This is a genomic window from Pseudomonas sp. GW822-FHT06B12 (assembly GCF_058799675.1).
In genome coordinates this window covers 115,343-227,858 of sequence record NZ_JBXALR010000009.1, presented here as the reverse complement: position 1 = coordinate 227,858, position 112,516 = coordinate 115,343, and the positions used below count along the sequence as shown (strand labels likewise).

Sequence of the window (112,516 nt, the reverse complement as noted above, 5' to 3'; positions counted from 1 at the left end):
GTCGAGCGCTGGTATCTGCCCGGTACTCACAGCTTGAACTTTCTCCTGGAAAACGCCCTCGGTGGCGGTGGCGTGGCCAGCCTGCGGATCGACCCGCAAGGCAAGGCGTTCGCCCAGCAGCTATTGGAAATCCAGATCCCGGTGCCGCAAGGCATCGCTGACCAAGTCAACTAGAGGACGGTCGCCGTGACCTTTGATTCGATATTCAAACCCGATCTGTTTGCTGGCCAGACGATTATTGTCACGGGTGGCGGCAGCGGCATCGGTCGTTGCACCGCCCACGAGCTGGCAGCCCTTGGCGCCCACGTGCTGTTGGTCGGACGCAAACCCGAGAAGCTGCAAAAAGTCGCGGGGGAAATCATCGAGGACGGCGGTCAGGCGAGTTGGCAGGCCTGCGACATTCGCGATGAAGAAGCGGTCACGCAACGGGTCGGGCAACTGATCAAGGACCACGGGCCGATTCACGGTCTGGTCAACAACGCCGGCGGCCAATACCCGGCGCCCTTGGCCTCGATCAATCAGAAAGGTTTCGAAACCGTGCTGCGGACCAATCTGGTGGGCGGCTTTCTGATGGCTCGGGAGGTGTTCAATCAGTCGATGAGCAAGCACGGCGGAAGCATCGTCAACATGCTCGCCGACATGTGGGGCGGCATGCCCGGCATGGGTCACTCGGGCGCGGCGCGTTCGGGTATGGACAACTTCACCAAGACCGCCGCGTTCGAATGGGGTTACGCCGGGGTGCGGGTCAACGCGGTGGCGCCGGGGTGGATCGCCTCCAGCGGCATGGACACCTACGAAGGTGCGTTCAAGGCAGTGATCCCGACCCTGCGCGAACACGTACCGCTCAAACGTATCGGCACCGAATCGGAAGTCAGCGCAGCGATCGTTTTCCTGCTCAGCCCGGCGGCGTCCTTTATCAGCGGCAGCACGCTGCGGATCGACGGTGCGGCGAGCCTCGGCGGTCGCGCCTGGCCGCTGCACAAGGCGCAGCACAGTGAGTCGTTCAATGGCTTTCACCGCGCGGGCTTACCAGACGTGCTGAAGGACGAGGACTGATCGATGCCGCTGATTGAATCGCAACTCGCCCCCCACAGCCCGCAGTTTGCACAGAACCGCGAGGCAATGCTGAGCAGCATCGAGCAGTTCCGTCAGCTGGAGCGCAACCTGCTGAGTAAAGCGGCCGAAGCCAAATCGAAATTCGACAAGCGCGGGCAGCTCTTGCCACGCGAACGACTGAACCTGCTGCTCGACCCCGGCGCGCCGTTTCTCGAACTGGCCAGCCTGGCCGGCTACAAACTGCATGACGACAAGGACGGCAGCCAGGCCGGTGGCGGGTTGATCGCCGGGATTGGTTATGTATCCGGCGTGCGCGTGCTGGTGGTCGCCAACAACAGCGCGATCAAGGGCGGAACCATTTCCCCCAGCGGCCTGAAGAAGTGCTTGCGCCTGCAACAGATCGCCATGGAAAACAAACTGCCGGTGATCACCCTCGCCGAGAGCGGCGGCGCCAACCTCAATTACGCCGCGGAGATTTTCGTCGAGGGCGCGCGCTGTTTCGCCAATCAGGCGCGGATGTCGGCCATGGGCTTGCCGCAAATCACTGTGGTGCACGGTTCGGCCACCGCCGGCGGCGCTTATCAGCCGGGGCTCTCGGACTACGTGGTGGTGGTGCGTGGCAAGGCCAAGCTGTTTCTCGCCGGCCCCCCGCTGCTCAAGGCCGCCACTGGCGAAGTCGCCACCGATGAAGCTCTCGGCGGTGCCGAGATGCACGCACAAACCGCCGGCACCGCCGAATACCTGGCCGAAAACGATGCCGATGGCGTGCGCCTGGTACGTGAAATCGTCAGCCTGTTGCCGTGGAATGCGCGACTGGCGCGGCACAGCGCCGAACACTGGGACGAGCCGCTTTATCCCATCGACGAACTGCTGGGATTGATTCCCGACGATCCGAAAAAGCCCTACGACGTGCGCGAGATCATTGCCCGTATCGCCGATGGCTCGTGCTTCCTCGAGTTCAAGGGCGAGTTCGATCAGCAGACGATTTGCGGTCATTTAAAGATCCAGGGACGGCCCTGCGGCGTTATCGGCAACAACGGTCCGATCACTCCGCAAGGTGCGAGCAAGGCTGCGCAGTTCATCCAGCTCTGCGATCAAAGCCAGACACCGCTGCTGTTTTTCCATAACACCACCGGTTTCATGGTCGGCACCGAGTCGGAACAGCAAGGGGTGATCAAACACGGCGCGAAGATGATTCAGGCGGTGGCCAACGCTCGGGTGCCGAAGCTGACGATTGTGGTCGGCGGCTCTTACGGTGCCGGTAACTATGCGATGTGCGGCCGTGGGCTTGACCCGCGTTTCATCTTTGCCTGGCCCAACAGCCGCACCGCCGTCATGGGCGGCGCCCAGGCCGGCAAGGTGCTGCGCATTGTCACGGAAGCCAAGCAGGCCAAGGACGGTTTGGTTCCGGACCCGAAGATGCTCGACATGCTCGAACAGGTCACCGCGCAAAAACTCGACAGCCAGTCCACCGCACTTTATGGCAGCGCCAACCTGTGGGACGACGGGCTGATCGATCCTCGGGATACCCGCACCTTGCTCGGCTACCTGCTGGATATCTGCCATGAAGCCGAGGTTCGTCAGCTGCAACCGAACAGTTTTGGTATCGCACGTTTTTGAAACTCTGATCACCTTCAGGTTTAGGGAGAACAATAAAAATGATCTTCACCCAGGAACACGAAGAACTGCGCCGTACCGTCCGTCATTTTGTCGAGCGCGAAATCAATCCGCACGTCGATGAGTGGGAAAAAGCCGGACGTTTTCCGATCCACGAGATTTTCCGCAAGGCCGGTGCGCTCGGTCTGCTGGGGATTTCCAAACCGGAAAAATTCGGTGGCATGGGCCTGGACTACAGCTATTCGATTGTCGCCGCTGAAGAGTTCGGGACCATTCATTGCGGCGGAATTCCGATGTCGATTGGCGTGCAGACCGACATGTGCACCCCGGCCCTCGCCCGTTTCGGCTCGGATGAATTGCGTGAAGAGTTCCTTCGTCCGGCGATCACCGGTGAACAGGTCGGCTGCATTGGCGTCTCGGAAGTGGGTGCCGGCTCTGACGTCGCCGGACTGAAAACCACCGCACGCAAGGACGGCGACGACTACGTGATCAACGGCAGCAAGATGTGGATCACCAACTCCCCAAGCGCCGACTTCATCTGCCTGCTGGCCAACACCTCGGACGACAAGGCGCACATCAACAAGTCGCTGATCATGGTGCCGATGAACAGCCCTGGCATCAGCCTCAGCTCGCACCTGGACAAACTCGGTATGCGCAGTTCGGAAACCGCCCAGGTGTTTTTCGACAATGTGCGCGTGCCGCAACGCAACCGCATCGGCCACGAAGGCGCAGGCTTCATGATGCAAATGCTGCAGTTTCAGGAAGAACGCCTGTTCGGCGCGGCCAATATGATCAAGGGCCTGGAATATTGCATCGACAGCACCATTGAGTACTGCAAGGACCGCCAGACCTTCGGCACTGCACTGATCGACAACCAGGTGATTCACTTTCGCCTCGCCGAGCTTTCAACCGAAATCGAGTGCCTGCGGGCGCTGGTCTACCAGGCCACCGAGCAATACGTCAAAGGCCAGGACGTCACGCGTCTGGCGTCCATGGCCAAGCTCAAGGCCGGGCGGCTGGGCCGGGAAGTCAGCGACAGTTGCCTGCAATACTGGGGTGGCATGGGCTACATGTGGGACAACCCGGTGGCCCGCGCTTACCGCGATGTGCGGCTGGTGTCGATCGGCGGCGGCGCCGACGAAATCATGTTGGGGATCATCTGCAAATTGATGGGCATCCTGCCCGGGAAGAAAAAATGAACACCCTGCCCGTTTGCCAGACTCTGCTGCTGGAACCGCACAATGGCGTCCTGCATATCACCTTGAACCGGCCGGACTGCCGCAACGCCATGAGCTTGCAGATGGTCGCCGAATTGCGTGCGGTATTCGCGGCGGTACGCGACGACCGGGACATCCGCGCATTAGTGCTCGGCGGTGCCGGCGGCCATTTTTGTGCCGGTGGCGATTTGAAAGACATGGCCAACGCCCGTGCTCAAGGTCAGGAGGCTTACCGCGAATTGAACCGCGCGTTTGGCGCCCTACTTGAAGAAGCCCAGCACGCGCCGCAAGTGCTGATCACGGTGTTGCAAGGCGCAGTGCTCGGCGGCGGGTTCGGTCTGGCCTGTGTCAGCGATATTGCCATGACCGACCACAATGCCCAGTTCGGCTTGCCGGAAACCAGCCTCGGCCTGCTGCCGGCGCAAATCGCTCCATTTGTGGTCCAGCGTATCGGTCTGACCCAGGCGCGACGCCTGGCGCTGACCGCCGCGCGTTTTGACGGGCATGAGGCGCGGCGTCTGGGGCTGGTGCACTTTGTCGAACACGATGCACAAGCCCTGGCCGAACGCCTGGATGCGGTGCTCGCGCATGTTTTGTGTTGCGCTCCCGGCGCCAATGCCGCGACCAAAGCCTTGTTGCTGGCCAGCACCGAGCAGCCGCTGGGGCCGTTGCTCGACCAGGCGGCCGAGTGGTTCAGCGAAGCCGTGACCGGGGCGGAAGGCGTCGAAGGGACGATGGCATTCGTACAAAAGCGCAAACCGGGGTGGGCGCCCTAAGAGCATCGCGAGCAGGCTCGCTCCCACAGTTGATCTTCGGCGTGCATGAGATAGTGCAAACGCCCCAGATCCAATGTGGGAGCGAGCTTGCTCGCGATGAGGCCCTCAAACACACCGCATACACCAAGGGAACCTAAACATGCCCACCCTGCGCAAAATCCTCATCGCCAACCGCGGTGAAATCGCCTGCCGCATCCTGCGCACCGCTCAAGCGCTGGGTTATCGCACGGTGGCGGTGTTCAGCGATGCCGACGCCGACGCCCCGCATGTGCGCATGGCCGATGAGGCGGTCAACATCGGTCCCGCTGCCGTTACGCAGTCCTACCTGAACGGCGCGGCGATCATCGACGCGGCACAGCGCAGCGGTGCAGACGCGATCCATCCCGGTTACGGTTTTCTCTCGGAAAACGCTGACTTCGCCACCGCCTGCGCCCGGGCCGGCATCACCTTTATCGGCCCAAGCCCTGCGGCCATCGAACTGATGGGCAGCAAACGTTTGTCGAAAATCGCCATGCTCGCCGCTGGCGTGCCGTGCATCGCCGGTTACCAAGGGGCTGAGCAGGACGACGCCACCCTCTGCCGCGAAGCCGAACGCATCGGCTATCCGCTGATGATCAAGGCCAGCGCCGGTGGTGGTGGACGTGGCATGCGCCTGGTGCACAGCGCGGGTGAATTGCTTGCGCAGATCCGCACCGCACGCTCCGAAGCCCTGCACGCGTTTGGCAGCGACGAGCTGATTCTTGAACAAGCGCTGATCGATCCGCGTCATGTTGAAATCCAGCTATTCGGCGACCAGCACGGCAACCTGATTTACCTTGGCGAGCGCGACTGTTCGATCCAGCGGCGCCATCAAAAAGTCATCGAGGAAGCGCCTTGCCCGGTGATGACCGCTGAATTGCGCCAGGCCATGGGCGAGGCCGCGCTGCAGGCCGGGCGCGCCGTGAATTACGTCGGCGCCGGTACCGTGGAGTTCTTGCTCGATGCGCGGGGCCAGTTTTACTTTCTGGAGATGAACACCCGCTTGCAGGTCGAGCACCCGGTGACCGAGCTGATCACCGGTCTGGACCTGGTGGCCTGGCAACTGGATGTCGCCGCGGGGTTGCCGCTGCCGTTGCGCCAGCAACAGGTCGAACTCAAGGGCCACGCGATGGAAGTGCGCCTTTACGCCGAAGATCCGGCTCAGGGTTTCCTGCCCCAGACCGGGCAGATCACGCGCTGGGAACCGGCCCTGGCGGACGGGGTACGCATCGACCACGGCTTGCTGGAAGGTCAGTATGTCAGTCCGTTTTATGACCCGATGCTCGGCAAAATCATCGCCTACGGCGCTACCCGCGAAGAGGCTCGGCGCAAATTGCTGCGGGCCGTCGAAGACAGCGCCTTGTTGGGCCTGCAGACCAATCAGCGTTTGCTCGGCGGCTTGCTGGAGCATCCACGGTTTATCGCCGGGGACTTCAATACCGGGTTCATCGCGCAACACTTCGTCGATCACCCGAGCCTTCACCCGCACGCGCCCACGGCCGAAGAGCTGGCCATCGCCGCGGCGCTGTTCTATCAGCAGTCCGCTGGTGTCCACCCGCCAGGACTCGCCGGTTGGCGCAACAACGCCAACGCGCCGCTGCAGCAACAAATCGGTCTCAACGACGGTCGCTGGTCAACCGAAGTGAGCGTCCTGCCCGACAGGCAATTACGCATTCAGGTGGCCGGAGAAACGCTGCAACTGAAACTATTCGATATCAACGAACGCTGGGCCAACCTGGAAATCAACGGCATTCGCCGACGCTACGCCTATCAACTGGCCGCCGGACAACTGTGGTTGTTCACCCGCCCCGGCAGCCTGCTGCTGCAAGACCGGACGCTGGCGCCCGTCAGCGGCCAGGTCAGCGCCAGCACCGGCACGCTGAAAGCGCCGATGGATGGTGCGATCGTCGAAGTGCTGGTCAGCGAAGGCTCACCGGTAAGCAAAGGGCAACTGTTGCTGGTGCTGGAGGCGATGAAAATGGAGCATCCGCTCAAGGCCGGCATCGACGGTGTGATCAAACGGTTGCAGGTCAGCCCCGGCGATCAGGTCAAAAATCGTCAGATTTTGTTGGAGGTTGAATAAGCCGCTAGGCGGATCCACCGCGTTTGGCTACGCTCAGCCTCATCAGGACGCGGAAACCAGGAAACCTGCGATGCCTCATTGGCTGGTAATTGATCTCGAAGCGACAACTGATGACGGCGGCTGGCCAGTCACCGAGATGGAAATCATCGAAATCGGCGCCACTCTGGTCAGTCGCGAAGGCCGCGAGCTGGACTCCTTCCAGCGCTTCGTCCGGCCCCTGCGACGGCCGCTGCTGACGCCCTTCTGTCGCGAGCTGACCCACATCACACAAGCCAATATCGACGCGGCCCAGCCGCTGACCGAGGTTTGGCCGCTGTTCGAGCGTTGGCTCGGCCAGCATCACACACGCCTCGAAGGCTGGGCCAGTTGGGGCGATTACGACCGCAAACAACTGCTTCAGGAGTGGCAGCACCTGCAACTCGACAGCGCCCTGAGCCGAGTCCCGCACATGAATCTGAAACAGCGCTTCGCCAAGGCCCGCCGACTGGAGCGGCCGCTTGGGCTCAATGGCGCGCTGCAACTGGCCGGGATGCAATTTACCGGTCAACAGCACCGGGCCCTGGAAGATGCACGTAATACCGCGCGCCTGTTACCGCTGGTTCTTCCTTGAGTGCAACAGGTGACGGGCGAAAAGGCCTTGTGCATACTGGCCGGCCTTTTTAGCCCATTTCGAGGAATCGCCCATGTTTAAAGTCAACGAGTACTTCGACGGCACCGTCAAGTCGATTGCCTTCGGCACTGCTGAAGGTCCGGCCACTATTGGCGTCATGGCACCGGGCGAATACGAATTCGGCACCAGCCAGCGTGAAATCATGCACGTGGTTTCCGGCGCCCTGACCGTCAAACTGCCTGACAGCAGCGACTGGGAAACCTTCGCCGCCGGCAGCCAGTTCAACGTACCGGCCAACAGCAAGTTCCAACTGAAAGTCGCCGTCGACACCGCTTACCTGTGTGAATACCGCGGCTAAGCGTTTCACCACGATAAAAAAAATGCCCGTGTCCTTGGACACGGGCATTTTTCGTTCAGACGCTGGAGCGTTATTCGAGGATCGTTACCGGCATGCCGACTTCAAGCCGGCCATTGCCGTCATTGACCAGGTTCTGACCGAACATCGCACCATCCTCCTGAGCACGGTATTTTTGCAGCGTTGCCAGGGGTTCGCGGTCATCGCTGCGCTCACCGGTCTTCGGGTCAATGGTGGTGAGGATGCAGCGTGAACACGGCTTGACCACGCGGAACTCGACATCGCCAATCCGAATGCGCTTCCAGCCATCTTCGGCAAACGCCTCACTGCCCTCGATCACCAGATTCGGTCGAAAACGCAGCATCTCCAGTGGTCGGCCAACGCGTTGCGACAAGTCCTCAAGCGAAGCCTGGCCAATCAACAGCAGCGGAAAACCGTCGGCAAAGGCGACTTTATCGTCATCCTTGCCATAGCCGGCCTGAGTAGTACGGGCCAGCGTCTCGGGCACTTGCACCAACCGGGTCGGCTTGCCAATAAACTCACTGACCCAGGCACCGGCCGCATCACCGGCATCAGGAACCCGCAAGGTATCGCGCCAGATGGTCACGCCACGCAGTTCAGCATCGCTGGCAGGCAGGGCAATATCGATCGGCGAGCGACCGGGCGCACTGAGCGTCAGGCCACCAGCGGTATTCCACAACGCCGACAACTGGCTCATGTCCGATACCGCGCGTTGCGTCAGGAAGCGTCCGCTGGACTCATCCACCAACATCCAGCGCCGATCCCCTTCCAGCCCAAGTTTGTCCAGACTGGCCTGTTGCAGGGTTTCGCCCTTGCCAGACTTGAGTGGATAACGGTAAAGCGCGCTCAGACGCAACATGGCCAGCTCCCTGGGGGGCAAAAGCGCCACGATATACGAGCCGGCTGACGAATCAAAGAAGCACATCACGGGCAGACGCCAAGCCTGCCCGTGATGCTCCGTCAGGCCGGGACTGCGTCGAGCATCAGGCGCTGGCGCACCACGTCGACCAGTTTGTCTGGCTGGAATTTCGAGAGGAAGTTGTCACAACCGACCTTCTTCACCATCGAGTCGTTGAAACTGCCGGACAGCGAGGTGTGCAGGACTACGTACAGGCGACGCAGGCGTGGATCGTTGCGGATCTCGGTGGTCAGGCGGTAGCCGTCCATTTCGGGCATTTCCGCATCGGTGAAGATCATCAGCAGTTTATCGGTCATGACCACGCCGGTATCGGCCCAGGCCTTGAGCATGTTCAGGGCCTTCAGGCCGTCGCTGGCGATGTGCATTTTCACCCCGAGCTGACCCAGGGTATCGCGCAACTGGGACAGGGCCACGTTGGAGTCGTCCACCAGCAGTACTTCACGACCGCGGGCACGCTCCAGCACCGGGTCTTCGAGCTTGTCACGCGAAACCTTGGCGTTGTAAGGCACGATCTCGGCCAGTACTTTTTCGACGTCGATGATCTCCACCAACTGGTCATCGACCTTGCTGATGGCGGTGAGGTAATGCTGGCGGCCGGCACTGGTTGGCGGCGGCAGAATGGCTTCCCAGTTCATGTTGACGATGCGATCGACGCCACCCACCAGGAATGCCTGCACCGAGCGGTTGTACTCGGTCACGATGATGGTGCTGTTGGGCCCCGGCACCAGCGGCCGCATACCGATGGCCTGGGACAGGTCGATCACCGGCAACGTCTGGCCACGCAGATTGACCACACCACAGACGAACGGGTGGCGCTGCGGCATCAGGGTCAGTTTTGGCAACTGCAGGACTTCTTGCACCTTGAAAACGTTGATCGCAAACAGCTGCCGACCGGCCAGGCGAAACATGAGAATTTCCAGGCGATTCTCACCCACCAGCTGTGTGCGTTGATCTACTGTGTCGAGAATGCCGGCCATTAATGACTCCTGGGCTTTTCTGATGAATTCACTAAAGAAACTTATCGGCGGTTGGCACCGAATCTTGACCCACAAACAAAATGCCACGCGAAGGAATTGATGTCACATTAACATCATGCTCTACTGAGGCGGTCAATTCATCAACTGCACACCCCTCTGCGCGACCCCACCTTGCGCGCTTTGTTCCATGGCATAAGGGAATCCCCTAGCCACAATCGGGACCAGCCTGATATTCGCGATATCCAATAGCCATTAATGTGACGCCATTCTCACTGCATGAATGGAGTCAGGCTTTTGTTTGTGATCGAAGAACCGTTGCCGAGCTCGTTTTTCAGCCCGCCAGGTTACGCCGCTCATGCCTCACGGCTAATGATTTCGGCACCTCGTTACGCTGTAAATCAGGGTTCCATCGGAGCATTCGCGTCGTATGCAAACAGACCGTTCATCGCCAGCCACAAAAAATCAGAAACGCCTTACAGATTCCGGTCGTCGTCCGACAGTACCTTACGTTCGTTCGCCACACGCCCAATTGCATCACCTGACTTGATGTCGTGGAGAGAAGCATGCTGAACGATCGCAAAAACCGGAATCCGCGACTGCCCGAATTTTTGATCGAGGCGGAAACACTGCTGGCCAAATCCGAGGAGTGCCTGAGCCACCTGCAACTGATCAACAATGATCAGGACGCCATCGATTGCATGCTGAACACACTGTTCACTCTGGCCAACCGGGCCGATGCATTGGCGTTGCAGGCCGTATCGGAATTCTCGATGTGCATCCACAGCCTGCTCAGCCATGCCCGCACTCAAATCGATCTGAATGACCAGGCACTTTGTGCGCTCAAAGAGTGCTTCACACTGATGGCCTGGCAACTTGAACTGGTCGACCTGACTACCGGCCAGCTCAGCCTCGATGACGCGGAACAGATGTCGTTGATCGAAGCGTTCGCCATGGAAATTGGTCGTGCCCCGACACGCCTGGCACCACCTGCCAGGCCGTTCGCATGTGCTCCGCTTTCGGCAAGACATGCCTGAGCGTCATCAAGTAATGCGTGAGATCGCCTGATAATATTCAGCACTTTCAGCAACAGTCTTTCGTGTCGTAATTGAACACTTCATATCTTTTAACGACAGAATCAAAGTAATAACCCAACTATTTAGTTGTGGACTTCTGACCTCCCAGACTACCCGTTTAGAGCGCTGCGAACCGTTTAGTAACACAATGAGTCAAGCTGGACACTGCGGCGCCAGCCCATTCCCGCCAAACGTGGAACAGCCGTCCAACAACGAAAAAATTCCTGACTCACTGGACATATATAGCGAACGCGACCAACGGTATGTTAAGTGGTATTATGCGGCCCAATTAGTTGGCTCTACTTTATGGCAGTCTGACTCCAGGCCGGGCCTATCCCCTGGAAACTGCAAAACTCGATTTTGACAATCAGACTGCGCTAACTTGAAACCCGCTATCCAATCACCAGCGTTTTCCAGACAGAGACCCGTCAGCCACCCTGACCGGTCTGCCCGCAGCGAACATTCATTGGCTCCATCCGCTATGTACGCCAGCCTCAAGTCAGTCGCCTCTTGGCCACCCTCCCGAAAAAACGTTCGCCGGTTCACGCTGTTGATGTGTCTGTGCTCGGCAGTGGGCAGCTTGCTGGTTTACTGCCTGTCCTGCCACCTTCCAGTTGCGCTGCTGGTACTGAATCTGGCGGCAGCCACCGGTGTCTGGGTGCAGCATCGCAACTCGCGCAAATCGATCAAGTTCCAGCCTCAGGAACTTGCCGACCGTTTGCTGGAAGTACAGGAAAATGAACGCCATCGGCTCAGTCGTGAACTCCACGACGATATTGGCCAATTACTGACGGCGGCAAAGCTTCAAAGTGAATGGCTCAAGCGACGTCTACCCGAAGAACTGCAAAGCCATTGCACCCTGCTCTGCGACACACTGGAAGAAACCCTGACCAAAGTTCGCGATGTGTCGGCCATTCTCAATCCAAGACAACTGACCAGCCTTGGCCTGGAAGCCAGTTTGCGTGCGCATCTGCTCAAAACACTGGCAAACACTGCCGTGAACTGGAGCCTTGAGTGCCAGCAGCGCCTCACCGGTATTCCGGAAGAAATGGCGGTGGCGGCGTTTCGAATTACCCAGGAAGCCGTCACTAACATGCTGCGCCATGCCCAAGCCAAAAATCTGTTGATCCGCTTGCAACGCCTGCCCCAAGGGCTTGCGCTGTTTATCAGTGATGACGGACTGGGCTTTTCTCCAGCCACCCATCCTGGCCGTGAAGGACAGCGCGGAATGGCCGGAATGTCAGAGCGGATCGAACAACTGGGCGGCACTCTGAGTGTCATCAGTGAGCCCGGCAAGGGTACGCAGATCGAAGCACTTTTCCCCTGGGCACCCCGCGCGCTCGAACGAGCCAGTACGAATAAGGTTCAACATTGACTTGTAACTTGCTCCTGGTGGATGACCACTCGCTGATCAGGGCCGGCGTACGCGCGCTGGTTCTGGATATTCCTGGTTACGCCGTCATTGGTGAAGCCAGTGATGGTGCGCAGCTGCTCGAAATAGTCGAACAGCTAAGCCCTGACATCATCCTGCTGGATATATCCATGAAGGAAACCGGTGGGCTTGAGGCCCTGCAACGACTCAAGGCCGTACGCCCGCAGAGCAAGGTGCTGATACTGTCGATGCACACCGATCCCGCGCTGATCATGCAAGCCCTGGAGTCAGGCGCGCACGGCTACCTGCTCAAAGACACCACCGCCACGGAGCTGGAACACGCGCTTGAAGCCTTGCGCAACAACGAACGCTACCTGAGCCCGGCCATCGCTCACACCGTAATCAACCAGGCACTGGTGCGTGCCCAGAAGAACCAGCCAGAACCGGTCGACACGCATAATCTGACGGCACGTCAGCTAGAGATTCTGCGCTTGATCGTGCGTGGCAAATCCACTCGCGAGATTGCCAATGGTTTGGGCCTGAGCATCAAAACGGTGGAAACCCATCGCTCTCAGATCATGAAGCGCTTGCAGATCTTCGATGTCGCGGGCCTGGTGCTGTTTGCCGTGCGCGAGCAAATCATCAGTCTCGACGACTAGACCAGATTCAACGCCCCAGTAGCGCCGATCCCTCGGGCATCAGAAGAGTCCTACGCGCCGACTTTTTTCTTACAAGTCGTGATGAATTAGCCCAATTGACGGTCATTTCGTATTGGTACACCTTGTGACTGCGGTTATCAGGCAACAGCAAAAAAACCCACAGGGATGTGCACGTATCATGACCAGAGACTATCGGGCAGGGAGCCATGCACTTAATGCAAAGCCATGACTTCCGATTTCCAGCGAACCGGGGCACGCCACTCAAGGGCGATCACCCTGCTCAACCGACTGAATGCAATTGCACCGTCAACACACCTGGAGGGAATGACATGGAGCCGCGCGTTGTAGAGCTGGAGACCCACCTCAAGTACATTCGCAGAGATATGGAAGAGGTCCGAAATGACGTCAAATCCATCAAGCACAGGCTTGCTTACTCGGTAGGCGCCTCGGCGGTGATCATCAGTCTGCTCGGCTGGATCGCCAACAGCCGCTTCGATCAACTCGTGATGCTGCTTAACTCATAACCGGCACCATGAAACGCCAGGCCCAAGGTGATCCATACCGGGCCTGGCGAGCCTGCAGCACGGGCTTAGCCCAGCACTTCACTCAGCGGGATGAAATTCACCCAATCACCTTCGGCCAAGGTGCGCTCTTCCAGCACTTCAACCAACCCCTCAGCCCAGGCTGCACTGCGCAAAACACCCGAGCTCTGGTTTTTATAGATGATTGCCCGCCCATGCTCGAGACGACCGCGCAGGTATTCCCGGCGATTGCCGGCCTTGGACCAGACGAATCCTGCCGGAACCTGAAACTGCAAGGGCCGAACTTCTCTTACGCCCTGACGACGCAACAGATAGGGACGTGCCAACAAAGCGAAGGTCACCAGTGTCGACGCAGGATTACCAGGTAATCCAATCACCGGCACACCTCGAAAGTGCCCAAACGTCAGTGGTTTCCCTGGTTTGATGGCCAGCTTCCATAACGCCAGCTCACCCTCTTCACGCAGCGCAATACCCAGAAAATCCGCCTCGCCTACCGATACACCGCCGGTAGAAAGGATCAGGTCGACATTCCCCAATTCGGCGAGACGATTGCGCGTTGCCTGCAAGTCGTCCGGTAGAATCCCCGCATCGATCACTTCGCAGCCTAAACGCTGCAACCAACTGCACAGCAATACCCGATTGCTGTTGTAGATCTGCCCTGGGCCAAGGGCCTGCCCAGGCTCGACCAATTCGTCTCCGGTGGAGAGCACCGCGACCCGGATCTTGCGCACGACTTCAAGCTCTGCGCACCCCAGCGAGGCCGCCAAACCTAGTTCGATAGGACCCAAACGCGTACCGGCGGTCAACACCTGCTCACCCACCGTGGTTTCCTGACCTTGCGGGCGAATGTTCTGCCCTGCGCGCATCGGCTCGGTAAAACATACCCGTAGGTCCGCCTGAACCTCGGCGTTTTCCTGCATTTCAACGCAGTCTGCACCGGCCGGTACCGGTGCGCCGGTGAAGATCCGTGCACAGGTACCCGGTGCTAATGGCTCCGGGGCTTGCCCGGCAAAGATCTTCTGGCTGACCACCAGTGGCTCGCCAGTCCAATCGGCAAGGCACAAGGCATAACCGTCCATGGCACTGTTGGGCCATGGCGGCAGATCGAGGGTCGACAGCAGATCCTCGGCGAGAACACGGCCCTGGGTCGCAGCCAACGGCAATCGCTCGCGCTCAAGGATTGGCGACGCTTCAGCCATTTCCAGCAAGCGTGCCAGCGCCACTTCGACGGGCATCAAACTGCCCGTCTTGCCTGGCTTACCCGCGGGATTCACAGAGTGCCGCCTGTTTCAAGTGAGCAACGAAGTTGCAAGGGCGGTGCCGCGAATCCAGTTGCTCCGCGAGAATCCCGTCCCAACCGGTTCGCACCGCGTTGGTGGAGCCAGGCAGACAGCAGACCAGCGTGCCATTGGCCAACCCTGCCAATGCACGCGATTGCACTGTCGAGGTGCCAATATCCGCAACCGATATCTGCCGAAACAACTCACCAAATCCATCAACCTGCTTATCCAGCAGGCAACTGACCGCTTCCGGTGTACTGTCACGGCCGGTAAAACCCGTACCGCCGGTAATCAGTACCACCTGCACAACATCGTCAGCGATCCAGGTCGCGACTTGCGCACGGATTTTGTAGAGATCATCTTTAAGCAGAATACGCGCGGCCAGGTTATGTCCGGCGGCACTCAGGCGGTCAACGAAGACTTGCCCCGAGGTATCGGTTTCCAGCGTGCGGGTATCACTGACAGTCAACACCGCAATGTTCAGTGGGGCGAAAGGTACATCAGCCTTGGCTTTCATAGGCTCGTCCAGTTGTAGGAGAAACAGCCCGGTGTTATATCACAGCGCCTCATTTTTTCACCGCACCTGTGGAGATACGCCATGACCTCGAACACCCCGTTGCCGCCCTGCTCTATCCTGCTTCTCGCAGGAGGACGTGGCCAGCGTATGGGCGGTCAGGACAAGGGGTTGCTGGTGTGGCAAGGCTTGCCTTTGATTGCTCATCTGCACCGCCAGACTCGCGGTTTAAGCGATGACCTGATCATTTCCTGCAACCGCAATCTGGAAAAATACGCACCTTACGCCGACCAGTTGGTCCATGACGACAACAGTGACTTTCCGGGCCCATTGGCCGGTATCCGCGCCGGATTGGCGGTCGCGCGCCATCCCCATCTGATGATACTGCCCTGCGACGTGCCGCGCATTGATGCCGAACTACTCACGGCTATGCGCGAAGCCGCCCGCCAACAGCCGGACAAACCCTTGATGCTACGCCAGGGCGAGCATTGGGAACCGTTGCTGTGCATCATCCCAGTGGCGCTGGCAGGCGACTTTGAAAACGCCTGGAACGAGGGTGAACGCAGCCCCGGACGCATCATGCGAAACCTCGGTGCCATCGCACTGCAATGCCCCGAAAACGATCGACGCCTGGCCAACCTGAATACACCTGAGCTGTTAAGCCTGCACAGCGACGTGCCAGAATGACGCCAACCAAGGAACTTGCACGCCAGGCATACGTCTCAAGCCCAGTACTCAAAAGAATTCATATTCGGAGAAATCACATGACTCATCGGACCCTCGCCACCTTCATGCTCGCATTGGGCCTCGCTACCCTCGCCGGTTGCTCATCGCCCGCGGTGATCACCTTGAATGACGGTCGTGAAATCCAGTCGGTCGACACACCTCAATTCGATTCCAAGTCGGGCTTTTACCAATTCGAGCAACTGGATGGCAAACAAACCCGCATCAACAAAGATCAGATTCGTACCGTTAAAGACCTGTAAGCCTTACGGCGACAGCCAGCTACACATAAAGCCCGCCGCGTGCGGGCTTTATCGTTTCTGGTAGTAGAAAATCCTGCCTGTCGCGGAGCAATGGGCATATTGCTTGAACTACGGAATCACCACTGCAGGGTGATTTCACTTTCAAAGCTTCGCTCCAGCCCGGTCACCGGATCGATAAAACACAACCCCTTGGCCAACAGCTTCAATGGGTTGGCGTAATCATCTTCAACGTCTTTCAACGCATCAGGATAAAACGGGTCATTACAGATACTCGCCCCCAACGCAGTCATGTGGACCCTTAACTGGTGCTTTTTGCCGGTCACCGGATACAGCGCATAACGCCAGAGATCGGCGTTTTTCTCGATGACCTCAATCGCAGTCTCGGTATTGCTCACACCGGGGCCCTCTTGCATGCGAAAGAAGGGCTCGCCATCGACCAGACGGCTTTTATGCACCAGCGGAAACGACACCTCCGGCAAGGCACGGGCAATTGCCTCGTAGCGTTTTTCGATTTGCCGTGTTGGGAACAACGATTGATAGGCCGAGCGACTCCTAGGGTCGGCAGAGAACAGCACAAGCCCTGCCGTGTGTCGGTCTATACGGTGCAAAGGCACCAAATGCGGGTTATCCAGACGACGAATCAAGCGCCGCAGCAACGTCTGTTCAACGTACTCGCCCGCCGGGGTAACCGGCAGAAAGTGTGGTTTGTCCGCAACCACCAGATGCTCGTCGGCATACAGAATCGTCTCAAGCACCGGGATTGTTTTTTCGTCGGGAACTTCCCGAAAATAGTGAATCCGCAAACCTTCCTTGTAAGGCAGGTCCATGGCAATCGCATGACCGTGACCATCCAGGACACGACCACGGGCAATCCTGTCCAGCCATTGCTCGCGACCAATGGCGCTGAAGTGTTCGCACAGACAATCGAGTACGGTCAGCCAGGCGCCAGGCGGCAGGTACAGCGTGCTGGCCTGATTCTGTGCGGCGGAAAAAGATGAGGTGGACATACGAAAGCTCTGGCCGTTAATGCAGGCGCCCATTATCCAGCAAGGACCCGGCCGATCCTAGGGCAGATTCTGTGCGAGCCGCCCTCATGACTATCACGCTGTCAGCGACTCTCGCTGCGCCGCCGCTTCAGTAAACTCCTTCAGCCAGCGCAATACATCGACAGCCTCCCAACGGCCTGGATCATAAAGCGCATACAGCAGCCCTTGATAACCCACAACATCCAGTTGGCGGTGATAACCCGCGCGCTGAAACAAGGCTTCGATTTCAGCGAAACAGGTGTTGAAGTGCAATTTGTTGAATGGCGTTTTTCCTTCCGTGACCAAACCATCCAGGCGCAACTCCAGCACCGCCTCCTGTACGACATCAGCCGACATGCGGTTCACGCTGGCTTTCAATTGTTCGACATTGACCATGCTGCATCCCTCTAACGCGAATAGCTGTACGTCCATACAGTAAACGAATAATCGGGGTTACGCCAACGGATTACCTGAGGATCGCGACAGACGGAACGACTGTCGCTGAAGGCGAGATGGGGTTAACGCAGGAATGCCACGACCTGTTCGGCGTCGAAGGGCCAACCCAATTCGGCCCCCGTATCAACGCGGCGCAGAACCGGAATACGTAAGCCATAGGCTTCAAACAAGGTTTCGCTGTCTGCAATGTCGACCAGTTCCACCAACAAACCGTGCTCGACCAGCGGCATCAATTCCGCTTCTGCGAGTTCACAGAGATGGCAACCAAGGGTGCTGAACAACTGGCATTCAGGAGGCATGACAAACAGACCAACGAGGATTGGGTGACTATTCTAGGCCCGGGACGAAAAGTCGTCGAGCGACGGGGATGCCCGTGACGACAGCCAATTTTAGCTGTCTGGTAAAACCCTGATGCAAATCACTCGGCCTCAGTTCCAGTTGCGCGATGCTCGCGGCTTTTTTGCCTCTACGCTTGGTACGTCCTGGCGGTGAAACGGAGAATGTTGTGTTTGCCAATTTGTTGATCATCCTCGCCTCATCATTGGTGGTGATTGCGCTGTTTCGGCGCCTTCAACTTCCGCCCGTGCTGGGCTACCTGTGCGTCGGACTGCTCGTGGGACCAAGCGCATTCGGCTGGGTGAATGACAACCAGGATTTGCCGGACCTCGCCGAGTTGGGCGTGGTTTTTCTGCTGTTCTCCCTGGGTCTGGAGTTTTCTCTGTCGAAAATGCTCGCGCTGCGGCGTGTGGTATTTGGTCTCGGCAGCCTGCAAGTACTGTGCTCGGGCGTGCTGCTGGGCGGACTGCTGATGCTGCTCGGCATGCCAGTCACCCCGGCCATGTTGCTCGGCGCCGGTCTCGCACTATCGTCCACGGCGATTGTCAGCAAAGAGTTGAGCAGCCTCGGCGAGATCTTCAGCCGCCACGGCCAGAATGCGATTGGCGTGCTGTTGTTTCAGGATGTAGTTGCGGTGCTGTTGCTGACGCTGGTCCCGGTGTTCGCTGGCAGCAGCGATCAAACCTGGTACTGGGCGCTGCCGATCACACTTGGCAAAACCCTGGTGCTGTTTGTCGGTCTGTTGCTGGCCAGTCGCTGGCTCCTGCCACGCCTGTTCCACGAAGTCGCCGCCTCGCACTCCGCTGAACTGTTCGTCTTGCTGGCACTGGTCATCGTGTTGCTGACCGCGTGGCTGACTCATCTGCTCGGACTCTCCCCTGCCCTCGGTGCCTTCCTTGCCGGCATGTTGCTGGGCGAGAGCCATTACCGGCATCAGATCGAAGCCGATATCCGCCCGTTCCGCGACATTCTGCTTGGACTGTTTTTCGTCAGCATTGGCATGCTGATCGACCTGCAGTTGTTCGCCAGCCATGGCCTGTTGATTCTCGGCCTGACATTGGGACTGCTGCTGATCAAGGGCAGCGTGGTCGCGGCGCTGGTCAAATGGCGCGGCAGTGACGGCGAAACCGCCTGGCGCAGCGGTCTGGCATTGGCGCAAGGCGGCGAATTCTGCTTTGCGCTAATGGCCCAGATGCAGCAGAACAAACTGTTGCCAGCCGAGCTGAGCGACCTGCTGCTGGCTGCGACCTTCTGTTCGATGTTGCTGACGCCACTATTGCTGCGCGCGGCGCCAGGTATTGCCGCACGCTTGCACCGCAAACCCGGTGACGAAGCGCAACTCGATCAAATTGCTGCGTTGAACGCCGAGCGGCACGGGCACGTGGTCATTTGCGGCTACGGTCGAGTCGGTCAATCCATCGGACGTTTTCTGCGCCGCGAAGAGCAGCCCTTCGTTGCGCTGGACGATGACCCGGTGCGTGTTCATGAAGCCGCGGCTGGTGAAAGCTGCGTGCACTATGGGGATTCCCGTCGTGGAGAATTGCTCGGGGCCGTAGGACTTGAGCGCGCGCGACTGCTGGTGATTGCCGTGGACAAGACCGATATCGCCCTGGCCGTACTCAATGCAGCACGACGGATAAACACCAAGGTTCCGATACTGGTGCGAACCCGCGACGATAGTCAGTTGACCGAGTTGAAGGCAGCCGGAGCCAATGAGGTCGTCCCGGAACTGCTGGAATCGAGCCTGATGCTCGCGTCCCACGCGCTGATCATGTTGGGTTTGCCCCAACAGCAGGTCCAGGAGCGTGTCGATGAAGTGCGACGTAGCCGCTATCGACTGCTGCAAGGTTTCTACCACGGAGCGCAAAGCAATCTGCTGGACCGTCGGGGGCAGCCGAAAGTGTTGATGCATGCGGTTAACCTGGCGACGGACGCCCACGCATGCGGCCGGCCCTTGAATGAGCTGGCGCTGGAAGAGTTGGGGGTCGATGTTCAAGCCGTTCAGCGCAATGGCACTGATTTGGCGGTTGAGGGCGCCACGCGATTGCTGGCAGGCGATCGGGTATTGATGTCTGGCACCTTGTCTGCCATCGAGGCCTGTGAAGCCAGGCTTCTGGCTGGGTAATCAAGGGTTGTAAGCCCGGCTCGCGCAGAATCGGCAGCCACCTCGCGCGAGCCAGGCCAATCAACTGAAGGCAATCAATCCTGGCTGACCGCGCCGATCTTGTGGATCGACAGATCCGCCCCGTAATACTCCTCTTCCTGACTCAGGCGCAGCCCATGCAACAGCTTGATCGTGCCATACACCGCAAAGCCTCCGATCAATGCCACGGCCACACCGAACGCGGTGCCGATCAACTGACTGATCAAGCTTACCCCGCCGAGACCACCCAAGGCGCTCTGACCGAAAATCCCGCAGGCAATCCCGCCCCAAACGCCACACAGACCGTGCAACGGCCAGACGCCGAGTACATCGTCGATCTTCCATTGGCTTTGCGCCGCGATGAAACACCAGACAAACAAGGCTCCGGCGATGGCGCCGGTCACCAGTGCGCCAACCGGGTGCATCAGGTCAGAGCCGGCGCAGATCGCTACCAACCCGGCCAGTGGGCCGTTGTGCAGGAACCCCGGGTCGTTACGGCCGACAATCAATGCGGCAACCGTGCCGCCGACCATCGCCATCAACGAGTTGACCGCCACCAGACCACTGACGCCTTGCAGGGTTTGCGCGCTCATCACGTTAAAGCCGAACCATCCGACGATGAGAATCCACGAACCCAATGCCAGAAACGGAATGCTCGACGGCGCAAACGCCACCAGACGCCCATCGCGATACCGACCATTGCGCGGACCGAGCAACAAGACCGCCGCCAGCGCCAGCCAACCGCCCATGGCGTGGACTACCACAGAACCTGCGAAATCATGGAAGCCGGCACCGAAGCGCGCCAACAACCAGGCCTGCAGACCAAAGTTTCCGTTCCAGGCCACACCTTCAAAAAACGGATAAATGAAGGCGACGATCAACGCCGTCGCGCACAACTGCGGAACGAATCGGGCGCGCTCGGCAATCCCCCCGGAGATGATCGCCGGGATGGCTGCGGCAAAGGTCAGCAGGAAGAAAAACTTCACCAGTCCATAACCGTGATCAGCGCTGATCACCGCGGCCGGTTGCATGAAAGTGACGCCGTAGGAAATCCAGTAGCCTATAAAGAAATAGGCCAGCGTTGAGATGGCAAAGTCGCTGAGGATCTTCGATAAAGCGTTGACTTGGTTTTTTTGCCGAACCGTGCCGACTTCCAGAAAAGCGAAACCGGCATGCATGGCCAGAACCATGACAGCGCCGATCAGAATGAACAGCGTATTGGAGCTATGGACCAGGCTGTCCACAGCACTTTGCAAATTTTCCATGAAGTTGGCAGACCTTAAAGTCGCAAAAGCACCAAAGCAGTTCACCGAGCCAATTCACGCACCAAGTTGACACCAGCCTTGGCGTCAACCGTTATTCCGGCGAACCGTTTTGGCGCAAAAAGCTCATTGAGGTCAATCATTGCTCGGGTGTTTGCGCGAGTTTCTATTATTTAGGTTAAGGTTTTCGCGAAGCATGCCCAGTTTCAGCACAGCAGCACTGTCTGACGCACCACGACATAGCAAAAGCTGTACCAGGCATTAGGGGGCGTTCTCAAATAGTTTACCCACCGCGGTGGGGAAACTAATTGAGAACGCCCCCTGGCACTGAACCTTCGTGCAAGGCTCGTACTCGAATATTTCATACGCCAATTATGGAGATCACCATGGCCAGAAAAACGGCAAAGACTGCTCAAGAAATCCTGATGGAAGATTTTCAGACACTGGTCAGCGACACTGAACGGTTGCTGGAACACACCGCCACACTGGCCGGTGATCAAGCCGATGAGCTGCGCAACCAGATTCACGAAAGCTTGCTGCGGGCTCGCGAGACCCTGCAACTGACCGAAGACTCCATGCGCGAACGCGGCAAGGCAGCCGTCACCGCCACTGAAGACTATGTTCAGGCCAACCCATGGCAGGCTGTTGGTATCGCGGCCGGCGTAGGCTTTTTGATTGGTCTGTTGGCGACGCGGCGCTGATATGGCTATCGGTGAATCCGGCTCGTCCGAAACTGGCCCCGGCGCTTCATCGCGACGCTTGGGCGCCGCTTTTCTCGGATTGCTGCACAGCCATGTCGAGTTGTTCGGCATCGAATTACAAGAGCAGAAAGCCCGTACCGTAAGCCTGTTGCTGTTCGCGGGCCTGGCGCTGGTTTTCACCTTGCTGCTGCTGATCGGGCTTTCGACGCTGGTGTTGATTCTGCTGTGGGACACTTATCGCCTGGCGGGGATCATCGGTCTGTGCGTCTTCTATACGCTCGCGGCACTCTTCTGTGGCATGCGCTTGAAAGCGGCGATCTTCGATGAATCATCGCCTTTCAATGCCACCCTTGAAGAGTTGGCGAACGACAGGGAGCGCCTGCTGCCATGAGCCTGCCTGAAATCCCCAAAAACTGTTCGCGGCAAGAGATGCGCAAGGCGTTGATACGCTTGCGCATGGAAATGCATCGCCAGGAAATTCGCCACGAGTCCCGGCAGCTGTTGCAGCCCTTGCAGCGCGTACGCGCGATGACGCAAAGCGTTCAGGAGGGTCTGGGCATCAAGCACGCGCCGCTCTGGGGCATCGCCGCCGTGACCTTGCTGGGCTTTCTCAGCGGCAAGGGCGCCAAGAGCGGTGGCATCAGCAGCGTCACTCGGCTAGTCCAGCTGGGCACCAGCCTGTTGCCGCTGATCAAGTTGGTTCTGCAAGGCTCCTCGCGCAAAAACCAGTAAGCCAACATCTGGCTGCATTCTTGCAAAGCTTCAAGGAACGAACCTCTTTATCGAGAGGTTCGATTCTGCCTGCCTACCCGGCAACCAGGCTCGACTCCAAACCAGACCTTACTAAGGAGGCCACGTGATCGACGGGCAACCGCTCGCCTGCTTTCAGCCGTTCATCGATACTGCTACAGGACGTATTGCTGGCGTCGAAGCGCTGGGTCGCCTGCGCCAGGCCGATGGCCAACTCACCTCGGTCGGCCCGCTGTTTGCCGATCAACGAACCCCCGCCATCGCGTTACGCCGCCTCGATCGGCAAATCCGTGATGACGCCTTGAGCCGGCTGCATGAAGCACCCGCCGACTGGTTTCTGAGCCTGAACATGTCACCGCGCTGGATCAGTCGATTGCGTGCGGATCAGGCATTACCCAGCCTCAAACAACTGATCCGGCACGCTGTCGACCCGCGACGCATTGTTTTCGAGATTACCGAACTGGGTGGCGACAGCCAGCGTCTGAGCGAGGTGGTGACTCGCTATCGACAGGCAGGTGCGCGAATTGCCATCGATGATTTCGGCGCCGGGTATTCCCAGCTCGATCGCGTTCTGGCGCTGCAACCCGACATTCTCAAACTCGACATGCGCCTGTTCCAGGCGGCCGCACGGGGCGGTCCAAGCAGCGATGTGGTCAAGGCACTGGCACAAATGGCAGAGAAAACCGGCTGCTGGATCATCGCCGAAGGCGTGGAAACAGAAGCTCAGTTGAATTTCGCTCTGGAGTGCGGCTCGCGTTACGTTCAGGGCTTTCTGTTTGCCAGGGCGCAGGTCGATTTCTTCGCCAGCGATGCATTCGTCGAACACTTCGCAAGGCTGCGAGAGCGCTATGTGCAACAGAAACTGGCCGAGCGCGGACGGCTGATGGTCATGCGCCAACAGCTCGGCGAACTGATGGGTATTCTGCAAGCCTGGGCTCAGGCCCATGCGCCCATCAGCCATTTGCCGCAATTGAATGCTTTCCCCTGGCTACTGCGCTTTTACCAATGCGACCGGCAGGGTACCCAGCTCACCCCCAACCTGGAATGGCGCAATGGCGGCTGGGAAGCCGATAACCGCTACCTGGGTCACAACTGGTCCTGGCGACCGTACTTCTATCATCTGCTGGCCGAGGGCTGGGACGAGCGGCGCTTGACCCTGTCGAACACGTACCGCGATGCCACCAGCAACCAGTATTGCCTCACCGCCGGACAGTTCTTCGATAATGGTCAACGCTTGCTGCTGATCGATATCGACGCGGTGGGCCTGTAGTTCCGCTTGCAGGGCGTTGCACGAACCGGGAAGCTAGGGCATCAGTCACCTGACGGAGAACCTGCCTTGGATTGGCATACCCTGCTTAATCGTGAACGCCTCGGAAAGCCGGTGCACAGCCCGGAAGAACTCGGTCGCAGTCCCTTCCATAAAGACCACGACCGGGTCATTTTCTCCGGCGCCTTTCGCCGTCTTGGCCGCAAGACCCAGGTCCACCCGGTGTCCAGCAATGACCATATCCACACGCGCCTGACCCACTCACTGGAAGTCAGTTGCGTGGGCCGCTCATTGGGTATGCGCGTCGGTGAAACCATCCGCAGCGCCCTGCCCGACTGGTGCGAGCCGAGCGACCTGGGCATGGTGGTGCAATCAGCTTGCCTGGCCCATGACATCGGCAATCCGCCTTTTGGCCACTCGGGTGAAGACGCCATTCGCTACTGGTTTCAACAAGCCGCGGGCAAGGGCTGGCTGGATGCCATGAGCAAAGTCGAACGCGACGACTTCCTCAACTTCGAGGGTAATGCCCAAGGCTTCCGGGTGCTGACCCAACTGGAATACCACCAGTTCGACGGCGGTACACGGCTGACCTACGCAACACTGGGTACGTACCTGAAGTATCCATGGACCGCGCGCCATGCCGATTCGCTGGGTTACAAAAAACACAAGTTCGGTTGCTATCAGAGCGAACTGCCCCTGCTGGAGCAGATCGCCCAGAAACTGGGCCTGCCGCAACTCGAGGAACAGCGCTGGGCCCGGCATCCTCTGGTCTATTTGATGGAGGCTGCCGATGACATCTGCTATGCCTTGATCGACCTTGAAGATGGTCTGGAGATGGAGCTTCTGGAATACGCCGAGGTGGAGTCTCTGTTACTCGGTCTGGTTGGGGATGATCTGCCGGAAACCTACCGTCAACTCGGCCCCAATGACTCGCGCCGCCGCAAACTGGCGATTCTGCGTGGCAAAGCCATCGAGCACCTGACCAACGCTGCGGCACGTGCATTCGTCGAGCAACAGGACGCGCTGTTGGCGGGCACCCTTCACGGCGATCTGGTGGAACACATGCACGGGCCGGCGAAGCGTTGCGTGCTGAATGCCAAGGACATGGCGCGCAAAAAAATCTTCCAGGACAAGCGCAAAACCCTGCATGAAATCGGTGCGTACACCACGCTGGAAATTCTGCTGAACGGCTTTTGTGGCGCGGCGCTGGAGCAGCACGGCGGTGGTACGGCATCATTCAAGAACCGGCGCATACTCGATCTGCTTGGCAATAATGCACCTGACCCGCACGGGCCTTTGCATACCTCGTTTTTACGCATGATCGACTTCATTGCCGGCATGACCGACAGTTATGCAAGCGAAATGGCCCTGGAAATGACCGGACGCTCCAGCCACTCGTAAAATCAATCGATCAGTCGCCCCGGAATATTCAGTGGCGACTGATCATCCTCCAACACTTTGTAGTACTGAGAGATTTTCCCTACACCCTGTGCAGAGTAAACTTATCGTTTGCTCTATATACACGCGAAATAATCACTCTATCCTGTTCAATATGACCGAGAGCCGTAAATCTGACAGGCATCCATTAACGGCAAAGAAGACAGTGCTGATTAAAACTATAAAAATATTTCTGACGCCACCGCAGGTCAGCCATTTTGCATGGAAAGCCATATGTTCAAATACGATCTGTACATCATGCTGGTGGAGGATCATCCCTTCCAGCTGAAAGCGACCCGATGCCTGCTTGAAAGTTACGGCTTCACTCAGGTCACCGCCGTAAACAATGCTGAAAATGCACTGCAGGCGATGACTCAGGTTCAGCGACCATACGACATCTTGCTGTGCGATCAATGCCTGCCTGACCTTTGCGGCCTCGACTTGATCGGCATTGCCAGCCACCAGGGCCTGATACAGCAGGCAATCATCCTGAGCAGCCTTGACTCAAGCGAACTGGACATATTGAAAAAGAACGCACACGAACGGCAACTGCCATTGCTTGGGTATTTGGCAAAACCACTGAAACAATCTGAATTTATAAACTTGTTGATCCCCACAAACACAATTAACGGAGTGTCCTCGGACACCTCACGACAAACAGAAAGCCCTCAATACCACCACACCCCAAAAATAGTGATTCAGCACTAACTGTGAAACTCATATCAACCAGGACTAATGACCACCTACATACCGACCTAATACTCTCACTCTTCCTTACAAACCTAGTTAACACGTAATCCGTTGCCTCTTTTAATGTAGGACATGTCCTATATTGCACCTACAGGCCCGTCACTTCATGCGTCAACTCCCTTATCTGAGCTAAGGTGCTCGCTTTATTTGCACACGTATGGGACATGATTATGAACTCAGTTTTTATTGTCGACGATCACCCCGTCATTCGCCTTGCAGTTCGCATGTTGCTAGAACATGAAGGTTACAAAGTAGTCGGTGAATCCGACAACGGAGTCGATGCGATGCAGATGGTTCGCGAATGCATGCCCGACCTGATCATCCTTGACATCAGCATCCCGAAACTCGATGGACTGGAGGTGCTCTCGCGCTTCAATGCAATGAGTACTCCGCTGAAGACCCTGGTTTTGACGGCCCAGTGCCCAACACTTTTCGCCATCCGCTGCATGCAGTCCGGAGCCTCCGGTTACGTCTGCAAACAGGAAGACCTCAGCGAACTGCTGAGTGCCATCAAGGCCGTGCTGTCCGGTTACAACTACTTCCCCAGCCAGGCCTTGAACCCGGTTCGCGGGGATGAAAGCGTCTGTGCGGAGCTGGACTTGTTCAAGACGGTCAATGATCGCGAACTGATGGTTCTGCAGCTGTTCGCTCAAGGTCGTACCAACAAGGAAATCGCCAAAGGCATGTTCCTCAGTAACAAGACCGTCAGCACCTACAAGAAAAGACTCATGCAGAAACTCAAGGCCAAATCCTTGGTTGAGCTTATCGAGATGGCAAAACGTAACGCGCTAGTGTGAGGGACAGGATGCCCAGGTGTTTAAAGGACTATTTATTGTATTTGAGCGCAGGTTTATGCCTGAGCACCTCCGCGTCCGTGGCAGACACCGGAATCGGCAACTACACACTGCTTAGCCGCTCAACCGCAGGTCATATGGACGTTCAGCTGGATAAATCACAACGGCTGTGGATACACAATAAACGCGAACTGATCCTGGGGACCTCCGCTCCCGACTACCCCCCTTTCGATTTAACGATCAGCGGCCACGACTACGAGGGGTTCACGGCTGATTATGCGGGGATTCTTGCAAAGTCCCTGGGCTTGCCGATCAAGGTCCGTCGCTATCTCGACCGAGATGCTGCCATCCAGGCACTCGAAAGCGGCGAAATCGATCTGCTCGGAACAGCCAATGGTTTTGAAGCGAGGCACCCGAACATCGCGCTTTCTGCACCTTACGCCATTGATCAGTCGGTTCTGGTCACTCGGGAGGCTGAAAAACGATCATTAACTGAAGGCCTGGCCGACATGCGATTAAGCATGGTCTATCACTATCTGCCGCTGGATGAGGTAAAAGCGCTATACCCCAAGGCCATCATTACCTCTTATCCGTCCTACCAGAATGCGATCAGTGCCGTCGCCTTTGACCAGGCAGATGTGTTCCTCGGCGACACCATTTCAACCCACTTCACGATCAACAAGGGTTATCTGAAAAATATACGGATGGCCAACTTCGGCAAACATGAGGCCTATGGGTTCAGCTTCGCTGTGCGCAAGGACGATCAGAACCTGCTGGAAATCATTGATGCCGTACTCAAAGGGGTGCCTGCGGGTGAGCGGGAAAACATTGCCAAACGCTGGAGCGCGGGCAGCGATATCCTTCTGACTGACCACAAACTGCAATTGACCCATCGTGAGGAGCGCTGGCTTGCGCAGCACCCGGTTGTTCGCGTGGTCGTCAACGACGCCTTCGCCCCGTTGACGTTCTTTGACACCGACGAGACCTTTCGGGGCATTGCCGCTGACTTGCTCGAACTGATCAGGCTCCGAACCGGTTTACAGTTCGAGATTCACCGCAGCCGAAGTGACAGCGAGATGATCAGACAGGTCAAAGACAACCAGGCTGACCTGATTGCCGCGATTCTTCCCAGCACCGAACGCGAGGCGCAGCTGAGCTTCACCCGTCCCTACCTGGAAAACTCATTTGTACTACTGACCCGAAAGAGCACCAGCGGCCCAATCAGTCTTGAGCAACTAAGTGGCAAGAGCCTTGCAATCACTCAAGGTAATCCACTCCTCGACTACCTGCGTCGCGAGCACCCGACGATCCAGCTGATTGAAACGCCAGACACGTTCAGCGCGGTAGAGTTACTCGCCAAAGGTCAGGTAGAGGGCGCAGTCAACTCATTGGTGATTGCCAACCACTTCATTTCATCGCAAGTGTTCGAGGACGCGTTGCAAATCAGTGCGACTATCGGGACACAGCAAGCAGCGTTTTCACTGGCGACCGCGCGCAACGCTACCGAACTGAACTCCATCCTCGAAAAAGCCCTTTTAAGCATTGCGCCGGACGAACTGGGAATAATCAACAGTCGCTGGCGTGGCTACACGGGCACCTCCAGTAGCACCTGGCGTAACTACCATCGCCTGTTCTATCAGTTGGTCATTGGCAGCGGTTTGTTGTTGCTGATTTCACTGGCCTGGAATGCCCACATGCGCAGGCAGATCAAGCAACGCCAGAAAACGGAGCGCGCACTCAATGACCAGTTCGAATTCATGCGCACGCTGGTCAACGGAACACCTCATCCCATTTACGTACGGGACCGTGAAGGACTGCTGCAAAGTTGTAACGACAGCTATCTGGAGGCCTTTTGTGCCAAACGCGAGGACGTGATTGGAAAAAGCCTCATGCAGGGCGCCATGAGCAACGAGTTCGAGGCCAGGGAATATCAGGCGGATTACCAGCGAGTGGTGGCCGAAGGCGTCCCGCTGATTCTCGACCGCCCCCTGCACATTGGCCGGCAAATGCTGACGATCTATCACTGGATTCTTCCCTATCGAGATTCGACGGGCGAGGTCCAGGGGATCATAGGTGGCTGGATCGACATCAGCGAACGACGACAGCTTTTTGATGAGCTCAGGTCCGCCAAAGAGCAGGCGGACAAGGCGAATCGCGCCAAGAGCACCTTCCTCGCCACCATGAGTCATGAAATCCGCACCCCGATGAATGCGGTGATCGGCATGCTCGAGCTGACCTTGAAACGGGCCGATCAGGGTCACCTGGATCGGCCGGCCATTGAGGTGGCCTATAGCTCGGCCGAGGACTTGCTGGAGCTGATTGGCGACATCCTCGATATCGCCCGAATCGAGTCCGGCCATTTGAGCCTGGCGCCAGAACGGGTGAACCTCGGCGAAACCGTGGAAGCGGTCGTGCGGGTCTTCGACGGATTGGCCCGGCAAAAAAACCTCAGCCTGGTGCTGGAGTTCCCCACCAGCGCTGAACAACCCGATGTGCTGCTGGACCCCCTGCGCTTCAAACAGATACTGTCCAACCTGATCAGCAATGCCATCAAGTTCACCGAGCACGGCCAGGTCAAGATCAAGGTCACGCTGCAACCGACCTCGGAGCCCGACTGGATGGCAATGGAGTTATCGGTCAATGACACCGGTGTCGGTATCAGCGAGGACGATCAGCGACGGTTGTTCGAACCCTTCACCCAGGCAGACAACACCGGACACTTGGCCAGAAGCGGCGCGGGTTTGGGTCTGGTGATCAGCCGCAACCTGTGTGAAATGATGGGCGGTTGCGTGCAGTTGACCAGTACCCCCGGGGTCGGCACTCAGGTCCGGATTTCATTGCAGATGACTGCACTGCCGGACGCAGTGGTGCCCGACAACCCGCAACCGGTGATTGCGCATACCTCGGTCACCTTGAATGTGCTGGTGGTTGATGATCATCCCGCCAATCGATTGCTGATGTGCCAGCAACTCGGTTTTCTGGGGCATCAATCCGTCACGGCCGACAACGGCGAGGCTGGTTTCCAGGCATGGAAAGAAGGCCATTTCGACCTGGTGATTGCGGACTGCAACATGCCACTGATGAATGGCTACGAACTCACCCGTGCCATCCGCCAGACCGAGCACGATGAGCAGCGCCCGCCCTGCACCGTGCTTGGCTTCACGGCCAATGCTCAACCGGAAGAAAAACAGCGATGCCGGCAAGCAGGCATGAACGATTGCCTGTTCAAACCCATCGGGCTGACAGCACTGAGCCAGCAACTGGAAGCCCTCAAGGCGGTCAGCGAAGTTCAGGTTTTTAACCTGGACAGCTTGCAGCTGCTCACCGGCGGCGATCCAGAACGGGTTCAGCGCTTGCTTGCCGAATTGCTCAACAGCAATCGCCTCGACCGCCAGGAGCTCCTCGCTCTGCCACCTGCGAGCGGGCCGCAAGCCTTCATCGATGTGGCGCACAAAATCAAAGGAGCGGCCCGTATCGTCCAGGCCTCAAGGCTGATCGACGGCTGCGAAGCGCTTGAACGCATGTGCCATGAAGGCTTCTGCCTGGACCAGCTCAAGGTCCGCAGCAAAGGCATAGAACACGCCATGCTTGAGTTGGAATTGGCGCTGCAACGACAGATCCGTCATCACGCCAATGTGTAAAAACCACGCTGAAACAACTCGTGGCAGCCGCCTTCGACAGCTGCTACGGGCTGGATCAGCACTCGGTCAAACGCAAGAAAATCGCCGCCAACTGCTCGATGCCGGCCTGATCTTCAACGGTGAAACGCGCCAACAAAGGACTGTCGAGGTCCAGCACACCGATCAACCGACCGTCCTTGACCAGCGGCACCACCAGCTCGCTGTTCGATGCGCTGTCACAAGCGATATGTCCGGGGAACGCGTGCACGTCCTCGACCAACTGGGTCTGCAAAGTCGCTGCCGCCGCACCGCACACGCCCCGGCCGAACGGAATCCGCACACAGGCGATCTGCCCCTGGAAAGGCCCGAGCACCAGTTCCTCGTTGCGATTGAGGTAAAACCCGGCCCAATTCAAGTCATCGAGCTGGTTGAACAAAAACGCCGAAAACTGCGCGGCATTGGCGATAAAGTCGCGCTCATCCGCCAGCAACGACTCCAGTTGCGCGCAAAGCAGACCATAGCCCTCAAGACCCGCGCCGCTCTTTTGCAAATCGATCATGCCTTGTGCTCCAACAACTTCAGTCCGACCCAATACCGGGCAAATTGATACGCGCAACGGCCGTTGCGATTGCCGCGTCCGGTAGCCCAGCGAACCGCGAGAATCTCGAGTTCCTCATCACGTTTCCACTCAAGGCCGGCCTTGCCTGCCAACGCTCCCACCCAATGCTCGACCACATTGAGGAAGTGCTCCTGGGTAAAAGGATAAAACGACAGCCACAGGCCAAATCGATCCGACAGCGCGATCTTGTCTTCAACCGCCTCGTTGGGGTGAAGCTCGCCGTCGACCATTTTCCAGTTTTCGTTATCGCTCTCTTTTTCCGGGACCAGATGGCGACGGTTAGAGGTGGCGTACAGCAGCACGTTATCCGGTGCCTGCTCCAGCGAGCCATCAAGCACGCTTTTGAGCACCCGGTAGTCGCCCTCACCCGCCTCGAAGGACAAATCATCGCAAAACAGCACAAAGCGCTGAGGCAACTTGGCGACTTGCTCAACGACGCGCGGCAGGTCTGCCAGGTGATCGCGCTCGATCTCGATCAGGCGCAAACCACCCTTGGCGTGCTCAGCCAGCAAGGCCCGCACCAGCGACGATTTGCCGGTGCCACGCGAACCCCAGAGCAACGCGTGGTTGGCAGGCATGCCGTCGAGAAACTGCCGGGTATTTCGCCCCAACTGTTCCAACTGCTTGTCGACCCCGATCAGGTCGGACAAACGCATGTCCAGGCTGACCTCAAGCGGCAACAGAAAACCACTGCGACCCTCACGCTGCCAGCGCGCAGCCAGGCACTGCGTCCAGTCGATGGCGCTACGCGGTGCGGGCAGCAATGGCTCGATACGAGCCAGAACCGCATCGGCGCGTTCAAGAAATGCATTCAATCGGGAATCCACGACTTCTCCTCGGGCACGTTCACAGTAATGATGGGGACAGAAAACCAAAAGCAGCGCGCAATGCCGCAATTATCGCGATAATCGCTCACCCGCCAGTCATGCCGTAATCCATGGATGATCGGCTATGCTTCGCCCAGAAGGGAAACGAAAGTGGTTCAGCACACCATGGATATCAAGTTCACCAACCGCCTGTCTTACAAGCAAGCCAGGCTCACAGTGCTGGTCGGTTTCATTCTGGGGACCCTGCTCAGTCTGGTCCAAATAGGCATCGATTATGCCAGCGAAGACGCCTCCATCAACCGGGAAATAATGTCGCTGCTGGAAATCAGCCATAACCCGGCTTCGCGGATCGCCTACAACATCGATGCCGAACTCGCCCAGGAACTGACCCTTGGCCTGCTGCGCTCGCCCGCGGTCATCAGTGCGCAACTGACCGATAACAACAATACGATCCTCGCCAGCGTAAAGCGCCCGGACCTGCAAAACGGTGGCTACCGAGTGATCAGCGACTTTCTGTTTGGCGCCAATCGACAGTTCAAGGACCGCCTGTTCCTCGACCACCTGCCCGAAGAATCCCTCGGCACCTTGCAACTGGATGTCGACACCTACACCTTTGGCAGCCGCTTTCTGCGCCGGGCCGAAGTCACTCTGATCAACGGTTTTGTCCGCAGCCTGATACTGACCGGGATTCTCCTGGCGCTGTTCTACGTGATGCTCACCAAACCGCTGGTGCGGGTCATCCGCGAACTCAGCAGACGCGACCCACGCAGTCCCGAACAGGCACTGCTGGAGTGTCCGGTGGCACACGAAAACGATGAAATCGGCGTCCTGGTCACGGTGGCCAACCAGCAATTCGAAAACATGACCACCGAAATCCAGCAACGTCGTAATGCCGAAAACCGCCTGACCGACTACCTCGGGCAACTGGAAAACATCGTCTCGGCACGTACCGGTGAACTGAAAGCGATCAATAGCCGCTTGACCGTATCGAACGAAGAATTGGAAGTTGCGCGCCAGACTGCTCTCGACATGGCCCAGGCGCGCTCGGTATTTCTGGCCAACATGAGTCATGAAATCCGTACACCGCTCAATGGCTTGTTGGGCATGATCGCCCTCTCGCTGGACAGCCCGCTGAACGCCGAACAACGCCAGCAACTGTCGATTGCCCACGACTCCGGCAAAGTACTGGTGGAACTGCTTAACGATATTCTCGACCTGTCGAAGTTCGACGCCGGCCAGCTTGAGCTGGAGAGCATTCCATTCGACCTCGGCTCTCTGATCGAAGACACCGCCAACCTGCTGTCACAGAACGCGGCGCCCGGTGTCGAATTGACGTGCCTGATTGATCCGCAGTTCCCGTCCCTGGTACTCGGCGACCCGATGCGGGTTCGGCAGATTGTCAGCAACCTGCTCTCCAACGCCCTTAAATTTACCCGTTTTGGACGGGTGGACGTGCGCCTGAGCCCCCATGAAGACGGCGTCAGAATCGAAGTCTGCGACACCGGTATCGGCATTGCGCAGGATGCCCAGGTCAAAATATTCCAGCCGTTTACCCAGGCGGGTGCCGGTATTTCCCGCCAGTTTGGCGGCACCGGATTGGGCCTGGCGCTGACCTACAACCTGTGCGAAGCCATGCAGGGCCGTCTCACCATCAGCTCGGAGCCGGGTTTCGGCAGCCAGTTCTGCGCTGATCTGCCGCTACCCGGGCACACTCCGGCAATCGCCCCCGCGCTCCTGCACGGCAAGGTCCTGGCGATCACTGCCGCCAGCAGCGGTCTGGCCGAACTGTTAGGCAAGCTGTTGCCCGGTTGGGGTCTGGAGTATCAACAGTGCACCATCGATGACTCCTTGATCGGACTGTCACCCGATGTGCTGATCACCGACTGCCCGGAATGTCTGTTCGGTTTGCGTCCGGCCATGACCGCGCCGATTTTGCTGGTGACCGCCTATGGCAGTTTCATGCCCAGCGAAGAAGCCACTGCCCTCGCCCCACTGCAACAACAAGCGCGTCCGCTGGCCCGCAACGCGCTCTACCAGACGCTGCGACGCACCTTGCAGGCCGACGAAGTCGCTCTTGTCACCGATACTCACGAGTCAAGCCTCATGCCCCAGCGGCGGGCGCGAATCCTTCTGGTGGAAGACAACCCGGTCAATCAGCTCGTGGCCAAAGGCATGCTCAGCAAGCTAGGCTGCAACGTGGTTGTCGCCGCCCACGGCGCCGAAGCACTCGACCAGCTGGAACTCAAGCAGTTCGATATGGTGCTGATGGACTGCAACATGCCGGTCATGGACGGCTACGAGGCCAGCCGGCAAATCCGTCACAGTGGGCGCTGGCCGGATCTGCCGATCGTTGCCCTGACCGCCAACGCCATGCCCGAGGAGCGCGAACGCTGCCGCGCGGCGGGCATGAGCGATTATCTGGCGAAACCGTTCCGTCGCGAGGAACTGGCCGCCCTGCTTGAGCTGTGGGTGCCGGTTACGACAGTGTCTTGATCTGCCCCAACAGCTGGTCAAGACCGCTGCGCAGTTCGTTCAGGCGTTCAAGATCGACACCGCTGTCGCACAACAGACGCGCCTTGAGCGGCCCGACCTGTTCGCGCAGGGCAACCCCGGCCGGCGACAGGCTCAAGTGCACTTCACGTTCATCACGCAGCGAACGTTGACGCTGGACCAGTTGCAACTGCTCAAGACGCTTGAGCAACGGCGTGAGTGTCCCGGAGTCCAGCGACAGTCGCTCGCCAAGGGCTTTGACCGTTGGCTGCTCAGGCGCACTCTGCTGCCACTCCCACAACACCAGCATCACCAGATATTGCGGATAGGTCAGGCCCAGTTGATCGAGCATCGGCTTATAGCCGCGGATCACCGCCCGGGACGCGGCATACAACTTGAAACAGAGCTGGCTGTCGAGCTGCAGTGAATCGGCGGACAAATCGTTCATTTGAGCAGGGCTTCAATCTCGCGGGTCAGGTCCTGCGGCTTGGTCGCCGGTGCGAAACGCTTGACCAGCTTGCCATCCCGACCGATCAGGAACTTGGTGAAATTCCACTTGATGCCTTGAGAGCCCAGTACACCCGGGGCACGTTTTTTCAGTTGAACAAAGAGCGGGTGAGCGTCACTGCCGTTGACGTCGATCTTTTTGAACAGTGGAAAACTCACACCGAAGTTCAGTTCGCAGAACTCGGAAATCGCCCCTTCGTTGCCCGGCTCCTGTTTACCGAACTGATTGCACGGAAAACCGAGCACCACCAGACCTTGATCCTTGTAGGTTCGCCACAGCTCTTCGAGACCTTTGTACTGCGGGGTGAAACCGCATTTGCTGGCGGTGTTGACCACCAAAACCGCTTTGCCGGCGTAATCGGCCAGGGTCTTTTGCTCACCTTTGATGGTGGTGCAGGGAATACTCAGCAGGTTGTCGGTCATGGCGCATGCTCCGGTGGAGGACGAGGAAACTTAAACATAGCGAGCAATTAGATTGCGTGCAATTTAATAAATCAATAACTCACCGACCGTAGGAGCTGCCGCAGGCTGCGATCTTTGTACTTGAGCCAATTGAGTCCAAAGCGAAAGATCAAAAGATCGCAGCCTTCGGCAGCTCCTACATGGCTCGGGTTATTCGCGGGGCACCAGGTCCAGACACACCGAGTTGATGCAGTAACGCAAACCGGTCGGTGGCGGACCATCCGGGAACACATGGCCCAGGTGCGCGTCGCACTTGGCGCAGACCACTTCAGTGCGGATCATTCCGTGGCTGATATCGCGGATCTCGACCATCGCGCTCTCGCCGATCGGCTCATAGAAACTCGGCCAGCCACAGCCTGAATCGAACTTGGCTTTTGAATCGAACAACGGCTCGTTGCAGCAGATGCAGTGATAGACACCGTCGGTTCTGGTGCCGTTGTACTTGCCCGAGAACGGTCGCTCGGTGCCCTTCAGACGACAAACGTTGTACTGCTCCGGGTCGAGCATCTCCCGCCATTCTTCCAGGGTTTTTTCCAACTTTTCCATTGTCATACCTCTGCATCTGAAAAAGCCTGATCTGTACCTTTTCCACGGATCAGGCGGCACGTATGATTGCGCCTCGTTAATCGCCAGTCTGGCAGCCGCGTTACCCGCATTCAAACGGATTTTGGTGCGATGACCCCAGGCGCCAGGCGTGTGTGAAAACGCAGGATTCCCAGTACGGTAGTTCATACAGCGTCTGGATCGTTCATTTTCGGGAACACATCGCCATGCAGGTCAGCAAATCGAACAAGCTCGCCAACGTCTGCTACGACATTCGCGGCCCAGTGCTCAAGCACGCCAAACGCCTGGAAGAGGAAGGCCATCGCATCCTCAAGCTGAACATTGGCAACCCGGCGCCTTTTGGTTTCGAAGCGCCCGATGAAATTCTCCAGGACGTGATCCGCAATCTGCCGACCGCCCAGGGCTACAGCGATTCCAAAGGCCTGTTCAGTGCGCGCAAGGCCGTCATGCAGTACTACCAGCAGAAACAGGTAGAAGGTGTCGGCATCGAAGACATCTACCTGGGCAACGGCGTTTCCGAGCTGATCGTGATGTCGATGCAGGCCCTGCTCAACAATGGCGACGAAGTGCTGGTCCCGGCCCCCGACTACCCGCTGTGGACTGCCGCAGTCAGCCTGGCTGGCGGCAATCCGGTGCATTACCTGTGCGACGAACAAGCCAACTGGTGGCCTGACCTGGCCGACATCAAGGCCAAGATCACCCCGAACACCAAGGCTCTGGTGATCATCAACCCGAACAACCCGACCGGCGCGGTGTATTCCAAAGAAGTCCTGCTGGGCATGCTGGAACTGGCTCGTCAGCACAATCTGGTGGTGTTCTCCGACGAGATCTACGACAAGATTCTGTACGACGACGCCGTGCACATCTGCACGGCTTCCCTGGCACCGGACCTGCTGTGCCTGACCTTCAACGGTCTGTCCAAGTCCTATCGGGTTGCCGGTTTCCGCTCCGGCTGGATCGCCATTTCCGGCCCCAAGCATCACGCCCAAAGCTACATCGAAGGCATCGACATGCTGGCCAACATGCGCCTGTGTGCCAACGTGCCAAGCCAGCACGCGATCCAGACCGCGCTGGGCGGTTATCAGAGCATCAATGATCTGGTGCTGCCGCAAGGGCGCCTGCTTGAACAGCGCAACCGTACCTGGGAACTGCTCAACGACATCCCGGGCGTCAGCTGTGTCAAACCGATGGGCGCGCTCTACGCCTTCCCGCGGATCGACCCTAAAGTCTGCCCGATCCACAACGATGAAAAGTTCGTGCTCGACCTGCTGCTCTCGGAAAAACTGCTGGTGGTCCAGGGCACGGCCTTCAACTGGCCATGGCCGGACCACTTCCGCGTCGTGACCCTGCCACGGGTCGACGATCTGGACATGGCTATCGGTCGGATCGGCAATTTCCTCAAGTCCTATCGCCAGTAAGCTCGATAACGCCGAGGGCCTCTGAAAGGCCCTCGGCGATTAATTCAGCAACACATTTCCATCCTCCGACTGCGACAGCACCTTGAGTGCTGGCGGATTTACGCGGCTGGCGGTTACGCCTAACAGCGGCGGGACTTGTGAAAACAAAATCCAGCCAAATATCTCTTCAGGCGACGTCGGAATTGCCCTGCAAGCGTTTAGAATCCAGCTGTAGGACACAGTTTGAAATAGTCACCCGGTTGAATAGCCCGATGCGGCACCTTATATACCCCGCAGTACGCTACATATTTAGCATGAGGAGATTTCTACAACCATGATGCGCATCCTGCTGTTTTTGGCCACTAACCTGGCGGTCGTGCTGATTGCCAGCATCACCCTGAGCCTTTTCGGCTTCAACGGGTTCATGGCGGCCAATGGGGTTGATCTCAACCTCAATCAGCTGCTGATTTTCTGTGCGGTCTTTGGTTTCGCCGGCTCGCTGTTCTCGCTGTTCATCTCCAAGTGGATGGCGAAGATGAGCACCAGCACCCAAATCATCAGCCAGCCGCGCACTCGCCATGAACAATGGCTGCTGCAAACTGTTGAGCAGCTGTCTCGCGAAGCCGGAATCAAAATGCCTGAAGTCGGGATTTTCCCGGCCTACGAGGCCAACGCCTTCGCCACCGGCTGGAACAAGAACGACGCGCTGGTCGCGGTCAGTCAGGGCCTTCTCGAGCGTTTCTCGCCCGACGAAGTGAAAGCCGTTCTGGCCCACGAAATCGGCCACGTGGCCAATGGCGACATGGTGACGCTGGCGCTGATCCAGGGCGTGGTGAACACCTTCGTGATGTTCTTCGCGCGGATCATCGGTAATTTCGTCGACAAGGTGATCTTCAAGAACGAAGAAGGCCAAGGCATTGCCTACTATGTCGCGACCATCTTCGCTGAACTGGTACTGGGCTTCCTGGCCAGCTCGATCGTCATGTGGTTCTCGCGCAAACGCGAATTCCGTGCAGACGAAGCCGGTGCCCGCCTGGCCGGCACCAGCGCAATGATTGGCGCTCTGCAGCGCCTGCGCTCGGAACAAGGCCTGCCGGTGCACATGCCGGACACCCTGAATGCCTTCGGCATCAACGGTGGCATCAAGCAAGGGTTCGCTCGCATGTTCATGAGCCACCCGCCACTGGAAGAGCGTATCGACGCCTTGCGTCGTCGCGGCTGAGAGGTTCTGCGGTAATACGAAAGGGGCGATCTGATCGCCCCTTTTTTATGTCTTGAAGATCAGAAGATCGCAGGCTTCGCCAGCTCCTACGGGAGATCACATTCCTCTGTAGGAGCTGGCGTGCGATCTTTTGCTGTTTAGCGAGCCATCAATCTATATACCCGCTCTTCAAGCCGCGTAACGCCAGCCTGGAGGAACTTCCAGCTCTCACCCAGAATGTCCCGCACCTCACAGAAATCAAGCTGCCAGCGACCACCCAGCAACGCCTGCACGTCTTCATCCGGCACAGCAAAGGGTGGCCCGGCCATCTGCGCCTGATCGTAATCCATCGTAATCAACAAGCCTTCACAGGCTGACGGCAAAATCCGGTTCAGGTGCGCAGCGTATTGATCGCGCATGGGCGGCGGCAAGGCAATCAACGCTGCTCGATCATAGACAGCCGCACAATCGGCCACATCGTCTGCGGTCAGGCCGAAAATATCTCCGCACCACAACGCGAGGGCTCCCGCCTGGTAGACCTTGAAGGCACCTTGCTCGGTGATCTGCGGCGTAAGTTGCTGCTCACGGAAAAAATCTTCCACGGCCTTTTCCGACAACTCGACGCCCAACACCTGGTGCCCTTGCGCTGCCAGCCATACGAGATCCAGGCTTTTCCCGCAGAGTGGCACCAGCACCCGAGAGCCCTTCTTCAGATTCAACTGCGGCCAGTACGGCTGCAAATAAGGATTGACCTCTGACTGATGGAAGCCGATCTGATTGAGCTCCCAACGCTTTTGCCAAAACTCTGGCTGCATAAATCCCCCCTGAAAATTCGATCAATATGCCCTAAAACTTATATTAGATTTAGATCAATGATCTGACTGAAGATGTTCCCATCTTAACGCTCAGGACCTTATTCATGTTCCCCAGCCTGTTTATCTCTCACGGTTCCCCCATGCTTGCACTGGAGCCCGGCGCCAGTGGCCCGGCGCTGGCCCGTCTGGCCAGCGAATTGCCGAAACCCAAGGCCATCGTGATCGTTTCCGCACACTGGGAAAGCCAGGACCTGCGCGTCGGCAGCGCTGAGCAACCGGAAACCTGGCACGACTTCGGCGGTTTCCCCGCAGCACTGTTCGCGGTGCAATACCCCGCACCCGGCCAGCCGGAGCTCGCGGCGCAGGTCGCCGAGTTACTCAAGGCGGATGGCTTGCCGGCACAGCTCGATAGCCAGCGCCCGTTCGATCATGGTGTTTGGGTGCCGCTGTCACTGATGTATCCCCTGGCCGACATTCCGGTGGTGCAAGTGTCGCTACCAAGTCGTCTCGGCCCTGCCCTGCAAACCCGCGTCGGTCGTGCCTTGTCCAGTCTGCGCGAGCAAGGCGTGCTGCTGATTGGTTCCGGCAGCATCACGCACAACCTGCGCGAACTGGACTGGCATGCCGGTCCGGAAAGCGTCGAACCCTGGGCCAAGGCCTTTCGTGACTGGATCATTGAAAAGCTCGCCGCAAACGATGAAGCTGCCCTGCACGATTATCGCCAGCAAGCCCCGAATGCCGTGCGCAGTCATCCCAGCGACGAACACTTGCTGCCGCTGTACTTTGCCCGCGGCGCCGGTGGTGATTTCAGCATCGCCCACCAAGGATTCACCATGGGTGCCTTGGGGATGGACATTTATCGTTTTGGCTGACCGATACACCACGTCGCCCCCATCGCGAGCAGGCTCGCTCCCACATTGGATCTGCGGCATCTGTGGGAGCGAGCCTGCTCGCGATGGGAGCGACTCCGCTCAAGAGGCCAGACACAAAAAATAGAAGGCAAAAAAAATCCCCGAACCAGTCGGGGATTTTTTATGTGCGATCAATCAGCCCGAGAGCGGATTAATCTTCGCGATAGCGACGCAGTTTCAGCTGCTTACCGGCAACGCGAGTGTCCTTCAGTTTGGTCAGCAGACGCTCCAGACCATCTTCCGGCAACTCGACCAGGCTGAAGCTGTCACGCACCTGGATACGACCGATTGCTTCACGAGCCAGACCACCTTCGTTAAGGATGGCGCCCAGCAGGTTCTTGGCAGCGATACCATCACGCGCACCCAGCGCGGTACGGCAACGAGCACGGCCTTCGGCCAATGGGATCGGAGCACGACGCTCACGGTCACCACGGTCCGGACGATCACCGGAACGCTCTGGACGATCGCCACGCGGTGCATTGTTCGGCACCAGTGGACGTTCTTTCTCGATCGCAGCCAGGGTCAGCGCCTGAGCGTTGGTAGCTTTGCGCAGCAGCGCAGCGGCCAGTGCACGCGGGGTGCAACCGATGTCGGCAGTCAGGCGATCCAGCAGATCACCGTGAGTCGATTCGGCATCGGCAACCAGCGGCGACAGGCTGTTGGTCAGTTTCTTGATGCGTGCATCGAGAACAGCTTGAGCGTCTGGCAGGCGAACTTCAGCAACCTTTTGACCGGTTACACGCTCGATCACTTGCAGCATGCGGCGCTCACGTGGAGTCACCAGCAGCAGTGCACGACCTTCGCGACCGGCACGGCCGGTACGGCCGATACGGTGAACGTAGGACTCTGGGTCGTACGGCATATCAACGTTGAAAACGTGAGTGATACGCGGAACGTCCAGACCACGAGCAGCAACGTCGGTCGCCACAACGATGTCCAGACGGCCATCCTTGAGGGATTCGATCACGCGCTCACGCTGGTTCTGAGCAATGTCACCGTTCAGCGCAGCGGCTTTGTAGCCTTTGGCTTCCAGGGCACTGGCCAGGTCCAGGGTCGCTTGCTTGGTGCGCACGAACATGATCAGGGCGTCGAAGTCTTCAACTTCCAGCAGGCTCAATACAGCCGAGGTCTTCTGGTCAGCGTGAACCAACAGGTGAGCCTGTTCGATCGCGGTAACGGTCTGAGTCTTGGTCTGGATCTTCACGTGCTGCGGATCGCGCAGGTGACGCTCGGCGATGGCACGGATCGACTGCGGCAGGGTAGCCGAGAACAATACGGTCTGACGGGTTGCCGGCAAGGCCTTGAAGATAACTTCCAGGTCGTCCATGAAGCCCAGTTTGAGCATTTCGTCAGCTTCGTCGAGAACCAGGTGGTTCACGGTCGCCAGCACTTTTTCGTCACGACGCAAGTGGTCGCACAGACGGCCCGGAGTGGCGACAACGATCTGTGCGCCATTACGGATTGCTTTCAGTTGCGGGCCCATCGGCGCGCCGCCGTAAACGGCCACAACGGTAACGCCCGGCATTTGCTTGGCGTAGGTTTCGAAAGCGGTTGCTACTTGCAGCGCCAACTCACGGGTTGGCGCCAGGATCAGGGCTTGCGGCTCGCGCTTGGCAGGATCGATGCGATGCAGGATCGGCAGGGCGAACGCAGCGGTTTTACCCGTACCGGTTTGCGCCTGACCAATCATGTCGTGACCGGCCATGATGATCGGGATCGATTGCTGCTGAATAGCCGAAGGCTCTTCGTAGCCAGTCGCAATGACGGCTGCAAGAATATTCGGATTAAGATTAAAAGCGGCGAAGCCGCCGGTTTCCTGGGTCATGGGTCTGCCTCTAAGTGCATCCGCAAAGACCCATGCTCCAAAGCTGCGCATGCCGTGTAAGACTCAAGAGTCGCCCTGGCTGCTTTGTCGGCGGGGATTTGCGAAAACGAATGAATGAAAAAGATTCGTCAAGGAAGAGTCCGCTGTGCGGACGTGCAGCCGAAGCTGACTTCGGGGAATTGCGCTACCTAAACGCGGCCTGGCTAAAGACCGGCGCGCACTATACCGGAATTCGCCGAAAAAGGGAGCTTTATTTGTCGGAAAATCCCCGCATACACCGTTGTGTCACAGGCTTTGCGGATAATCGTGCAACGGTCTATTTTTCAAAGGCCCGGCCCTGTTGGTCATGACGCTTAAACGGTTCATCTTTCAGGCCCTGACCTTCGGTCTGACTCCCCCTGCCCGCCCGAGGAAATACCCCATGAATCAACCTGATTGCAGTCGTGTCACCCGTGAACGGCGCGGTCATGTGCTGTTGATCGGGCTGGACCGGGTGGCTAAACGCAATGCGTTTGACCTCGATCTGCTCAACGCGCTGAGCCTGGCCTATGGCGAGTTCGAAGCCGACAGCGAGGCTCGCGTTGCGGTGGTGTTCGGTCATGGCGAGCACTTTACCGCCGGGCTGGACCTGGCGAGTGTCAGCGCTGCGTTGGCCGAAGGCTGGCAGGCGCCGGCCGGCGGTTGCGATCCGTGGGGAGTGTTCGTCGGGCCCAGGGTCAGCAAACCGGTGATTGTTGCGGCTCAGGGCTATTGCCTGACCATCGGCATCGAGCTGATGCTGGCCGCCGATATCAACCTCTGCGCCAGCAACACCCGTTTTGCGCAGATGGAAGTGCAGCGCGGCATCTTCCCCTTTGGCGGTGCAACCTTGCGCCTGCATCAGATTGCCGGTTGGGGCAATGCCATGCGCTGGCTGCTGACCGGCGATGAGTTCGATGCCCACGAAGCGTTGCGTCTGGGGCTGGTGCAGGAGGTGATGGCCAGCGAAGACCTGTTACCTCGTGCGATTGAATTGGCAGAACGCATTGCCCGGCAGGCACCGCTGGGGGTTCAGGCGACCTTGCAGTCCGCACGTCAAGCCCATCTGGAGGGAGAAACAGCAGCGGCATTGGGTTTGCCACCGCTGGTCAAAAAACTGCTCAACAGCGAAGACGCCAAGGAAGGCGTGCGGTCGTTGATCGAGAAACGCCCCGGAGTCTTCAAAGGGCTTTAAAAGTGTGTTGGTAGCAAGAAAGCTATCGCGAGCAAGCTCGCTCCCACATTGGACTTTCGGTGTTCACAAGACCCTGTGGGAGCGAGCTTGCTCGCGATGAGGCCCTCACAGACAACTCAAGTGGCGGGGCGAATCGCCTTGATCAGCGACTGCAACGAATAACCCAAGCGAGGCGCCAGCGCTTCGGCGCGGGCGGTCAGGCCTTGCATATCCAACTCCTGATCGAGGTCGGATGGCACGATCAGGATCACGTTGCCCTCCTTCACCGGCAGCTCCCAATAATGCCGGTGATATAGCCCGCGCAGTAATGCCGCACCTAACGGTTTGCCGTCATCGGTCGCCCATTGATTGATCACCAGCCAGCCGCCCGGATTCAGGCGTTTCTGACAGTTTTCCAGAAACCCCCAGGCCAAATGACCGACACCCGGACCGACATCGGTATAAAGGTCGACGAATATCAGATCCGCCGATTCAGCCGTCTCAAGCAGCTCGAGAGCGTCGCCGATGCGGATATACAGACGAGGATCGTCGTCCAGCCCCAGGTATTCGATGGCCAGACGCGGTACGTCCGGGCGCAACTCGATCGCTTCGACGTCTTCCAGCGGCAGGAACTTCAGGCACGCTTGAGTCAGGGTGCCGGCGCCCAGACCCAGAAACAGCGCGCTGTCCGGCTGCTCATGGCACAGCGCGCCAATCAGCATTGCACGGGTGTAATCGTACTCGAGCCAACTCGGGTCGGCGGTGAACACACAGCTCTGCTCGATGGCGTCGCCAAATTCGAGAAAGCGATAATCCGCCACTTCCAGCACCCGGATCATGCCGAATTCATCGTGCACCTCGGCGAGCAAATGCTCGACGCGCTCCTCAGTCATTTCATCTCCTGGTCGTTATCGGGCTGATCCCCGGCAACGCAATCATTCGTTCCGCATGGCGCGGCAAAGGCGCGATTGTCCGCCAAGCTTCGGGAACAGGTCACGCACTAATTGCTGATAACATGAAGGTCCGATCGTAAAACACTAGAGTCCATAATGAGCCAACCCTGGAGCCCTGACAGCTGGCGCGCCCTGCCGATCCAGCAACAACCCCACTACCCTGACGCTGCGCATTTGCGACAGGTCGAGCAAAGCCTGGCCAGTTATCCGCCATTGGTGTTTGCCGGTGAGGCCCGGGAGTTGCGCCGTCAGTTTGCCGAGGTGACTCAGGGCCGGGCGTTTCTGCTGCAAGGTGGCGACTGTGCGGAAAGTTTCGCCGAATTCTCGGCGGCGAAAATCCGCGACACCTTCAAAGTCCTGTTGCAAATGGCGATCGTCATGACCTTCGCCGCCGGCTGTCCGGTGGTAAAAGTCGGGCGCATGGCCGGGCAATTCGCCAAGCCGCGTTCGGCCAATGATGAAACCATCAACGGTGTCACCTTGCCGGCCTACCGTGGCGACATCGTCAACGGGATCGGTTTCGACGAAAAAAGCCGCGTGCCGGACCCGGATCGCCTGTTGCAGTCCTATCACCAGTCCACCGCGACCCTGAACCTGCTGCGGGCCTTTGCCCAGGGCGGTTTTGCCGACCTGCATCAAGTGCACAAGTGGAACCTGGACTTCATCGCCAATTCGGCGCTGGCCGAAAAGTATAGCCACCTGGCTGACCGCATCGATGAAACCCTGGCGTTCATGCGCGCCTGCGGCATGGACACTTCGCCGCAATTGCGCGAGACCAGTTTCTTCACTGCCCACGAAGCGCTGCTGTTGAACTACGAAGAAGCCTTCGTACGTCGCGACAGCCTGACCAACGATTACTACGACTGCTCGGCGCACATGCTGTGGATCGGCGACCGCACGCGTCAGCTCGACGGCGCGCATGTCGAGTTCCTGCGCGGGGTGAACAACCCGATCGGGGTCAAGGTCGGCCCGACCATGAACACCGAAGACCTGATTCGGTTGATCGATGTGCTCAACCCGGAAAACGACCCGGGCCGCCTGAACCTGATCGCGCGCATGGGCGCGAACAAGGTCGGCGACCATCTGCCGCAACTGATTCGTGCAGTGGAACGCGAAGGCAAGAAAGTGCTCTGGAGTTCCGACCCGATGCACGGCAACACCATCAAGGCCAGCAGCGGCTACAAGACCCGGGATTTCGCGCAGATCCTCGGCGAGGTGAAGCAGTTCTTCCAGGTCCATGAAGCTGAAGGCACCTATGCCGGCGGCATTCATATCGAGATGACCGGGCAGAACGTCACCGAATGCATCGGCGGCGCGCGGCCGATTACTGAAGATGGCTTATCGGATCGTTACCACACTCACTGCGACCCTCGGATGAATGCCGATCAATCGCTGGAGTTGGCGTTTTTGATTGCCGAGACCCTGAAGCAGGTTCGGCGCTAAATCGGTAAACCTTGTGTTGCCTGATACACCGCTATCGCGAGCAAGCTCGCTCCCACACTAGATCTATGCTGGTCGCAAATTTGCGATTTAACTCGGTCAACTGTGGGAGCGAGCCTGCTCGCGATAGCGTCAGATCAGTCACCGCCAATCTGCGCCAACGCCACCCGCAACCGCGCCGCACTGGCCCTTGGGCAATTCAACTGAATCTGTTCCAACCCCAGCCAATCGGCCATCTGCCGCAGATTCGCCGCTAACGCCTGCATCCCCTCGCCATCCAGGCCCGGCTCTTCTTCGTGTACCGCATGCACCGCCAACCGGCCCAACGCCCGCTCAGCCCGCAGATCGACCCGTGCAGCAATTCGTTCGTTGTGCAAAAACGGCAGCACGTAATAGCCGTAAACCCGTTTGTCGGGTGGCGTGTAAATTTCCAGCCGATAGCGAAAATCGAACAATCGCTCGGTTCGACTGCGCTCCCAGATCAATGAATCAAACGGCGAAAGCAACGCGCTCGCTTCGACCTTGCGCGGTACTTTTGGGTTCGCCAGGCAGTACGCCGGTTGCTTCCAACCCTGCACCCGGCACACCAGCAACTCACCATTTTCAACCAGCTCGGCCAGACCGCTACGGCATTCAGTCAGGCTCAAACGAAAATAGTCGCGCAGATCCTTTTCGGTGCCGACACCCAGCGCATTCGCGGCGTGCAGCAGCAAACCGCGTTGCGCCTCCGGTTCGCCGAGCTGCGGTTGCTTGAGAATCGACTCGGGAATCACCCGCTCCGGCAAATCGTAAAGACGCTCGAAGCCGCGACGTCCCGCCACCGTCACTTCGCCGGCCGCGAACAACCATTCCAGCGCATGCTTTTCAGCGCTCCAGTCCCACCATGGACCGGCCCGTTCCTGACGCGTCGACAAACTGCCGGCTCCGAGCGCACCCAACTCCTCAACCGAGGCCAGGACGCGGCGAATGGTCTCTTGCTGTTCGCGACCGAAACGCGCCAGTTGCTGATAAATCCCCTCGCCTTGCGCCGCGCGCTGCATGCGCCAACGCATCAAGGGATACATCGACAGCGGCAACAACGACGCTTCATGCCCCCAGTATTCGAACAACGTGCGCCGTCGACCCTGGCTCCAGGCGGCCTGGTCGAGCAAGTCGACGGAGTAGTTGCCAAGACGAGAGAACAGCGGAAGATAGTGCGAGCGCACCAGTGCGTTGACCGAATCGATTTGCAGAATGCCCAGGCGTTCGATCAGGCGGTTGAGCTGACTGGCTTTGATCGCCGCTGGCGGCTGGCGCCCGGAGAAACCCTGGGCGGCCAGCGCCAGACGCCGAGCCTGTTTGAGGGATAAGGACAGTTCTGCGGGCATGTACATCTCCTTGTCTGCTCGCAAACTACCTCAGTGTGAAGCTTCTTGTGTAGCGGTTCGGTACTCATTTGTGCATTGGGTCATCCCAGAATGGCCGGGCGACTTCGTGCTCTACATCAGCGCGGCTGAGCCCCATGTCCTTGAGTGCCTCGTCGCTCATGCTGGCCAACAGCTCACGTTCGCGGCGGACCTCGTACCAGCCGCTGACTTTCTCCCACAAGTGACGCAGTGAGAAACCGTGGAATGAAAACCTGTGCGCCAGTACATAACCTTTTTGACCTTTCATCGTCTTGCCCTCCGTTGTGGATGGCTCAAGTCTCGCGCCGGAGCTAAGATCAATCCAACGAATGTTTCTTATGCAACACATCTCGGAGATTGATGAATTGAGCAACTACCCGAGTATCGATACGGAAGTCCTGCGCACCTTCGTCGCGATTGCCGATCAGGGTGGCTTCACCCGCGCTGGCGAGTTGGTCAATCGCACGCAATCGGCGGTGAGCATGCAAATGAAACGGCTGGAAGAGGATGTGTTGCAACGCCAGTTGTTTCAGCGCGATGGCCGTCAGGTGAAGCTGACCGCCGAGGGTCAGGTGCTACTGGGTTATGCGCGGCGAATCCTGAAACTCCACAGCGAAGTGTTCAACACCCTGCGTGAGCCGCACATGGTCGGCACGGTGCGCATCGGCACCCCGGATGACTATGTCATGCGGTTCTTGCCGGGCATCCTCTCGCGCTTTGCCCAGGCCTATCCGCTGATTCAGATCGAAGTCCATTGCGAGTCATCCAAGCAGCTACTGCTGCGTCAGGATCTGGACTTGTCGATCGTCACCCGCGAACCCGGCAGCGAGATCGGCCAGTTGCTGCGCAAGGAACGATTTGTCTGGGCGCAGGCGCAATGCTTCAGCCCCAACGAGCAAACACCGTTACCCCTGGCGATGTTCAACAGCGATTGTTTTTGCAGGATCTGGGCCTGCAATGCGCTGGACGCTTCCGGGCGTGAGTATCGGATCGCCTACAACAGCTCAAGCTTGTCGGCGATCATGGCGGTGGTCAGCGCCGGGTTGGCGGTCACCGCGCAACTGGAAAGCCTGATTACCCAGGACATGCGCATCCTCGGCGAGGCTGAAGGCCTGCCCCTGTTGCCCGAGGCCAGCATCATGCTGGTGCGCAACCTGAACAACCCTTCGCCCATCACTGAATGCCTGGCGGAGCACATTGTCGAAGGCTTCAAACTTTAAAGGCGAGCATCACCGCGCAGAGCACCAGAAAGCCGCAGAATAACCCGCGCAACATACGCTCCGGCATCGAGTGGGCAATCTTCACGCCCCAGCTGATGCTCAGCAACCCGCCTGCCGCCATCGGCAGTGCGATGCTCCAGTTCACTTGATGATGGACCGCGTAAGTCACCAGCGTGACGCCGGTGCTAGGCAAGGCCAGCGCCAGTGACAATCCTTGAGCCACCACTTGCGTGGTGCCGAACAGGCTGGTGAGCACCGGCGTCGCCACCACCGCACCGCCCACGCCGAACAACCCGCCCATGGTCCCCGACGCGGCGCCCAACACGCCTAGCCACGGCCATGAGTAACGCATCTGCGACGCGGCCGGCGCAGTGGCGATGAACATCCGCAGCAGGTTGTAGGCCGACAAGGCAATCAGGAACGCCACGAAACCAACGCGCATCACCTGTGCGTCAACGCCCACCGCCCAGATCGAACCGATCCAGGCAAAGCAGAAGCCCATCGAGGCCAACGGCAACGCGTGGCGCAGTTCGATGCGATTACGTTGGTGATAGCGCCACAGCGCCAGCATCACGTTCGGCACCACCATCACCAGCGCCGTGCCTTGAGCAATCTGCTGATCCAGGCCAAACAGTACGCCAAGCGCGGGAATCGCGATCAAGCCACCACCAATCCCGAACACACCGCCTACAGTGCCGAGGGCAGCGCCGAGCACCAGATACATCACTAACTCAATCACAGACGTTTCCCCTCACATCAAGCCTCGCATCCTACGCAGTCGACTCTGACAGGGAAATGCACAGCAAAGAGACTTTGGTCGGCTGCAGGCGAAAATTATCTGGCGCATTAAAGACTCGCCCGCTAGATTCATGAAGATCAATGATCAAGGCTTGAACATGACCACCCACAGCAACACCCCGGACAACTGCGACAACCTGCTGCTGGATAACCAGCTGTGCTTTGCCCTGCACTCCACTTCACTGTTGATGACCAAGGTTTACAAACCCTTGCTGCAAGCCCTCGGCCTGACCTATCCGCAGTACCTGGCAATGATGGTGCTGTGGGAGCGCGACGGGCTGACCGTCGGAGAAATCAGCACACGCCTGCTGACCGACCCCGGCTCCCTGACCCCGTTGCTCAAACGCCTGGAAGCCGAAGGCCTGCTGAGCCGTACCCGCAGCCGCGAAGATGAACGCGTGGTGATTGTCGAGCTGACCGAACAAGGTCGTGCCCTTCGGGAAAAAGCCCGGGAGGTTCCACCGTGCATCCTTGGCGCCAGCGGCCAGACCCTGGAGCAGATGCGCAAGCTGCAAGCCGATCTGCAGAACCTGCGCAGTCATTTGCAAGACAGCCTCTAATCCTCAAACCATCAAACCATCAAACCATCAAACATCCCCTGTGGGAGCGAGCTTGCTCGCGAAAGCGGACTCACATTCAACATCGATGTTGGCTGACGGACCGTAATCGCGAGCAAGCTCGCTCCCACATTTTTTTGTGCGGCAAAATTTTTCAAAATTTATCTTGCGCGCAAAACATTAGCGGGATACATTTATTTCGAACTTACTTAGCGCGCAAACCTTTAGCGCGATCAAGCCAACCTGAATGAGGCCTATACCATGCAAACTCTCTATACCGCAGTTGCGACCGCTACCGGTGGCCGTGATGGTCGCGCCGTTTCCAGCGACAACATCCTCGACGTCAAACTCGCCACGCCAAAAGAACTCGGCGGTGCCGGCGGTGCAGCGACCAACCCTGAGCAACTGTTCGCGGCCGGTTACTCCGCTTGCTTCATCGGTGCTCTGAAATTCGTCGCCAGCCAGACCAAGCGCAAAATCCCCGATGACGCCTCGATCACTGCCCATGTTGGCATTGGTCAGATCCCTGGCGGTTTCGGTCTGGACATCGACCTGAACGTCAGCCTGCCAGGTCTGGAACACGCTGACGCGCAAGCGCTGGTCGACGCTGCGCACCAGGTCTGCCCGTACTCCAACGCCACTCGCGGCAATGTAGACGTTCGCCTGCACGTCACTGTCTGAGTGCCCGCACCCAACAGACGCGCACAAAAAAGCCCGACTCAATGGTCGGGCTTTTTCTTTCCTGCAAAAACTGCGCTTATTTAGCGCGGCCTTTGTAAGAACCGCCTTCGCGGGTATCGATCTCGATCATGTCGCCGATTTCGATGAAGTCAGCAACCGACAGCTCGGTACCGTTCTTCAGTTTGGCAGGCTTCATCACCTTGCCGGAAGTGTCACCGCGAGCGGAACCTTCGGTGTAGTCAACCTGACGCACGATGGTGGTCGGCAGCTCTACGGAAACCAGACGCTCTTCGAAGAAGATCGCTTCGCAAACATCGGTCATGCCTTCTTCAACGAAAGGCAGAACGGCTTCGATGTCTTCAGCGTTCAGCTCGTACATGGTGTAGTCAGTGGTGTCCATGAACGTGTAGGTGTCGCCGCTGATGAAGGACAGGGTCGCTTCTTTGCGGTCGAGGATTACGTCGTCCAGTTTGTCGTCGGCGCTGTAAACGATCTCGGTCTTGTAACCGGTCAGCAGGTTTTTCAGCTTGGTCTTCATGATCGCGCTGTTACGACCGGACTTGGTGAATTCAGCTTTCTGAACCAGCCAAGGGTCGTTTTCGAGACGGATCACCGTACCGGGTTTCAGTTCTTTACCAGTTTTCATTGCGAATATCCGAATTTGGATGGGATTTACAAAAATCTAGGCCGCGTATCATATCCAATTTAGGTAAAACTGCACCAGCGCCGCAGCAAGATCCGCCTGCAAAGCTTGTTCCAGACACCACGCCTGGGCGTGTTTTTGCAGTTCTGGCCAGTGTTCCTGCGTCGCGCCCCATGCCTCAGCCATTCCTGCGCCGGTGTTCCAGGCTCGCCATAACCCGACGAGCGCCGTTTTTGCCGCCGGTGAAAGGCCTGCGGTGTACAGCGTCAGAAAAGCTTCGAGTTTATCCAGGTGGACATCTTCTTCCTGTTGATAAATATGCCACAGCATTGGCCGAGCCGCCCATTGCGCGCGGACGAACGAGTCCTCCCCACGTACTGCGTTGAAATCACAGCTCCACAACAGCAAGTCGTATTGATCCTGTCGGACGAACGGCAGCACCTGCACGGTCAACGCACCGCGCACTTGTATCGCGCCAACACAAAGCCCTTCAACGCCCAGCCAACGCTCGACATCGCCCAGAATCCGCCCCTCGGGCACCAGCAGATGAGTGGCATGAGCGTCGCCGGCCATGACGTCCAGCCAATCGGCCAACCCGGCATTCTCGTAGGCAAATAACGAAATCAGCCGTGCACCGTCGGCGCGATCAACGCCCAGCCCTTGCAGGAATTCGCGCTGCGCCTCGGTACTGCGTTGAAACTGCTCACGCCGTTCCAGCAATCCGCGCTCACGCAGCAAGCCGCCAGTGCCGGCCTGAAATCCCGGGAAGAAGAAGTACTTCTGCACCTGCTTGTACTTTACCGACGGCAAGCCATGACAGCCGATGATCCAGTCTTCGGCGCTCAAATAATCGAGGTTCATCCACAGCGGAGCCTTTTCGCGGGCCGTCATTGCCTCCATATAGGCATGTGGCAACTGACAGGCAAAAGCAGCGATCACCACATCGGCGGCATCTGCCGGTTGCCAGTCAGTCGGCCAATGGCAGACTTCGACGCCCTGCTGCCACTGCCGGGCAGCACTGATATCGAGTTCAGGGCACAAGCGTTCGAACGCCCGCAGGTCATCGACCCATAGCCGTACCGCGCAGTGATGCTCGGCCACTAACTGCCTGGCCAGGCGCCAGGTCACGCCGATGTCGCCGTAGTTGTCGACGACCGTGCAGAAAATATCCCAGTCGACTTTCATTCCGGGCTCCGTAGGGCAAAGACCTCAATTGTCCGCATAAATCGTTGCATGCAGAAGAGCCGACGCCGATTAATCTTCATGCGACAATCGCAGCCGCCCATCACTCTCGCCAGGAGGCAGCCATGCCCTACCGCCCACCCACTCGCCGCACGATGTCCATCACACTCAGTCCGTTGCAACTGATTGCCAGCATCGCCGTGGGATTGTGGCTAGGATTTCTGGCCATCGCGCTGACCTGCTGGCTGCTGTCGAAACTGCTGCCCAACGAACAACTCGCCCCGCTTGCAGAAGCCGCGCACCAAATGACTCAGCCCAAGCCAGCGGCAGTCTACCCGGCGCCCGAGAATCCGATGTTTGAGCAGTACAAGGAAAACCTGCGCAAACAGGCGCAACAGCAAACCCTCGATCAGGCACGCAGCAATACCCGCAACCTGTCCAACCCGAAATGCCAGTTCTGGCTACAGCAAGACCAAACCGCGCCCAGCGAAAAAAGCCGCGCCAACGTCCTGCAATTCTGCGATTGATCATGAACAAATACACGGTCCACAACCTGATTCTGGAAAAGCTTGCGATCGATCTCGACATCGCTGAGCGCGCGGCGCAAACCGCGTACGAAACCGCGACCCACGAAGAAAACATCGCCGAGAACAAGTACGACACGTTGGGACTGGAGGCGTCTTATCTGGCGGCCGGACAGGCCAAGCGGGTGGAGGAAATCAGGCAGTCACTGACGCTGTGCCAGAACCTGAGTCTGCGGCCTTATGACGAGCAGCGCGGAATTGAAGTCGGTGCGCTGCTGGGTCTGGAAGACGAAAAGGGCCGCGAGCAATGGCTGTTCCTGGCCCCTGATGCGGCCGGATTGAAGGTTGATCTGGTGGGGCAACTGATTACCGTCATCACCCCGCGCTCACCGCTGGGCAAAAGCCTGCTGGGCAAGTTCGAGGGGGATGAGGTGGAGATCGTGGTGGCGGGCACTCGGCAACAATTCGCTGTCACCGAGGTTATCTAGTGGCCTGTACGGGCTCAATGAACCGGTAGTTCAACGCCGTCGAACAGTTCTTCCAGTTCCTGCTTGTTGTGGCACTGGATGGCTTTGGCCATCACTTCGCGAGTCAGGTGCGGGGCGAATTTCTCGATGAAGTCGCACATGAAGCCACGCAGGAAAGTCCCGCGACGGAAACCGATTTTAGTCACGCTGGATTCGAACAGCTCGCTGGCGTCGAGCACCACCAGGTCGTTGTCGAGCTTGGTGTCGACCGCCATTTTCGCCACGATACCGACACCCAGCCCCAAGCGAACGTAGGTCTTGATCACGTCGGCGTCGGCGGCGGTGAACACCACTTTCGGGGTCAGGCCGCGATGGCTGAAGGCTTCGTCAAGTTTCGAGCGACCGGTGAAACCGAACACGTACGTCACGATTGGGTATTCAGCCAAGGCTTCGAGGGTCAGCTTCGGCAACTTGGTCAGCGGGTGACCTTGCGGCACGACAACACAACGGTTCCAGCGGTAGCACGGCATCATCACCAGGTCGCCGAACAGCTCCAGCGCTTCGGTGGCAATGGCAAAATCCACGGTGCCGTCAGCGGCCATTTCTGCGATCTGCATTGGCGAGCCCTGGTGCATGTGCAGCGCAACGTCCGGGTATTGCTTGATGAAATTGCTGATCACCGGTGGCAGTGCATAACGTGCCTGGGTGTGAGTGGTCGCAATCGACAGGGTGCCTTTCTTCTCGTTGGAGAACTCCTGAGCGATCTGCTTGATGCTTTCGACCTTGCGCAGAATTTCGCCGGCGGTGGTGATGATTCGCTCACCGGCCGGGGTGACTCGTGTCAGGTGTTTGCCGCTGCGCGCGAAAACCTCGACCCCCAACTCGTCTTCCAGCAGACGGATCTGCTTGCTGATGCCCGGCTGCGAGGTATACAGGCTTTGGGCAGTAGCGGAAACGTTGAGGTCGTGGTGCGCCACTTCCCAGATGTAGCGCAATTGTTGAAGCTTCATATCAATCCCTCAAAGCAGTTAGACGCCACGGGCATCAGCGACGGTATATAACTATATTAATGGTTTGAAGAATAAATCTAGAACTTTTTTATCAAAAGGCCAGCGTTCTCGCCTTAAATGTCTCCGTGACGCCGACGCTGCGACAACGGCACCAGATAAACCGGCACCTGCGACAGCTGCAACACGCGCGCAGCGGTCCGTCCCAACTGTGTTTCCCCACCGGCCCCATGGCTGTGACTACCTACGATCAACAAATCCACCGAGAGTTTCTGCGCCTGGTCGAGAATGACCTGCGACGGATCGCCCTGAAATACTCTCACCGATTTAATCAGCGCCAGATCCTGCTGCCCCTCCCCCAATTCTTCGCGAAAACTGTCAAGTACGCGCTGCTCGATATTGGCCATCACCGTGTTCAAGCCCTGGCTGTGAAACTCATTCAAGGCTTGCTCGTCGAGATAGCTCTGCAACACCGATTCGGCAAACAGGCCCATAGGTTCAACCGCGTGCACTACATACAGATCAGCTTTGAATGTTCGTGCCAGCGACAGTGCATGCTGCATCACAAAAGGAGCGTAAAGGCCGAGGTCGGTGGCATACAGCATCGAATGAATCATGTGACCTCCTCGAATGCCAGAATGGCGGAGATTGATTCAGCTTAGCAGTGCCGCAGCGAGTACGGCGTCTTGCGCCGTTGGCGCTCAAACCTTCAGTTCATTGCTGATTCCATGAGGGACGTGACCGGTAGCGACCACCTCGCGGGCCAACTCGCAATGGCCCGCCTGGTCGTCGAAAAACACGTCGGCGGCGAAGGCTTCGAGAAATGCAGACTTGGCCAGCCCACCGAGAAACAGTGATTCGTCGAGCCGGATATCCCACTCGCGCAAGGTACGAATGACCCGTTCGTGAGCCGGTGCCGAACGCGCCGTCACCAGTGCGGTGCGGATCGGGCAGCTGTCGTCGGGAAACTCGCGCTGCAACAGATTGAGCGCCGCCAGAAAGCCTTTGAAGGGACCACCGCGCAACGGCTCGCGAGCGGCTTCGCGTTCGTTGGCCTGAAAAGCTTCGAGGCCGCCCGACTGATACACCCGCTCCGACTCATCGGAAAACAGTACGGCGTCACCATCGAAGGCGATGCGCAGTTCGTCGCTGGCGGCACGGCTCGCGCCACCCGACAAAATGGTCGCCGCCGCGAAGCCGGCGTCGAGCGCACTGCGCACGTCATCGGCATGAGTGGAGAGAAACAGATCGCAGCCGAATGCCTTCAGGTATGGATACGGACTGCGTCCACCGACAAACGCTGCGCGGGAAATCGTCAGACCGTAATGATGAATCGAGTTGAAGACGCGCAAGCCGGTGTCCGCGCTATTGCGCGACACCAGCACCACCTCGACCCGCGCCCGGCCGAGGCTGGTATTGAGGTTCAACAGTTTTTGCACCAGAGGGAACGCATCACCCGGCTCGAGGACCTCGTCTTCGTGCTCGATCTGATACTGCCGATAAGCCTCGACGCCGCTCGCCAGATACACCTTGTGGCTCTCGCTCAGGTCGAACAGCGCCCGCGAAGAAATCGCCAGCACCAGTTTGTCGCTTATCCCTTTTGCCATGCTGCTCCCCCCAGGTGTCACGACTTAACCGTTATGCCGATCGACATAACTCAGGGCCTGATACAAAGCCTCGATTTTCGGCAACTGGCAACCGGCAGCCTTGGCGGCTGCCAATGGCCTTGCGTAGATCGCTGCCAGTTCCAGCGGCCGTTTATGCTGGTAGTCGTGGTACATGCTCGGCCAGTAGTCGGGCATTTTTTCGGTGACCTTGAACAGATGCTCGGCATACCCCGGCGGCATGCTGTGCCCACACGCCAGCGCGCCTTGCAGCACTTCTGCCATTAATGCCTGAATCAGTTCACGACTGCTGTCATCAGCCATCAGCGGCGTCGTGCTCGCGCCAAGCAATACCGACAAACCGTTGTACGGAACATTCCAGACCAGTTTTTGCCAACGCGCCTGCTGAAGGTTGGCCATTGCCTGTGAATCAAGACCGGCGGTACGAAACAGCCCCGCGCCCTGCTCGACAATTACCTGACGCGCAACCTCGTCATCGAGCGCCGGCCCACTGTGATAACCCACGTTCACCGCACCAAGCGCCTGATGCTCGATCACTCCGGGACCCGCGCGATGCACACAGATAAAGCACAACCCGCCCAGCAAGTGCAGGGAGTCGGGCAAAAGATCACGCAGGCTGTCTTCGACATCCAGGCCATTTTGCAGCAGCAGGACCTTCGCACCCGGCGCCGCAGCCTTGATGATCGCCGGTGCAAGCTCGGCGTTACTGGTGGTTTTCGCGCCGACCAGCAACCAGTCACAGGCCGGCATATCGTCGGCCGACGAATACGCCTGAACCGGATTCAAGGTCAACGCGCCATAAGGCGCGCTGTTGAGTTGCAGGCCACGCTCGGCGACCGCTGCAAACTCGCTGCGCAACAGAAAGTGCACATCGAACCCGGCCCGCGCCAGCATCACGCCGTAAAAGCCACCGATCGCCCCGGTGCCGATAATGCCGATTCTCGGCTTTTTAACCGCTGTATCCGTCATGGCAACTCCTCTGGATGTCGACTCAGCGCCTGCCCCACCGCAACATTCAGTTCGGTGCGGGCCAGGCGCGACTGTAGCGCCCCATAAAACTCGCCATCGCGCACAATAAACAGCGCGGGCAAATGAAAGACCTGATAACGCTCCACCACGCCACCGTTGTTCCCCGCGTCGATCCAGCACAGCTGATCGACATCAAGGTCAAGCTCCGGTAACTGCTGGCGGGCCCAGCGGCAACTGGAACAGCCGACGCTGGTGAAAATCACCAGCGACACACCACTCATCGCCAACAGCCGCTGGTCGGCATCGAAATCGGTCAGCTCGCATTCGACCACTATACTGGGTGAAACACTGTCGAATGACCGACACTTGGAGTCTGTGTTCATGGGGCGCTTTATTCCTCATCCTGACGATGTGCCTGTCGAGTTAACGTTGCGCAAGCATCAGTGTATTTCTCGGCAAGAGCTGCACACTATCAGTCTCGGAGGCATGGCTTGCAATTACCACCGTGCCTGGCGCAAGGGAACGGCACTGGAAGTGCGAATGCCGACCCTGAGCGAAAATGTCTGTTATCTGGGCTATGTAGCCTGGTGTCTGCGACGAAAGCACGGTTATCTGGTCGGCATCGCTTTCATCGACGAGCAGACCCTGTTTGAAGCGCGGATGGGCGAGCAGGTCTGCCAGATTGAACGCTACTGCCGTCAGCAAAAGCCTCAGGTCGAGCAACAAGGTGTCGAGGCGGTGGCCCTCAAATGGGTCGACCAGCATGCGACCGAGTACTCCAACGAGACCGTTCACCAGGCCTTTGTGCAATCAGCACTGGATTAAACCCGCGCCTGCCCATTGTCGAGCAACCGCGTAACGCGCTAAGGTTCGGCTCCCCGCTGCGCTTAAATCATGCTGTGCTCCGCCGCGCGGGGATCGCTGGCGGCCGGCACCCGTGACCTGACGAGTAACACGATGGCTGATTTACCGATCAATGACTTAAACGTCGCCTCCAACGAGACGCTGATCACTCCTGACCAGCTCAAGCGTGATATCCCTTTGAGCGATGCTGCCCTGCACACCGTGACCAAGGGCCGCGAAGTGATTCGCAACATCCTGGATGGCACCGACCACCGCCTGTTCGTCGTTATCGGGCCTTGCTCGATCCACGACATCAAGGCAGCACACGAATATGCCGAGCGCCTCAAGGTACTCGCCGCTGAGGTGTCCGATACCCTGTATCTGGTCATGCGGGTCTATTTCGAGAAGCCACGTACCACCGTCGGCTGGAAAGGCCTGATCAACGACCCGTACCTGGATGACTCGTTCAAGATTCAGGACGGCTTGCACATTGGTCGTCAGTTGCTGCTGGACCTGGCCGAGATGGGCCTGCCGACGGCGACCGAAGCGCTTGACCCGATCTCGCCGCAGTACCTGCAAGACCTGATCAGCTGGTCGGCGATTGGCGCGCGTACCACCGAATCCCAGACTCACCGCGAAATGGCTTCGGGCCTTTCCTCGGCAGTCGGCTTCAAGAACGGCACCGACGGTGGCCTGACGGTTGCCATCAACGCCCTGCAATCGGTTTCCAGCCCGCACCGCTTCCTGGGGATCAACCAGGAAGGTGGCGTGTCGATCGTCACCACCAAAGGCAATGCCTACGGTCACGTGGTACTGCGCGGCGGCAACGGCAAACCGAACTATGACTCGGTCAGCGTCGCGCTCTGCGAGCAAGCGCTGAACAAGGCGAAGATCAAGCCGAACATCATGGTCGACTGCAGCCACGCCAACTCCAACAAAGACCCGGCGCTGCAACCGCTGGTGATGGAGAACGTGGCCAACCAGATCCTCGAAGGCAACCAGTCGATCATCGGTCTGATGGTCGAAAGCCATTTGAACTGGGGTTGCCAGGCGATTCCGAAAGACCTCGCCGAGCTGCAATACGGCGTGTCGATCACCGACGCCTGCATCGATTGGACAGCCACCGAAAACACCTTGCGCAGCATGCATGCCAAGCTCAAGGATGTGCTGCCGAAACGTCAGCGCACCTGAGCGCATTCAGCGCACACAAAAACGCCGGGCTAAGCCCGGCGTTTTTTTATTCGGTGACCCTGATCAGAGCTTCGCGGCGTGCCGTTGGTGGCGCTCCATGTAACGCTCCACGTAGGAACACGACGGAATGACTGTGTAGCCCATTTCCTCAGCGTACTGCAGCGCCTGCTCGGTCAATGCCGCAGCAATGCCGCGACCACGCAGCGCATTGGGCACGAAGGTACGATAGATATCCAGGGTCTGTTTCCCCAGATCCATATAGGTCAGGTAGGCACGATGACCGTCCACATTGGTCTCGAACTGATGACCAGCCTGGTCATGGTGGATGGACAACGCCTCGCTCATCACAACTCCTCGCGGGTCTTGAATTGACCCCTACCTTACCGATGTTTTCCCGGCGAAGGAACCTCTACGCCACCCCGTGCCTGCTTGGACACCGAGAAGAACTGCACCGATCTCGCGCAACCGGACACGTATCAAATAGTAGGCACCAAAGGCGGAAATGCTCAAGGCGCGCTCGTCATCACGTCGATTGCGGTGGTTCAGCGCAGGGCACGTAGCGGCGGCTCGACCAAACATCTCCCCTGGTCGATAGCCTGAACATTGCCGGATGTTGAGACTTAAGACGAGCACGGCTTGTTAAAGTCACCTCTACATGCGCAAAGAGGCGTGAGCCGCTCCGCAAATTCTGAACAAAAGTGTAGACGAATCGATATAGAGCGACTTTAGCTCTAGAGCGTGAAACAGCCCCAAGCGTCAGCCAGCTTTACAAGAGGATCGCTCAGGACGGGCTTCCCAGCTGCATACTTTCTATACAGTGCGATTAAAAGTTGCTCGAAAAAGATTCCGCGCCTACAATTTTTTTGCTTCTTGCGCTACGTCAGTTTACTTACTACAAGTAATGGGTAGTATGTACGCCGGCTATTTCCTCACTCTGAGGAGACAGCTACTTAATAGAAAGTCCTTGAAGGGGAACACGATGAATAACGTTCTGAAATTCTCTGCTCTGGCCCTGGCCGCAGTTCTGGCTACCGGTTGCAGCAGCGTATCGAAAGAAACCGAAGCACGTCTGACTGCTACTGAAGACGCAGCAGCTCGCTCCCAGGCTCGTGCAGACGAAGCCTATCGTAAAGCTGATGAAGCTCTGGCTGCTGCTCAAAAAGCACAACAGACTGCTGACGAAGCTAACGAGCGTGCTCTGCGCATGCTGGACAAAGCTAGCCGCAAGTAATAGTCCTTCGGGATTGTTATCAAGCCGACCCATTTTTGGGTCGGCTTTTTATTGCCCAGGCTTTGCTGAAGGCAATAAAAAACCCGCCGATGCTGCGAAGCCTCGGCGGGTTTTTTGAAGCGATTACTGCAGGTCGATCGGCATGTTCGACGCCACGGGTACGGAGGTATTCGGCACGGCGATTTCCACCGGCAGACCATCTTCAGCGGCGACCACGTCGCGCACCACATCCCAGTTCATGCGCAGGTTGTTGGTGATGTCCTCACGCTTGAGCATCGCGTTGATCACCGCAGTGTGCTTGTCGACCACCGACGGGCTGCCGTTGTCATCCAGCGGCGTATGCGCTTCCAGGTAAACCTTGCCGCCACTCATGCCGAACTTGTACGGGTCGTTGAGGATCCGCACCGACGTTCCCACCGGCACCATGCCGGCCATTTCCAGCACATTGTTGTTGAACATGCGGAAGCAGCCATGGCTGGTACGCATACCAATGCCGAACTTCTTGTTCGAACCGTGAATCAGGTAGCCCGGAGTGCCCAACGTGAACTTGAATGGCCCCAGAGGGTTGTCTGGACCGGCTGGCACGACGTTTGGCAATGGATCGCCATCGGCGGCGTGTTCGGCCTTGATCGAAGCTGGAGGGGTCCAGGTCGGGTTCGGTGTTTTGGCAGTGATGCTGGTGTGAGCGATTGGCGAGCCCCAGCCTTCACGACCGATACCCAGCGGGAAGGTGTACACCACGTTCCGGCCTTTGGGGTAGTAGTAGAGGCGATACTCGGCCAGGTTGATCACGATGCCTTCACGCGGGCCAGGCGGCAGGATGAAGCGCGTTGGCAATACGATTTCGGTGCCTGCACCTGGCAACCACGGATCGACACCCGGGTTGGCGGCGACCATTTCCAGGTAGCCCAGATCGTAGGTGGTGCCCAGATCGGCAAAGGTGTCTTCGTACTTGGCTTTGACTGTTTGCACCTGGCCGACGATATCTTCGCCCGGCGGCGGTAAAGGCAACTCCAACGCTGCAACGGGACCCGCCACACACAAGGCGGCAAGAGACAAGCAGCGGGTGACGGCAGGAAAACGCGGCAACATCCGGAACATCCTTCGTATGATCAACAGAGGGTTTGGGAGCGAGATTGTACACCGACGCCCCCGGATTCGGGGAGCCGGGTCGATGGACTGCCCTTTGGGGCTTTACAGCTCGAAACGCAACTCAGGCCAGATCGGCGATGTACCGCGCTTCTGCGACTCGAGAATCGCCCGGCACAGCGAGCACAGTCGCTGGTCCTGGAACACCCTCCGGTCGACGCTCGACCAGCGCGGTTGCGCCGGCAGCAAGGTGCCGCACAAGGTACGGTCGGCCGAGCCGCCCAATTCCAGTTGACGCGTCACCAGATGCACCCGGACTTCCTGGCAGGCGAACAGATCCAGCTGTTCGTCAGGCTCGATCAGTTGGTAGGCGAACAGGGACCAGGCAGGACGCGGCATCGGGGGCTCCAAATCAGGGGGCGCCACATTAGCCGAAAGACTGCCGCTAGAAAAGCGTCATAGCAGCGGTTTTAGCGTAGGCCAGACATTTTCCAGCAACTTGCCCTGGGCCGTGACGGCCGGGTGAATGCCATCGGCCTGCATCAGCTCGGGATTTCCGCCGATTCCCTGCAGAAAAAACGGCACCAGCGGGATTTTTTTCTCGTCGGCCAGATCGCTGTAAACCTTCGCAAACGCCTCGGTATAGCGCACCCCATAATTGGGTGGCAGTTGCATACCCAGCAGCAGCACCTTGGCACCGCTGGCCCTGGCGTTGTCGATCATCGACGCAAGATTTTGTTGCAATTGCGTTGGCAGCAATCCACGCAGCCCGTCATTGCCTCCCAGCTCGAGGATCACCAGCTCAGGCTTATGCTCTGCAAGCAGCGCCGGCAGGCGTGCCTGACCGCCTGCACTGGTATCGCCACTGATGGACGCGTTAACCACGGTCTCGGTGAAACCTTCGTGCTTGAGGCGCTGCTCAAGCAACGACACCCACCCTTGCCGGGTATCCAGGCCGAAAGCTGCGCTGATACTATCGCCAACGATCAGGACTGTACCCGCCGCTGCGTTCTGGGCCATGCACATCAAGGCCAGGCCAGCACTCAAAAACCACACACGCATCGGACTCTCCATGGGCGCAAGCATTCTCACTGCGCGGAACCTTAGCAAAGTGGTTCCCAGCGCGGAAGGTGAACTGACCATCCTGCACGAACTCAGCCTGGAACTGAACAAGGGCGACAGCCTGGCCATCGTCGGCAGTTCCGGCTCCGGCAAATCCACCCTGCTCGGTTTGCTGGCCGGGCTCGACCTGCCCAGCAGCGGCGAAGTCACCCTTGCCGGGCAAGCCCTGAGTCATCTGGATGAGGACCAGCGCGCGCGAATCCGCGCCGAACATGTCGGCTTTGTATTCCAGTCGTTCCAACTGCTCGACAGTCTCAACGCCCTGGAAAATGTCATGTTGCCGCTCGAACTGGACGGTCGCAAAGACGCCCGCGAACGCGCCACCGAATTGCTGCGCCGCGTTGGCCTGGGCCAGCGCCTGAGCCATTCACCCCGTCAGCTCTCTGGCGGCGAGCAGCAGCGCGTAGCCATCGCCCGGGCATTTGCCGCCGAACCCGATGTGCTGTTTGCCGATGAGCCCACCGGCAACCTCGACACGCACACCGGTGAGCACATCAGCGATTTGCTCTTCGAACTCAATAAGGAAAGCGGCACGACCCTCGTCCTGGTCACCCACGACGAACGCCTGGCACACCGCTGCCACCGCTTGATCCGCCTTGAAGCCGGCCTGTTGGTCGTCGCCCCTCTGGAGCCTTGATGGCACGTTTGCCGCTGTTTCGCCTGTTCAGCCTCGCCATTCGCCAATTGCTGCGCGATGCCCGCGCCGGAGAGCTGCGGGTGTTGTTCTTCGCCCTGCTGGTGGCCGTGGCGGCGAGCACCGCCATCGGCTACTTCGGTGCTCGCCTGAACGGTGCCATGCTGCTGCGCGCCACCGAATTCCTCGGGGCTGACGTATTGCTGGAAGGCAGCTCGCCCGCCCGCCCGGAACAAATACAATCCGGCAAGGAGCTGGGGCTGCAACACGCTCAAGTGGTGGAGTTTTCCAGTGTCATCGCCACCGACAGCGGCATTCAGCTGTCGAGCATCAAAGCCGTCGATGGGGTCTATCCGCTGCGCGGCCAGCTTAAAAGCGCGCCCGCTCCGTTCGCCCCCGAAGTGACCGGAGGAAGTCCGAAACCGGGCGAAGCCTGGGCCGAGGCGCGCTTGCTGACGGCACTGAACCTGAAGGTCGGTGACAGCATCGACGTCGGCATGAAAACCCTGCACCTGACGCGCGTACTGACCTATGAACCGGATCGCGCCGGCAATTTCTACAGCCTCACGCCCCGGGTGATGATCAATCTCGCCGACCTGACGGCCACCGGCGTAGTCCAGCCCGGCAGCCGGGTCAGTTACCACGAACTCTGGCGCGGCAACGCGGCGGCCCTGGAAACCTATCGGCAACTGATCAAGCCGGGGCTGGCTGCCAACCAGCGGCTACAGGACGCCCGTGACGGCAACCGGCAAATCGGCGGAGCCCTGGGCAAAGCCGAGCGCTACTTGAACATGGCCAGTCTGGTCGCCGTTCTACTGTCCGGCGTCGCCGTGGCGCTCTCGGCAACCCGTTTCGCCACCCGCCGCTTCGACGCCAGTGCGCTGCTGCGCTGCCTCGGTTTGTCGCGCCGGGAAACTCTGCTGTTGTTCAGCGTGCAACTGACGGTGCTCGGCCTGCTGGCCAGCCTCAGCGGCGCCCTGCTCGGCTGGCTCGCGCAGTTGGGGTTGTTCGCTTTACTCGGTGAGTTGCTGCCCTCCGATGTACCGCCGGGAGGACTGCTGCCGGCAGTCGCCGGGATTGGCACCGGACTGGTCGCCCTCGCCGGATTCGCCCTGCCGCCACTGGCCGCACTGGGTCGCGTGCCACCGCTGCGGGTGCTGCGCCGCGACATACTGCCGATCCCTTCAAGCACCTGGATGGTTTATGGCACCGCACTGGCAGCCTTGGGGCTGATCATGTGGCGCTTGAGCCTGGACCTGCTGCTGACCTTCGCCCTGCTCGGTGGCGGTGTCATCGCGGCACTGGTCCTCGGCGGCCTGTTGCTGCTGGTACTCAACAGCCTGCGGCGCCTTTTGGCCCGTGCGTCCTTGCCCTGGCGCCTGGGTCTGGGCCAATTGCTGCGTCACCCATTGGCGGCGGCGGGACAATCGCTGGCCTTCGGTTTGATTCTATTGTCGATGGCGCTGATCGCCCTGCTGCGCGGTGAGTTGCTGGACACCTGGCAGAACCAGTTGCCAAAAAACGCCCCCAATTACTTCGCACTGAATATTTTGCCCGCTGACAAACAGGCCTTCACCGATCGCCTGATTGAACTGTCCGCTCAATCCGCGCCGCTGTACCCGGTGGTGCCGGGGCGGCTGATCAGCATCAACGGCGAACCGGTTCAGGGTATCGTCAGCAAGGACACTGAAGGCGATCGGGCCATCCAGCGCGATCTGAGCCTGACCTGGGCTGCCGACCTGCCCGCGGGCAACAGCATCACGGCCGGCAGCTGGTGGTCGACACAACCGACTGGCGACGTACCCGGCGTTTCGGTGGAAGGCAAAGTGGCCGAGAGCCTGAAACTCAAGCTCGGCGACCATCTGGTCTTCACCGTCGGCGGGATCAACCGCGAGGCGCAGGTCACCAGCCTGCGCAAGATCAACTGGGACAACTTCCAGCCGAACTTCTTCATGATCTTCCAACCCGGCACCTTGAAAGACCTGCCAGCCACGTACCTGACCAGTTTTTACCTGGCGGCCGGTCACGACCAACAGATCATCGATCTGTCGCGAGCCTTCCCGGCGGTGACCATTCTGCAGGTCGAAGCCTTGCTCGCGCAGCTGCGCAGTATCCTTGAGCAGGTCACCCTGGCAGTCGAGTACGTGTTGTTGTTCGTGCTGGCGGCCGGCATGGCGGTGCTGTTTTCCGGCTTGCAGGCGACGCTCGATGAGCGCATTCGCCAAGGTGCGCTGCTGCGTGCACTGGGCGCCGAACGGCAGTTGTTGGTCAAGGCCCGGCGGATCGAGTTCGGCTTGCTCGGCGCGGTCAGCGGTTTGCTCGCCGCACTTGGCTCGGAACTGGTGAGCCTGGTGCTTTACCGCTATGCGTTCGATCTGGCCTGGCATCCGCATCCGTGGCTGCTGTGGCTCCCGGTGATTGGTGCGTTGCTGATCGGCGGTGCGGGCGTGTTCGGCACTCGTCGGGCGCTGAATGCCAGCCCACTGACAGTCTTGCGCGAGGGTTGATAGACTCGACACTTCCTAACCAAAAGAAACTGCAATGAGCCGCTATCGCCCTCCTCGCACCGCCGGCACCGCCCTCATCACTCCCGAGGGCGAAGCACGGATGCGTGCCGAGTTCCATGAACTCTGGCATGTACGCCGCCCCCAGGTGACCCAATCCGTCAGCGAGGCTGCTGCGCAGGGCGACCGCTCCGAAAACGCCGAGTACACCTATGGCAAAAAGATGCTGCGCGAGATCGACAGCCGCGTGCGGTTTCTTACCAAACGGCTGGAAGCGCTCAAGGTGGTCAGCGAAAAACCCAGTGATCCCAACAAGGTCTATTTTGGGGCCTGGGTAACCATCGAAGATGAACACGGCAAAGAAGCGCGCTACCGCATCGTCGGCCCGGATGAGCTTGACCTCAAACAAGGCCTGATCAGCATCGACTCACCGTTGGCACGGGCCTTGATCGGCAAAGCGCTGGACGCCGAAGTCCGGGTCCAGACGCCTACTGGCGAGCAGTTCGTGTATATCGTCGCAATCGACTATCCCTGAACCTCGGCAGAGCCTCAGCGACGGGTAATCAACCCTTGGCGAGCAACGCGCGTCAGTTGCTTGATCACTTCGGCCGCGTCTTCGGCGCTGGGCGACTGGATCACGGCCAGATCAAAACTGTCGCTGGCAAAACGCGCCAGCGATTCTCCGTCCTCGACAAACTGGATCAGGAACGCTGCCGGGCCGCCGGTACGACGTGGCCAGCCGTCCAGATAACGCAGCAGCGACGGCTGATGATTACCGCCAAGGAGGATTTTTGGATTGCGCTGGGTGAGGTGTGCCGTGATCGGCGCGGGACGTACTGGGGGGCGTAGTGCATTCATTGTGTCGTGTCTCTGCCTCAAAAGTCTGCATGGCAGGTGAGAGGCAACACCGAACCAGCGCTTTAGCGGTATTTCGAAGCCTGTTTCAAGCTTCTATCGGCAACTGAATAAGTCACCTGGCGCCCCGCAAGTAGCTGTTTAAATCGGCGCATGGCAAACATCCTAGAGAAGCCGACAGGACAGTGTCAAGAATCTCGCGCAACAAAAAAAAGCCCGCATTGTGCGCAATGCGGGCCTTTTCGTTGAGCCTGAACGGTCAGCCGGTGATGGCGCGGTCTGCCGACAGCTTGCCGGCGCCTTCGATCAATACGGCGATGCTACCGCCGAGCAAGGCCAAGGCGAACTCATAACCGTTGTTGGCCAGGAACAGACCGTTGTGAATGTGCACCGAGAAAATAGCGACCAGCGAGAGGAAGGTCAGCCCCAGCGCTGCCGGGCGTACCAGCAAACCGATGATCAGGGCCAGACCACAGAAGAACTCGGTACCACCGGCCAGAATCGCCATCAGGTGACCCGGCGCCAGGCCGATGCTTTCCATGTACTGCGCAGTACCGGCAATACCGTAACCGCCGAACATGCCGAAGAGTTTCTGTGAGCCGTGGGCAGCGAAGATGACGCCGACGAAGATCCGTAGAACGGTCAAGCCGTAGCCTGCGCGGGTGGACAGTACCTTGTTGATCAGAGTGCTCATGCTGTGTCATCCATTGTGAGGGAGTGCGTATGGGTTGGTCGCTATATTAATCAGTAAACTTCATGTTAAAAGCGCAAAAAACCCGCCATAACAATCAGTTTAGTCGATCATTTACGAGAGGCAACTTTCTGCCCCTGCGGCTCCAACGACTCCCGTTCCCGGTCATATGCCAAAAAGTATTTGTTCACACTATTAACATAGCTGACAGGACCCATTCCCACCTGCTCCATGGCAATGCGCTCGACCTGGAAAAACCACTGATTGGGGTTCAGGCCACGACGCTTGGCCTCGGCACGCATCCCCTGAACACGTTCCGGCCCGATGTTGTAGGCCGCCAGAACGAAAGCCATGCGCTCACGCTCATTAAGCTTGGGGCTGGCGAAAAACTTGCGACGGATCAGCGCCAGGTACTTGGCCCCGGCCTGCACATTGCTGTCCACGGATTGAATGTTATTGACCCCGACCCGCTGCGCCGCCGACGGGGTAATTTGCATCAACCCGGTCGGGCCACTGCCGCTGCGGGTGCTTGGCTCAAGCGCCGATTCCTTGAACGCCAGTGCCGCCAGATTCAACCAATCCATGCCCTGCTCGCGGGCGTGCTTTTGCAGGACCGGACGCAGCTTTTCCAGACGCTGACGGTCGGCCCGGGCCAGCGGGTAGTGAACCTGGTACAAGCGTCGGTAAATACGCAAGAAGGCTACATCCTGATCGGATGGGGTTTTATAGGCTTGCAGGAAGCGATCAATGCTCGCTCGCAACATCGATGCGTCGCGACGCACGAACCAGTACTCCTTGCCCGGCTCGCTGATGACCACCTGCCGGTCGAAGCGCAGCTTGGGCAGGATCTTGCCCCAACGCTCGGCGATCGGTTGCTCGACGATGGTCAGGTGAAAAATCCCGCCCTGCACCATCTCCAGCACATCTTCGACCGCCAGGCTCGGGTCGACCCACTCGACCTTGACCGGTGGCAGTTTGTGCAATGCGAGCTTCTGATTGATCTGGTTGATCGCTTCACCGGCTGCGCTACCGGTGGGCAGCGCCAGGGTTTTGCCGGAGAGTTGTTCGAGACGGGTGTAGCGGCGCTCGCCCTTGATTCCCACCAACAGCAACGGCACGTTACTGACAATCGGCTCACTGGTACTGACGGCGTAAGCGGACTGCGCATCCAGCAACTCCCCCGGCGCCACCAGGTCACCCTCTCCGCGCTGTAACGCGCCGAGCAATTGATCCTTGGCTTTGGGAATGATCTTGAGGGAGATTTCCTGGCCGTCACGGGCATGGCCATTGAGGTACTGCTCGAAGGCTCGCAGGCGATGGTATTCGACGCCAATGGTCTGGCCCTGGACCTCACCGGAGCTGTTGCGGCTCTGATTGACCAGCACCCGCAGCACGCGGCTGCCGCGAATTTCCGCCAGATCGCGGACCTTGCCCGACTGGACGGCTTCCACGGGCCCCGCCAACCGCGCAACCGCCGGCATCGGCAGCAGCATCGACAAACACAGCACTAGCAAAACCTGGAGTCGCGTCATCCGTTCTCCGGAAAGAATACTGTCCAACGTCTCGATATTTCGAGCAGTGGGTCGACAGAAACAGAGCGCCTGGAGCGCTGGCATAGTGCGAAAGATTGTAGCCACGACAGCCAACGGGCTTGTCGAAGCTCTCTTCCGGCATCAAAAGACAGCTTTAACTCTTTGTAGTTCTTGATTTTTATTATAAATCTACAGCTCTGGTATGCTTTCCGGCCAAAGGCTAGGGTCACACCATGCAACTCATCGACATCGGCGTCAACCTGACCAACCCCAGTTTCGCTGACAAACATCAGGCGGTACTTGACCGTGCCTATGCCGCTGGCGTCTGCCAATTGGTGTTGACCGGTACCAGTGTCGAGGGCAGCGAACAGGCCCTGGAACTGTGCCAGCAACTGGACGAAACCGGGCAGCGATTGTTCTCCACCGCTGGTATTCACCCGCATTCGGCCAGTGACTGGAATGCCGATAGCGCTCAGCGCTTGCGCAGTTTGCTTAAAGAATCCAACGTGCGTGCAGTCGGCGAATGCGGACTGGATTTCAATCGCGATTTCTCGCCCCGTCCGCAACAGGAAAAGGTGCTCGAAGAGCATTTGGCAATGGCGGTCGAGTTGCAACTGCCGGTATTCCTCCATGAGCGCGACGCCAGCCAGCGCCTGCTGGAAATCCTGCGTGACTTCCGCGACCAGTTGCCGGCCGCCGTGGTGCATTGCTTCACGGGTGAGCAGCGGGCGCTGTTCAGCTACCTCGACCTCGACCTGCATATCGGCATCACGGGCTGGATCTGTGACGAACGCCGCGGCACTCACCTGCACCCGCTGGTCCGCGAGATCCCGCGTGGGCGCTTGATGCTCGAAAGCGACGCCCCCTATCTGTTGCCCCGCAGCCTGCGGCCCAAGCCAAAGAACGGTCGCAATGAACCGGCGTATCTGACCGAAGTGCTGCGTGAAGTGGCGTTACATCGCGGCGAAAGCCTGGAAGACGTAGCCACTCACAGCACCGCTTGTGCGCGAGCGTTTTTTGGCTTGCCGTCGATCACCCGATAAACACAGTTCCCTTGTGGGAGCGAGCTTGCTCGCGATTGCGATCTGACAGTCAGCGCTGCGCTGAATGCTCCACAGTCATCGCGAGCAAGCTCGCTCCCACATTGAAATGGCGGGGCTTATTGACCCACATCAAAAGTCCCTTCGCTGAATAGCGGCACAATGCTGGCACCTTGCCAAAACTGTTTCCGCTATCAGAGAAGACCTCCATGGGTGCCTGGCTTAGCAACATTTCGCTAAAATACAAATTCTGGGCGGTCAACGCGGTCGCCTTCGTCACCACCCTGCTGCTGGTGCTGTATGCCGTGCAACTGGAGCAACAAGCGCGCAGCCAGGCTTCACAGCAGTCGGCCGTCGCTCAAGCGCGGCTGATCAGCAACTGGCCGGTCGGCCAGACCTTGCCTGAAGCCGGGCATTTTCTGAGCTTCAGCAAAGGCCAGACACCCACTCTGAACCAACAGCCACTGCCCGAATTGCACGATGCCAATGGCTGGGTCGAAATCAATGACATGCCGCTGTTTGGTGAGAACCCGTTGATGGGTGCCGAGGTGCTATCGCGTGCCAACGGCGAGCAGATTGCCGTTCTGGCCTATGGCCCGAGCCTGAGCCAGGTGTTCGGCGAACGATTCGCCAACTACGCGGCGGCCGTATTCATCCTGATGCTGGCGATGCTCGGCGCCTCGCAACTGTTGATTCGTTTTCTGCTCGCCCAGCTCAACACCCTCAAGGATGTGATGCTCCACGTCGAAAAAACCGGCGACCTGTCCGCTCGCGTGCCGCTGTCTTGCACCGATGAGGTTGGCCAGATGGCCAGCGCGTTCAATGCCATGCAGGCAGGCTACCAGCGCGTGGTCAACACCGTGGCCAATACTGCCCGCCAACTGGACGTCGGCGCGGCGCGTCTGGCCGCCAGCATGAACGACGTACGCCACGGCATGCTCGGTCAGCAAAGCGAAACCGATCAGGCCGCCACTGCGATCAATGAGATGTCGGCCACGGTCTATCACATCGCTCAACATGCCGGCGCCACTCGCGACCTCTCGCAAACCGCCGACACCCTCGCCGGCAGTGGTCAGGCAGTCGTCAGCCGGGTACAAAAGTCCATCGCCGGGCTTTCCACCGGGGTGCAGCAAACCGCCGAGATGATTCAGCGTCTTGCCGAAGACAGCCAGAAAATCAACGGCGTAGTCAGCGTGATTCACAGCATCGCCGAGCAAACCAACCTGCTGGCCCTGAACGCCGCCATCGAAGCCGCGCGCGCCGGGGAAATGGGCCGAGGCTTTGCGGTGGTCGCCGATGAAGTGCGCAATCTGGCCAAGCGGGTGCAGACCTCCACTGACGAAATCACCAGCATGATCTCGGCGCTGCAAGCCGGTACACGGGATGCGGTGGACTTTATGCAGGAAAGTTCGTTCAAGGCCGACGACTGTGTGCAACAGGCTCAAGAAGCTGGCGCCGCGCTGGCAGAAATCACCGGTGCGGTGGCGCAGATGCGTGAAAGCAATACACAGATTGCCGTGGCGGCGCAGCAGCAGAGCCAGGTCGCAGAAGAGATGAACCGTGCGGTGGTGAGCATCCGTGACGTCACCGTGAACACCGTGCAGCAGACGGTGGATTCGGCTACCACCAGCAATCAACTGGCGACGCTGGCCGGTGAGTTGAGCAAGGCGATCGGGCAATTGAAGCTTTGAGGGCCCCATCGCGAGCAAGCTCGCTCCCACATTTGATCGCATTCCAATGTGGGAGCGAGCTTGCTCGCGATGAGGTCAGACCCGTCAACATCCATATTGACCATGACCCCCTATCACTTCGATAGCCAACCTTGATTCGCCGCCTGCAATTGCCCCACCTATCCTTCAATCATGTGTTCAACACGGATCGAGGATTACCAACATGGGCAAACGTCACCCCAACCTTCCCGCCTGGCAATGGCGCGCCTACCCGCAAAACCACCAGCACCCGACCAATCTGGTGTTGCACCTGATTGCCGTGCCGCTGTTTATCGTGGCCTTTCTGTTGATCGTTTCCGGGGTGTTCAGCCTGAGTTTTCTGAACGTGGCCATCGGCGCCGTGGGCTTACTCGCCGCGCTCGCTTTACAACGCCACGGTCACAGCCTGGAGGCGCAAGCTTCCGAGCCGTTCAGTGACCGCAAAGATGCCGTATCGCGCTTGCTGGTCGAGCAATTCCTGACGTTCCCGCGCTTTTTTCTCAGCGGCGGCTGGTGGCGCGCCTGGCGCAAACGCCATCACCGCTAAAGGTCTTAGGCGAAAATAGTCACCGTCTGCCGGCTCAGCGCAATCAACTGCCCTTCAGCGCTCCACAGCGCTGCAGCGGCGTGGCCGTATCCATCACGGGCATGTTCGATTTCCACGAGATATTTGCACCAGTCCAGCGTGCTCAACGCTTGCAACGGCTGAACGAATTCGATGGTCCAGGTCAGGGTGCTGCCCGCCGCCGGTTTCTTCAGGTGCGGCAACAACGCCGGGGGCCAGGCATCCACCAGCGCCAGAATGTGCGCCTCAGTGACCGGCTCTTCCTTGACGTCGCCACGCAAGCGAACCCAGCCGCCCATCTCCCGGGATTTATTACCGGTGAAGGGCAAACCGCCGACACTCCAACGCATCGCCAGATGGCGCATGAACTCGGGGGTCACGCCTTTGATGTAAGGCAGTTCCTGGCAGTCATCCCAGTGCTTCATCTCGGGTGCCGGCTCGGCCACCACCTCGACCTCAGAAGGACGGGAAGCACCAAAGCTGCCCTGAACGAGGGTCACCACCTGGCCATTCTGCACGGCTCGCCCCAGCACCTGGCTGACCGCTTTGCCTTCGCGCAACACATCCACTTCAAAACTGATCGGTACACCGGGTTCGGCCGGGCCGACAAAGGTGATCGCCAACGAACGCACCGGGCGATCTGCCGGGACTTTCGCGCGCATGACTTCGTACTGCAAAGCAGCGACCAGACCACCGAAACTGGCGCGGCCCTGGGCCCACTCCGCCGGAATAGACAGCTCATGCGGCGAACTGCGCACGGCGTCGAGCAAATCTGAAAAGCGCATGGAAACCTCAAGGCAGGGAAAGGATTGAAGGATGTTAACCAGCCAGCGGCGCCTGTACAGCGCCTATTCCGGCCAAAGAGGCTGACAGATAGGCCGGATACTTCGGCAGCCTTTGACGAGCACGGGTGAGCTCAAGGTTTGAAACAAGCAGCGCTGAGCTTGTCGAGAACGCGATCGGCGCGGCCTTCAGCCTTGGCCATGGTCACCCGCCAGACTGCCATGCAAGGCAGCAAATCGGGCTCATGCTCGGCACGGGCCAACCATTGCCAGCAATCGTGCCAGTCACCGAGCGCTTCTTGTGCCGACTTGAGGCGTGGCATGGCCGCTGTGGGCAGGCGATCCAGTTCGGGGTAGGCTTCAATCGCATAGCGCACGCGCTTGATCAGCAGACGCAGGCGATGGCGGTCATGTGCGGGATCGTGCAGTGTTACATCCAGCGCGTTCCATTGCTTGGCCAGGCGCTTTTCGATGCGTGCACGCAAGCCTTTGAGCAAGTCTTGACGCTGGGAGGCGCGCAGAAAGCGCGGAAAAGCGTCGAGTATCATCAACAGCTGCGCCAGTTCCGGGCTACCGGCCACGGCCGGATAGGCTTGGGCCATCTTCACCATTCGACGCTTGGCCGCGTCCGCTTGACCGTGCGCCAGCAAGTACGCCGCCAAAACCTCACGGTCGCGCAACGGCGTCGTCAGGTTTCCGACGCCCGCCGCTGCCGCTTCGAGTTGCTCGACACCCGGCAAACCACGCAATGGCCGCAACAGGCTGCGCAGACGGCGAACCGTCGTGCGCAAGTCATGCAACGCTTCTGCGTCTGTGCTGGCGTTCAGGCGCGCTTGACAGGCCAGCAAACGCACTTCCAGCCCCAACACCTGAGCTACCAACCGGTCGACCAACACAGACATCGCTTTCTCCAACGTGACGAGCAACATTAGATAGCAAACTTTAGCCTATGCTGGCCATTAAACCGGGGACCCGCATTGCGCTACGTCAGTGCTGGTTCAACGCCCCGCGCGGGATTCGCGAATATAGAAACGTGCCTTCTCGGCTTTTTTGGAGCAACCCTCGTAGGCTTCGAACTGCTGCTGGGTCTTGGCCCCGGTCAACAGCGAAAGCGCCTTGGAGTAACTCACGGTGCCGGCAAAGCCTTCAGCCTTGGCGATGTCCAGCTCATGCCAGGCGGCGTCCAGTTGACTACCGCAACTGTCGCGGTAAGCGGTTTTACCCGCGCAACCGGCTAGTACTAACACGATCAATGGCAGACAGATCCAGGCTTTCATCAATAACTCCTCAGGGTATAAAAACAATCATGCACGTAAGACGGCCAACACCACAAAAAGTGCCTTGGCCCAGCCATGGAAACTATAGCGCCCGCAAGAATACCCATGTGCCGCCATTGAGTATTGAAAAAACGACGCTGACGACCCGACTCTGAGTCAGCATGATTGAAGCACGCCCCTGATTGGGCGCATTGTTGAAGCCTGTTTGATGAAGGGGCGAGTCATGAAAAAGCGTGTCGCGTTGGTGCTGGGCTCAGGCGGAGCCCGGGGCTATGCCCATATCGGGGTTATCGAAGAAATCGAACGGCGCGGTTATGACATCGCCTGTATCGCCGGTTGCTCCATGGGTGCCGTGGTCGGTGGCATCTACGCCGCCGGCAAACTCAACGACTACCGCGACTGGATCGAGAGCCTGGACTACCTTGATGTACTACGCTTGGTGGACGTGAGCTTTCGTCTCGGGGCGATACGCGGCGAGAAAGTTTTCGGGCAGATCCGCAAGATCGTTGGCGAGATCAACATCGAAGACCTGCGAATTCCCTACACGGCCGTGGCCACCGACCTGACCAACCAGCAGGAAATCTGGTTCCAGGAAGGCTGCCTGCACCAGGCGATGCGCGCCTCGGCGGCGATTCCAAGCCTGTTCACCCCGGTAATGCAAGGCAATCGCATGCTGGTCGACGGCGGCTTGCTCAACCCTTTGCCGATCGTCCCGGTGGTATCGAGCCATTGCGACCTGATTATTGCGGTCAACCTCAACTCGACCAACCAAAAGCATTATCAGATGCCGGTGATCCAGCGCCCCGCCGCGTTCAAGAGCCGTTTTAACAGCTTGATCAACTCCCTCGGTTCACGCCTGCCGTTCCGCCGCAAACAGGCCGAACAATTGCTGCTTCTGGAACAGGAAGCGCTGCTGCGCAGCGAAGCCGCCGAAATCAACCCCTGGATCGAATCCGCCGACCCCGAAGCGCAGCAACCCGCCGCAGCGCCGGAAACCGACGGCACGCCAAAATCCGCCACTGGCTCATTTATCATCGACAACGTTGGCCCGGCCTCGTTGTTGGACTTGATCAACCAGAGTTTCGAGGTGATGCAAACGTCATTGGCGCAGTACAAGATCGCCGGTTATCCACCGGACATCGTGATCAACGTGCCAAAGCGGGTTTGCCGGTTTTTCGAGTTCTACAAGGCGCCGGAACTGATCGCGCTGGGACGGGAGATTGCCCGGGATACGCTGGATCGATATGAGAATGAGCGGGATTGAGGATCTGGAGATTCTCGAGTGACTGTCCGGGCCTCTTCGCGAGCAAGCTCGCTCCCACATTGGTTCGGTGCCGAGCATAAATTGTGTGAACACTGAAGATTCACTGTGGGAGCGAGCTTGCTCGCGAAGGCGCCGGATCAATCAATACAGAACTAAAATCTGTCTTCACTCAACAGCCGATACCCCACCCCCGCCTCGGTCAGGATAAACCTCGGCCGGGTCGGATCGTCCGCCAGTTTCTGGCGCAGATGCCCGACCACAATCCGCAGGTAGTGACTGTCTTCGGTGTGGGTCGGGCCCCAGATGTCCTTGAGCAGTTGCTGTTGGGTGATGACCCGCCCGGCGTGGCGCGCCAGTTGCGCCAGTACCGAGTACTCCTTGCGGGTCAGTGCCACTTCGGCACCGTCCAGCAACACCCGTCGGTACGCCAGATCGACCGTCAACGGGCCGAACTTGAGCGCCGCTTCCGGGGCTTCACCCGCCGGAGCCTGCCGCAACAAGGCGCGGATCCGTGCCAGAAACTCCTGAATGCCGAACGGCTTGGTCACGTAGTCGTTGGCGCCACCATCGAGCGCTTCGACTTTCTGCCCTTCACTGGCGCGCACCGACAGCACCAGTACCGGTACCGTCGACCATTCACGGAATTCGCGCAGCACCTGCTGGCCGTCCATGTCGGGCAGGCCGAGGTCAAGCACCAACAAGTCCGGCTTGTTCAGCGCGGCCTGGGCCAGGCCTTCGGTGCCGGTGCCGGCTTCAAGCACTTTGTAGCCCTGGGAGGCCAGGCTGATGCGCAGGAATTTGCGGATCTGCGGTTCATCGTCGATGACCAAAATGGTCGCGGTCTGGCTCATGGTTTCAAATCAGGCAAAAGAGGTGGCAGAAGAGTAGCGCAGGCAACGTCAGGCTTCACTTTCAAACCCCGGCTGTTCCTGCAATGGCAAGTGGATGGTGATACAGGTGCCGCGCCCTTCGATGCCATCAGCGACGCTGATCCGACCGCCATGGGCACCGACCATGCCCTGACAGATCGCCAGACCGAGCCCGGTGCCCTGCCCGCCCCGATCACCACGGGCCGCGGTGTAAAACATGTCAAAGATCTTCGCCCGTTCGTCCTCGGGAATGCCCGGGCCCTCGTCGCTCACGGAAAAAAACAGCTCGCTGTCAGTGGCTCCGGCGCTCAGTTGCAAACGGCCATGGGCCGGCGAAAAGCGTGCGGCGTTTTCCAGCACATTGACCAGCGCCTGCTCGATCAGCGCCGCGTGCACATACAGCAATGGCAACTCGCCCGGCACATTCGCGCTCACCTGCAACGGCGCCAGCACCGCGCGCAAACGGTTGAGCGAACTGCCGACGATATCTGCCGGCGACACCCAGTCCCGCGCCAGCTTCAACGCGCCATGGCCCAGGCGCGTCATGTCCAGCAAGTTCTGGATGTAGCGATCGAGCCGTTCAGCTTCATCGCGGGTGCCTTCAAGCAACTCACGACGATCCTCCAGCGGGATCGCCTCACCCAACGCCAGCAAGCTGTCGATACTGCCGCGCATGGACGTCAATGGTGTACGCAAATCGTGGGACACCGAGGCCAGCAAAGCGCTGCGCAGCTGTTCGGTTTCACCGTGCAAACGCGCCGCCTCAAGGTCATCGGCCAACTGCGCACGGGCCAGCGCTTGAGCCAGTGGCTGACTCAACGCCGTCAGCAATCGCCGACGCTGACCACTGAGCTGCTGACCCTCTTTCGGGCAAACGCCGAGCAAGCCCAGCGGCCCGTCTTCGACCGACAACGGCCACCACCACCAGCGACCGAACGGTAAGGTGCCGGTGCCCATGCCGGCCGGTTGGTCATGCTGCCAGGCCCAGTCGGCGGCAGCGCGCTCGGCTTCGGACAACTGCAACGGGCCACCGGTTTCGACCTTCCAACCGCCCTGCCCGTCACGGTTAACCAGACACAACTGCAGATCGTTCCAGCCGACCAGGTGCTGCGCCGCCGCGCTGATCACTGCCTGCCGGTCGGTGGCGGCGGTAAGTTTGCGCGACAGGTCGAGCAGTTCGCTGGTTTCTTCCTGAGTGTCGCGCAAGGCTTCCAACTGTCGCCGCTGACGCGCAGCGAGGTTACCGGTGAGCGCTGCCATCAACAGGAAAAACAGCAGCGTCAGCACATCTTCTTCACGCTGAATTGCAAAAGAAAAGGTCGGCGGGATGAACAGAAAATCGTAAGTCAGGAACGACAACGCGGCACACGCCAATGCCGGCCCCAGGCTACTGCGTACCGCCACCAGCAATACCGCCGCGAGAAACACCAGCGAGATGTTCGGCAAAGGCAAGATACTCGACACCGCCCAGGCCAGACCGCTGGCCAATATTGTCGCCAACAGCGCCAGCGCATAGTCGAACCAGACCAACGAATGCGCCAAACGCTGACGCGGTTGATGCTGTTGCTCATCGCTGTCGAGGACGTTGATTTCCAGTCCCCGGGCATTGCGCAACAAGCGTGAGGCCAACCCGCCACCGAACAGTCGACGACGCAAACGCTGACGCGACTGCCCGACCAGCACCAGACTGGCACGGCGTTCGGCGGCGTGTTGAATCAGGGTTTTCGCGACCTCGCCAGCACGCAGCAATACCACCTCGCCGCCCAGCCGTTCAGCCAGTTGCTGAGCACTTTGCAGACGCAAACGCGATTGCTCGTCGCGCACACTGCCGTTGTCCACATGCACCAGACTCCACGGCAAATGCCGACGTTGCGCGACCCGACTGGCGTGACGCACCAGACGCTCGGCCTGGGCGTCGCCATCGACCCCCACCAGCAAGCGACCGCGCACGGCCGGCGCCGCCTGGCCCAACTGTCGATAACCGCGACTCAGATCATCATCGACTTGCGCCGCTGCGGTTTGCATTGCCAGTTCGCGCAATGCCGTGAGGTTGGTTTGGGTAAAGAACGCATCGATCGCCGCTCGCGCCTGCTCGGGCACATAGACCTTGCCGTCACGCAGTCGCTCGAGCAGCTCGCGCGGCGGCAGGTCGATCAGCAGCAGTTCGTAGGCTTCTTGCAGCACCCAGTCGGGCAGGGTTTCGCGCACCTGTACGCCAGTGATTCCGCGCACCTGATCGTTAAGACTTTCCAGGTGCTGGACGTTGACCGTGGTAAACACGTCGATACCCGCCGCCAACAACTCCTGAATGTCCTGCCAGCGCTTGGCATGGCGGCTGCCCGGCGCATTGCTGTGGGCCAGTTCATCGACCAGCACCAGTTTCGGCTTGGCCTTGAGCAGGCCATCGAGGTCCATTTCCTCAAGCATCACGCCACGGTATTCCGAGCGCACCAATGGCTGCTGCGGCAAACCGCCGAGCAATGCTTCGGTCTCCGCCCGACCGTGGGTTTCCACCACCCCGGCGATGATTTTCACGCCCTGGCGCAGCTGGGTGTGGGCGGCTTGCAGCATGGCGTAGGTCTTGCCAACTCCGGGGGCGGCACCGAGAAAAACCTTGAGCCGGCCACGACCATCGCGGGGTAAATCAGCTAACAGTGCATCGGCTCGGCCGGAGTCGCTCATGCTTGAAAGTCTCTGTTTGTCTGTTGTTCAAGTGGTGATTGCAAAACCGTCATCGCGAGCAAGCTCGCTCCCACAGGTTCATCACCGTCCTTGTGGGAGCGAGCCTGCTCGCGATTGGCGGCAGCACGGTCTTACAACTTCTCCAGCGCGATGTTCAGTTCCAGCACATTCACCACCGGAGGTCCCACTAAGGGTTGCTCGATATGCGCATCCAGCAACTGCTGCAGAGTAGACACCGGCAGGTTACGCGCCGCAGCAACCCGCGCCAGTTGATAGGCAATTGCCGCCGGTGGCAAGTGTGGATCGAGGCCGCTGGCGGAAGTGGTCAGCAACGCCAAGGGCACTGGCCCCTGGCCTGGCACCAACAGTTTGTTGGCGTCGTCGATCACCCGGGTCGCGAGTGCCGGATTGCTCGGCGCCAGGTTGCTCGCACTGCTCGAAACAGTCGCAAACGCGCCGGCCGATGGCCGTGGATGGAACCATGCGTCACCGACAAAATCCTGGGCGATCAGGGACGAGCCGCGTACCTTGCCATCGGCGTCACGCACCAGGCTGCCATTGGCCTGATCAGGGAACGCAAGCTGAGCGACACCGGTTACCACCAGGGGATAAGCGACGCCGGTGATCAGGGTCATCAGAACAAGCAGACTCAAGGCCGGACGGATCATAGTGGACATTTCAAAACCCTCAATTCAGGTGAACGCCGCGCCCTAGGCGCGGCGTGCAGCGGTTACACCAAGTGCAACGCAGTCAGCAGCATGTCGATCAGCTTGATACCCACGAACGGCACCACGATGCCGCCCACGCCGTAGATCAGCAGGTTGCGGCGCAGCAGGTGTGCAGCGCTCGCGGCCTGGACGCGTACACCGCGCAACGCCAGCGGGATCAGCGCGACGATGATCAAGGCGTTGAAGACGATGGCCGAGAGAATCGCGCTCTGCGGACTGGTCAGGTGCATGATGTTCAGCACACCCAGTTGCGGGTAGATCGAAGCAAACAGCGCCGGCAGAATCGCGAAGTACTTGGCCACGTCGTTGGCGATGGAAAACGTCGTCAGCGCGCCACGGGTCACCAGCAATTCTTTACCGATCTGCACCACGTCCAGCAGCTTGGTCGGATCACTGTCGAGGTCGACCATGTTTGCCGCTTCACGAGCCGCCTGCGTCCCGTCGTTCATCGCCATGCCGACGTCAGCCTGAGCCAGCGCCGGTGCGTCGTTGGCGCCATCACCGCACATGGCGACCAGACGACCGTCGTTCTGCTCATGACGAATGCGCGCGAGTTTCTTCTCCGGTGTCGCTTCAGCCAACACGTCATCGACACCCGCTTCAGCGGCAATCGCCGCAGCGGTCAGCGGGTTGTCGCCAGTCACCATGACGGTGCGAATCCCCAACTTGCGCAGCTCGGCGAAACGCTCGCGAATGCCCGGTTTGACCACGTCCTTGAGGTGGATCGCACCGAGCAACTTGCCCTCGGCACACACCAGCAACGGCGTACCACCGCTCTGGGCGATCTTGTCGATTTCCCGGGACATCGCCGGCAGCATGTCGGCGCGCTTTTGACCGACGAAAGCCAGTACCGAATCCACCGCACCCTTGCGATAAACACGACCCTGGTAGTCAACGCCGGACAAGCGGGTTTCGGCGCTGAACGGCACAACGGTCAGTACTTCAGCGGACGGTTCAGCCTGTGGATAAAGTCCGCGCAAGTACTCGACGATCGACTTGCCTTCGGCCGTGTCGTCGGCCAGTGAAGCGAACAGCGCACCTTCAGCCAGCTCCTTGGCGCTGACACCAGGCGCTGCGTAGATCGCGGTGCAACGACGGTTACCGAAAGTGATGGTGCCGGTCTTGTCCAGCAGCAACACGTGCACGTCGCCCGCCGCTTCTACTGCACGGCCAGATTTGGCGATCACGTTCAACCGCACCAGACGGTCCATGCCGGCGATACCGATGGCCGACAGCAAGCCGCCAATGGTGGTTGGAATCAGCGTCACCAGCAGCGCCACCAGGAACACCAGCGGCAGGTTGCCGTTGGCGAAGTGGGCGAATGGCTGCAGGGTCACGACCACCACCAGGAAGATCATGGTCAGGCCGATCAGCAGAATATCCAGCGCCACTTCGTTCGGGGTTTTCTGACGCTTGGCACCTTCGACCAGTGCAATCATGCGATCCAGCGTCGACTCGCCGGGGTTGGCGGTGATGCGCACCAGCAACCAGTCAGACACCAATCGAGTGTTGCCGGTGACCGCCGAACGATCACCACCCGACTCTCGAATCACCGGTGCGGACTCACCGGTAATCGCCGCTTCGTTGACCGCGGCGATACCTTCGATGACCTCACCGTCACCAGGAATCATCTCCCCGGCTACGACACGGACCACATCACCTTTGCGCAGGCTGACCGCGGGCACTACCTGAAAGCTGCCATCGGCTTTTTTACGCCGAGCGCTCAAGCCTTCGCTACCGGCCTTGAGGCTATCGGCGCGGGCCTTGCCGCGACCTTCGGCCAAGGCTTCAGCGAAGTTCGCGAACAACACGGTGAACCACAGCCACAGGGCGATTTGTGCCGCCACAAAGGTCGGCACTGCCGGGTCTGGCATCACGCACAACACGGTGGTGAGGATCGCGGTCAGTTCGACCACCAGCATCACCGGCGAACGCTTCAATTGCCGTGGGTCGAGCTTGACGAAGGCTTGCACCAGCGCCGGCCGCCACAGGGCCGAGATCGCGGTTTTCGGTTGCTCGACTGGTTGAGCCGGCACAGCGTGCGGTGCGGTTTTTTTCGATACACGAACGGGCATATTCATCATCAAATCCCTCAGCTCTTCAGCCCAAAAGCAGCCATGCTCAAATGTTCAGCGATAGGGCCCAACGCCAGGGTCGGCAGGAAGGTCAGGCCACCCACCAGCAAAATGGTCACGGTCAGCAAAGTGACGAACAGCGGGCCATGGGTCGGGAAGCTGTTCTGGCCAATCGGTGCGGTTTTCTTCATTGCCAGGCTGCCAGCCAGGGCCAGTACCGGGAGGATGTAACCGAAGCGCCCGATCAACATGCCCAGACCCAGCATCAGGTTGTGGAATGGCGTGTTGGCGTTCAGGCCGCCGAATGCCGAACCGTTGTTGGCGCTGGCCGAGGTGTAGGCATATAGCAGTTGGCTGAAACCGTGGGGGCCGGGGTTACTGATGGTTCCCGCAGGGCCAGGCAGGCTCGCCGCAATCGCGCCTAGCACCAGCACACCGACCGGCATCACCAGCAAGGTTACGACCAGCAACTGGACTTCCTTGGCTTGCAGCTTCTTGCCGAGGTATTCCGGTGTACGCCCGATCATCAGACCGGCGAGGAACACCGCGATCAGCACGTTGAGCAACATGCCGTAGAGGCCGGCGCCGACGCCGCCGAAGATCACTTCGCCGACCATCATGTTGATCAGCGCGACCATGCCGCTCAGCGGGTTGAGGCTGTCGTGCATGCCGTTGACCGAACCGTTGGAGGCCGCAGTGGTCGTTACCGACCACAGCACCGTGGCGGTCGTGCCGAAACGTGCTTCCTTGCCTTCCAGCGGTGCAGTCTGTTCGACAGCAACGTTGTTCAGGGTCGGGTTCGGCTGGTATTCAGCCCACAGCGACACCGCACCACCGATCAGGAACAGCGCGAGCATGCAGGCGATGATCGCCCGGCTCTGACGCAGGTCCTTGACGTAATGGCCGAAGGTGAACACCAGCGCCACCGGGATCAGGATGATCGATGTGACTTCGAACAGGTTGCTCCAGGCTGTCGGGTTCTCGAACGGATGTGCCGAGTTGACGCCGAAGAAGCCGCCGCCGTTGGTGCCCAGTTGCTTGATCGCAATCTGGCTGGCCGCAGGACCCAGTGGAATGACTTGATCCACGCCCTGCATCGTCAGCGCATTCACATAGTGCGCGAAGGTTTGTGGCACACCCTGCCAGACCAGGAACAGCGCCAGCAGCAGGCACAGCGGCACCAGACCGTAGAGGGTGGCGCGGGTCATGTCGACCCAGAAGTTACCCAGGGTTTGTGCCGATTTGCGCCCAATACCACGGCACAAGGCGACCAACACGGCCAGGCCAGTGGCGGCGCTGACGAAGTTTTGCACGGTAAGGCCGACCATCTGGCTCAGGTAGCTCAGGGACGCTTCACCGCTGTAGGACTGCCAGTTGGTGTTGGTCATGAAGCTCACGGCAGTGTTGAACGCCTGCGTCCACTCCTGCCCCGGCAGGTTTTGCGGGTTGAGTGGCAAGTAGTCCTGGAACAACAGGATCGCGAACAACAGCAAAAAGCCCGCGAGGTTGAACGCGAGCAACGCCAGGGTGTATTTCTGCCAGCTCTGTTCGCTCTGCGGGTCGACCCCGGCTACACGATAACAACCGCGCTCCACGGGCCCGAGGATCGGCGTCAACCAGGTGCGCTGGCCTTCCATCACCTTGTAGTAAAAACGCCCCAGGAACGGTGCCGGAATCAGCACCACGGCGAAGAAGGCGAGGATCAGCCAATAGTCATAACTGTGCATAGCTGCTCCTAGTTCTGATCCGCGCGCAACAGCGCAACCAGTAGATAAATGAACAGTCCCACCGCCAACAGCAGGGACACCCCGTCCAGAACGCTCATGGAATTTCTCCGTCGTACGGCGATTGCCGCGTGTGCAGCAATTGTCCGCAGGAAGGCTGTAAAGGAACGAGAGCGAGGGGTTGGGCGCGGCATAAAGAAAGCGTAAAGACTGGCTTTACGCGGGAGTTACAGCGGTGTGCCGACTGACCTCATCGCGGGCAAGCCCGCTCCCACAGGGGGTCCGCGGTGCATCGACAATCGGATGCTCATGTGGGAGCGAGCTTGCTCGCGAAGGCGGCAGAACAGGTACCGCGGCTCCCAACTGGCGCACTAAAATGCGTGCATCCATTACCGAACATCCTCGATACGACAGCTTTCTGCGCTTTACGACGCCCAAAGCCGACATGGCACGCCCACTGCACACGCCCTCCCCCGAGCTTTTCCACACCTCTGCGGGAGAAACGCATGAACACACAACTCAAACCCACGCTGGGCACCCTGCATTTATGGGGTATCGCGGTCGGGCTGGTGATTTCCGGCGAGTACTTTGGCTGGAGCTACGGCTGGGGCGTGGCCGGGACTCTCGGCTTTCTGGTGACCTCGTTCATGGTCGCGACCATGTACACCTGCTTCATTTTCAGCTTCACCGAACTGACCACGGCCATCCCTCACGCAGGCGGGCCTTTTGCCTACAGCCGCCGCGCCTTCGGTGAAAAAGGCGGACTGATCGCCGGCCTGGCGACGCTGATCGAGTTCGTCTTCGCGCCACCGGCCATTGCCCTGGCCATTGGCGCCTACCTGAACGTGCAGTTCCCCGCCCTCGACCCGAAACACGCGGCGGTCGGCGCCTATATCGTGTTCATGGGCCTGAACATCCTCGGCGTGAAACTGGCGGCGACCTTCGAACTGGTGGTCTGTGTGCTGGCCGTCGTCGAGTTGCTGGTGTTCATGGGCGTGGTCGCCCCGGCGTTCAGCTTCAGCAATTTCGCCCTCAATGGCTGGGCCGGCTCCGATGTGTTCAGTGCACCGGCAATCGCCGGGATGTTCGCGGCGATTCCCTTTGCGATCTGGTTCTTCCTCGCCATTGAAGGCGCGGCCATGGCCGCCGAAGAAGCCAAGGACCCGAAACGGACGATTCCCAAGGCCTACATCAGCGGCATTCTGACCCTGGTGTTGCTGGCCATGGGTGTGATGTTCTTTGCCGGTGGCGTGGGTGACTGGCGGACCCTGGCGAACATCAACGATCCGTTGCCGCAAGCGATGAAAGTCGTGGTCGGTGAAAGCTCCGGCTGGCTGCACATGCTGGTGTGGATTGGCCTGTTCGGGCTGGTGGCGAGCTTCCACGGGATCATCCTTGGTTACTCGCGCCAGTTCTTCGCCCTGGCCCGCGCAGGTTACCTGCCGACGTATCTGGCCAAGCTGTCACGCTTCCAGACACCACACCGGGCAATCATCGCCGGCGGCCTGATCGGTATCGCGGCAATCTACAGCGACGGCTTGATCAACCTCGGCGGCATGACCCTGACCGCGGCAATGATCACCATGGCGGTATTCGGCGCCATCGTGATGTACATCATGAGCATGCTCAGCCTGTTCAAACTGCGCAACACCGAGCCGCTACTGGAGCGCACCTTTCGCGCCCCGGGTTATCCGATCGTGCCAGGCATTGCGCTGTTCCTGGCGGTGGTCTGCCTGGTGGCGATGGCCTGGTTCAACGCGCTGATCGGGGCGATCTTCCTCGGTTTCATGGCCGTCGGTTTTGTCTACTTCCTGTTCACCGCGCAGCTGCGGGCCGACGCCCCGGCCGATGCGATGTTGACCGGTCTTTGATGAGGTGACCCAGGCAGAACAGGCCTAGAATGGAACCACTGAGAAACGTCGTGACTCAAAGTGGACAGGCACGGCGTTGACGCGAAACCATTCGCGTCGAAACCTGCCCTTAAGGAGAGCCCTATGCCCTGGTATGCCTGGTTGATTCTGGTGGTTGCTATCGGATCGATCGTCGGTGGCTTGATGATGCTGCGCGACACCGCGAACAAGGTGGAACTGACCGATGAGCAACGTAAACGCGTCGCTGAGCGCAACGCGGAAATGGACGCCAAGGACGCTCAGGATCGTTGAACAATCCGTAGGAGCTGCCGCAGGCTGCGATCTTTTGTCGTTTTCGAATGTGCTGAAAATCAAAAGATCGCAGGCTTCGCCAGCGCCTACACCTCCCAATCCGCCTTGGCGATATGCAAGCCGTGCAGCCCTTTGTACGCTGCCCGCTCAGGCTGGCTCCAGCCTTTGAGTAAGGCGTCCTCCAAGCGATAGATTTCCACGCCCAACGGTCGGCAGACACTTAACGGATCCTGCGCATCCGGCCCCCACATCGGCAGCGACAAATCGCCGCCCGGACAGGTCGACAAGGCACAGAGCAAGTCGATCTCGGCGAAGAACTCCAGATAGTCGCCCTTCTGCGCCGGGCAAGCCTTCATGAAGTACATATCGTCGTGATTGAGCCCCGTGCACTGAAAGATGTTCAGCACGTCATGCACATCGAACTCGGTCAAACCGTGAGGTAAAACGGCGCGGGTCAGGTTCGAATGGCAGTGGTGATGGAAGTCCTCGCCGGTGAGCATCTTGTTCACATAAGGATCGCAGCGCGTGCCCAGCAGATCGTGCAAACGTCCACCGTGTTCGTCGATGCCATAGTGGGCCAGGCTATCGTCGGTGATGGTCACCAACGGTCGCAGAAAGGGCAGGTTCGACCAGAGCCGGTCATGGGTGCTGACATGGGCGCCCTGCAATTGCCGGGTTCGTGCCGCCCACAGCCGCTCGCGCGGGTCGTTGGCATTCCAGACATTGAAGTCCCCCACTTGCGGGCCCACCGGCGTGGTCACGCGGAACACATGTCCCGCCGGAACGTGCCAGGCGCGTCCGGTGCGGATCGGCACTTCGAATTGTTCGATCAGCGTGCGCCCGGACGCGGTATCGCGGATCCGCTCGTAGAAGGCTTTATCGACCTGTAACGCCGAGCCCTTACTGACCTGATAAGCCGCGGGATAGTCTTTGTACATGGCATGAGTCCTCGATCAGTGACGGGAAGGATGGTTGAACATCTCTAGCAGTTGCTGTTCGCAATCGTCGAGATAATCGCTCAGGGCTTCGCATGCACCGGGCTTGTTACCCTCGACCAGCAGATCGTGAATGAGTCGGTCGCGCTCGAGCCAGGGCGCTATTCATGCTCATTGCTGTTGTCACGCAGTGTCGAGAATCCCGAGCTGGCTCAGAGGATTCTCGACGTCACTCGCACCTTTCTCAAACAACCCCGGAACTAGCCCTGCCAGCGCTTGAACAGCACGCTGGCATTGACCCCACCAAAACCGAAGCCGTTGGACAATGCGTACTCGATAGCCATCGGTCGCGCCTGACCGTGGACGATGTCCACGCCTTGAGCGGCGGGGTCCGGGTTTTCAAAATTGAGGGTGGCGGGCACGATCTGATCGCGGATCGCCAGCAATGTGAAGATCGCCTCGATTCCACCGGCGGCGCCGAGCAAATGTCCGGTGGCCGACTTGGTCGACGTCACCGCCACCTCATTGGTCGTTCCGAACAATGACTTGATGGCCGCCAGCTCCCCCAGATCACCCACTGGCGTCGAGGTTGCGTGAGCGTTGAGATGCTGGACCTGTGCCGCTGAAATGCCCGCCTGGGCCAACGCCAGCGACATTGCCCGGCGCGCACCGTTGCCATCTTCGGGACCCGCCGTCAGGTGATAGGCATCGGCGCTGGTGCCGTAGCCGACAAGCTCGGCTATCGGTTGAGCACCACGGGCCAAGGCATGCTCCAGGGATTCGATCACCAAGAGACCGGCGCCCTCCCCCATCACGAAGCCGTCGCGGCCACTGTCGAACGGCCGCGAAGCACGCTCGGGAGTTTCGTTGTAGCCGCTGGACAAGGCCCGGGCAGCGGCAAACCCGGCAAGACTGACGCGATCGATCGCCGCCTCCGCTCCACCGCACACAGCAATATCCGCCTCACCACAGCGGATCAACCGCGCCGCATCACCGATCGCCTGAACCCCGGCCGCGCAGGCCGTGACCGGCGCGCCCAACGGGCCTTTGAAACCATGCTGGATCGACACGTGGCCGGCAGCAAGGTTGACCAGAAACGAAGGAATGGTGAACGGCGACAAACGCCGCGGCCCTCGACTGTCCGTGGTGCGCACTGCATCGGCTATCGCGCCGAAACCTCCCACCCCCGAACCGATGATAGTTGCAGTCCGCTCCTGGGCATTGACGTCCCGCGCCTGCCAACCAGCCTGTTCCAGTGCCTGACGCGCAGCCTCCATGGCATACAGAATGAAGCGGTCCATCTTCTTCTGTTCTTTGGGTGGTGTCGCCAGATCCGGATCAAAACCCGCTTCAGCATCTTCTGCCAGGGTCGGCACGACGCCACCAACCCTGGTCGGTAGATCGGCGATCACCTCGTCCGGTAAAGCCCGCAGCCCGGAGCGTCCGGACAACAGGCGCGCCCAGACCACCTCGACGCCACTACCCAGCGGTGACACCAGCCCCATCCCTGTTACAACCACTCGACGATCACTCATGCCGCAACTACCTCAAGCCGATTCATGGTGCCTCACTTATACCGTGCGGCGGCGGTGCGCCTGGACAAATTCGGAGCCATCACATAACGCGCGGCAACGAAGGCGTCCCACTCTCCAGCCTCCGGTAACGAAGGAATGGTGATCAACTCACCCTGATCGAATCCCGACAATGCCGCATCGACCATCTCCCCTGTCTCCATCACCATTTCTGCCGGGATAGCGCTGGCATCAATCCCTGAACGTTCCCAGATTTCGGTGCGTGTCACCCCTGGCAACACCGCCTGAACCTGCACGCCCGAACCACTCAGTTCAGCATTCAACGACTGCGTGAGGCTCAGCACGTAAGCTTTGGTCGCGCTATAGGTCGCGTTGAAGCGCTCGGGAATCAGTGCAACCACCGACGCCAGGTTGATGATCGAACCGCGCCCGACCGCCGAAAAATTCGCGGCTGCCGCAGCAGCCAAACGTGTCACCGCCACCACATTGAGCTGAATCATCCGCTCCAGCTGATCGGTGTCGGCACTGGCCAAAGAGCCATCCGCCGCGATACCCGCGTTGTTCAGCAGCAGGCTGATGCCGGAGTCGCTGCGCAGACGCTGCTCCACCGCCAACAAATCAGCCTTGAGCGTGAGATCCGCCTTCAGCACCTCAACCCGCACGCCATGCTCGGCTCGCAACCGGGTTGCTGCTGCCTGAAGACGTTGCTCATCGCGAGCCACCAGCAACAAGTCAAAACCACGCGCCGCCAACCGCTCGGCATAAATTGCACCGATACCGGATGAAGCGCCAGTGATCAGAGCAGTACCTTTGGACTGAATGGAAATCATAGCTGCGCTCCTGGGAAATACCTGAAGGATGTTGAATGCCCCAGGTCCAGAGAACCTGTACCGGCGACGGTTTTATTATAGGCATAATCCAAACAAAATATTACAACAGTAATTTTTATTTCCGGACAAAAGGCGAAATTGCTCCGCCCTCCTGGAAATTGATCGCCGGAGATGAAAAAGGCCGGTCAATGACCGGCCTCGGGCGCTAGCTTCTACGAATCAGTTCACCTCAAGCTTGTCGCGGTTCTTGTCCAGAATCGCCTTGCCGATGCCCTTGACCTCCAACAGCTCATCCACCGATGCAAATGGCCCATTACTCTCGCGATACGCAACAATCGCCTTGGCCTTGGCTTCACCTACTCCGGAGAGTTCTCGCTGTAGTGTCGTTGCATCCGCAGTATTGAGACCGACTTTTGCAACCTCCCCAGACGGTGCAACCTGAACTGCCAATGGCGCGGTTACAGCCTCAGCCTTGGTCGCCGGCGCAGCGATAGCAGCAATAGAGGCGCTGGTCAGCAGGGCAAAAACCAGAGAGTAGAAATAGCCTGTACGCATAAGTGACGCTCCATGACATCGATAAGTAAGAAGCAGCTTTTCCGAAGCTGCCTCCCAAACTTAGGCGATGTCTGGAGCCTGTCAAAAGTGTGTCCGTTACAGAGTGTGTAACAATCAGGGCTCGAGGCGGCGTTGCTGGTAGATCCAGTCGACGATTTCGCCGTCGGGGGTGTAGCCGCTGACGGTTTCGCGTAACAACTGACGAACCCGCGAGTAGTCATCCCGCTCGACAGCTCCGAGTAGCTCGGTCAGCCGCGTCTTGAGCACGTCCCAAGGCAGATGATCTTCATTGGCACTCATGATCATTGGGTGCTGAGTCGCCGCGACGTTGTCACCGATCAATAACTCCTCGTAAAGCTTCTCGCCAGGGCGCAGGCCCGTAAATTCGATGGCGATGTCGCCTTGAGGATTCCTGTCCGAGCGCACACTCAAACCGGACAGGTGAATCATTTTTTCCGCCAGTTCGACAATCTTCACCGGCTCCCCCATGTCCAGTACGAACACGTCACCACCCTGTCCCATCGAGCCGGCCTGAATCACCAGTTGCGCCGCCTCGGGGATGGTCATGAAATAACGCGTGATCTTCGGGTGAGTGACGGTCAATGGTCCGCCCGACTTGATCTGACGGTGGAACAGTGGAATCACCGAACCAGAAGAACCCAGCACATTGCCAAAGCGCACCATGGTAAAGCGAGTTTTATTGACGTGTGAGACGTTAGCCTTGTCACCAAACAGCACCGGGGCGATTTCACGACTGAGGGCTTGAAGAGTCAACTCCGCGAGACGCTTGGTGCTACCCATGATATTAGTCGGACGTACGGCCTTATCAGTGGAGATCAGTACAAAGCTTGCAACACCTGCCTGCAGCGCAGCCTGAGCGGTATTGAGCGTGCCCATCACGTTGTTCAACACGCCTTCGGCGATATTGTGCTCGACCATAGGAACGTGCTTGTAGGCAGCAGCGTGGTAAACCGTATCAACGTGCCAGGTTTTCATCACATCAAGCAGTTTGTGCGGATGACGGATAGATCCAAGAACCGGCAACAACTTGACTGGCAACGACTCACGCAGGATCCGTTGTTCAAGTTCAGAAAGAATGTTGTAAAGATTGAACTCGCTGTGATCGAACAGCAACAACGTCGTGGGAGCCAATCCAATGATCTGCCGACACAACTCTGAACCGATCGACCCTCCTGCCCCCGTCACCATGACAGTCTGAGCTTTGATGCAATGTTCCAGCAGAACTTCCTGGGCTGGAACCGCATCCCGTCCGAGTAAATCGGCGATGTCTACCTCTTGGAGATCATCGACCTTGACCCTGCCACTCGCCAGGTCCATGAATCCTGGGACACTGCGAACATGTAACGGAAATTTTTCAAGATAGCCCAATATCTCACGACGCCGTGTGCGGCTAGAGGAAGGTATCGCGAGAAGGATTTCCTGAGCCCCCGTCACATCTATCATCTGTTGGATATGTTTGGGCTTATAGACCTGCAACCCCGAAATGACGCGATCGGCAATGCCCGCGTCGTCATCAATAAAGGCCACCGGACGCATCACCCGCCCCATGCGAAGCGCCGCAACCAACTGATTGCCTGCCGCCCCGGCTCCATAGATAGCTATTTTCGTCAAACCATCGTCGCGGTTGGAAGAGACTACGTGTTGGGATGCCGAAAACCAGTCGCCCATAAAATACTGGCGCATCGCGAGGCGAAGGCCGCCAATGATGACCAGACTGAGCCACCAGTAGTTGAAAATGACAGACCTCGGAACCACTGCCTGATGGTTGCTGTACCAGTAGACGATGACAGCCAGTATCAACGAGGACAATGTCACGGCCTTGATAATCGCGATGAGCGCATCGTTACCGAAGTACCGCATCACCGCGCGATACATGCCAAATCGGATGAACAGGGGAATCGCGACCAGAGGGGCGCTGACGAACAGCCACAGGTGCACCCGAAATGGATTGACCAAATCGTCTATGCCCAATCGCACGACAAATGCCATCCACAACGCTACCCAGACGAGCACCATGTCTGTAAAAACCTGAATCATCCGTTTCTGCCGCCGCGGCAACGCCAGCAAAAATGCTCGCAACCTACCCATATACCCCTGTACCAATCTGGCCTGCTCCCTTGGGTGAATCAGTAAAGTTCATTGTACGTAGGTAAGGAGGGTCGTCACAGAAAAATCACAATGAGACATACCCGACGACAGCACTTTACCTGCAAAAGACACTTAGTGTGAGCCTGCTCCTTGAGGCTTTGATTAATACCCACTTGGCTAACCAGCCTTCTGATTGGGCGAATGCTTCATCCCAGCCAACTGAAGTCAGACCATGAGGCACACTCATTTTTCTCCAGAAAGTCGTCTGTGGATAGTTGGTTGATGGCGTTTCAATGATCAGAAACCATAGCCACGCAACACGATTGAAAGCAAGCCACACCATGATGTTAGAAACCGAAATTGACAGTTCGCTGGAATGAGGCACACCGAGCTCAACGGATGCACCCTAGGTGAAGCGATCCGGCGGTGAAAGAAGCGCTCTACGAAACGACGATCCTGCGCCGGTTTTCGGGGCGGCACCAAGATCGGTTCCCCGATGAAACCACGAATCTCAACGGCCAGCGCCTGTTGGAAAAACATGAACTGGTGGGGGACTGTGCAGGTCATCAACGGCTATCTGGGCGGCTGTAATCTGATGTTGCGCCAAGGTACTGTTGTCCATACAACACCGAGTCCAACCCAAGGGCAAAACCGGGCACACCGATACTGCACTGAATCTGATCAACAAGCTGTACGGTATCGAACGCTACCTCAAGGACGGTGACGATAGCCAACGCTTGTTAGGCCACCAGATGCAGAACTTGCCGGTGCTGGCCCATTTGAAAAGCTCGCTGGAGAAAAACCGACCACAAGTCGCCGCACAAAACACCCTGGGTAAAGTAATAGGCTACCTGGCAAACAACTGGAACAAACTTGAACGGTGCGTCGAGGTATGACCCGATAAACCCATTTGACGTTGACAGCGGACTGCAACTGGATTTCACGTTCGCGACGCAGCAATCCCCAGGCACGACGGTAGCCATAGCTGGGCAGCTCGCTGATGTGCTGCTGGATTTCAACCACCAGCTCAACATCGTCCACAGACCTGCTTCTCCGTACTTTAGGTGATGCTGATTGCTTGATTCGAACCGTTAATTGCGAGCGCGCCACACCGAGACATTCGCTGACCAGCTTCACTGGTCGTCCCCCGGCAACAAGGGTGAATGTGCAATCCATTTTCGCGAGCGGGCGATATCTACGGCTTCTTTGGGGGTCTCCGCTTCCATCGTTTTCTTGCCCAGCATCCGTTGTAGCTCATTGAGTTGCTTGAGCGCATCACTCAGCTCGCACGCAGGCACCACCGTTTGCCTATCCCTTATCGTAAGGGGGAAACGGTGTCCTGTCTTTCATGAGGCTCGTTCAGGAACGCTCAAGCTCACACTTATCAAGGTGTATGCCGATGGCTTGTTTTATTGGATCCAACAAGGATTCCCCACCAGCGACTATGGATGACGCGACGCTGCCCAAAAGAGCTGGTAACCTACAAGGTAGCCATTATAAGAGCGCTGAACGGCTATTCAGTTCTGCCGCAAAGGATCGTGTCAACAACGAGATTATGAAAAGTTTACGTCTAAAATATTCAAATATTAAGTATATTTATCCAACTAAAAAATATGCTTTTTTACTGCACGAACCCATGATGTTGAATCATTATCAAAACGTCTGGAAAGCCTTGAGCAATTCCGAATTCGCCATCGTGCTGACCGAGCATTTTTATATCGATGATAATGGGGATGAAAAAGAAGGTATTCCATCATTCCTCAACCACATCAGGCAAGAAAAATACCAAGTATTCGACATACAAAATATCATCAACAGCGGTATATTTTTTGATTACGTAATCACAAACCACCCTATATCCGGGACATCCAAATCTCTAAAAAAAATCACAAAAAAAGATATTTCCAAAAAACTGCTCAATCGCATAATGATAGCCTTTGGGCGCGAGCCACTATGGCAATACAATATTGATAACGAATCCCTTCTTCCTCTACAAATTGGAAAAAAACAGATTAGATACATGTATGGTGCGGACCTTAGCGACGCTTGGAGCCTGATGGACTGGAACGAAATATACGATATATTTCTATGCCACGGGATAAATGATGAGCGAATAGTCAAAGAACGTTTTCCAGGAAAAACGTTCATCATGGGCTATCCGCGTTACGACGATTATTTTGATTCAAGCATTGACTGTTCCGGCATCAAAAAAGAATTTGATGTATCCATTCAAAAAAAGACCCTCCTTTGGATGCCGACCCTTGGTGGAGTCGGTTCGTCAATTCCAGCTTATGCTAAGGTGATGGCCGATCTGCAGGATGAATTTAACATCATCGTGAGGCCACATCCATTATCGTTCGTGCAAGAAAAAGATTTTATCACTGAGCTTGAAAGAAACAAATTCAAAATTGACCGTAGCTCAACTCGAAACATGAATGAGCTCTTTAGCTTGGCTGACTTGGTTATGGCTGACTACGGCGGCACACCATTCTCTTCAATATTCCTCGGAAAAAATATCATTTTCCTAGATGTACCTGGAGCCGACTCCATGCCGATGAATGTAGGCTCTTCGGTTCTGGAATTAAAAAAACATCTACCGGTATTCACACCAGAGAACATTCATGATTTGCCGAATTTTTTGAGCACCCAAATATTTTGGGATGAAAATCAAAAATCGATAGATCATCTTTTCGAGAAATATTTTGGATCTACAAGAGGCGGCGGTTCTGCTCGAGTCGCCAAATATCTTAAATCACTTTAAATTTACACCCCACTTCGAGCAGGTTTATTAAATGAGTAGCGAAATTATGCAAGTAGGCGGTTTGATTTGGGTAACCGGTTATTCAGGATCTGGAAAAACCGCTGTTGCAAGAATCGTCAGCCAAGAGTTGAAAGCGAAAGGGATACCTGTACTTTTCTTGGACGGGGATGACTTGAGAAGTATTTTCGGTGAAAAATTCGGGCACGACCTGGATGAGCGAAAACGGCTGGCATATGTTTATTCCAGGCTGTGCAAGCGGATATGTGACAACGGCATAACTGTAATCATTGCCACTGTCGCAATGTTTGAATCCGTTAGAATCGAAAATCGTTTATCCAATCTTCTTTACCTTGAAGCCTATCTCGACGTCCCATTAGACATAAGAGCAGAGCGTGACCCGAAAGGCATTTACCTTGCAGCAAAAGCGGCAGGAAATATTTCATCCACCTCTGTTGGTTTTGAAGAGCCCAGAAATCCGGACATTATCGTCAAAAACCACGGTGAAATCACCCCTCAAATTGCAGCAACTGAAATCATAGATAAGTTTATGAATAAGGTGCGGCTACATAACGTTTCTTCTCCGCCTGCTCCCGCCGCCTATGGTGACCGGGAAAAATATTGGGATTCTTACTACAACAAACGAGGCGCACCGATTGCGCCGTCTTCATTTGCCATATTCTGCAATGAAAATTTTTTCGGCCACCATTGCCATGTACTAGAGTTTGGCTGCGGAAACGGCAGGGACTCATTTTACTTCTCGAAAAAACACCGTGTAACAGCAATTGACCAATCAGTAGTCGCCATAGATACCAACAAACAGCGAGCGAGTGACGAAAGCATATTAAACATAAACTTTATAGATGGCGAGTTTGGTAAAAAAACCTCAGGCATGCCCGAAGTAGTTGATGTAGTGTACGGCCGCTTTGTGATGCATGCGATGCCTCTTGAAAATGCAACTCAAGCGCTCAATTACTCTTACCAAATACTCAAGCCGGAAGGAAAAATCTACCTAGAATTCAGGACAGATAAAGATAGACTAATGAATGACGGGATTACTGTAGGCTTAAACGAGCGCGTCACTGACCACTACAGACGCTTTATCAACCTTGATAATTTTTGCGAACAACTCACTCAGGTGGGATTTGCTATCGACTATTGTGTTGAGAAAAATGGTCTAGCTAAACATGGCGACGATGATCCAACAGTCGCGCGAGTAATCGCAAGGAAAGTAATTTAAACTGGCCAATGCGAGCATGCTAATTATTTGGTCGCGGTAGGGATGGCAGTTACCTGCCCCCCCGCACAGATCCGTACGTGCGGAACTACGTAAGCGCTCCATGAACCCCACATTCAAACCAAAGATTTGAATGTGGGGTTCATGGAGCGCTTACTTACGAACTGTTCCCCCAACTATCTCGTGCTAAATGCACGCATCGGTTTTTTGCCATGTGTGGTTTACGGGTCGCTTACCTTCCTTGGGAGGGCAGGCACAAATTGAAGGTCTGTACCACAGTCGCTTATCACTGAAAAATCTTCAAATCGGCCCCCGACCTGCGATTGTATTTACTTAACCACCTCAAATACTTCAACGGATGGCAAGTCGCAAACCCGTTTAAACTGCTGATTGTTGAACGTACCTTTTTCAGACAATTCAAACCGAGAAGCACGATCGCCTTTTAACCCGTCCTTTAGTTTTTCATCTGTCGTCGCGAGCTTTTTATCAAACTCTTTCTGAGGCAGCGATCCCGGTGCCGTTTTATCTAGAACCATAAAATCCAACGGACGGTTGCAATATTTACCGGCAGGTGACAAATTGTTCCACGCGACAGAAACGCAGGACTTCGGAAAACTCAAAGAGTTAAACCCTGTCGGAATGGTGAAATCTATAAACACATGACCAGCCCATGCCTTACTTTCCGAAACGCCCATACATTTCGCTATATCGCCGGCGGTTTCAACCTGATCTCTAAGCTTAAAACTCTTCACAAAGTAAGTTAAATGATTCCACTTAATCGCCTTCTCATCATTTGCACTAAGCGGGGTATTAAGCTCGTGTTGTTCGCGAGCAATCAAATCCACGAAAAGTAAAGACAGCAGCAATATCAGTACAAAAATACCCAATCGGGCATGTGCCCACCCCCCGACACCTAACAAGAACAAAAATGATACCGATGTAAAATAAACACCAATACTATTTCCGTTTTTTACCGCGAACCCTAGATACAGACTTGCCAGCAAAATAACGAAAGCAACAGCGGCTAAATCAAGTCGAAGCTTTTTCTCTTTCACGAAAAACATCAGCATGCCGATGCTGAGCACCAGCATAACCACGAAATTAATTCCGGTTAGAAAAACAGCGTCGAAAAACCTTAAAGCAACACTATCAGAACCAGAGCTAGTGTGCGTAACAGCCATGAAATGAGTAAGTATCTGCCAATATCTATCGGCGATATCCGGCCGAAAGTAAGCAATCATTAACGCAGGATCGGTAAACATAACAAAAAACAACAAAAATAACACAGCAGTAACAACCAAATCACACGTAACAATAGTGATCGAACTGCGCTTATAGCGAAATACCACCAATAGAAAGACAAGTGGAGCGATCAGCAATCCGCTTAACTTAATCCCACCCGCTGTCGCTAATGAAAGAGCGATTAATGATCGCCCTCGTCCCGTCGACGGATTATCACGTAGCGCCAGATACACACTCAAAATGGAAAAAAACATCACCGCGGTGACGGTTCCAAACTTCAATGAAAAAAAACCGAATGTCGGAAAAAATGTAAAGACCAACAACGCAATGGCTCGCGGCCCTGCAGCAACGCCCTCGATGCGCAACACCTTGTGCAGCAACAGAAGACTCAAAACAGCAAACAATAAAGATAGTTGTCTTGGCGCAACGATTAATGGCCAATCAACACCGACGTGAGTACTTAACAAATACAAAGGATAGGTCAGAAAGGATAACGGCGCCCAAAAAACCCAACCGTAAGCGTAGTCGTTAATCTCCCATATTTTCGAGTACTGCGCGCTTTCGATTAGTAAATGAATTCGCCTTAACGTTTCCTGAAATGCAACATCATCTATCTCCCTAAATCGAAGTACGATAAAGCTTTCGGAAAAAAAGAAATTCTCAACAAAAAGCGTCAGCACGACAAAGAGAATTAAGAAATAACAAACTTTTACAAAGGCTTGACTCCCCATCATCTCATGAGCATTCACATCTTCATCAAGTTTATTCTTTTTAACTCTAAAAAAATTCGAAATCATAGCCATCATTATTGAGACACCTGAATCCTGTACAGCTCAGCATCCCAATTTAACAGCTCATACACCTGATGCTGTGTCAGTGCACGAATACGCGCGTGCTCGGGTTGCCGCCGGATGACGTCGTAATAGCAGCGTAACTGAGCAGACTTGGCCTGAGTAAAATCCGGTTTTACATAAACACCGTGTCCCCGCACAAATACAAGCTCCGGGGCAACCTTTCCCTCCTCGATAGCTTTTGAAAACACCTCAAGCGATTGATACGCGTGAGAGTGTGCGCCTAAAAAAACAACATGATCAGGATACAACGCCCAAGAGGAGCTAAGCGCCTCAAAAAGTTTCGAATTCAGCGCCAGTTGATGCAGAACGGAATCCTCTACGGGAACATACCCTTCTAGACTAGCAATGGCATTAGTCGCTTTCAGCTGTTTATCAACAGTGTTTTCACCTATGGGACTTCTTAGCTGGCTGATTAACGATGTCAATGTGTGATTGATCTCTTCGACGTCATCGCCTCCAATTACCACGCCATGGTTACGCAAGAAAACAATTTTTATAGCCGGATCCTGTGCAGTAGCAGAACTGACAGCACTGGCCAATTCAGCGCCTGGCTTGTAGTAATCAACCATCACCCATCGAGGGCAATTTGTTAACAACGCCTGGAGCAGTTCATCGCAATTTTCGCGAACCAAGTACGCCAAAACTTCAACGGCGTGCACGTGTACGACTACTTTCTGGGGCATCAGCGCATGAAGCAGCGTTTCAATCGATGGCTTTAACGTACCCTCACCCAATGATTCAGGTTTAACGTCAAAGTCACCACCTTCAATCGCTACACGAAGCTGCTTCAAGTCCACTGGGACGAAGATATCTTTGCTTGCAGTAGCGAGCCATGTACCGGACGCTTTGACCCAAAGTGTGTCGCCATCCTTCCAGGAGACATTACCGCCAGCGCCCTGAACCAACAGAGGGTCCTGCCCTAGCAGATCGCAATAATTGATGATCGAGGTCACGCGTTCACTCTCAATAAGACTCATTGCTGCTCTCCCAATCTGGACAAACAGCGACGAAGCGCAGCAAACTCCTGAAATGAAGCATCTGGTGCGTTTTCGCCAACCCCTAGCGGTGTACCGTCGTGGATTTTTTGTATCGTCACTGCGCCAATTTTCTCGCGCCCACCGCGAATATCATTGACTGGATTGTCACCAATCATCCAAATACGGTCGCCTTTAGGACGCATTTTTTCCAAGGCAATCTGGAAGGGGGCTTCGTGCGGTTTATCGAATCCGGCTTCCTCGCTAGTTACAATGTAGTCAAAGTAATGATCGAGACCGAAATAAACGACCTTGCGAAACTGAATTTGAGCGGTCAAATCAGTCACGATAGCGGTGGGAATGCCTAGAAGTCGAATATCATCCAGTAACTCTTTGACCTCACCGAACAAAATAGCGTTACTGAGGAATGTCCTCCAATAAGTCTGTTCGAAATCAAGTGCGAGTAATACTTGAGACCCCAAGCCCATAATTTCAAGCATGCGCTGAAGATACAGCAGCCGGCTATGAGATGATGCAGTCCCTTTAAGACGGGACTTCACTTGCGATCGCGCTTCTTTGAACGCTTTATCGAAGTCAGCGGGTTTAATCGAAAAAGTATTAACTACCTTGTCTCTTACTGCTTGCTGAGCCGCTGCGTGAGCCGGATCATAAGGGTACAATGTATTATCAGTGTCAAACAGAATCGCGTCTGGCAATCGATCGAATCGTTCTTTTGAATATATCTTCATCATATAAACCGTTTTGTGAGCGCTTGATTGATATGAGACAGCGTGATTAGTTGCATCAAGCCCATAACCCCATCTTGCCATTTCGGCTGGATATCCAAAAACTCAAAAATGCGAGGACAGATCATCTGTGCGGCGAGCGCAATATCTTCAGCAGATGTTTCTCCTTCGATCGTCAGTTCAACCTCGGACGTTACGTTACCTCCCACCATGTCTACGTGTAGGCCACAAACGCCGATGAGCACTCTCATCAAAGACAGTTCATTGAATCCGCTACGTGAACGTGCAACAAGCTTGAAGCGCAACGGGTGATTGCCAGCAGTGTCCTCAAGGGTGCGGGGATGAATCGGTTGCAGCGAGAGCACCAAATCTGCAAACGACGCTTGCGGCCTGATAAAGCGTGCGGAGTCTGGCTCACGTTTTTCAAAGGACGACATCACTCGCTCGACGGTATGCCCTCGTTGATGGACATCACGCTTGAGCTTGAAATACTGACGTAATCCTTCATCGATATCTAAATAGACGCTCAAGTTGTAACAGTCGCGCAATATCGGTAAATACAGCGCATGCAGGCCGCTGGCGATGATAATGTCGTTGCTCTTCACACGAAGCGGGCGGCTCATCCGTCCGCTCTGGTGATCGTAATGACGCGACTGGATGCTTTTACCGTCGGTCAGCGATACCAGATCATGTGCGAGCCCTTCAAGGTCGTTCGCCATGGGATTGAGATGTGTCATGACCTGCCACATGGGCTTTTGTCTATCCCAAAGATGGTAATCATCGCCGGATACGGTGGCGACTGAGTGGCTACCAAATAGTCCTTTGATCGCATCGGAGAACGTATCTTTACCAGCGCCCGAATCACCCGCCACTCCGAGGACAAACGGCTTGCGGCTTAAACGGAAAAAATCGTTCCGACTTACCGTTTCCCGCCAGATGCGGATGGCTAGCACAATGCCCGTAGCCGCCATACTGGTATGCAGCACCGACAGTATGTGTTCTTCCAACTGAGGGGATATCGTCCAGCCACTCCAGGCATAAAACTGAGCCAAAAGCACACCTGACTGCAAACTCATCAACAGACTGCTCAGCACGTACAACACCGAAAAAATCGATACCAGAAAGACAGCGATGTTATCGCTGTTCAGTTGATACGTTACTAATAGAGGTAGCGCCCAAATAAACCAACCGGGAGAAGCTGGCGTCATTAAAACCACAAGCAAGAATGCAATACCCAATATCGCATTAAACAGTTCGAAATTCAGACGCCGCACCCGCCAAGTTACATACAGTATTAACAAGTAAACCAACGGAGCAATGTAAATTTTAATATTACCGCCCAAATCAATAGCCATCTGGTAAACCTTGCCCATCTCCGGATTACTTAGCAGCATCATTACACCGGCATCTGTGATCAGGAAAAACGGTAATAAGGTGAACACGCTACCGATCAACAACCCCTTGACAAAGTAACGCAAAAACTGACGCTGGGTACGATTATGAAATAAATAAATCATGAAAAACGGCAACGCTAATATCATGCTTAACTTTGCAGAGATGGCTGCCACGCAAGCCAGCCCCGCAAGAAGTAAACGAGCCTGCCGAACATAGTGCAGCGAGATAACCAGCAACAGCACCGGCATCAAATCATTGAATCCAAAAAAATAACTGGCAACGATGACAATCGGCGATAACCAGTAAACGGCCAACAGCAGTTGGTCACGGCCTGGCAGCATTCTCCTTAGTAGAAGCAGGACAAAAATGTCCGCTAAGAATAATGTGGCACCATATGCGTAAGTAACAGGTACTCCAATAGCGTCACAGATTAGGGTCAGTGGCAGAAATGCCAACCACATGGCATAACCGTAAGGAAAAGCCGCGGGAGCACCTCCTTGCTGTAGCCATACGGCCCATGGATCAAGACTGAATATATTGACACTCGCCTGTAAAAAAGGAGCATACCAATCAGCCACCGGAGTTGGGACAATGGCTGCAATTAACAACAGCCGAATGGCAAGCCCGAGCAAGAACAGAGGATTCAATACTTTTCCTCTCATGATCGGTTAGCTACTTGTTCCCAGAGGTCAGGTCGTTTCGTACAGACCGCTTCTGCCACGATACCGAGCGAATCCAGCAATCGGATTAACTCCGGAATTTCAATTTCTGCGTTACGCCCTTGAAGTTCTGGAGACACTAGGCACAATTTGAAGCCCGCTGCCGTCAATCGGATTGCATCGGATGTACTCAAAGGGAAGCGATTGAAGCAATCTACCCAAATCCAATCCACTTTACCGGCAAGTGTCAGCGCACTTTCGATCGATTCAAACTCCGAAACTCTCGCGGCGCAGCGGCTTTCCCCAGCATTTGACCACTTTATTAGGAATGGAAAAGATTGATCAAGAAAGAAATAGTCTTCAACGCCTCTGGACTTCATTAACGAAATCAATCGTGCTTCAAGCCCTTCCTCTTTAACATTCAAGATTAGCGTCGAATGGCGGTAGACGGCGAGCCATTCGTCAAAAGACTCGCCAACAACAAACGGATCATGATGAATAATCAGTTGCTCACCACAACTGCGAATGTCGACCTCGATGCCATACTTGGTCGAGGTAGCGTCAAGCTCCGCAATTGTATTACGACGATGTGAAATTATCTTCATGGCTTTAGGCTCTTCTTCAACTGAATACTGAACTCCACTGTCCGGCGGATAAACTTTAGCTTCGCCGCCCAATTGATATTCCAGTGCGACGATCCGTGTGCCCTATCGCCAAATCTTACCGGAAAACGATGGATATCAAGATGCTGACTACGCGCTAAATAGTACGCATATAGGTCCAGGGAAAAATCACGAGGTGGCTGTTGCCACATTTGATAAAACTGCTTGGAAAACATGGTAGGTTGAGCATTGATATCCCATAGGGGCTTGCGCAATAGCAGCGTTTCAAAAAGACTCATACAGACTGTGAAAATCACATCGCTCATCGGGCGACCGTAGCGCCGTCCTTTCACAAAAATATCCGCCCCATGCTGCTCGAACAACTCTAACCCGCGCAAAGTATCCTGAGGGTCAGTTTGCATATCCGCGTGAGTCCAACTCAGGATTTCTCCTTCGGCAGCACTAAGTCCAGTAAGAATGCCAAAACCGTAGCCTTGATTTTTTTCGACTCGAACACTTCGGCAACCCGGGTACAGGGGTAGTAGCTCTTGGAGAACTCTCGGACTATCGTCTGTCGAGCCGTTGTCAACTAAGATCACCTCGATATCAGGAAGTCGTGCAAACGACTTACATCGCTCCAATAACAAAGGCAGGTTTGCGGACTCATTGAAACAAGGAATTACCAGAGAAAGCTTCATAGATGCTCCAGCACGGGCTTATTTTTAAATACAAACCACTTCATGCCTACGAAGTTTAAAGCGGCCGAAACGCTAGTTGCCAGCAAGAAAGCACGCTGAACAACCGCCGAAGTCTGACTGAACGCCTCTAGTGCCAACATATTTACCCATACGTTAGCTCCCAAGGTAATGGCGTACAGCACTATAAAACGCCATGCCGTACCCGAGGCGTGCTCAACGCGGCCAAATGTCCAGGTCCGATTCACGAAGTACGCAAAAAAAGTTCCAACTAGAAAGCTATAGCCCTTGGCAATATCCACATGAATCGAAAGCCCGCCCACCAGACCACGATAAGTCAAAAAGTCAACCGCTACAGTCAGCGAACCGACGATGATAAAGATGACCAGTTCACGACCTAGCATTTATGCGCTTCCGGTAAATCAATAAGCGGCGCGCTATAACGTTCTTCAAGCGATGTCAATGCTTCGATGGCAACTCGGCTGTCCAACTCCAGACGATAGGGATGGCCCGGCCATTTGTGGAAACACGACTGCCAGTACTCGAAAGTCCGTAAATCGTTAGGAGTTCCCCAAGAAATAAAACTGTCAACCTCAAAGAGTTGACACTTCAAACCCAGTTCTATTGCGTCATTGATACAGGAATCAATATAGAATTCGCCGTTAATGCGTCCATCGCGTGCAATCAAATGATCGACAACGCGGCGAAAGTCTTCGGCGCGACGGAAGGTAAAACATCCTATTACGATGGGATCGTTTGCCGGCGTATCAAGAGGAGCCTTCACTGAAATCGTTTTTATGAGCCCATGCTCGGCGTCTATCCAACCAAACATTTGAGGATGACGAATGGCATTGGCATGCCCGCGCACACCCCAGACAATGACATCTACGTCGGGCTTATTAATGAGTTTTTGGAACGCCTCAGTGTCAAATAGGGCGCCGTTATCACACGCGCCAATTGTTATAGGCCCTGAAACTTCTCCGATAGATTGCTCGAGCGCATCGAGTCCGAGCAAAGCCGTACACGCTTGCCCTTCTGTGACACTGGGAATAGCACTGACAATCGCGTCGGGATAGAGCTTATGAAGCTCCTGCGTAATGCTGTTATACTCAGGCATATCACTTCTAAGCACAAAAACATGATGAAGTGCCGGCGGTAAATCACCAGTCGCCTGAGTGACCATTGCCTTACCGGATACTGGAATCAGCGGTTTGGTGATATTGTAACCTTCACTGACAAAACGCTGTCCCAGTCCGGCCATCGGAACAATTACTGAACCGCTTCTTGGCACCGACGTACAATCTGGCAATAACATCGTACGGAATGCAGTTGACCAACCGTTATACTCCACAACGTCGTCAGGAGTCCCCCACTGCATGAAATGCTGAAGTGGGTATACTGCAATGGGCAAGTTACTCTTGAGCAGCGGCTGATACGCCAGGCTAACATAAAATTCCCCCCCCACGTTTAACCCTTGCTCGACAGTCCGAGCAAAGGCGTCTTTCATGATTGCCCCTGATGCAAAATAATAAGTGCCGCTGGAGGCAAACTCAGCCATCCGATTGTTAGTGTAAGGCTGCTTTTCTTGTATTTCCTCTACCCAGCCATTCGATTCACGCAAATAGGCGTAATTAGTACTGCCTAGTGTATGAGGGTGAAATCCTTTATAAGCGGGTATTGCACCGACGCAAGCAGTTTCACGGACGAATTGCTTGAACCTACTCCAATCCCAATAGCAGGTAAAGTCGCAATAGTTAACAACAACCGGCGAACCAGCATCAATCAGGTCTGCTACCTGTAACACCGCATGAACAGGGCCCAATTTATGCGACGGGATACCTACTACACGCCCGTTTGGACAATACTGATTGAGTATGTCTGCCATCCGATAATCAGGATTGTCCAAGTGGTCCTGATTACAGATAAAAATAAAATCCTGCTCACCGGGAAACATATCAATTACGTGAGCTACGATAGGCTTTCCGTCAATTTCGATCAGGGGCTTAGGCTTGGAATACCCCGCACGACGGAAGCGTTCGCCGAACCCAGACATAGGAATGATAATCTGCACAGAACACCTATTTTTTTAGCCAGCTATGAAGCTTTACTTCTAACCAGCGGCATTATCCATAAAAATGCACAACAGCAGATCATATTAGTATGTGCGATGGGCATATGCCACCAGTGATTTTTCGGGTATGCCTGTGCAGTGAGCTGACTCGAAGATCCTGTAACCGCCCTGTCAAAAAGCGGATGCCCCGTGTGAACGTACCCAGAACGGGCCACTGATGATCACCCTGAACAAGACCGACGATTCAGGCTAAGCTGACCAGACCTCCGGGCCGCAACTGCCGTTGACCCGCACATCTGGACAACAACTCCCAAGCCCAGCTCCCTGATACATCGCAGCCTACCTGACTAGAGCATCATCGCGGTCATCCTTGCTAGCGTCGCAGTAAGAAGCCTCTGCATTAAAACGGTGAAAAAAGCAGGCACAAGCCAAGGTTCCCACATGTTAAGATTCGCCAAAATATCAAACGGACTCAGCAATATGATTGCAAAATCAGAAATCCTCCCGCTTACCGGGTTAAGATTTTTTGCAGCACTTTATGTTTTTCTTTTTCACATGCATATCCGCTGGCCGTTGTCTGACAACATCTATATAAAAAATATACTTGATCAAGGCGCGATTGGGATGAGTCTGTTTTTCATCCTTTCAGGTTTTGTACTTGCTTACAGATACTCCAACAACAATACCAGCTACCGATCTTACCTTATAAACAGATTTTCCCGAATATATCCAATTTACGCATTCAGCGCGATTGCGACGCTACCATGGATTGGCGTCGACTTCGGTAGCGGCTCTGTGTTCGATACGGCTTTGGGATTAATAAAAATAATCCTGCTACTTATAGCTAACGCTTTTGTTATTCAGGCTTGGTTCCCGCAAATGTTTAGCTACTGGAATGACGGGGCAAGTTGGTCAATCTCGGTAGAGGTATTTTGTTACTTACTTCTTCCCTTTATACTTCCAGTGGTGATTAAATTTGACAACAAACGCCTCGTTATATTGAGTGCAATCTGCGTGTGCTTTTCCGCATTGATAGGGGTAAGCGCAGCTGTTTTTGACGACTCAGCCAACAAGGTTTTCTACTCGATTCCAATTTTCAGGCTGCCCGAGTTTATCGTCGGAATTTGCGCATGCCTATTCTTTCTACGCGGATACAAAAAATACTGCACTCCCAATATTCAAATTTCTATAATTCTGATTGTAGCAGTCTATCTGTCTGTAGTCGGAAGCAAAATGCCACTTTACGTTGGCCACCACTGGATCATCGTACCCACGATTGCCTTCCTACTAATATCATTCTCTGTTGGAAAGGGTATCTTGACAACAATCCTTTCATCAAAATTAATTGTTTGGTTAGGGAAAATAAGCTATTGCTTCTACTCGTTACAATTTTTAATTATTGTTCCCTTGATGAAACACCATGATACCGTCACCCAACAACTCAGTGTTTTAAATAATCCTAAAATTTTGATGGCATCCGCGCTTATAGTACTTATCGTGGCCTCTGCACTTGCTCACTATATTATCGAAGAGCCCGCGAGGAAGTGGATTAACAAGCGCTTTCAGGAAAAGCGAGTTACCGAAAACGCAAACTCTAAATCTAATGCTCAACGCCATTTCGGTGCGACGACTGCAATCAGTAGCCAGGACTAGACAGTAAGCTTCAATGTGCCTTGGAGTGATAAAAGCATGGTGTAGATAGGGCACTTGGCAAGTAACCATGGACTTCGCTGGCTGGGCGTGTAGCCCCCCCGCCGCTACCTGCTTTGGTATAGCCCCCCCGCTAGATACTCGAGTAAATAGCAATCCATAACCCGTTAAAAACGAGTTATGGATCGCACATTACTTAGCCCCACCAGCAACAAAGTCATTTTATCAGCTAAATGCCGCGGGACTCCAATGTCTTGGCTCTGCACAACAGTAAGCCTTTAGGCTCGCTCCGGCATTCCCGCGCGGTACCAGTGCGCAAGAAAAACCAAAGGTAGATAGGCAATAACCAACCCAAGCCCACCCTCAAGCTTCAAACTAGTCACCAAGGCTGCAATAGGTAAAAGCCAACACAAATTGATTAAGCTTATAGTCAATGTAACGAATAAATGACTACCATGAATCCGTGACGCTGACTGGTAGGCATGACTTCTATGGGCTTCATAGACTTTTTCTCCGCGCAGGAGACGTCGACTCAATGTATAAGTCGCATCAACAATGAAGACACCCAACAATATCAGCCAACTCCACAAGAACTGAGGAGCCACCAACGTTCCGTAAAGTGACAAAACCCCCAGCGTTAGCCCGATAAAACCGCTACCCGCATCCCCCATGAATATTCGAGCAGGAGGGAAATTGAAAAATAGAAAACCTAAAACCGCGGCCGCCATGATCAATGGCGCCCAAATCAAATTATCCAGTCCCATCAGCCAATATAAAAAAGCTGCAGAAAGCGTAACGGTTAGTGCCTCTATACTTGCCAAACCATCGATGCCATCCATGAAGTTATATAAATTGATCATCCAGACCAAATAGAAAACAGCGAGCAATCCACAGACATACCAAGAGTCAACAACAAATCCCACTATAGAGATTGCAGGAGTAGCGCCAAAACAAAATAAAACCCCTATTGCCGCGACAAAGTGCCCGAGTAATCGCCAGCGCGCAGAAACATGACCATGGTCATCAACAAAACCTAATGTTGCTACCAGTAGTCCTGGAAAAAAAATCGCCAAAAAAAACGGCATTGAAATCATATTCAGCATAAAAAACAGCACATTGGCCAGCAAAAAAGAAAATACTATTGCGACCCCTCCACCTCTTGGTGTTGGAGTAACGTGAGAGCTTCTTGAATTAGGTACGTCAATAAGATTGCGTACGATCGCGTAGCGACGCAATCCAAAAGTCAACAACAGCGACAGCAGAACAATAAAAGCCACGAATAGGTAATAAATCATGTTTTGTTGTTCTCTATAAAAGCTTTAACCGTATTTTCTATTCCTTGGTCCACGCTGTAAGGGGCCTTCCAATCCAGTAGCATTGAATTTTTTCTCACATCGACTTGCAAGGATGAAAAAAGGCGGGTCGTCAAAGCGCGCTTACCCACGACGACCGCTAAAAAACTCATGATGCTAACAGGAACTGGTATCAAGATGACTGTTCGACCAAATGCCGCCGTTATTTTTGAAACCAGGCAAGGTGTTGAAAGATCCTCCCCATCACTTATCAAAAATACATTATCTGCGGCGGCACGATGCACCATGCACACCCGGATAAACTCCAGCAGGTTATTAATATAAACAAAGCTACGCTTGTTATGGACCATGGCAAAAGGTAGCGGGATCCTCTTGCTGATCAAATGCATGAGTGTTAGAAAATTGGCCTTCACGCCCGGTCCATAAACCAGTACCGGCCTTATTATCACCAACTCCATTTGAGTCGAAGTCGCAAAGCGTCGTAGCTCAAGCTCTGCTTCCATTTTCGAAACACCATAAGGATCAACAGGTTCGGGGGGGTCCTCCGCCGTGAATAACCTCCCCCCTTCAGTCAGCTCCCCATTAACCTTGATAGAGCTAATATATACAAATCGCTTAACATTGGCCGCCGCCGCTTGCCTTGCCAATTTTATGGTTCCGGCCACATTGACGCGACGATACTCATCCAAACACGTTTCAGGATCATCGTGCATTTGATGAGCTCGAGCACCACAATGAACAACAACATCAATATCATTCAATAATGAAAGGTCTGCTTCCGGAACGGAAAAATCATTTGAAATAATGACCTTTGAATTAAGCGGTGCATCCTCAATAGGCCGCCGCGCCAGCGCTACGATGCTGTCATCGGATGTTTCACCAAGCCGGTGTAACAATGCATTGCCGACAAAACCTGTGGCACCCGTTATTAATATATTCACTGACGCGATTCCAACTTATATAAAAATACCATTACTCAAGAATCAACTTTAAATAACACTTCATTTCAGTAGTCACATAGTCTTGCGAAAAAAAAGCTAGCGCGCGCTGTTGGGCCTGCTGCGCCAATTGGTTCCTGGTTACCGGATCCTCATATAGCTTCTTCATACAGCTGAATATTTCATCTCTATTTCCTGGTGAGTGAAAAATCCCCGTTTTCCCTTCTTCAACCGCATCAGTGAGCCCATAGACTCTTGAAACTATTGCCGGCAATCCAACACTCGCCGCCTCAACAACTGCAGTCCCAAAGCCTTCACGATAGCTGGGCAGACAAAAAATATCAGCAGCAGCCATCCACTCTTCCGGGACATCTGTAAATTCCCTGCGATGATAGCGTGCTTGTTGCCCAAAAAGAATGGAGCTTAACTCTTCATCCACACCGTCATCGTCGGGACCGACTAAAAGAAGGTGTACATTGTCATACTGTTCAGACAGCTTTTTGAATGCGCTTGCAAGATCAACGATACCCTTTGCCCGCGAAACGCGTCCGAGGAAAAGGTAAACAACATCGGAGTTCTTGACGCCTAACGCTGACCTGAGTTTGCTTCTAATTAACGGGTTTGCAGAAAACCTGAACGTATCAACGCCACTGATTGACCCGTTACCGAGTACCTTTATCTTACCAACAGGTGCCACCCGATTAGCTTCCAGGAAGCGCTTTTGTGAGTGACTATCCGCCAAAAGATGATTCGCGCATAAAGCCAACAGCCTATCCAGTGTCGATAAGAGTACACGGAATAACCCAGATTGAGTCGCCCAAACTTGCCCAGTAAAAATGTGCAGTCTAACGGGAACCCTGGCTATAAATCCCGCCAACATGCCTATCAGACCTGACTTTGGCATCAGGGAGAATACACAATCATACTTGGCAGTTCTGAAATGCTTGGACAGTAAAAAGAGTGCTCGGAGGTCTTTTCCTAGGGAGATTTTTCTCTCGATATCCAAACGCACAAAATCAACATGGGCAGACAGCAATTTATCGACACCACTTACGGTGCCAGATGTTACCAATGTCACATCAAAACATTCCGAGAGTTTTAATATATGTGCGCGCATAAATACATGCAGAACAACTGGCACAGTCGAAACGATACAAATCCTTTTTCTTTCCATCATTATTGATGCGCCAGAATGGAAGGAACAGAACTCGGAATATCAAAAACAGCGGTAAATCCCAACTCGACCTTAATCAACTCGCTAGAGTAACTGACTTTTGAAACCAAAGCATCAACCCTACCTTTGGTCAACGGGAACTTTGGTATCGGCGAAAATAAAGTAGCAGATAAACGCACCAACCACTCAGGGAAAGTCAGGCTTGGAAATCCAACTTTGTAGAGCTTCGCCATTGAGCAAACGACTTCACGCAACGTGCAGTCATTAGAGACAATATATGTTTTATTTTTTGCGCGCTCGTCGGTCGCACAAAGCACCAGTGCGCGAACAACGTCTTCAACATGTATGTAATTCGCGACAGATGCAGAGTTACCAATGTAAAAAAACATGCCTTTGCGCACCATATTGCCTAACTGATGAAAAGACTGATTCGACATATCTTGCCCGACAACATTTGTAGGTCGGACAACTGTAAAACTCATCGTTGGATCTGCTGCGCAATAGCTAACAATCAGCTCATCTGCGATAGTCTTTGAGACTTCATACTGTCCTACCGGATACGGAGTGCATTTCTCGTTAATCGTTATTTCACGTCCGTTAGATCTCGAGGCCATGCCATAGGCGCCGACACTACTCAGCTGGATAAAATGTATCGGCCTTCTACTTTTCTTTGAATGATTCAAAAAACTATTGAGGAGCTTTCTCGTGCCATTGACATGCAATTCGTACATGTTTTTTTCTGCTCGGATTTCTCCCATGCAATTAACAATCACATCAACATTTTGAAGCCGGAAGGGTAACTCGAACTCGCTCCCCCAATCAAAAACGTCGCCGAAAAACACCTCGACTCCGGGAATATACAGCCCCTCCTTTCTGCTTAAGACAACTACTTCATCCCCGCGAGCTACCAGCGCACGGCACAATGCTCTACCGATAAAACCACTACCTCCCGTAACAAAGAATTTCATACTCCTCCTTTACTACAAGTTCGGTGATACACCATTCGACTTCCATGTAAAAGACCATTACCGAGCATCACTACCACCGAAAAAAAAGATAAAACAAACCCTGATAAAAACGAATTTCTTTATAAACTTTCGGGTTATGCAAAATACTAAAAAAAACTTTCAGTGACTCTCTTTTCCTTGCTACTGACAAATCCCTAAATCGAGCACACTCCACAACGGCACGAGCGTGGGCATATTTTTTATGCCCTGAGTACTGCTCAATTATTTTCACTTTGGCTGAATGCATGGCATCAAGCTGCTTCCATGTATTGGATGAATGAACACGATAACCTGCCAACAAATCGGAGACTACCGCTATAGCAGAACGTCTTCCTTTCGAAAGCTTCAACCACATATCCCAATCTTCGACTTTGGTATTCCTGTCGAAGCCTCCAACACTGTTCAATGCTTCAAGCCTTATCAGCGCAGCGGGTGCTGGTAGCTCGGCCCGAAGTAAAAAAACGTCTTCGAAATTATAGATCGCGCTGGCAATTCGCTTACCGATTTTCTTTGAGTTTTCATCAATCAAATAAACTGAACCAAAAGCAGCCACAGCATCTGGATTATTTTCAAGATAACTAACCAAGGTGCTGGTTTTATCAGGAAAAACTAAGTCGTCAGAAGCCAAGCCGCAGAAGTACTTACCTTCAGCCCATCGTAAACCTTCATTCAGCGTTTCGGAAACACCGACATTAGGGCGTGAGACAACTTTGAATCGTTGGAAACGTGCTTTACAAGCATCAATGTAACGTTCAACTACTGAATAAGAAGAATCAGTTGAGCCATCATCGATAATGATCAACTCAATATTCGGATAGGATTGCGCAATCACACTTTCGATACACTCAGCGACGAAATTCGAGTGATTAAACACAGGGATGCAAACGCTAACGAGCGGCCCGGCACTGCTGGAGTACATTGTATTTTCCTGGGATCGCACAAACACCAAATAACTCCATTCAGCCCGTCAGGACTTACTTAATCTGACGGGCCTCTGAGAATAAAGTCAGTTGGCTAATTTGAATGAATTGCAGGCTTTTACCACTTCCTCAGCCTGCTCCAGGCTCAAAGTTGGCCCCATTGGCAAGCTAATAACTTCATTGTGAATTTGCTCAGTAACCGGCAAATCCAGTCCGTTAAACTCGGAATAGGCTTCTTGTTTATGTGGCGGGATCGGGTAGTGAATCAGCGTTTGAATACCCAGTTCCGACAAATGACTTTGTAGTTTTTGACGATGCTCGGTTCTAATAACGTATAAGTGCCAGACATGCTGATGCATATTAATAACGTCTGAATCTTTACTGACTGGCAAGAGTATCAGGTCGTTATTAATGCCCCTTGTGTAAATACGAGCGATTTCTCTTCGGTGGGCAACAGCCTCATCGAGATACTTCAACTTTACACTCAGAATCGCTGCTTGGATTTCATCCAGGCGACTGTTCACACCCTGATACAAGCTTTTGTATTTCTCATGCGAACCATAGTTACGAATAGCCCGAAGGGTGCTGTCTAGTTCGGAGTCATTTGTAGTTATAGCCCCCGCATCACCTAAAGCGCCAAGGTTCTTACCAGGGTAGAAACTGAAACCAGAGGCGTCGCCCCAGTTACCAGCGCGCTTGCCATCGATACTGGCACCGTGCGATTGAGCTGAATCTTCTAATACCAGCAGGTCATGTTCCTTCGCAATTGCCATGAGATTTGGCATATTTGCGAGTTGACCATACAAATGAACGCACATGAGTACCCGTGTTTTGGCGCTCAGCGACGCTTTAACATTCTTAGGGCACAGGTTGA

The 112,516-nt window shown here is 56.5% G+C and carries 109 protein-coding genes and 5 pseudogenes (2 of these 114 cut by a window edge); 52 read left to right on the top strand and 62 right to left on the bottom strand.

From position 1 onward, the window contains the following. The 8 genes from AC1RKH_RS20720 to ppnP all read left to right on the top strand — a co-directional run. Positions 1 to 174, top strand: the final stretch of a protein-coding gene (locus tag AC1RKH_RS20720; protein ID WP_493063200.1) for an acyclic terpene utilization AtuA family protein. Its footprint begins 1,617 nt before the window's first position; 174 of the gene's 1,791 nt are visible here — the last part of the coding sequence; its start codon lies off the left edge, out of view; it ends in the stop codon at positions 172 to 174. Positions 175 to 186: 12 nt separating this feature from the next. Further along, the gene (locus AC1RKH_RS20715) at positions 187 to 1,056 is read left to right on the top strand and encodes an SDR family oxidoreductase (RefSeq protein WP_493063201.1); all 870 of its coding nucleotides are present in this window, start codon (positions 187 to 189) and stop codon (positions 1,054 to 1,056) included. A gap of 3 nt (positions 1,057 to 1,059) precedes the next feature. Continuing rightward, a complete protein-coding gene (atuC, locus tag AC1RKH_RS20710; RefSeq protein WP_493063202.1) occupies positions 1,060 to 2,676 on the top strand; it encodes a geranyl-CoA carboxylase subunit beta in 1,617 nt (538 codons plus the stop codon). 38 nt (positions 2,677 to 2,714) lie between these two features. Then, positions 2,715 to 3,872 (top strand): citronellyl-CoA dehydrogenase, encoded by a 1,158-nt coding sequence (atuD, locus tag AC1RKH_RS20705; protein ID WP_493063203.1) that lies wholly within the window; start codon positions 2,715 to 2,717, stop codon positions 3,870 to 3,872. Beyond that, positions 3,869 to 4,666 (top strand): enoyl-CoA hydratase/isomerase family protein, encoded by a 798-nt coding sequence (locus AC1RKH_RS20700; protein WP_493063204.1) that lies wholly within the window; start codon positions 3,869 to 3,871, stop codon positions 4,664 to 4,666. The genes atuD and AC1RKH_RS20700 overlap by 4 nt, the downstream gene beginning before the upstream one ends. Before the next feature lie 139 nt (positions 4,667 to 4,805). Beyond that, on the top strand, positions 4,806 to 6,767 hold the full coding sequence (locus AC1RKH_RS20695; protein ID WP_493063205.1) for an acetyl/propionyl/methylcrotonyl-CoA carboxylase subunit alpha: 1,962 nt from the start codon (positions 4,806 to 4,808) through the stop codon (positions 6,765 to 6,767). A 70-nt stretch (positions 6,768 to 6,837) separates the two neighbouring features. Next, a complete protein-coding gene (locus AC1RKH_RS20690; protein WP_493063206.1) occupies positions 6,838 to 7,377 on the top strand; it encodes a 3'-5' exonuclease in 540 nt (179 codons plus the stop codon). A gap of 73 nt (positions 7,378 to 7,450) precedes the next feature. Continuing rightward, on the top strand, positions 7,451 to 7,735 hold the full coding sequence (ppnP, locus tag AC1RKH_RS20685; RefSeq protein WP_007940055.1) for a pyrimidine/purine nucleoside phosphorylase: 285 nt from the start codon (positions 7,451 to 7,453) through the stop codon (positions 7,733 to 7,735). A 70-nt stretch (positions 7,736 to 7,805) separates the two neighbouring features. On the opposite strand, the gene AC1RKH_RS20680 is transcribed toward ppnP, so the two are convergent. Together AC1RKH_RS20680 and AC1RKH_RS20675 are read right to left on the bottom strand one after the other, a co-directional pair. Next, positions 7,806 to 8,612 (bottom strand): MOSC domain-containing protein, encoded by an 807-nt coding sequence (locus tag AC1RKH_RS20680; protein WP_493063207.1) that lies wholly within the window; start codon positions 8,610 to 8,612, stop codon positions 7,806 to 7,808. A 101-nt stretch (positions 8,613 to 8,713) separates the two neighbouring features. Then, on the bottom strand, positions 8,714 to 9,649 hold the full coding sequence (locus AC1RKH_RS20675; protein WP_493063208.1) for a chemotaxis protein CheV: 936 nt from the start codon (positions 9,647 to 9,649) through the stop codon (positions 8,714 to 8,716). 563 nt (positions 9,650 to 10,212) lie between these two features. Between AC1RKH_RS20675 and AC1RKH_RS20670 the strand changes: the two genes are divergently transcribed. From AC1RKH_RS20670 to AC1RKH_RS20655, 4 genes are all read left to right on the top strand, one after another. Next, positions 10,213 to 10,683: a hypothetical protein gene (locus AC1RKH_RS20670; protein WP_493063209.1), complete on the top strand. Its 471-nt coding sequence runs from the start codon at positions 10,213 to 10,215 to the stop codon at positions 10,681 to 10,683. A gap of 520 nt (positions 10,684 to 11,203) precedes the next feature. Then, positions 11,204 to 12,097 carry a sensor histidine kinase gene (locus AC1RKH_RS20665; RefSeq protein ID WP_123428886.1) on the top strand — a complete coding sequence of 298 codons (894 nt, stop codon included), beginning with the start codon at positions 11,204 to 11,206 and terminating at the stop codon, positions 12,095 to 12,097. Continuing rightward, positions 12,094 to 12,753 carry a response regulator gene (locus tag AC1RKH_RS20660; protein ID WP_493063210.1) on the top strand — a complete coding sequence of 220 codons (660 nt, stop codon included), beginning with the start codon at positions 12,094 to 12,096 and terminating at the stop codon, positions 12,751 to 12,753. Before AC1RKH_RS20665 ends, AC1RKH_RS20660 begins: the two co-directional genes overlap by 4 nt. A 215-nt stretch (positions 12,754 to 12,968) precedes the next feature. Then, entirely contained in the window at positions 12,969 to 13,277 is a 309-nt protein-coding gene (locus AC1RKH_RS20655; protein WP_493063211.1) for a hypothetical protein, read from the top strand. Between the two features lie 65 nt (positions 13,278 to 13,342). Here AC1RKH_RS20655 and AC1RKH_RS20650 read toward each other — a convergent pair whose 3' ends face one another. Together AC1RKH_RS20650 and moaB are read right to left on the bottom strand one after the other, a co-directional pair. Next, on the bottom strand, positions 13,343 to 14,530 hold the full coding sequence (locus AC1RKH_RS20650) for a molybdopterin molybdotransferase MoeA (RefSeq protein WP_493063342.1): 1,188 nt from the start codon (positions 14,528 to 14,530) through the stop codon (positions 13,343 to 13,345). A 22-nt stretch (positions 14,531 to 14,552) separates the two neighbouring features. Beyond that, the gene (gene moaB, locus AC1RKH_RS20645; RefSeq protein ID WP_493063212.1) at positions 14,553 to 15,092 is read right to left on the bottom strand and encodes a molybdenum cofactor biosynthesis protein B; all 540 of its coding nucleotides are present in this window, start codon (positions 15,090 to 15,092) and stop codon (positions 14,553 to 14,555) included. Positions 15,093 to 15,173: 81 nt separating this feature from the next. Between moaB and mobA the strand changes: the two genes are divergently transcribed. Continuing rightward, positions 15,174 to 15,776, top strand: a complete 603-nt coding sequence (gene mobA, locus AC1RKH_RS20640) for a molybdenum cofactor guanylyltransferase MobA (RefSeq protein WP_493063213.1) — start codon at positions 15,174 to 15,176, stop codon at positions 15,774 to 15,776. Between the two features lie 77 nt (positions 15,777 to 15,853). Then, positions 15,854 to 16,075, top strand: a complete 222-nt coding sequence (locus AC1RKH_RS20635; RefSeq protein WP_123428896.1) for a YgdI/YgdR family lipoprotein — start codon at positions 15,854 to 15,856, stop codon at positions 16,073 to 16,075. Positions 16,076 to 16,191: 116 nt separating this feature from the next. Here the strand turns inward: AC1RKH_RS20635 and AC1RKH_RS20630 are convergent, their stop codons facing one another. From AC1RKH_RS20630 to AC1RKH_RS20620, 3 genes are all read right to left on the bottom strand, one after another. Further along, on the bottom strand, positions 16,192 to 17,082 hold the full coding sequence (locus AC1RKH_RS20630; protein WP_493063214.1) for a pseudouridine synthase: 891 nt from the start codon (positions 17,080 to 17,082) through the stop codon (positions 16,192 to 16,194). A gap of 93 nt (positions 17,083 to 17,175) precedes the next feature. Beyond that, positions 17,176 to 17,496, bottom strand: a complete 321-nt coding sequence (locus AC1RKH_RS20625) for a transcriptional regulator (protein ID WP_123428899.1) — start codon at positions 17,494 to 17,496, stop codon at positions 17,176 to 17,178. A gap of 122 nt (positions 17,497 to 17,618) precedes the next feature. Further along, entirely contained in the window at positions 17,619 to 17,855 is a 237-nt protein-coding gene (locus AC1RKH_RS20620) for a glutaredoxin family protein (protein ID WP_493063215.1), read from the bottom strand. A 206-nt stretch (positions 17,856 to 18,061) separates the two neighbouring features. Here AC1RKH_RS20620 and AC1RKH_RS20615 point away from each other — a divergent pair, with 206 nt between their 5' ends. Further along, positions 18,062 to 20,017, top strand: coding sequence for a monovalent cation:proton antiporter-2 (CPA2) family protein (locus tag AC1RKH_RS20615; RefSeq protein ID WP_493063216.1), 1,956 nt, complete (start codon positions 18,062 to 18,064; stop codon positions 20,015 to 20,017). A gap of 74 nt (positions 20,018 to 20,091) precedes the next feature. Here the strand turns inward: AC1RKH_RS20615 and AC1RKH_RS20610 are convergent, their stop codons facing one another. After that, positions 20,092 to 21,300, bottom strand: a complete 1,209-nt coding sequence (locus tag AC1RKH_RS20610) for an ammonium transporter (protein WP_493063217.1) — start codon at positions 21,298 to 21,300, stop codon at positions 20,092 to 20,094. Positions 21,301 to 21,683: 383 nt separating this feature from the next. Between AC1RKH_RS20610 and AC1RKH_RS20605 the strand changes: the two genes are divergently transcribed. From AC1RKH_RS20605 to AC1RKH_RS20570, 8 genes and pseudogenes are all read left to right on the top strand, one after another. Beyond that, positions 21,684 to 21,998: an ElaB/YgaM/YqjD family protein gene (locus AC1RKH_RS20605; protein ID WP_123428906.1), complete on the top strand. Its 315-nt coding sequence runs from the start codon at positions 21,684 to 21,686 to the stop codon at positions 21,996 to 21,998. A gap of 1 nt (position 21,999) precedes the next feature. Then, the gene (locus AC1RKH_RS20600) at positions 22,000 to 22,389 is read left to right on the top strand and encodes a phage holin family protein (protein WP_123428908.1); all 390 of its coding nucleotides are present in this window, start codon (positions 22,000 to 22,002) and stop codon (positions 22,387 to 22,389) included. Next, positions 22,386 to 22,730: a hypothetical protein gene (locus AC1RKH_RS20595; protein WP_493063218.1), complete on the top strand. Its 345-nt coding sequence runs from the start codon at positions 22,386 to 22,388 to the stop codon at positions 22,728 to 22,730. The genes AC1RKH_RS20600 and AC1RKH_RS20595 overlap by 4 nt, the downstream gene beginning before the upstream one ends. Before the next feature lie 124 nt (positions 22,731 to 22,854). Then, positions 22,855 to 24,018, top strand: coding sequence for an EAL domain-containing protein (locus tag AC1RKH_RS20590; protein WP_493063219.1), 1,164 nt, complete (start codon positions 22,855 to 22,857; stop codon positions 24,016 to 24,018). Between the two features lie 66 nt (positions 24,019 to 24,084). After that, on the top strand, positions 24,085 to 25,416 hold the full coding sequence (locus AC1RKH_RS20585) for a deoxyguanosinetriphosphate triphosphohydrolase (RefSeq protein WP_493063220.1): 1,332 nt from the start codon (positions 24,085 to 24,087) through the stop codon (positions 25,414 to 25,416). Positions 25,417 to 25,686: 270 nt separating this feature from the next. Further along, positions 25,687 to 26,061 (top strand): annotated as a pseudogene (locus AC1RKH_RS20580) (response regulator); the annotation flags it as partial. A gap of 311 nt (positions 26,062 to 26,372) precedes the next feature. Then, positions 26,373 to 26,999 carry a response regulator gene (locus tag AC1RKH_RS20575; protein WP_493063221.1) on the top strand — a complete coding sequence of 209 codons (627 nt, stop codon included), beginning with the start codon at positions 26,373 to 26,375 and terminating at the stop codon, positions 26,997 to 26,999. Between the two features lie 8 nt (positions 27,000 to 27,007). Next, positions 27,008 to 30,637 (top strand): transporter substrate-binding domain-containing protein, encoded by a 3,630-nt coding sequence (locus AC1RKH_RS20570; protein WP_493063222.1) that lies wholly within the window; start codon positions 27,008 to 27,010, stop codon positions 30,635 to 30,637. Between the two features lie 55 nt (positions 30,638 to 30,692). Here AC1RKH_RS20570 and AC1RKH_RS20565 read toward each other — a convergent pair whose 3' ends face one another. Continuing rightward, positions 30,693 to 31,175 carry a GAF domain-containing protein gene (locus tag AC1RKH_RS20565; RefSeq protein WP_493063223.1) on the bottom strand — a complete coding sequence of 161 codons (483 nt, stop codon included), beginning with the start codon at positions 31,173 to 31,175 and terminating at the stop codon, positions 30,693 to 30,695. Next, positions 31,172 to 32,062, bottom strand: a complete 891-nt coding sequence (locus tag AC1RKH_RS20560; RefSeq protein ID WP_493063224.1) for an ATP-binding protein — start codon at positions 32,060 to 32,062, stop codon at positions 31,172 to 31,174. The genes AC1RKH_RS20565 and AC1RKH_RS20560 overlap by 4 nt, the downstream gene beginning before the upstream one ends. 165 nt (positions 32,063 to 32,227) lie before the next feature. Between AC1RKH_RS20560 and AC1RKH_RS20555 the strand changes: the two genes are divergently transcribed. Continuing rightward, a complete protein-coding gene (locus AC1RKH_RS20555) occupies positions 32,228 to 34,555 on the top strand; it encodes a hybrid sensor histidine kinase/response regulator (protein ID WP_493063225.1) in 2,328 nt (775 codons plus the stop codon). Here AC1RKH_RS20555 and AC1RKH_RS20550 read toward each other — a convergent pair. The 3 genes from AC1RKH_RS20550 to msrB all read right to left on the bottom strand — a co-directional run bounded on the left by AC1RKH_RS20550 (position 34,539) and on the right by msrB (position 36,067). Next, positions 34,539 to 35,000, bottom strand: a complete 462-nt coding sequence (locus AC1RKH_RS20550) for a MarR family winged helix-turn-helix transcriptional regulator (protein ID WP_493063226.1) — start codon at positions 34,998 to 35,000, stop codon at positions 34,539 to 34,541. The genes AC1RKH_RS20555 and AC1RKH_RS20550 overlap by 17 nt on opposite strands. Continuing rightward, the gene (locus AC1RKH_RS20545; protein ID WP_123428925.1) at positions 34,997 to 35,482 is read right to left on the bottom strand and encodes a glutathione peroxidase; all 486 of its coding nucleotides are present in this window, start codon (positions 35,480 to 35,482) and stop codon (positions 34,997 to 34,999) included. The genes AC1RKH_RS20550 and AC1RKH_RS20545 overlap by 4 nt, the downstream gene beginning before the upstream one ends. Positions 35,483 to 35,671: 189 nt before the next feature. Beyond that, complete coding sequence (gene msrB, locus AC1RKH_RS20540) at positions 35,672 to 36,067, bottom strand: peptide-methionine (R)-S-oxide reductase MsrB (protein ID WP_123428928.1); 396 nt, start codon at positions 36,065 to 36,067, stop codon at positions 35,672 to 35,674. Positions 36,068 to 36,291: 224 nt separating this feature from the next. Here msrB and AC1RKH_RS20535 point away from each other — a divergent pair, with 224 nt between their 5' ends. Continuing rightward, entirely contained in the window at positions 36,292 to 37,503 is a 1,212-nt protein-coding gene (locus tag AC1RKH_RS20535) for a pyridoxal phosphate-dependent aminotransferase (protein ID WP_054596362.1), read from the top strand. A 313-nt stretch (positions 37,504 to 37,816) separates the two neighbouring features. Next, positions 37,817 to 38,704: a protease HtpX gene (gene htpX / locus AC1RKH_RS20530; protein WP_071554338.1), complete on the top strand. Its 888-nt coding sequence runs from the start codon at positions 37,817 to 37,819 to the stop codon at positions 38,702 to 38,704. A 137-nt stretch (positions 38,705 to 38,841) separates the two neighbouring features. Here the strand turns inward: htpX and AC1RKH_RS20525 are convergent, their stop codons facing one another. Then, the gene (locus AC1RKH_RS20525; RefSeq protein WP_493063227.1) at positions 38,842 to 39,498 is read right to left on the bottom strand and encodes a thiopurine S-methyltransferase; all 657 of its coding nucleotides are present in this window, start codon (positions 39,496 to 39,498) and stop codon (positions 38,842 to 38,844) included. Positions 39,499 to 39,602: 104 nt separating this feature from the next. Here AC1RKH_RS20525 and AC1RKH_RS20520 point away from each other — a divergent pair, with 104 nt between their 5' ends. Beyond that, positions 39,603 to 40,370 (top strand): DODA-type extradiol aromatic ring-opening family dioxygenase, encoded by a 768-nt coding sequence (locus AC1RKH_RS20520; RefSeq protein WP_493063228.1) that lies wholly within the window; start codon positions 39,603 to 39,605, stop codon positions 40,368 to 40,370. Between the two features lie 190 nt (positions 40,371 to 40,560). Here the strand turns inward: AC1RKH_RS20520 and AC1RKH_RS20515 are convergent, their stop codons facing one another. Further along, positions 40,561 to 42,234, bottom strand: a complete 1,674-nt coding sequence (locus tag AC1RKH_RS20515) for a DEAD/DEAH box helicase (RefSeq protein WP_123428936.1) — start codon at positions 42,232 to 42,234, stop codon at positions 40,561 to 40,563. A 421-nt stretch (positions 42,235 to 42,655) separates the two neighbouring features. Here AC1RKH_RS20515 and AC1RKH_RS20510 point away from each other — a divergent pair, with 421 nt between their 5' ends. Then, positions 42,656 to 43,447: a crotonase/enoyl-CoA hydratase family protein gene (locus AC1RKH_RS20510; RefSeq protein ID WP_493063229.1), complete on the top strand. Its 792-nt coding sequence runs from the start codon at positions 42,656 to 42,658 to the stop codon at positions 43,445 to 43,447. Positions 43,448 to 43,563: 116 nt separating this feature from the next. Here AC1RKH_RS20510 and AC1RKH_RS20505 read toward each other — a convergent pair whose 3' ends face one another. After that, the gene (locus tag AC1RKH_RS20505; RefSeq protein WP_123428940.1) at positions 43,564 to 44,319 is read right to left on the bottom strand and encodes a spermidine synthase; all 756 of its coding nucleotides are present in this window, start codon (positions 44,317 to 44,319) and stop codon (positions 43,564 to 43,566) included. 156 nt (positions 44,320 to 44,475) lie between these two features. On the opposite strand from AC1RKH_RS20505, the gene AC1RKH_RS20500 reads away from it, so the two are divergent. After that, complete coding sequence (locus AC1RKH_RS20500) at positions 44,476 to 45,822, top strand: class II 3-deoxy-7-phosphoheptulonate synthase (protein WP_493063230.1); 1,347 nt, start codon at positions 44,476 to 44,478, stop codon at positions 45,820 to 45,822. A gap of 134 nt (positions 45,823 to 45,956) precedes the next feature. On the opposite strand, the gene AC1RKH_RS20495 is transcribed toward AC1RKH_RS20500, so the two are convergent. After that, the gene (locus AC1RKH_RS20495) at positions 45,957 to 47,186 is read right to left on the bottom strand and encodes a winged helix-turn-helix domain-containing protein (protein WP_493063231.1); all 1,230 of its coding nucleotides are present in this window, start codon (positions 47,184 to 47,186) and stop codon (positions 45,957 to 45,959) included. Positions 47,187 to 47,250: 64 nt separating this feature from the next. After that, positions 47,251 to 47,472, bottom strand: a complete 222-nt coding sequence (locus tag AC1RKH_RS20490) for a DUF1127 domain-containing protein (RefSeq protein WP_493063232.1) — start codon at positions 47,470 to 47,472, stop codon at positions 47,251 to 47,253. Between the two features lie 97 nt (positions 47,473 to 47,569). Between AC1RKH_RS20490 and AC1RKH_RS20485 the strand changes: the two genes are divergently transcribed. Then, positions 47,570 to 48,424, top strand: a complete 855-nt coding sequence (locus tag AC1RKH_RS20485) for a LysR substrate-binding domain-containing protein (protein ID WP_493063343.1) — start codon at positions 47,570 to 47,572, stop codon at positions 48,422 to 48,424. Here AC1RKH_RS20485 and AC1RKH_RS20480 read toward each other — a convergent pair. Continuing rightward, on the bottom strand, positions 48,414 to 49,148 hold the full coding sequence (locus AC1RKH_RS20480) for a sulfite exporter TauE/SafE family protein (protein ID WP_493063344.1): 735 nt from the start codon (positions 49,146 to 49,148) through the stop codon (positions 48,414 to 48,416). The two genes, AC1RKH_RS20485 and AC1RKH_RS20480, sit on opposite strands and share 11 nt — an antisense overlap. A gap of 172 nt (positions 49,149 to 49,320) precedes the next feature. Between AC1RKH_RS20480 and AC1RKH_RS20475 the strand changes: the two genes are divergently transcribed. Both AC1RKH_RS20475 and AC1RKH_RS20470 read left to right on the top strand, forming a co-directional pair. Then, on the top strand, positions 49,321 to 49,782 hold the full coding sequence (locus tag AC1RKH_RS20475) for a MarR family winged helix-turn-helix transcriptional regulator (protein ID WP_493063345.1): 462 nt from the start codon (positions 49,321 to 49,323) through the stop codon (positions 49,780 to 49,782). Positions 49,783 to 50,040: 258 nt separating this feature from the next. Next, entirely contained in the window at positions 50,041 to 50,460 is a 420-nt protein-coding gene (locus AC1RKH_RS20470; RefSeq protein WP_123428952.1) for an organic hydroperoxide resistance protein, read from the top strand. Between the two features lie 76 nt (positions 50,461 to 50,536). Here the strand turns inward: AC1RKH_RS20470 and AC1RKH_RS20465 are convergent, their stop codons facing one another. Beyond that, entirely contained in the window at positions 50,537 to 51,106 is a 570-nt protein-coding gene (locus tag AC1RKH_RS20465; RefSeq protein ID WP_007943632.1) for an elongation factor P, read from the bottom strand. A gap of 48 nt (positions 51,107 to 51,154) precedes the next feature. After that, positions 51,155 to 52,288 (bottom strand): elongation factor P maturation arginine rhamnosyltransferase EarP, encoded by a 1,134-nt coding sequence (gene earP, locus AC1RKH_RS20460; RefSeq protein WP_493063233.1) that lies wholly within the window; start codon positions 52,286 to 52,288, stop codon positions 51,155 to 51,157. A 122-nt stretch (positions 52,289 to 52,410) separates the two neighbouring features. On the opposite strand from earP, the gene AC1RKH_RS20455 reads away from it, so the two are divergent. After that, positions 52,411 to 52,812: a hypothetical protein gene (locus AC1RKH_RS20455; RefSeq protein WP_493063234.1), complete on the top strand. Its 402-nt coding sequence runs from the start codon at positions 52,411 to 52,413 to the stop codon at positions 52,810 to 52,812. 2 nt (positions 52,813 to 52,814) lie between these two features. Then, the gene (locus AC1RKH_RS20450; RefSeq protein WP_493063235.1) at positions 52,815 to 53,297 is read left to right on the top strand and encodes a GreA/GreB family elongation factor; all 483 of its coding nucleotides are present in this window, start codon (positions 52,815 to 52,817) and stop codon (positions 53,295 to 53,297) included. A 14-nt stretch (positions 53,298 to 53,311) separates the two neighbouring features. Here AC1RKH_RS20450 and cysB read toward each other — a convergent pair whose 3' ends face one another. The 5 genes from cysB to AC1RKH_RS20425 all read right to left on the bottom strand — a co-directional run bounded on the left by cysB (position 53,312) and on the right by AC1RKH_RS20425 (position 57,260). Beyond that, a complete protein-coding gene (cysB, locus tag AC1RKH_RS20445; RefSeq protein WP_003183769.1) occupies positions 53,312 to 54,286 on the bottom strand; it encodes an HTH-type transcriptional regulator CysB in 975 nt (324 codons plus the stop codon). A gap of 113 nt (positions 54,287 to 54,399) precedes the next feature. After that, the gene (locus AC1RKH_RS20440; RefSeq protein WP_493063236.1) at positions 54,400 to 54,900 is read right to left on the bottom strand and encodes a universal stress protein; all 501 of its coding nucleotides are present in this window, start codon (positions 54,898 to 54,900) and stop codon (positions 54,400 to 54,402) included. A gap of 84 nt (positions 54,901 to 54,984) precedes the next feature. After that, positions 54,985 to 55,890: a 5'-nucleotidase gene (locus AC1RKH_RS20435; RefSeq protein WP_493063237.1), complete on the bottom strand. Its 906-nt coding sequence runs from the start codon at positions 55,888 to 55,890 to the stop codon at positions 54,985 to 54,987. A gap of 24 nt (positions 55,891 to 55,914) precedes the next feature. Then, a complete protein-coding gene (locus tag AC1RKH_RS20430; protein ID WP_493063238.1) occupies positions 55,915 to 56,877 on the bottom strand; it encodes a putative 2-dehydropantoate 2-reductase in 963 nt (320 codons plus the stop codon). After that, positions 56,874 to 57,260, bottom strand: coding sequence for a YbbN family protein (locus AC1RKH_RS20425; protein WP_493063239.1), 387 nt, complete (start codon positions 57,258 to 57,260; stop codon positions 56,874 to 56,876). The genes AC1RKH_RS20430 and AC1RKH_RS20425 overlap by 4 nt, the downstream gene beginning before the upstream one ends. Between AC1RKH_RS20425 and AC1RKH_RS20420 the strand changes: the two genes are divergently transcribed. Both AC1RKH_RS20420 and AC1RKH_RS20415 read left to right on the top strand, forming a co-directional pair. Then, the gene (locus AC1RKH_RS20420) at positions 57,259 to 57,702 is read left to right on the top strand and encodes a PilZ domain-containing protein (RefSeq protein ID WP_493063240.1); all 444 of its coding nucleotides are present in this window, start codon (positions 57,259 to 57,261) and stop codon (positions 57,700 to 57,702) included. The two genes, AC1RKH_RS20425 and AC1RKH_RS20420, sit on opposite strands and share 2 nt — an antisense overlap. A 132-nt stretch (positions 57,703 to 57,834) precedes the next feature. Beyond that, a complete protein-coding gene (locus AC1RKH_RS20415) occupies positions 57,835 to 58,911 on the top strand; it encodes a 3-deoxy-7-phosphoheptulonate synthase (RefSeq protein ID WP_019692932.1) in 1,077 nt (358 codons plus the stop codon). Positions 58,912 to 58,974: 63 nt separating this feature from the next. Here AC1RKH_RS20415 and AC1RKH_RS20410 read toward each other — a convergent pair whose 3' ends face one another. Further along, positions 58,975 to 59,256: a GNAT family N-acetyltransferase gene (locus tag AC1RKH_RS20410; RefSeq protein WP_019692933.1), complete on the bottom strand. Its 282-nt coding sequence runs from the start codon at positions 59,254 to 59,256 to the stop codon at positions 58,975 to 58,977. Positions 59,257 to 59,890: 634 nt separating this feature from the next. Here AC1RKH_RS20410 and oprI point away from each other — a divergent pair. Continuing rightward, positions 59,891 to 60,142, top strand: coding sequence for an outer membrane lipoprotei OprI (oprI, locus tag AC1RKH_RS20405; RefSeq protein ID WP_002553018.1), 252 nt, complete (start codon positions 59,891 to 59,893; stop codon positions 60,140 to 60,142). A gap of 123 nt (positions 60,143 to 60,265) precedes the next feature. Here the strand turns inward: oprI and AC1RKH_RS20400 are convergent, their stop codons facing one another. The 3 genes from AC1RKH_RS20400 to AC1RKH_RS20390 form a co-directional block, all read right to left on the bottom strand. Next, positions 60,266 to 61,234 carry a L,D-transpeptidase family protein gene (locus AC1RKH_RS20400; protein ID WP_493063241.1) on the bottom strand — a complete coding sequence of 323 codons (969 nt, stop codon included), beginning with the start codon at positions 61,232 to 61,234 and terminating at the stop codon, positions 60,266 to 60,268. A 102-nt stretch (positions 61,235 to 61,336) separates the two neighbouring features. Next, the gene (locus AC1RKH_RS20395) at positions 61,337 to 61,630 is read right to left on the bottom strand and encodes a hypothetical protein (protein WP_027620143.1); all 294 of its coding nucleotides are present in this window, start codon (positions 61,628 to 61,630) and stop codon (positions 61,337 to 61,339) included. A gap of 57 nt (positions 61,631 to 61,687) precedes the next feature. After that, positions 61,688 to 62,293, bottom strand: a complete 606-nt coding sequence (locus AC1RKH_RS20390; RefSeq protein WP_493063242.1) for an arylesterase — start codon at positions 62,291 to 62,293, stop codon at positions 61,688 to 61,690. Between the two features lie 10 nt (positions 62,294 to 62,303). Here AC1RKH_RS20390 and AC1RKH_RS20385 point away from each other — a divergent pair, with 10 nt between their 5' ends. Genes AC1RKH_RS20385 through greB form a run of 3 tightly spaced genes read left to right on the top strand, consistent with a single transcriptional unit; the run spans position 62,304 to position 66,026 of the window. Beyond that, on the top strand, positions 62,304 to 62,990 hold the full coding sequence (locus AC1RKH_RS20385; RefSeq protein ID WP_123427787.1) for an ABC transporter ATP-binding protein: 687 nt from the start codon (positions 62,304 to 62,306) through the stop codon (positions 62,988 to 62,990). Further along, entirely contained in the window at positions 62,990 to 65,494 is a 2,505-nt protein-coding gene (locus AC1RKH_RS20380; protein WP_493063243.1) for an ABC transporter permease, read from the top strand. The genes AC1RKH_RS20385 and AC1RKH_RS20380 overlap by 1 nt, the downstream gene beginning before the upstream one ends. A 34-nt stretch (positions 65,495 to 65,528) precedes the next feature. Next, positions 65,529 to 66,026, top strand: a complete 498-nt coding sequence (gene greB / locus AC1RKH_RS20375; protein ID WP_493063244.1) for a transcription elongation factor GreB — start codon at positions 65,529 to 65,531, stop codon at positions 66,024 to 66,026. 14 nt (positions 66,027 to 66,040) lie between these two features. On the opposite strand, the gene AC1RKH_RS20370 is transcribed toward greB, so the two are convergent. From AC1RKH_RS20370 to AC1RKH_RS20360, 3 genes are all read right to left on the bottom strand, one after another. Beyond that, on the bottom strand, positions 66,041 to 66,349 hold the full coding sequence (locus AC1RKH_RS20370; RefSeq protein ID WP_493063245.1) for a class I SAM-dependent methyltransferase: 309 nt from the start codon (positions 66,347 to 66,349) through the stop codon (positions 66,041 to 66,043). 256 nt (positions 66,350 to 66,605) lie between these two features. After that, complete coding sequence (locus tag AC1RKH_RS20365; RefSeq protein ID WP_493063246.1) at positions 66,606 to 67,040, bottom strand: DoxX family protein; 435 nt, start codon at positions 67,038 to 67,040, stop codon at positions 66,606 to 66,608. Positions 67,041 to 67,147: 107 nt separating this feature from the next. Beyond that, the gene (locus tag AC1RKH_RS20360) at positions 67,148 to 68,569 is read right to left on the bottom strand and encodes an MltF family protein (RefSeq protein WP_493063247.1); all 1,422 of its coding nucleotides are present in this window, start codon (positions 68,567 to 68,569) and stop codon (positions 67,148 to 67,150) included. Positions 68,570 to 68,802: 233 nt separating this feature from the next. Between AC1RKH_RS20360 and AC1RKH_RS20355 the strand changes: the two genes are divergently transcribed. From AC1RKH_RS20355 to AC1RKH_RS20345, 3 genes are all read left to right on the top strand, one after another. Beyond that, positions 68,803 to 69,612: a TatD family hydrolase gene (locus tag AC1RKH_RS20355; protein ID WP_493063248.1), complete on the top strand. Its 810-nt coding sequence runs from the start codon at positions 68,803 to 68,805 to the stop codon at positions 69,610 to 69,612. Positions 69,613 to 69,818: 206 nt separating this feature from the next. Beyond that, entirely contained in the window at positions 69,819 to 71,300 is a 1,482-nt protein-coding gene (locus AC1RKH_RS20350) for a methyl-accepting chemotaxis protein (RefSeq protein WP_493063249.1), read from the top strand. A gap of 202 nt (positions 71,301 to 71,502) precedes the next feature. Beyond that, positions 71,503 to 71,865 (top strand): terminase, encoded by a 363-nt coding sequence (locus tag AC1RKH_RS20345; RefSeq protein ID WP_493063250.1) that lies wholly within the window; start codon positions 71,503 to 71,505, stop codon positions 71,863 to 71,865. Positions 71,866 to 71,870: 5 nt separating this feature from the next. Here the strand turns inward: AC1RKH_RS20345 and AC1RKH_RS20340 are convergent, their stop codons facing one another. From AC1RKH_RS20340 to AC1RKH_RS20330, 3 genes are all read right to left on the bottom strand, one after another. Then, positions 71,871 to 72,668, bottom strand: coding sequence for an acyl-CoA thioesterase (locus AC1RKH_RS20340; protein WP_493063251.1), 798 nt, complete (start codon positions 72,666 to 72,668; stop codon positions 71,871 to 71,873). Positions 72,669 to 72,799: 131 nt separating this feature from the next. Further along, on the bottom strand, positions 72,800 to 73,567 hold the full coding sequence (locus tag AC1RKH_RS20335) for a CHAD domain-containing protein (RefSeq protein WP_493063252.1): 768 nt from the start codon (positions 73,565 to 73,567) through the stop codon (positions 72,800 to 72,802). A 96-nt stretch (positions 73,568 to 73,663) separates the two neighbouring features. Next, positions 73,664 to 73,942 carry a hypothetical protein gene (locus tag AC1RKH_RS20330; RefSeq protein ID WP_123427805.1) on the bottom strand — a complete coding sequence of 93 codons (279 nt, stop codon included), beginning with the start codon at positions 73,940 to 73,942 and terminating at the stop codon, positions 73,664 to 73,666. Between the two features lie 223 nt (positions 73,943 to 74,165). On the opposite strand from AC1RKH_RS20330, the gene AC1RKH_RS20325 reads away from it, so the two are divergent. Beyond that, positions 74,166 to 75,206 (top strand): patatin-like phospholipase family protein, encoded by a 1,041-nt coding sequence (locus AC1RKH_RS20325; protein WP_493063253.1) that lies wholly within the window; start codon positions 74,166 to 74,168, stop codon positions 75,204 to 75,206. A 152-nt stretch (positions 75,207 to 75,358) separates the two neighbouring features. Here AC1RKH_RS20325 and AC1RKH_RS20320 read toward each other — a convergent pair whose 3' ends face one another. The 6 genes from AC1RKH_RS20320 to kdpF all read right to left on the bottom strand — a co-directional run bounded on the left by AC1RKH_RS20320 (position 75,359) and on the right by kdpF (position 83,385). Continuing rightward, the gene (locus AC1RKH_RS20320; RefSeq protein WP_493063254.1) at positions 75,359 to 76,057 is read right to left on the bottom strand and encodes a response regulator; all 699 of its coding nucleotides are present in this window, start codon (positions 76,055 to 76,057) and stop codon (positions 75,359 to 75,361) included. 48 nt (positions 76,058 to 76,105) lie between these two features. After that, positions 76,106 to 78,757 (bottom strand): DUF4118 domain-containing protein, encoded by a 2,652-nt coding sequence (locus AC1RKH_RS20315; RefSeq protein WP_493063255.1) that lies wholly within the window; start codon positions 78,755 to 78,757, stop codon positions 76,106 to 76,108. A gap of 131 nt (positions 78,758 to 78,888) precedes the next feature. Further along, on the bottom strand, positions 78,889 to 79,434 hold the full coding sequence (gene kdpC, locus AC1RKH_RS20310) for a potassium-transporting ATPase subunit KdpC (protein ID WP_493063256.1): 546 nt from the start codon (positions 79,432 to 79,434) through the stop codon (positions 78,889 to 78,891). Between the two features lie 53 nt (positions 79,435 to 79,487). Further along, a complete protein-coding gene (kdpB, locus tag AC1RKH_RS20305; protein WP_493063346.1) occupies positions 79,488 to 81,560 on the bottom strand; it encodes a potassium-transporting ATPase subunit KdpB in 2,073 nt (690 codons plus the stop codon). Positions 81,561 to 81,577: 17 nt separating this feature from the next. Beyond that, positions 81,578 to 83,287, bottom strand: coding sequence for a potassium-transporting ATPase subunit KdpA (gene kdpA / locus AC1RKH_RS20300; RefSeq protein WP_493063257.1), 1,710 nt, complete (start codon positions 83,285 to 83,287; stop codon positions 81,578 to 81,580). Between the two features lie 8 nt (positions 83,288 to 83,295). Continuing rightward, on the bottom strand, positions 83,296 to 83,385 hold the full coding sequence (kdpF, locus tag AC1RKH_RS20295; RefSeq protein WP_093421975.1) for a K(+)-transporting ATPase subunit F: 90 nt from the start codon (positions 83,383 to 83,385) through the stop codon (positions 83,296 to 83,298). Between the two features lie 405 nt (positions 83,386 to 83,790). Between kdpF and eat the strand changes: the two genes are divergently transcribed. After that, positions 83,791 to 85,155 carry an ethanolamine permease gene (gene eat, locus AC1RKH_RS20290; protein WP_493063258.1) on the top strand — a complete coding sequence of 455 codons (1,365 nt, stop codon included), beginning with the start codon at positions 83,791 to 83,793 and terminating at the stop codon, positions 85,153 to 85,155. Between the two features lie 123 nt (positions 85,156 to 85,278). Further along, positions 85,279 to 85,446: a DUF2897 family protein gene (locus tag AC1RKH_RS20285; protein ID WP_071554261.1), complete on the top strand. Its 168-nt coding sequence runs from the start codon at positions 85,279 to 85,281 to the stop codon at positions 85,444 to 85,446. A gap of 86 nt (positions 85,447 to 85,532) precedes the next feature. Here AC1RKH_RS20285 and AC1RKH_RS20280 read toward each other — a convergent pair whose 3' ends face one another. After that, complete coding sequence (locus tag AC1RKH_RS20280) at positions 85,533 to 86,384, bottom strand: urea carboxylase-associated family protein (RefSeq protein ID WP_493063259.1); 852 nt, start codon at positions 86,382 to 86,384, stop codon at positions 85,533 to 85,535. A 168-nt stretch (positions 86,385 to 86,552) separates the two neighbouring features. On the opposite strand from AC1RKH_RS20280, the pseudogene AC1RKH_RS20275 reads away from it, so the two are divergent. After that, positions 86,553 to 86,645 (top strand): annotated as a pseudogene (locus AC1RKH_RS20275) (TetR/AcrR family transcriptional regulator); the annotation flags it as partial. Here AC1RKH_RS20275 and fabF read toward each other — a convergent pair. The 4 genes from fabF to AC1RKH_RS20255 all read right to left on the bottom strand — a co-directional run bounded on the left by fabF (position 86,642) and on the right by AC1RKH_RS20255 (position 91,407). Further along, positions 86,642 to 87,916: a beta-ketoacyl-ACP synthase II gene (gene fabF / locus AC1RKH_RS20270; protein WP_493063260.1), complete on the bottom strand. Its 1,275-nt coding sequence runs from the start codon at positions 87,914 to 87,916 to the stop codon at positions 86,642 to 86,644. The pseudogene AC1RKH_RS20275 and the gene fabF sit on opposite strands and share 4 nt — an antisense overlap. Positions 87,917 to 87,948: 32 nt before the next feature. Continuing rightward, positions 87,949 to 88,743, bottom strand: coding sequence for an SDR family NAD(P)-dependent oxidoreductase (locus AC1RKH_RS20265; RefSeq protein ID WP_493063261.1), 795 nt, complete (start codon positions 88,741 to 88,743; stop codon positions 87,949 to 87,951). 219 nt (positions 88,744 to 88,962) lie between these two features. Then, a complete protein-coding gene (locus AC1RKH_RS20260) occupies positions 88,963 to 89,298 on the bottom strand; it encodes a ComEA family DNA-binding protein (RefSeq protein ID WP_493063262.1) in 336 nt (111 codons plus the stop codon). Between the two features lie 114 nt (positions 89,299 to 89,412). Continuing rightward, positions 89,413 to 91,407, bottom strand: a complete 1,995-nt coding sequence (locus tag AC1RKH_RS20255; RefSeq protein ID WP_493063263.1) for a polysaccharide biosynthesis protein — start codon at positions 91,405 to 91,407, stop codon at positions 89,413 to 89,415. A gap of 414 nt (positions 91,408 to 91,821) precedes the next feature. Between AC1RKH_RS20255 and AC1RKH_RS20250 the strand changes: the two are divergent. Both AC1RKH_RS20250 and AC1RKH_RS20245 read left to right on the top strand, forming a co-directional pair. Further along, a pseudogene (locus tag AC1RKH_RS20250) lies at positions 91,822 to 92,059 on the top strand (IS5/IS1182 family transposase); the annotation flags it as partial. Beyond that, a pseudogene (locus AC1RKH_RS20245) lies at positions 92,037 to 92,297 on the top strand (IS66 family transposase); the annotation flags it as partial. The pseudogenes AC1RKH_RS20250 and AC1RKH_RS20245, both read left to right, overlap by 23 nt. A gap of 190 nt (positions 92,298 to 92,487) precedes the next feature. Here AC1RKH_RS20245 and AC1RKH_RS20240 read toward each other — a convergent pair. Next, a pseudogene (locus tag AC1RKH_RS20240) lies at positions 92,488 to 92,583 on the bottom strand (hypothetical protein); the annotation flags it as partial. Positions 92,584 to 92,806: 223 nt separating this feature from the next. On the opposite strand from AC1RKH_RS20240, the gene AC1RKH_RS20235 reads away from it, so the two are divergent. Beyond that, complete coding sequence (locus AC1RKH_RS20235; RefSeq protein ID WP_493063264.1) at positions 92,807 to 94,168, top strand: CDP-glycerol glycerophosphotransferase family protein; 1,362 nt, start codon at positions 92,807 to 92,809, stop codon at positions 94,166 to 94,168. Positions 94,169 to 94,199: 31 nt separating this feature from the next. Beyond that, a complete protein-coding gene (locus AC1RKH_RS20230) occupies positions 94,200 to 95,405 on the top strand; it encodes an adenylyl-sulfate kinase (RefSeq protein WP_493063265.1) in 1,206 nt (401 codons plus the stop codon). Between the two features lie 326 nt (positions 95,406 to 95,731). Here AC1RKH_RS20230 and AC1RKH_RS20225 read toward each other — a convergent pair whose 3' ends face one another. From AC1RKH_RS20225 to AC1RKH_RS20190, 8 genes are read right to left on the bottom strand one after another with little or no spacing between them, the layout of a single operon-like run. Next, positions 95,732 to 97,450: a hypothetical protein gene (locus AC1RKH_RS20225; RefSeq protein ID WP_493063266.1), complete on the bottom strand. Its 1,719-nt coding sequence runs from the start codon at positions 97,448 to 97,450 to the stop codon at positions 95,732 to 95,734. Then, entirely contained in the window at positions 97,450 to 98,475 is a 1,026-nt protein-coding gene (locus AC1RKH_RS20220) for a class II aldolase/adducin family protein (RefSeq protein WP_493063267.1), read from the bottom strand. Before AC1RKH_RS20220 ends, AC1RKH_RS20225 begins: the two co-directional genes overlap by 1 nt. Next, positions 98,472 to 99,221, bottom strand: a complete 750-nt coding sequence (locus AC1RKH_RS20215) for an HAD family hydrolase (RefSeq protein WP_493063268.1) — start codon at positions 99,219 to 99,221, stop codon at positions 98,472 to 98,474. The genes AC1RKH_RS20220 and AC1RKH_RS20215 overlap by 4 nt, the downstream gene beginning before the upstream one ends. Next, on the bottom strand, positions 99,221 to 101,260 hold the full coding sequence (locus AC1RKH_RS20210) for a hypothetical protein (RefSeq protein WP_493063269.1): 2,040 nt from the start codon (positions 101,258 to 101,260) through the stop codon (positions 99,221 to 99,223). The genes AC1RKH_RS20215 and AC1RKH_RS20210 overlap by 1 nt, the downstream gene beginning before the upstream one ends. 11 nt (positions 101,261 to 101,271) lie before the next feature. Next, a complete protein-coding gene (locus AC1RKH_RS20205; protein ID WP_493063270.1) occupies positions 101,272 to 101,877 on the bottom strand; it encodes a phosphatidylinositol-specific phospholipase C/glycerophosphodiester phosphodiesterase family protein in 606 nt (201 codons plus the stop codon). Continuing rightward, positions 101,874 to 102,572 (bottom strand): glycosyltransferase family 2 protein, encoded by a 699-nt coding sequence (locus AC1RKH_RS20200; protein WP_493063271.1) that lies wholly within the window; start codon positions 102,570 to 102,572, stop codon positions 101,874 to 101,876. Before AC1RKH_RS20200 ends, AC1RKH_RS20205 begins: the two co-directional genes overlap by 4 nt. Continuing rightward, entirely contained in the window at positions 102,569 to 102,973 is a 405-nt protein-coding gene (locus tag AC1RKH_RS20195) for a GtrA family protein (RefSeq protein ID WP_493063272.1), read from the bottom strand. Before AC1RKH_RS20195 ends, AC1RKH_RS20200 begins: the two co-directional genes overlap by 4 nt. After that, complete coding sequence (locus AC1RKH_RS20190; RefSeq protein WP_493063273.1) at positions 102,967 to 104,640, bottom strand: NTP transferase domain-containing protein; 1,674 nt, start codon at positions 104,638 to 104,640, stop codon at positions 102,967 to 102,969. The genes AC1RKH_RS20195 and AC1RKH_RS20190 overlap by 7 nt, the downstream gene beginning before the upstream one ends. Before the next feature lie 441 nt (positions 104,641 to 105,081). Here AC1RKH_RS20190 and AC1RKH_RS20185 point away from each other — a divergent pair, with 441 nt between their 5' ends. Further along, the gene (locus AC1RKH_RS20185; RefSeq protein ID WP_493063274.1) at positions 105,082 to 106,293 is read left to right on the top strand and encodes an acyltransferase family protein; all 1,212 of its coding nucleotides are present in this window, start codon (positions 105,082 to 105,084) and stop codon (positions 106,291 to 106,293) included. Positions 106,294 to 106,568: 275 nt separating this feature from the next. Here AC1RKH_RS20185 and AC1RKH_RS20180 read toward each other — a convergent pair whose 3' ends face one another. From AC1RKH_RS20180 to AC1RKH_RS20155, 6 genes are all read right to left on the bottom strand, one after another. Next, positions 106,569 to 107,585: an MraY family glycosyltransferase gene (locus tag AC1RKH_RS20180; protein ID WP_493063275.1), complete on the bottom strand. Its 1,017-nt coding sequence runs from the start codon at positions 107,583 to 107,585 to the stop codon at positions 106,569 to 106,571. After that, positions 107,582 to 108,544, bottom strand: a complete 963-nt coding sequence (locus tag AC1RKH_RS20175) for an NAD-dependent epimerase/dehydratase family protein (RefSeq protein WP_493063276.1) — start codon at positions 108,542 to 108,544, stop codon at positions 107,582 to 107,584. Before AC1RKH_RS20175 ends, AC1RKH_RS20180 begins: the two co-directional genes overlap by 4 nt. Before the next feature lie 31 nt (positions 108,545 to 108,575). Continuing rightward, on the bottom strand, positions 108,576 to 109,718 hold the full coding sequence (locus AC1RKH_RS20170; protein ID WP_493063277.1) for a glycosyltransferase: 1,143 nt from the start codon (positions 109,716 to 109,718) through the stop codon (positions 108,576 to 108,578). Then, on the bottom strand, positions 109,718 to 110,683 hold the full coding sequence (locus AC1RKH_RS20165) for an NAD-dependent epimerase/dehydratase family protein (RefSeq protein WP_493063278.1): 966 nt from the start codon (positions 110,681 to 110,683) through the stop codon (positions 109,718 to 109,720). The genes AC1RKH_RS20170 and AC1RKH_RS20165 overlap by 1 nt, the downstream gene beginning before the upstream one ends. A gap of 70 nt (positions 110,684 to 110,753) precedes the next feature. After that, positions 110,754 to 111,641, bottom strand: coding sequence for a glycosyltransferase (locus tag AC1RKH_RS20160; RefSeq protein WP_493063279.1), 888 nt, complete (start codon positions 111,639 to 111,641; stop codon positions 110,754 to 110,756). 87 nt (positions 111,642 to 111,728) lie between these two features. Beyond that, a protein-coding gene (locus AC1RKH_RS20155) for a DegT/DnrJ/EryC1/StrS family aminotransferase (RefSeq protein ID WP_493063347.1) crosses the window boundary here: on the bottom strand, positions 111,729 to 112,516 show its 3' portion. It continues 340 nt past the right edge of the window; only the last 788 of its 1,128 coding nucleotides appear in the window; its start codon lies off the right edge, out of view — the gene reads right to left on this strand; the stop codon is at positions 111,729 to 111,731.

Excerpts from the sequence above, each read along its gene's own strand:
- atuC (WP_493063202.1), top strand. The coding sequence starts at position 1,060 with ATGCCGCTGATTGAATCGCAACTCGCCCCCCACAGCCCGCAGTTTGCA.
- atuD (WP_493063203.1), top strand. The coding sequence starts at position 2,715 with ATGATCTTCACCCAGGAACACGAAGAACTGCGCCGTACCGTCCGTCAT.
- AC1RKH_RS20700 (WP_493063204.1), top strand. The coding sequence starts at position 3,869 with ATGAACACCCTGCCCGTTTGCCAGACTCTGCTGCTGGAACCGCACAAT.
- AC1RKH_RS20695 (WP_493063205.1), top strand. The coding sequence starts at position 4,806 with ATGCCCACCCTGCGCAAAATCCTCATCGCCAACCGCGGTGAAATCGCC.
- AC1RKH_RS20690 (WP_493063206.1), top strand. The coding sequence starts at position 6,838 with ATGCCTCATTGGCTGGTAATTGATCTCGAAGCGACAACTGATGACGGC.
- ppnP (WP_007940055.1), top strand. The coding sequence starts at position 7,451 with ATGTTTAAAGTCAACGAGTACTTCGACGGCACCGTCAAGTCGATTGCC.
- AC1RKH_RS20680 (WP_493063207.1), bottom strand. The coding sequence starts at position 8,612 with ATGTTGCGTCTGAGCGCGCTTTACCGTTATCCACTCAAGTCTGGCAAG.
- AC1RKH_RS20675 (WP_493063208.1), bottom strand. The coding sequence starts at position 9,649 with ATGGCCGGCATTCTCGACACAGTAGATCAACGCACACAGCTGGTGGGT.
- AC1RKH_RS20670 (WP_493063209.1), top strand. The coding sequence starts at position 10,213 with ATGCTGAACGATCGCAAAAACCGGAATCCGCGACTGCCCGAATTTTTG.
- AC1RKH_RS20665 (WP_123428886.1), top strand. The coding sequence starts at position 11,204 with ATGTACGCCAGCCTCAAGTCAGTCGCCTCTTGGCCACCCTCCCGAAAA.
- AC1RKH_RS20655 (WP_493063211.1), top strand. The coding sequence starts at position 12,969 with ATGCAAAGCCATGACTTCCGATTTCCAGCGAACCGGGGCACGCCACTC.
- AC1RKH_RS20650 (WP_493063342.1), bottom strand. The coding sequence starts at position 14,530 with ATGCCCGTCGAAGTGGCGCTGGCACGCTTGCTGGAAATGGCTGAAGCG.
- moaB (WP_493063212.1), bottom strand. The coding sequence starts at position 15,092 with ATGAAAGCCAAGGCTGATGTACCTTTCGCCCCACTGAACATTGCGGTG.
- mobA (WP_493063213.1), top strand. The coding sequence starts at position 15,174 with ATGACCTCGAACACCCCGTTGCCGCCCTGCTCTATCCTGCTTCTCGCA.
- AC1RKH_RS20635 (WP_123428896.1), top strand. The coding sequence starts at position 15,854 with ATGACTCATCGGACCCTCGCCACCTTCATGCTCGCATTGGGCCTCGCT.
- AC1RKH_RS20630 (WP_493063214.1), bottom strand. The coding sequence starts at position 17,082 with ATGTCCACCTCATCTTTTTCCGCCGCACAGAATCAGGCCAGCACGCTG.
- AC1RKH_RS20625 (WP_123428899.1), bottom strand. The coding sequence starts at position 17,496 with ATGGTCAATGTCGAACAATTGAAAGCCAGCGTGAACCGCATGTCGGCT.
- AC1RKH_RS20620 (WP_493063215.1), bottom strand. The coding sequence starts at position 17,855 with ATGCCTCCTGAATGCCAGTTGTTCAGCACCCTTGGTTGCCATCTCTGT.
- AC1RKH_RS20610 (WP_493063217.1), bottom strand. The coding sequence starts at position 21,300 with ATGGAAAATTTGCAAAGTGCTGTGGACAGCCTGGTCCATAGCTCCAAT.
- AC1RKH_RS20605 (WP_123428906.1), top strand. The coding sequence starts at position 21,684 with ATGGCCAGAAAAACGGCAAAGACTGCTCAAGAAATCCTGATGGAAGAT.
- AC1RKH_RS20600 (WP_123428908.1), top strand. The coding sequence starts at position 22,000 with ATGGCTATCGGTGAATCCGGCTCGTCCGAAACTGGCCCCGGCGCTTCA.
- AC1RKH_RS20595 (WP_493063218.1), top strand. The coding sequence starts at position 22,386 with ATGAGCCTGCCTGAAATCCCCAAAAACTGTTCGCGGCAAGAGATGCGC.
- AC1RKH_RS20575 (WP_493063221.1), top strand. The coding sequence starts at position 26,373 with ATGAACTCAGTTTTTATTGTCGACGATCACCCCGTCATTCGCCTTGCA.
- AC1RKH_RS20570 (WP_493063222.1), top strand. The coding sequence starts at position 27,008 with ATGCCCAGGTGTTTAAAGGACTATTTATTGTATTTGAGCGCAGGTTTA.
- AC1RKH_RS20565 (WP_493063223.1), bottom strand. The coding sequence starts at position 31,175 with ATGATCGATTTGCAAAAGAGCGGCGCGGGTCTTGAGGGCTATGGTCTG.
- AC1RKH_RS20555 (WP_493063225.1), top strand. The coding sequence starts at position 32,228 with ATGGATATCAAGTTCACCAACCGCCTGTCTTACAAGCAAGCCAGGCTC.
- AC1RKH_RS20550 (WP_493063226.1), bottom strand. The coding sequence starts at position 35,000 with ATGAACGATTTGTCCGCCGATTCACTGCAGCTCGACAGCCAGCTCTGT.
- AC1RKH_RS20545 (WP_123428925.1), bottom strand. The coding sequence starts at position 35,482 with ATGACCGACAACCTGCTGAGTATTCCCTGCACCACCATCAAAGGTGAG.
- msrB (WP_123428928.1), bottom strand. The coding sequence starts at position 36,067 with ATGGAAAAGTTGGAAAAAACCCTGGAAGAATGGCGGGAGATGCTCGAC.
- AC1RKH_RS20535 (WP_054596362.1), top strand. The coding sequence starts at position 36,292 with ATGCAGGTCAGCAAATCGAACAAGCTCGCCAACGTCTGCTACGACATT.
- htpX (WP_071554338.1), top strand. The coding sequence starts at position 37,817 with ATGATGCGCATCCTGCTGTTTTTGGCCACTAACCTGGCGGTCGTGCTG.
- AC1RKH_RS20525 (WP_493063227.1), bottom strand. The coding sequence starts at position 39,498 with ATGCAGCCAGAGTTTTGGCAAAAGCGTTGGGAGCTCAATCAGATCGGC.
- AC1RKH_RS20520 (WP_493063228.1), top strand. The coding sequence starts at position 39,603 with ATGTTCCCCAGCCTGTTTATCTCTCACGGTTCCCCCATGCTTGCACTG.
- AC1RKH_RS20515 (WP_123428936.1), bottom strand. The coding sequence starts at position 42,234 with ATGACCCAGGAAACCGGCGGCTTCGCCGCTTTTAATCTTAATCCGAAT.
- AC1RKH_RS20510 (WP_493063229.1), top strand. The coding sequence starts at position 42,656 with ATGAATCAACCTGATTGCAGTCGTGTCACCCGTGAACGGCGCGGTCAT.
- AC1RKH_RS20505 (WP_123428940.1), bottom strand. The coding sequence starts at position 44,319 with ATGACTGAGGAGCGCGTCGAGCATTTGCTCGCCGAGGTGCACGATGAA.
- AC1RKH_RS20500 (WP_493063230.1), top strand. The coding sequence starts at position 44,476 with ATGAGCCAACCCTGGAGCCCTGACAGCTGGCGCGCCCTGCCGATCCAG.
- AC1RKH_RS20495 (WP_493063231.1), bottom strand. The coding sequence starts at position 47,186 with ATGCCCGCAGAACTGTCCTTATCCCTCAAACAGGCTCGGCGTCTGGCG.
- AC1RKH_RS20490 (WP_493063232.1), bottom strand. The coding sequence starts at position 47,472 with ATGAAAGGTCAAAAAGGTTATGTACTGGCGCACAGGTTTTCATTCCAC.
- AC1RKH_RS20480 (WP_493063344.1), bottom strand. The coding sequence starts at position 49,148 with ATGTATCTGGTGCTCGGCGCTGCCCTCGGCACTGTAGGCGGTGTGTTC.
- AC1RKH_RS20475 (WP_493063345.1), top strand. The coding sequence starts at position 49,321 with ATGACCACCCACAGCAACACCCCGGACAACTGCGACAACCTGCTGCTG.
- AC1RKH_RS20470 (WP_123428952.1), top strand. The coding sequence starts at position 50,041 with ATGCAAACTCTCTATACCGCAGTTGCGACCGCTACCGGTGGCCGTGAT.
- AC1RKH_RS20465 (WP_007943632.1), bottom strand. The coding sequence starts at position 51,106 with ATGAAAACTGGTAAAGAACTGAAACCCGGTACGGTGATCCGTCTCGAA.
- earP (WP_493063233.1), bottom strand. The coding sequence starts at position 52,288 with ATGAAAGTCGACTGGGATATTTTCTGCACGGTCGTCGACAACTACGGC.
- AC1RKH_RS20455 (WP_493063234.1), top strand. The coding sequence starts at position 52,411 with ATGCCCTACCGCCCACCCACTCGCCGCACGATGTCCATCACACTCAGT.
- AC1RKH_RS20450 (WP_493063235.1), top strand. The coding sequence starts at position 52,815 with ATGAACAAATACACGGTCCACAACCTGATTCTGGAAAAGCTTGCGATC.
- cysB (WP_003183769.1), bottom strand. The coding sequence starts at position 54,286 with ATGAAGCTTCAACAATTGCGCTACATCTGGGAAGTGGCGCACCACGAC.
- AC1RKH_RS20440 (WP_493063236.1), bottom strand. The coding sequence starts at position 54,900 with ATGATTCATTCGATGCTGTATGCCACCGACCTCGGCCTTTACGCTCCT.
- AC1RKH_RS20435 (WP_493063237.1), bottom strand. The coding sequence starts at position 55,890 with ATGGCAAAAGGGATAAGCGACAAACTGGTGCTGGCGATTTCTTCGCGG.
- AC1RKH_RS20430 (WP_493063238.1), bottom strand. The coding sequence starts at position 56,877 with ATGACGGATACAGCGGTTAAAAAGCCGAGAATCGGCATTATCGGCACC.
- AC1RKH_RS20420 (WP_493063240.1), top strand. The coding sequence starts at position 57,259 with ATGGGGCGCTTTATTCCTCATCCTGACGATGTGCCTGTCGAGTTAACG.
- AC1RKH_RS20425 (WP_493063239.1), bottom strand. The coding sequence starts at position 57,260 with ATGAACACAGACTCCAAGTGTCGGTCATTCGACAGTGTTTCACCCAGT.
- AC1RKH_RS20415 (WP_019692932.1), top strand. The coding sequence starts at position 57,835 with ATGGCTGATTTACCGATCAATGACTTAAACGTCGCCTCCAACGAGACG.
- AC1RKH_RS20410 (WP_019692933.1), bottom strand. The coding sequence starts at position 59,256 with ATGAGCGAGGCGTTGTCCATCCACCATGACCAGGCTGGTCATCAGTTC.
- oprI (WP_002553018.1), top strand. The coding sequence starts at position 59,891 with ATGAATAACGTTCTGAAATTCTCTGCTCTGGCCCTGGCCGCAGTTCTG.
- AC1RKH_RS20400 (WP_493063241.1), bottom strand. The coding sequence starts at position 61,234 with ATGTTGCCGCGTTTTCCTGCCGTCACCCGCTGCTTGTCTCTTGCCGCC.
- AC1RKH_RS20395 (WP_027620143.1), bottom strand. The coding sequence starts at position 61,630 with ATGCCGCGTCCTGCCTGGTCCCTGTTCGCCTACCAACTGATCGAGCCT.
- AC1RKH_RS20390 (WP_493063242.1), bottom strand. The coding sequence starts at position 62,293 with ATGCGTGTGTGGTTTTTGAGTGCTGGCCTGGCCTTGATGTGCATGGCC.
- AC1RKH_RS20385 (WP_123427787.1), top strand. The coding sequence starts at position 62,304 with ATGGGCGCAAGCATTCTCACTGCGCGGAACCTTAGCAAAGTGGTTCCC.
- AC1RKH_RS20380 (WP_493063243.1), top strand. The coding sequence starts at position 62,990 with ATGGCACGTTTGCCGCTGTTTCGCCTGTTCAGCCTCGCCATTCGCCAA.
- greB (WP_493063244.1), top strand. The coding sequence starts at position 65,529 with ATGAGCCGCTATCGCCCTCCTCGCACCGCCGGCACCGCCCTCATCACT.
- AC1RKH_RS20370 (WP_493063245.1), bottom strand. The coding sequence starts at position 66,349 with ATGAATGCACTACGCCCCCCAGTACGTCCCGCGCCGATCACGGCACAC.
- AC1RKH_RS20365 (WP_493063246.1), bottom strand. The coding sequence starts at position 67,040 with ATGAGCACTCTGATCAACAAGGTACTGTCCACCCGCGCAGGCTACGGC.
- AC1RKH_RS20360 (WP_493063247.1), bottom strand. The coding sequence starts at position 68,569 with ATGACGCGACTCCAGGTTTTGCTAGTGCTGTGTTTGTCGATGCTGCTG.
- AC1RKH_RS20355 (WP_493063248.1), top strand. The coding sequence starts at position 68,803 with ATGCAACTCATCGACATCGGCGTCAACCTGACCAACCCCAGTTTCGCT.
- AC1RKH_RS20350 (WP_493063249.1), top strand. The coding sequence starts at position 69,819 with ATGGGTGCCTGGCTTAGCAACATTTCGCTAAAATACAAATTCTGGGCG.
- AC1RKH_RS20345 (WP_493063250.1), top strand. The coding sequence starts at position 71,503 with ATGGGCAAACGTCACCCCAACCTTCCCGCCTGGCAATGGCGCGCCTAC.
- AC1RKH_RS20340 (WP_493063251.1), bottom strand. The coding sequence starts at position 72,668 with ATGCGCTTTTCAGATTTGCTCGACGCCGTGCGCAGTTCGCCGCATGAG.
- AC1RKH_RS20335 (WP_493063252.1), bottom strand. The coding sequence starts at position 73,567 with ATGTCTGTGTTGGTCGACCGGTTGGTAGCTCAGGTGTTGGGGCTGGAA.
- AC1RKH_RS20330 (WP_123427805.1), bottom strand. The coding sequence starts at position 73,942 with ATGAAAGCCTGGATCTGTCTGCCATTGATCGTGTTAGTACTAGCCGGT.
- AC1RKH_RS20325 (WP_493063253.1), top strand. The coding sequence starts at position 74,166 with ATGAAAAAGCGTGTCGCGTTGGTGCTGGGCTCAGGCGGAGCCCGGGGC.
- AC1RKH_RS20320 (WP_493063254.1), bottom strand. The coding sequence starts at position 76,057 with ATGAGCCAGACCGCGACCATTTTGGTCATCGACGATGAACCGCAGATC.
- AC1RKH_RS20315 (WP_493063255.1), bottom strand. The coding sequence starts at position 78,757 with ATGAGCGACTCCGGCCGAGCCGATGCACTGTTAGCTGATTTACCCCGC.
- kdpC (WP_493063256.1), bottom strand. The coding sequence starts at position 79,434 with ATGTCCACTATGATCCGTCCGGCCTTGAGTCTGCTTGTTCTGATGACC.
- kdpB (WP_493063346.1), bottom strand. The coding sequence starts at position 81,560 with ATGCCCGTTCGTGTATCGAAAAAAACCGCACCGCACGCTGTGCCGGCT.
- kdpA (WP_493063257.1), bottom strand. The coding sequence starts at position 83,287 with ATGCACAGTTATGACTATTGGCTGATCCTCGCCTTCTTCGCCGTGGTG.
- kdpF (WP_093421975.1), bottom strand. The coding sequence starts at position 83,385 with ATGAGCGTTCTGGACGGGGTGTCCCTGCTGTTGGCGGTGGGACTGTTC.
- eat (WP_493063258.1), top strand. The coding sequence starts at position 83,791 with ATGAACACACAACTCAAACCCACGCTGGGCACCCTGCATTTATGGGGT.
- AC1RKH_RS20285 (WP_071554261.1), top strand. The coding sequence starts at position 85,279 with ATGCCCTGGTATGCCTGGTTGATTCTGGTGGTTGCTATCGGATCGATC.
- AC1RKH_RS20280 (WP_493063259.1), bottom strand. The coding sequence starts at position 86,384 with ATGTACAAAGACTATCCCGCGGCTTATCAGGTCAGTAAGGGCTCGGCG.
- fabF (WP_493063260.1), bottom strand. The coding sequence starts at position 87,916 with ATGAGTGATCGTCGAGTGGTTGTAACAGGGATGGGGCTGGTGTCACCG.
- AC1RKH_RS20265 (WP_493063261.1), bottom strand. The coding sequence starts at position 88,743 with ATGATTTCCATTCAGTCCAAAGGTACTGCTCTGATCACTGGCGCTTCA.
- AC1RKH_RS20260 (WP_493063262.1), bottom strand. The coding sequence starts at position 89,298 with ATGCGTACAGGCTATTTCTACTCTCTGGTTTTTGCCCTGCTGACCAGC.
- AC1RKH_RS20255 (WP_493063263.1), bottom strand. The coding sequence starts at position 91,407 with ATGGGTAGGTTGCGAGCATTTTTGCTGGCGTTGCCGCGGCGGCAGAAA.
- AC1RKH_RS20235 (WP_493063264.1), top strand. The coding sequence starts at position 92,807 with ATGGCTTGTTTTATTGGATCCAACAAGGATTCCCCACCAGCGACTATG.
- AC1RKH_RS20230 (WP_493063265.1), top strand. The coding sequence starts at position 94,200 with ATGAGTAGCGAAATTATGCAAGTAGGCGGTTTGATTTGGGTAACCGGT.
- AC1RKH_RS20225 (WP_493063266.1), bottom strand. The coding sequence starts at position 97,450 with ATGATGGCTATGATTTCGAATTTTTTTAGAGTTAAAAAGAATAAACTT.
- AC1RKH_RS20220 (WP_493063267.1), bottom strand. The coding sequence starts at position 98,475 with ATGAGTCTTATTGAGAGTGAACGCGTGACCTCGATCATCAATTATTGC.
- AC1RKH_RS20215 (WP_493063268.1), bottom strand. The coding sequence starts at position 99,221 with ATGAAGATATATTCAAAAGAACGATTCGATCGATTGCCAGACGCGATT.
- AC1RKH_RS20205 (WP_493063270.1), bottom strand. The coding sequence starts at position 101,877 with ATGAAGATAATTTCACATCGTCGTAATACAATTGCGGAGCTTGACGCT.
- AC1RKH_RS20200 (WP_493063271.1), bottom strand. The coding sequence starts at position 102,572 with ATGAAGCTTTCTCTGGTAATTCCTTGTTTCAATGAGTCCGCAAACCTG.
- AC1RKH_RS20195 (WP_493063272.1), bottom strand. The coding sequence starts at position 102,973 with ATGCTAGGTCGTGAACTGGTCATCTTTATCATCGTCGGTTCGCTGACT.
- AC1RKH_RS20185 (WP_493063274.1), top strand. The coding sequence starts at position 105,082 with ATGTTAAGATTCGCCAAAATATCAAACGGACTCAGCAATATGATTGCA.
- AC1RKH_RS20180 (WP_493063275.1), bottom strand. The coding sequence starts at position 107,585 with ATGATTTATTACCTATTCGTGGCTTTTATTGTTCTGCTGTCGCTGTTG.
- AC1RKH_RS20170 (WP_493063277.1), bottom strand. The coding sequence starts at position 109,718 with ATGATGGAAAGAAAAAGGATTTGTATCGTTTCGACTGTGCCAGTTGTT.
- AC1RKH_RS20165 (WP_493063278.1), bottom strand. The coding sequence starts at position 110,683 with ATGAAATTCTTTGTTACGGGAGGTAGTGGTTTTATCGGTAGAGCATTG.
- AC1RKH_RS20160 (WP_493063279.1), bottom strand. The coding sequence starts at position 111,641 with ATGTACTCCAGCAGTGCCGGGCCGCTCGTTAGCGTTTGCATCCCTGTG.